Source organism: Candidatus Tumulicola sp. (assembly GCA_036490475.1).
Classification (GTDB): domain Bacteria; phylum Vulcanimicrobiota; class Vulcanimicrobiia; order Vulcanimicrobiales; family Vulcanimicrobiaceae; genus Tumulicola.
The window spans coordinates 1,211,104-1,326,446 of record DASXDT010000006.1; the positions used below are offsets into that span (position 1 = coordinate 1,211,104).

Annotated in this window: 108 protein-coding genes and 1 riboswitch (2 of these 109 only partly in view); of the genes, 51 read left to right on the plus strand and 57 right to left on the minus strand. The window is 62.0% G+C overall.

All coding sequences use genetic code 11. The features are described 5' to 3' along the window. On the plus strand, positions 1 to 1,365 hold the 3' portion of the coding sequence (gene ppk1 / locus VGF98_13330; protein ID HEY1682620.1) for a polyphosphate kinase 1. It extends 759 nt beyond the left edge of the window; only the last 1,365 of its 2,124 coding nucleotides appear in the window; the start codon falls outside the window, past its left edge; its stop codon occupies positions 1,363 to 1,365. Here ppk1 and VGF98_13335 read toward each other — a convergent pair. Continuing rightward, the gene (locus VGF98_13335; GenBank protein ID HEY1682621.1) at positions 1,362 to 1,829 is read right to left on the minus strand and encodes an EVE domain-containing protein; all 468 of its coding nucleotides are present in this window, start codon (positions 1,827 to 1,829) and stop codon (positions 1,362 to 1,364) included. The two genes, ppk1 and VGF98_13335, sit on opposite strands and share 4 nt — an antisense overlap. 55 nt (positions 1,830 to 1,884) lie before the next feature. Between VGF98_13335 and VGF98_13340 the strand changes: the two genes are divergently transcribed. Next, positions 1,885 to 2,391: a cupin domain-containing protein gene (locus VGF98_13340; protein ID HEY1682622.1), complete on the plus strand. Its 507-nt coding sequence runs from the start codon at positions 1,885 to 1,887 to the stop codon at positions 2,389 to 2,391. A 6-nt stretch (positions 2,392 to 2,397) separates the two neighbouring features. On the opposite strand, the gene VGF98_13345 is transcribed toward VGF98_13340, so the two are convergent. The 4 genes from VGF98_13345 to VGF98_13360 are packed head-to-tail and all read right to left on the minus strand — an operon-like array spanning position 2,398 to position 4,105. After that, on the minus strand, positions 2,398 to 3,249 hold the full coding sequence (locus VGF98_13345; protein ID HEY1682623.1) for a sulfurtransferase: 852 nt from the start codon (positions 3,247 to 3,249) through the stop codon (positions 2,398 to 2,400). 11 nt (positions 3,250 to 3,260) lie between these two features. After that, a complete protein-coding gene (locus VGF98_13350; protein ID HEY1682624.1) occupies positions 3,261 to 3,620 on the minus strand; it encodes a glutaredoxin domain-containing protein in 360 nt (119 codons plus the stop codon). Further along, positions 3,621 to 3,857, minus strand: coding sequence for a BolA/IbaG family iron-sulfur metabolism protein (locus VGF98_13355; GenBank protein HEY1682625.1), 237 nt, complete (start codon positions 3,855 to 3,857; stop codon positions 3,621 to 3,623). Beyond that, on the minus strand, positions 3,854 to 4,105 hold the full coding sequence (locus VGF98_13360; GenBank protein HEY1682626.1) for a hypothetical protein: 252 nt from the start codon (positions 4,103 to 4,105) through the stop codon (positions 3,854 to 3,856). The genes VGF98_13355 and VGF98_13360 overlap by 4 nt, the downstream gene beginning before the upstream one ends. Positions 4,106 to 4,172: 67 nt before the next feature. On the opposite strand from VGF98_13360, the gene VGF98_13365 reads away from it, so the two are divergent. Next, positions 4,173 to 5,204 carry a zinc-binding dehydrogenase gene (locus tag VGF98_13365; GenBank protein HEY1682627.1) on the plus strand — a complete coding sequence of 344 codons (1,032 nt, stop codon included), beginning with the start codon at positions 4,173 to 4,175 and terminating at the stop codon, positions 5,202 to 5,204. Positions 5,205 to 5,207: 3 nt separating this feature from the next. Here the strand turns inward: VGF98_13365 and VGF98_13370 are convergent, their stop codons facing one another. The 3 genes from VGF98_13370 to VGF98_13380 form a co-directional block, all read right to left on the minus strand. After that, on the minus strand, positions 5,208 to 6,131 hold the full coding sequence (locus VGF98_13370; GenBank protein ID HEY1682628.1) for an MBL fold metallo-hydrolase: 924 nt from the start codon (positions 6,129 to 6,131) through the stop codon (positions 5,208 to 5,210). Then, positions 6,125 to 6,925 (minus strand): hypothetical protein, encoded by an 801-nt coding sequence (locus VGF98_13375; GenBank protein HEY1682629.1) that lies wholly within the window; start codon positions 6,923 to 6,925, stop codon positions 6,125 to 6,127. The genes VGF98_13370 and VGF98_13375 overlap by 7 nt, the downstream gene beginning before the upstream one ends. Before the next feature lie 151 nt (positions 6,926 to 7,076). Continuing rightward, entirely contained in the window at positions 7,077 to 7,484 is a 408-nt protein-coding gene (locus VGF98_13380) for a vitamin K epoxide reductase family protein (protein ID HEY1682630.1), read from the minus strand. 24 nt (positions 7,485 to 7,508) lie between these two features. On the opposite strand from VGF98_13380, the gene VGF98_13385 reads away from it, so the two are divergent. The 6 genes from VGF98_13385 to VGF98_13410 all read left to right on the plus strand — a co-directional run bounded on the left by VGF98_13385 (position 7,509) and on the right by VGF98_13410 (position 14,861). Then, complete coding sequence (locus VGF98_13385; protein HEY1682631.1) at positions 7,509 to 8,144, plus strand: VTT domain-containing protein; 636 nt, start codon at positions 7,509 to 7,511, stop codon at positions 8,142 to 8,144. After that, the gene (locus VGF98_13390) at positions 8,141 to 9,331 is read left to right on the plus strand and encodes a ribonuclease D (GenBank protein ID HEY1682632.1); all 1,191 of its coding nucleotides are present in this window, start codon (positions 8,141 to 8,143) and stop codon (positions 9,329 to 9,331) included. The genes VGF98_13385 and VGF98_13390 overlap by 4 nt, the downstream gene beginning before the upstream one ends. Continuing rightward, positions 9,312 to 12,059: an aconitate hydratase AcnA gene (gene acnA / locus VGF98_13395; GenBank protein ID HEY1682633.1), complete on the plus strand. Its 2,748-nt coding sequence runs from the start codon at positions 9,312 to 9,314 to the stop codon at positions 12,057 to 12,059. Before VGF98_13390 ends, acnA begins: the two co-directional genes overlap by 20 nt. After that, positions 12,056 to 12,706, plus strand: a complete 651-nt coding sequence (locus tag VGF98_13400) for a TMEM175 family protein (protein HEY1682634.1) — start codon at positions 12,056 to 12,058, stop codon at positions 12,704 to 12,706. The genes acnA and VGF98_13400 overlap by 4 nt, the downstream gene beginning before the upstream one ends. A gap of 76 nt (positions 12,707 to 12,782) precedes the next feature. After that, positions 12,783 to 13,820 carry a hypothetical protein gene (locus tag VGF98_13405; GenBank protein HEY1682635.1) on the plus strand — a complete coding sequence of 346 codons (1,038 nt, stop codon included), beginning with the start codon at positions 12,783 to 12,785 and terminating at the stop codon, positions 13,818 to 13,820. Between the two features lie 12 nt (positions 13,821 to 13,832). Then, entirely contained in the window at positions 13,833 to 14,861 is a 1,029-nt protein-coding gene (locus VGF98_13410; protein HEY1682636.1) for a hypothetical protein, read from the plus strand. A 12-nt stretch (positions 14,862 to 14,873) separates the two neighbouring features. Here the strand turns inward: VGF98_13410 and aceF are convergent, their stop codons facing one another. Together aceF and aceE are read right to left on the minus strand one after the other, a co-directional pair. Further along, entirely contained in the window at positions 14,874 to 16,169 is a 1,296-nt protein-coding gene (aceF, locus tag VGF98_13415; GenBank protein ID HEY1682637.1) for a dihydrolipoyllysine-residue acetyltransferase, read from the minus strand. Between the two features lie 13 nt (positions 16,170 to 16,182). Then, positions 16,183 to 18,843, minus strand: a complete 2,661-nt coding sequence (aceE, locus tag VGF98_13420; GenBank protein HEY1682638.1) for a pyruvate dehydrogenase (acetyl-transferring), homodimeric type — start codon at positions 18,841 to 18,843, stop codon at positions 16,183 to 16,185. 51 nt (positions 18,844 to 18,894) lie between these two features. After that, positions 18,895 to 19,000, plus strand: a riboswitch (TPP riboswitch). Between aceE and thiC the strand changes: the two genes are divergently transcribed. Next, positions 18,990 to 20,651, plus strand: coding sequence for a phosphomethylpyrimidine synthase ThiC (gene thiC / locus VGF98_13425; protein HEY1682639.1), 1,662 nt, complete (start codon positions 18,990 to 18,992; stop codon positions 20,649 to 20,651). It overlaps the preceding riboswitch by 11 nt. Further along, complete coding sequence (locus VGF98_13430) at positions 20,605 to 21,129, plus strand: HAD family hydrolase (protein ID HEY1682640.1); 525 nt, start codon at positions 20,605 to 20,607, stop codon at positions 21,127 to 21,129. The genes thiC and VGF98_13430 overlap by 47 nt, the downstream gene beginning before the upstream one ends. On the opposite strand, the gene VGF98_13435 is transcribed toward VGF98_13430, so the two are convergent. Next, complete coding sequence (locus VGF98_13435) at positions 21,126 to 21,770, minus strand: lytic transglycosylase domain-containing protein (protein HEY1682641.1); 645 nt, start codon at positions 21,768 to 21,770, stop codon at positions 21,126 to 21,128. The genes VGF98_13430 and VGF98_13435 overlap by 4 nt on opposite strands. A 71-nt stretch (positions 21,771 to 21,841) precedes the next feature. On the opposite strand from VGF98_13435, the gene VGF98_13440 reads away from it, so the two are divergent. Next, positions 21,842 to 22,018 carry a hypothetical protein gene (locus VGF98_13440; GenBank protein HEY1682642.1) on the plus strand — a complete coding sequence of 59 codons (177 nt, stop codon included), beginning with the start codon at positions 21,842 to 21,844 and terminating at the stop codon, positions 22,016 to 22,018. Then, positions 22,015 to 23,235, plus strand: coding sequence for a S8 family serine peptidase (locus tag VGF98_13445; GenBank protein HEY1682643.1), 1,221 nt, complete (start codon positions 22,015 to 22,017; stop codon positions 23,233 to 23,235). The genes VGF98_13440 and VGF98_13445 overlap by 4 nt, the downstream gene beginning before the upstream one ends. Here VGF98_13445 and VGF98_13450 read toward each other — a convergent pair. Beyond that, entirely contained in the window at positions 23,232 to 24,056 is an 825-nt protein-coding gene (locus VGF98_13450; GenBank protein ID HEY1682644.1) for a serine hydrolase, read from the minus strand. The two genes, VGF98_13445 and VGF98_13450, sit on opposite strands and share 4 nt — an antisense overlap. A gap of 54 nt (positions 24,057 to 24,110) precedes the next feature. On the opposite strand from VGF98_13450, the gene VGF98_13455 reads away from it, so the two are divergent. From VGF98_13455 to VGF98_13475, 5 genes are all read left to right on the plus strand, one after another. Continuing rightward, positions 24,111 to 25,436, plus strand: a complete 1,326-nt coding sequence (locus VGF98_13455) for a sugar porter family MFS transporter (GenBank protein HEY1682645.1) — start codon at positions 24,111 to 24,113, stop codon at positions 25,434 to 25,436. Then, positions 25,331 to 26,443, plus strand: coding sequence for a zinc-dependent alcohol dehydrogenase family protein (locus tag VGF98_13460; protein ID HEY1682646.1), 1,113 nt, complete (start codon positions 25,331 to 25,333; stop codon positions 26,441 to 26,443). The genes VGF98_13455 and VGF98_13460 overlap by 106 nt, the downstream gene beginning before the upstream one ends. Positions 26,444 to 26,469: 26 nt before the next feature. Further along, a complete protein-coding gene (locus tag VGF98_13465) occupies positions 26,470 to 27,732 on the plus strand; it encodes a PQQ-binding-like beta-propeller repeat protein (GenBank protein ID HEY1682647.1) in 1,263 nt (420 codons plus the stop codon). A gap of 89 nt (positions 27,733 to 27,821) precedes the next feature. Further along, positions 27,822 to 28,838: a glycosyltransferase gene (locus VGF98_13470; protein ID HEY1682648.1), complete on the plus strand. Its 1,017-nt coding sequence runs from the start codon at positions 27,822 to 27,824 to the stop codon at positions 28,836 to 28,838. Next, positions 28,835 to 30,550: a glycosyltransferase family 39 protein gene (locus VGF98_13475; GenBank protein ID HEY1682649.1), complete on the plus strand. Its 1,716-nt coding sequence runs from the start codon at positions 28,835 to 28,837 to the stop codon at positions 30,548 to 30,550. The genes VGF98_13470 and VGF98_13475 overlap by 4 nt, the downstream gene beginning before the upstream one ends. Here VGF98_13475 and VGF98_13480 read toward each other — a convergent pair. The 3 genes from VGF98_13480 to VGF98_13490 are packed head-to-tail and all read right to left on the minus strand — an operon-like array spanning position 30,529 to position 33,621. After that, positions 30,529 to 31,962 carry a hypothetical protein gene (locus VGF98_13480; protein ID HEY1682650.1) on the minus strand — a complete coding sequence of 478 codons (1,434 nt, stop codon included), beginning with the start codon at positions 31,960 to 31,962 and terminating at the stop codon, positions 30,529 to 30,531. The genes VGF98_13475 and VGF98_13480 overlap by 22 nt on opposite strands. A gap of 22 nt (positions 31,963 to 31,984) precedes the next feature. Continuing rightward, the gene (locus tag VGF98_13485) at positions 31,985 to 33,250 is read right to left on the minus strand and encodes a PQQ-binding-like beta-propeller repeat protein (protein ID HEY1682651.1); all 1,266 of its coding nucleotides are present in this window, start codon (positions 33,248 to 33,250) and stop codon (positions 31,985 to 31,987) included. 5 nt (positions 33,251 to 33,255) lie between these two features. Continuing rightward, the gene (locus VGF98_13490) at positions 33,256 to 33,621 is read right to left on the minus strand and encodes a hypothetical protein (protein HEY1682652.1); all 366 of its coding nucleotides are present in this window, start codon (positions 33,619 to 33,621) and stop codon (positions 33,256 to 33,258) included. A gap of 34 nt (positions 33,622 to 33,655) precedes the next feature. Here VGF98_13490 and VGF98_13495 point away from each other — a divergent pair, with 34 nt between their 5' ends. Then, positions 33,656 to 34,801, plus strand: a complete 1,146-nt coding sequence (locus VGF98_13495; GenBank protein ID HEY1682653.1) for a hypothetical protein — start codon at positions 33,656 to 33,658, stop codon at positions 34,799 to 34,801. Here the strand turns inward: VGF98_13495 and VGF98_13500 are convergent. Beyond that, complete coding sequence (locus VGF98_13500) at positions 34,798 to 34,989, minus strand: Thivi_2564 family membrane protein (GenBank protein ID HEY1682654.1); 192 nt, start codon at positions 34,987 to 34,989, stop codon at positions 34,798 to 34,800. The two genes, VGF98_13495 and VGF98_13500, sit on opposite strands and share 4 nt — an antisense overlap. 30 nt (positions 34,990 to 35,019) lie before the next feature. Further along, positions 35,020 to 35,784 carry an endonuclease/exonuclease/phosphatase family protein gene (locus VGF98_13505; GenBank protein HEY1682655.1) on the minus strand — a complete coding sequence of 255 codons (765 nt, stop codon included), beginning with the start codon at positions 35,782 to 35,784 and terminating at the stop codon, positions 35,020 to 35,022. A 274-nt stretch (positions 35,785 to 36,058) separates the two neighbouring features. Here VGF98_13505 and VGF98_13510 point away from each other — a divergent pair, with 274 nt between their 5' ends. From VGF98_13510 to VGF98_13520, 3 genes are read left to right on the plus strand one after another with little or no spacing between them, the layout of a single operon-like run. Next, complete coding sequence (locus tag VGF98_13510) at positions 36,059 to 37,612, plus strand: SpoIIE family protein phosphatase (protein HEY1682656.1); 1,554 nt, start codon at positions 36,059 to 36,061, stop codon at positions 37,610 to 37,612. Continuing rightward, positions 37,609 to 37,935, plus strand: a complete 327-nt coding sequence (locus VGF98_13515) for an STAS domain-containing protein (protein HEY1682657.1) — start codon at positions 37,609 to 37,611, stop codon at positions 37,933 to 37,935. Before VGF98_13510 ends, VGF98_13515 begins: the two co-directional genes overlap by 4 nt. Positions 37,936 to 37,937: 2 nt before the next feature. Further along, positions 37,938 to 38,330 carry an ATP-binding protein gene (locus VGF98_13520; GenBank protein ID HEY1682658.1) on the plus strand — a complete coding sequence of 131 codons (393 nt, stop codon included), beginning with the start codon at positions 37,938 to 37,940 and terminating at the stop codon, positions 38,328 to 38,330. A gap of 33 nt (positions 38,331 to 38,363) precedes the next feature. Here VGF98_13520 and VGF98_13525 read toward each other — a convergent pair whose 3' ends face one another. Both VGF98_13525 and VGF98_13530 read right to left on the minus strand, forming a co-directional pair. Then, entirely contained in the window at positions 38,364 to 40,184 is a 1,821-nt protein-coding gene (locus VGF98_13525) for a peptide-N4-asparagine amidase (protein ID HEY1682659.1), read from the minus strand. A gap of 115 nt (positions 40,185 to 40,299) precedes the next feature. After that, the gene (locus tag VGF98_13530) at positions 40,300 to 40,866 is read right to left on the minus strand and encodes a DUF4142 domain-containing protein (GenBank protein ID HEY1682660.1); all 567 of its coding nucleotides are present in this window, start codon (positions 40,864 to 40,866) and stop codon (positions 40,300 to 40,302) included. Between the two features lie 317 nt (positions 40,867 to 41,183). Between VGF98_13530 and VGF98_13535 the strand changes: the two genes are divergently transcribed. Further along, on the plus strand, positions 41,184 to 41,834 hold the full coding sequence (locus VGF98_13535) for a hypothetical protein (GenBank protein ID HEY1682661.1): 651 nt from the start codon (positions 41,184 to 41,186) through the stop codon (positions 41,832 to 41,834). Positions 41,835 to 41,862: 28 nt separating this feature from the next. After that, a complete protein-coding gene (locus VGF98_13540; GenBank protein ID HEY1682662.1) occupies positions 41,863 to 44,676 on the plus strand; it encodes a carboxypeptidase regulatory-like domain-containing protein in 2,814 nt (937 codons plus the stop codon). A gap of 20 nt (positions 44,677 to 44,696) precedes the next feature. On the opposite strand, the gene VGF98_13545 is transcribed toward VGF98_13540, so the two are convergent. Beyond that, a complete protein-coding gene (locus VGF98_13545) occupies positions 44,697 to 46,244 on the minus strand; it encodes a hypothetical protein (GenBank protein ID HEY1682663.1) in 1,548 nt (515 codons plus the stop codon). Between the two features lie 136 nt (positions 46,245 to 46,380). Between VGF98_13545 and VGF98_13550 the strand changes: the two genes are divergently transcribed. The 5 genes from VGF98_13550 to VGF98_13570 are packed head-to-tail and all read left to right on the plus strand — an operon-like array spanning position 46,381 to position 53,374. Continuing rightward, positions 46,381 to 47,439: a hypothetical protein gene (locus VGF98_13550; GenBank protein HEY1682664.1), complete on the plus strand. Its 1,059-nt coding sequence runs from the start codon at positions 46,381 to 46,383 to the stop codon at positions 47,437 to 47,439. A gap of 49 nt (positions 47,440 to 47,488) precedes the next feature. Beyond that, positions 47,489 to 49,027, plus strand: coding sequence for a hypothetical protein (locus tag VGF98_13555; protein ID HEY1682665.1), 1,539 nt, complete (start codon positions 47,489 to 47,491; stop codon positions 49,025 to 49,027). Then, positions 49,024 to 50,568 (plus strand): hypothetical protein, encoded by a 1,545-nt coding sequence (locus VGF98_13560; protein ID HEY1682666.1) that lies wholly within the window; start codon positions 49,024 to 49,026, stop codon positions 50,566 to 50,568. Before VGF98_13555 ends, VGF98_13560 begins: the two co-directional genes overlap by 4 nt. Further along, positions 50,568 to 52,388 carry a M20/M25/M40 family metallo-hydrolase gene (locus VGF98_13565; GenBank protein ID HEY1682667.1) on the plus strand — a complete coding sequence of 607 codons (1,821 nt, stop codon included), beginning with the start codon at positions 50,568 to 50,570 and terminating at the stop codon, positions 52,386 to 52,388. Before VGF98_13560 ends, VGF98_13565 begins: the two co-directional genes overlap by 1 nt. Positions 52,389 to 52,393: 5 nt before the next feature. Then, positions 52,394 to 53,374 (plus strand): hypothetical protein, encoded by a 981-nt coding sequence (locus VGF98_13570; GenBank protein HEY1682668.1) that lies wholly within the window; start codon positions 52,394 to 52,396, stop codon positions 53,372 to 53,374. Here the strand turns inward: VGF98_13570 and VGF98_13575 are convergent. The 5 genes from VGF98_13575 to VGF98_13595 all read right to left on the minus strand — a co-directional run bounded on the left by VGF98_13575 (position 53,333) and on the right by VGF98_13595 (position 59,182). After that, the gene (locus VGF98_13575; protein HEY1682669.1) at positions 53,333 to 53,722 is read right to left on the minus strand and encodes a carboxypeptidase-like regulatory domain-containing protein; all 390 of its coding nucleotides are present in this window, start codon (positions 53,720 to 53,722) and stop codon (positions 53,333 to 53,335) included. The two genes, VGF98_13570 and VGF98_13575, sit on opposite strands and share 42 nt — an antisense overlap. After that, complete coding sequence (locus VGF98_13580) at positions 53,719 to 56,970, minus strand: efflux RND transporter permease subunit (GenBank protein ID HEY1682670.1); 3,252 nt, start codon at positions 56,968 to 56,970, stop codon at positions 53,719 to 53,721. Before VGF98_13580 ends, VGF98_13575 begins: the two co-directional genes overlap by 4 nt. A 17-nt stretch (positions 56,971 to 56,987) precedes the next feature. Beyond that, positions 56,988 to 58,232, minus strand: coding sequence for an efflux RND transporter periplasmic adaptor subunit (locus VGF98_13585; protein HEY1682671.1), 1,245 nt, complete (start codon positions 58,230 to 58,232; stop codon positions 56,988 to 56,990). A gap of 98 nt (positions 58,233 to 58,330) precedes the next feature. Continuing rightward, a complete protein-coding gene (locus VGF98_13590) occupies positions 58,331 to 58,624 on the minus strand; it encodes a hypothetical protein (protein HEY1682672.1) in 294 nt (97 codons plus the stop codon). A 108-nt stretch (positions 58,625 to 58,732) separates the two neighbouring features. Next, entirely contained in the window at positions 58,733 to 59,182 is a 450-nt protein-coding gene (locus tag VGF98_13595; GenBank protein HEY1682673.1) for a DUF5069 domain-containing protein, read from the minus strand. 78 nt (positions 59,183 to 59,260) lie between these two features. On the opposite strand from VGF98_13595, the gene VGF98_13600 reads away from it, so the two are divergent. Continuing rightward, positions 59,261 to 59,455: a YdeI/OmpD-associated family protein gene (locus VGF98_13600; GenBank protein HEY1682674.1), complete on the plus strand. Its 195-nt coding sequence runs from the start codon at positions 59,261 to 59,263 to the stop codon at positions 59,453 to 59,455. Between the two features lie 2 nt (positions 59,456 to 59,457). Continuing rightward, the gene (locus tag VGF98_13605) at positions 59,458 to 61,044 is read left to right on the plus strand and encodes a S53 family peptidase (GenBank protein HEY1682675.1); all 1,587 of its coding nucleotides are present in this window, start codon (positions 59,458 to 59,460) and stop codon (positions 61,042 to 61,044) included. 71 nt (positions 61,045 to 61,115) lie between these two features. On the opposite strand, the gene VGF98_13610 is transcribed toward VGF98_13605, so the two are convergent. Then, positions 61,116 to 62,120, minus strand: a complete 1,005-nt coding sequence (locus VGF98_13610) for an SMP-30/gluconolactonase/LRE family protein (GenBank protein ID HEY1682676.1) — start codon at positions 62,118 to 62,120, stop codon at positions 61,116 to 61,118. A 100-nt stretch (positions 62,121 to 62,220) separates the two neighbouring features. On the opposite strand from VGF98_13610, the gene hemE reads away from it, so the two are divergent. From hemE to hemG, 4 genes are read left to right on the plus strand one after another with little or no spacing between them, the layout of a single operon-like run. Beyond that, entirely contained in the window at positions 62,221 to 63,225 is a 1,005-nt protein-coding gene (gene hemE / locus VGF98_13615; GenBank protein HEY1682677.1) for a uroporphyrinogen decarboxylase, read from the plus strand. Continuing rightward, positions 63,222 to 64,217: an oxygen-dependent coproporphyrinogen oxidase gene (gene hemF, locus VGF98_13620; protein ID HEY1682678.1), complete on the plus strand. Its 996-nt coding sequence runs from the start codon at positions 63,222 to 63,224 to the stop codon at positions 64,215 to 64,217. The genes hemE and hemF overlap by 4 nt, the downstream gene beginning before the upstream one ends. Continuing rightward, positions 64,214 to 65,233 carry a ferrochelatase gene (locus VGF98_13625; protein HEY1682679.1) on the plus strand — a complete coding sequence of 340 codons (1,020 nt, stop codon included), beginning with the start codon at positions 64,214 to 64,216 and terminating at the stop codon, positions 65,231 to 65,233. The genes hemF and VGF98_13625 overlap by 4 nt, the downstream gene beginning before the upstream one ends. Then, positions 65,179 to 66,543, plus strand: coding sequence for a protoporphyrinogen oxidase (gene hemG, locus VGF98_13630; GenBank protein ID HEY1682680.1), 1,365 nt, complete (start codon positions 65,179 to 65,181; stop codon positions 66,541 to 66,543). Before VGF98_13625 ends, hemG begins: the two co-directional genes overlap by 55 nt. A 10-nt stretch (positions 66,544 to 66,553) precedes the next feature. Here hemG and VGF98_13635 read toward each other — a convergent pair whose 3' ends face one another. The 18 genes from VGF98_13635 to VGF98_13720 form a co-directional block, all read right to left on the minus strand. Beyond that, entirely contained in the window at positions 66,554 to 67,954 is a 1,401-nt protein-coding gene (locus VGF98_13635; protein ID HEY1682681.1) for a LuxR C-terminal-related transcriptional regulator, read from the minus strand. Positions 67,955 to 68,182: 228 nt separating this feature from the next. Then, entirely contained in the window at positions 68,183 to 68,377 is a 195-nt protein-coding gene (locus tag VGF98_13640; GenBank protein ID HEY1682682.1) for a hypothetical protein, read from the minus strand. A 162-nt stretch (positions 68,378 to 68,539) separates the two neighbouring features. Beyond that, positions 68,540 to 70,678: a polysaccharide biosynthesis tyrosine autokinase gene (locus VGF98_13645; protein ID HEY1682683.1), complete on the minus strand. Its 2,139-nt coding sequence runs from the start codon at positions 70,676 to 70,678 to the stop codon at positions 68,540 to 68,542. A gap of 2 nt (positions 70,679 to 70,680) precedes the next feature. Next, positions 70,681 to 71,568, minus strand: coding sequence for a polysaccharide biosynthesis/export family protein (locus VGF98_13650; GenBank protein ID HEY1682684.1), 888 nt, complete (start codon positions 71,566 to 71,568; stop codon positions 70,681 to 70,683). Between the two features lie 32 nt (positions 71,569 to 71,600). Beyond that, the gene (locus VGF98_13655) at positions 71,601 to 72,443 is read right to left on the minus strand and encodes an ABC transporter permease (protein ID HEY1682685.1); all 843 of its coding nucleotides are present in this window, start codon (positions 72,441 to 72,443) and stop codon (positions 71,601 to 71,603) included. Further along, entirely contained in the window at positions 72,433 to 73,431 is a 999-nt protein-coding gene (locus tag VGF98_13660; protein ID HEY1682686.1) for an ABC transporter ATP-binding protein, read from the minus strand. Before VGF98_13660 ends, VGF98_13655 begins: the two co-directional genes overlap by 11 nt. Then, on the minus strand, positions 73,415 to 74,500 hold the full coding sequence (locus VGF98_13665) for a glycosyltransferase (GenBank protein ID HEY1682687.1): 1,086 nt from the start codon (positions 74,498 to 74,500) through the stop codon (positions 73,415 to 73,417). The genes VGF98_13660 and VGF98_13665 overlap by 17 nt, the downstream gene beginning before the upstream one ends. A gap of 16 nt (positions 74,501 to 74,516) precedes the next feature. Beyond that, positions 74,517 to 75,557: a glycosyltransferase family 4 protein gene (locus VGF98_13670; GenBank protein HEY1682688.1), complete on the minus strand. Its 1,041-nt coding sequence runs from the start codon at positions 75,555 to 75,557 to the stop codon at positions 74,517 to 74,519. Beyond that, on the minus strand, positions 75,554 to 76,771 hold the full coding sequence (locus tag VGF98_13675) for a glycosyltransferase family 4 protein (GenBank protein ID HEY1682689.1): 1,218 nt from the start codon (positions 76,769 to 76,771) through the stop codon (positions 75,554 to 75,556). The genes VGF98_13670 and VGF98_13675 overlap by 4 nt, the downstream gene beginning before the upstream one ends. After that, positions 76,768 to 77,847 (minus strand): GNAT family N-acetyltransferase, encoded by a 1,080-nt coding sequence (locus VGF98_13680; GenBank protein ID HEY1682690.1) that lies wholly within the window; start codon positions 77,845 to 77,847, stop codon positions 76,768 to 76,770. The genes VGF98_13675 and VGF98_13680 overlap by 4 nt, the downstream gene beginning before the upstream one ends. Positions 77,848 to 77,896: 49 nt before the next feature. Further along, the gene (locus tag VGF98_13685) at positions 77,897 to 79,207 is read right to left on the minus strand and encodes a hypothetical protein (GenBank protein HEY1682691.1); all 1,311 of its coding nucleotides are present in this window, start codon (positions 79,205 to 79,207) and stop codon (positions 77,897 to 77,899) included. After that, positions 79,198 to 80,589 carry an O-antigen ligase family protein gene (locus VGF98_13690; GenBank protein HEY1682692.1) on the minus strand — a complete coding sequence of 464 codons (1,392 nt, stop codon included), beginning with the start codon at positions 80,587 to 80,589 and terminating at the stop codon, positions 79,198 to 79,200. Before VGF98_13690 ends, VGF98_13685 begins: the two co-directional genes overlap by 10 nt. Continuing rightward, entirely contained in the window at positions 80,579 to 82,111 is a 1,533-nt protein-coding gene (locus VGF98_13695) for a hypothetical protein (protein HEY1682693.1), read from the minus strand. The genes VGF98_13690 and VGF98_13695 overlap by 11 nt, the downstream gene beginning before the upstream one ends. Continuing rightward, the gene (locus tag VGF98_13700) at positions 82,108 to 83,403 is read right to left on the minus strand and encodes a nucleotide sugar dehydrogenase (protein ID HEY1682694.1); all 1,296 of its coding nucleotides are present in this window, start codon (positions 83,401 to 83,403) and stop codon (positions 82,108 to 82,110) included. The genes VGF98_13695 and VGF98_13700 overlap by 4 nt, the downstream gene beginning before the upstream one ends. After that, complete coding sequence (locus tag VGF98_13705; GenBank protein ID HEY1682695.1) at positions 83,400 to 84,536, minus strand: glycosyltransferase family 4 protein; 1,137 nt, start codon at positions 84,534 to 84,536, stop codon at positions 83,400 to 83,402. The genes VGF98_13700 and VGF98_13705 overlap by 4 nt, the downstream gene beginning before the upstream one ends. After that, positions 84,533 to 85,960, minus strand: a complete 1,428-nt coding sequence (locus tag VGF98_13710) for a sugar transferase (GenBank protein ID HEY1682696.1) — start codon at positions 85,958 to 85,960, stop codon at positions 84,533 to 84,535. The genes VGF98_13705 and VGF98_13710 overlap by 4 nt, the downstream gene beginning before the upstream one ends. 103 nt (positions 85,961 to 86,063) lie before the next feature. Then, on the minus strand, positions 86,064 to 86,756 hold the full coding sequence (locus VGF98_13715) for a response regulator transcription factor (GenBank protein ID HEY1682697.1): 693 nt from the start codon (positions 86,754 to 86,756) through the stop codon (positions 86,064 to 86,066). Between the two features lie 410 nt (positions 86,757 to 87,166). Then, a complete protein-coding gene (locus VGF98_13720) occupies positions 87,167 to 87,868 on the minus strand; it encodes a hypothetical protein (GenBank protein HEY1682698.1) in 702 nt (233 codons plus the stop codon). A 40-nt stretch (positions 87,869 to 87,908) separates the two neighbouring features. Here VGF98_13720 and VGF98_13725 point away from each other — a divergent pair, with 40 nt between their 5' ends. The 12 genes from VGF98_13725 to VGF98_13780 all read left to right on the plus strand — a co-directional run bounded on the left by VGF98_13725 (position 87,909) and on the right by VGF98_13780 (position 95,977). Continuing rightward, positions 87,909 to 88,274 (plus strand): hypothetical protein, encoded by a 366-nt coding sequence (locus tag VGF98_13725; protein ID HEY1682699.1) that lies wholly within the window; start codon positions 87,909 to 87,911, stop codon positions 88,272 to 88,274. Positions 88,275 to 88,292: 18 nt separating this feature from the next. Further along, positions 88,293 to 89,045, plus strand: a complete 753-nt coding sequence (locus VGF98_13730) for a sulfite exporter TauE/SafE family protein (GenBank protein HEY1682700.1) — start codon at positions 88,293 to 88,295, stop codon at positions 89,043 to 89,045. A 38-nt stretch (positions 89,046 to 89,083) separates the two neighbouring features. Next, a complete protein-coding gene (locus VGF98_13735) occupies positions 89,084 to 89,728 on the plus strand; it encodes a hypothetical protein (GenBank protein HEY1682701.1) in 645 nt (214 codons plus the stop codon). Further along, complete coding sequence (locus VGF98_13740) at positions 89,728 to 91,062, plus strand: FAD/NAD(P)-binding protein (GenBank protein HEY1682702.1); 1,335 nt, start codon at positions 89,728 to 89,730, stop codon at positions 91,060 to 91,062. Before VGF98_13735 ends, VGF98_13740 begins: the two co-directional genes overlap by 1 nt. 28 nt (positions 91,063 to 91,090) lie before the next feature. Continuing rightward, positions 91,091 to 92,176, plus strand: coding sequence for a hypothetical protein (locus VGF98_13745; protein ID HEY1682703.1), 1,086 nt, complete (start codon positions 91,091 to 91,093; stop codon positions 92,174 to 92,176). A gap of 42 nt (positions 92,177 to 92,218) precedes the next feature. After that, positions 92,219 to 92,584, plus strand: a complete 366-nt coding sequence (locus tag VGF98_13750; GenBank protein HEY1682704.1) for a VOC family protein — start codon at positions 92,219 to 92,221, stop codon at positions 92,582 to 92,584. A 23-nt stretch (positions 92,585 to 92,607) separates the two neighbouring features. Further along, positions 92,608 to 92,790 (plus strand): hypothetical protein, encoded by a 183-nt coding sequence (locus VGF98_13755; protein HEY1682705.1) that lies wholly within the window; start codon positions 92,608 to 92,610, stop codon positions 92,788 to 92,790. A gap of 6 nt (positions 92,791 to 92,796) precedes the next feature. Continuing rightward, positions 92,797 to 92,934, plus strand: coding sequence for a hypothetical protein (locus VGF98_13760; GenBank protein ID HEY1682706.1), 138 nt, complete (start codon positions 92,797 to 92,799; stop codon positions 92,932 to 92,934). Positions 92,935 to 93,027: 93 nt separating this feature from the next. Then, a complete protein-coding gene (locus tag VGF98_13765; protein HEY1682707.1) occupies positions 93,028 to 93,798 on the plus strand; it encodes a hypothetical protein in 771 nt (256 codons plus the stop codon). Then, positions 93,792 to 94,571: a DpnI domain-containing protein gene (locus tag VGF98_13770; GenBank protein HEY1682708.1), complete on the plus strand. Its 780-nt coding sequence runs from the start codon at positions 93,792 to 93,794 to the stop codon at positions 94,569 to 94,571. Before VGF98_13765 ends, VGF98_13770 begins: the two co-directional genes overlap by 7 nt. Beyond that, positions 94,552 to 95,430, plus strand: coding sequence for a hypothetical protein (locus VGF98_13775; GenBank protein ID HEY1682709.1), 879 nt, complete (start codon positions 94,552 to 94,554; stop codon positions 95,428 to 95,430). Before VGF98_13770 ends, VGF98_13775 begins: the two co-directional genes overlap by 20 nt. Positions 95,431 to 95,461: 31 nt before the next feature. Next, entirely contained in the window at positions 95,462 to 95,977 is a 516-nt protein-coding gene (locus tag VGF98_13780) for a hypothetical protein (protein ID HEY1682710.1), read from the plus strand. A 4-nt stretch (positions 95,978 to 95,981) separates the two neighbouring features. On the opposite strand, the gene VGF98_13785 is transcribed toward VGF98_13780, so the two are convergent. The 3 genes from VGF98_13785 to VGF98_13795 are packed head-to-tail and all read right to left on the minus strand — an operon-like array spanning position 95,982 to position 99,017. Then, on the minus strand, positions 95,982 to 96,266 hold the full coding sequence (locus tag VGF98_13785) for a putative quinol monooxygenase (GenBank protein ID HEY1682711.1): 285 nt from the start codon (positions 96,264 to 96,266) through the stop codon (positions 95,982 to 95,984). Position 96,267: 1 nt separating this feature from the next. Next, positions 96,268 to 97,224 carry a WYL domain-containing protein gene (locus VGF98_13790; GenBank protein HEY1682712.1) on the minus strand — a complete coding sequence of 319 codons (957 nt, stop codon included), beginning with the start codon at positions 97,222 to 97,224 and terminating at the stop codon, positions 96,268 to 96,270. Between the two features lie 44 nt (positions 97,225 to 97,268). After that, positions 97,269 to 99,017 (minus strand): S53 family serine peptidase, encoded by a 1,749-nt coding sequence (locus VGF98_13795; protein ID HEY1682713.1) that lies wholly within the window; start codon positions 99,015 to 99,017, stop codon positions 97,269 to 97,271. A 156-nt stretch (positions 99,018 to 99,173) separates the two neighbouring features. On the opposite strand from VGF98_13795, the gene VGF98_13800 reads away from it, so the two are divergent. Next, a complete protein-coding gene (locus tag VGF98_13800; GenBank protein HEY1682714.1) occupies positions 99,174 to 102,095 on the plus strand; it encodes an ATP-dependent DNA helicase in 2,922 nt (973 codons plus the stop codon). Beyond that, the gene (locus tag VGF98_13805; protein HEY1682715.1) at positions 102,092 to 105,226 is read left to right on the plus strand and encodes a UvrD-helicase domain-containing protein; all 3,135 of its coding nucleotides are present in this window, start codon (positions 102,092 to 102,094) and stop codon (positions 105,224 to 105,226) included. Before VGF98_13800 ends, VGF98_13805 begins: the two co-directional genes overlap by 4 nt. Here the strand turns inward: VGF98_13805 and VGF98_13810 are convergent. From VGF98_13810 to VGF98_13830, 5 genes are read right to left on the minus strand one after another with little or no spacing between them, the layout of a single operon-like run. Continuing rightward, complete coding sequence (locus VGF98_13810; GenBank protein ID HEY1682716.1) at positions 105,213 to 106,232, minus strand: hypothetical protein; 1,020 nt, start codon at positions 106,230 to 106,232, stop codon at positions 105,213 to 105,215. The genes VGF98_13805 and VGF98_13810 overlap by 14 nt on opposite strands. Next, complete coding sequence (locus tag VGF98_13815; protein HEY1682717.1) at positions 106,232 to 107,323, minus strand: ankyrin repeat domain-containing protein; 1,092 nt, start codon at positions 107,321 to 107,323, stop codon at positions 106,232 to 106,234. The genes VGF98_13810 and VGF98_13815 overlap by 1 nt, the downstream gene beginning before the upstream one ends. 39 nt (positions 107,324 to 107,362) lie before the next feature. Beyond that, positions 107,363 to 109,501 (minus strand): aspartyl protease family protein, encoded by a 2,139-nt coding sequence (locus VGF98_13820; protein HEY1682718.1) that lies wholly within the window; start codon positions 109,499 to 109,501, stop codon positions 107,363 to 107,365. Further along, on the minus strand, positions 109,489 to 109,827 hold the full coding sequence (locus VGF98_13825) for a hypothetical protein (protein HEY1682719.1): 339 nt from the start codon (positions 109,825 to 109,827) through the stop codon (positions 109,489 to 109,491). The genes VGF98_13820 and VGF98_13825 overlap by 13 nt, the downstream gene beginning before the upstream one ends. Beyond that, a complete protein-coding gene (locus tag VGF98_13830) occupies positions 109,824 to 110,129 on the minus strand; it encodes a PadR family transcriptional regulator (protein HEY1682720.1) in 306 nt (101 codons plus the stop codon). The genes VGF98_13825 and VGF98_13830 overlap by 4 nt, the downstream gene beginning before the upstream one ends. A gap of 117 nt (positions 110,130 to 110,246) precedes the next feature. Between VGF98_13830 and VGF98_13835 the strand changes: the two genes are divergently transcribed. After that, positions 110,247 to 111,236, plus strand: a complete 990-nt coding sequence (locus VGF98_13835) for an alpha/beta hydrolase (protein HEY1682721.1) — start codon at positions 110,247 to 110,249, stop codon at positions 111,234 to 111,236. Between the two features lie 15 nt (positions 111,237 to 111,251). Here VGF98_13835 and VGF98_13840 read toward each other — a convergent pair whose 3' ends face one another. The 4 genes from VGF98_13840 to VGF98_13855 form a co-directional block, all read right to left on the minus strand. Next, positions 111,252 to 111,422 carry a hypothetical protein gene (locus VGF98_13840; protein HEY1682722.1) on the minus strand — a complete coding sequence of 57 codons (171 nt, stop codon included), beginning with the start codon at positions 111,420 to 111,422 and terminating at the stop codon, positions 111,252 to 111,254. Continuing rightward, entirely contained in the window at positions 111,400 to 112,440 is a 1,041-nt protein-coding gene (locus tag VGF98_13845; GenBank protein HEY1682723.1) for a hypothetical protein, read from the minus strand. The genes VGF98_13840 and VGF98_13845 overlap by 23 nt, the downstream gene beginning before the upstream one ends. 142 nt (positions 112,441 to 112,582) lie before the next feature. Next, entirely contained in the window at positions 112,583 to 112,993 is a 411-nt protein-coding gene (locus tag VGF98_13850) for a hypothetical protein (protein ID HEY1682724.1), read from the minus strand. Positions 112,994 to 113,050: 57 nt separating this feature from the next. Beyond that, positions 113,051 to 114,103 (minus strand): acyltransferase, encoded by a 1,053-nt coding sequence (locus tag VGF98_13855; GenBank protein ID HEY1682725.1) that lies wholly within the window; start codon positions 114,101 to 114,103, stop codon positions 113,051 to 113,053. A 150-nt stretch (positions 114,104 to 114,253) separates the two neighbouring features. On the opposite strand from VGF98_13855, the gene VGF98_13860 reads away from it, so the two are divergent. After that, entirely contained in the window at positions 114,254 to 114,790 is a 537-nt protein-coding gene (locus tag VGF98_13860) for a fasciclin domain-containing protein (protein HEY1682726.1), read from the plus strand. Between the two features lie 24 nt (positions 114,791 to 114,814). Here VGF98_13860 and VGF98_13865 read toward each other — a convergent pair whose 3' ends face one another. Further along, positions 114,815 to 115,343 carry the 3' portion of a hypothetical protein gene (locus VGF98_13865; protein HEY1682727.1) on the minus strand. It continues 77 nt past the right edge of the window, so only the last 529 of its 606 coding nucleotides appear in the window; its start codon lies off the right edge, out of view; the stop codon is at positions 114,815 to 114,817.

Sequence of the window (115,343 nt, forward strand, 5' to 3'; positions counted from 1 at the left end):
TTAGATTTACAGGAAGACGAAGCCGACGATTTGCTGCGCGAGATCGAGTCGGAATTACAGCGCCGGCGCTTCGGCGAGCCGGTGCGGCTGCAGCTCGAGCGCGGCATGCCCGAGTATCTTCGAGACTTCCTGTGTAAGGAATTACATCTCACGGCGGTCGACACGTACGAAGTCGACGGCATGATGGCGCTGAGCGACCTCTGGTCGATCGTCAACCTTCCGGGCTACGACCGGTTGCGCGAGCAGCCGTTCATGCCGGCGATTCCCAAGCGTTTGATCGGCGTCACGGACATGTTCGCGGCGATTCGCGAAGGCGACATTCTACTGCACCATCCGTACGAATCGTTCGACCCGGTCGTGCAGTTCGTTACACAGGCGGCAGAAGACGAAAAAGTGCTCGCGATCAAGGCGACGCTGTACCGGACCTCCGGAAAAAATTCGCCGATTACGCAAGCGTTGCTGGATGCCGCTGAAAACGAAAAGCAAGTCGCCGTCGTGATCGAGCTCAAAGCGCGTTTCGACGAAGAGAATAATATCGAGTGGGCGCGGCGCCTGGAACGCGCGGGCGCGCACGTCGTATACGGCTTTGCCAATCAAAAGGTGCATGCCAAATCGTTGCTCGTCGTTCGCGAAGATGAAGATGGTTTACGCCGGTACATGCACTTCGGAACCGGCAATTATAACGAGAAGTCGGCACGACTGTATACCGATTTGAGCCTGTTCACGTGCCGCCCCGAGCTGGGAGGCGATATCGCGCAGCTCTTCAACGCGCTGACCGGGTTCTCAAAAATCACCGATTACGAAGATCTTTGGGTCGCGCCGGTCACGCTGCGCGGCGAAATTCTTTCTGCCATCGAACGCGAGACCGAACATGCGCGCGCCGGTCGTCCGTGCGGCATTCGCGTGAAGCTCAATCACATCAGCGACGTCGAAGTTATTCGCGCGCTGTATCGCGCGTCGCAAGCCGGCGTGAAGATCGATATGCTGGTGCGCGGCATGTGCGAACTGCGTCCAGGCGTGCCGGGCGTGAGCGAAAATATCACCGTGTGCAGCATCGTCGGCCGCTTTTTAGAACATTCACGCATCTACTCGTTCACCAATGGCGGCGACCGTCGCGTTTACATCGCTAGCGCCGATTGGATGGGCCGCAATCTCGACGGCCGCGTCGAAATCGCAACGCCGGTTCTCGACCCGGTGATCGCCGAAATGATCGACGGCCAAATTCTATCGGTCTTGTTGGCCGATAACGTCAAGAGCCGCGAACTCGTCGAGAACGGTTCCTATCGCCGGCGCTCGCCCAAACCCGGGCAGATTCCGATCGACGCGCAACGCGTATTCCTACATCAAGCGCAAGCATTAGGTTAGGCCTTCGCGTTACGACGCGCAAGTTCTAAGACGATGTCCCATTCGTGGGGCATCACCGGCTGTACCGATAATCGCTGACCGCGTTTGAGCAGCGCCATGCCGGTGAGGCGCGGTTCGGCCCGCATTTCGGCCAGCGTCACCGGCCGCGCAAATTGCTCGACGAACCCGACGTCGACCATCATCCAGATCGGTTTGTCGGCTTTGGCGCGCCCGTCGAAATACTCGCCGTCGCGATCGAACTGCGAGAAGTCGGGATACGCCTCTTTGACGACCCGGCAGATGCCCACCGCAGCCGGCTCGGCGATACTCGAATGATAGAATAGCCCGAGATCGCCGAGCCGCATTTCTTGCATGGTGTTTCGGGCCTGATAGTTACGCACGCCGGTCCACGGCGTCGTGCCCTCGCGTTGCAGCCGTTCGATCGAGTACGCCTCGGGTTCGGTCTTGAGCAACCAATGCCGCATCGCCGCGCGCTTATCGTCGTGGCAGCCCGGCTCCTGGTGTGGTAGGCTTCGGGACATGGACGAGCAGCGGCGAATTATCCGTGCATCGAGCGACGGGTGGCACGGGGTCGAGCCCGAGGGCTACCGCCCCGGCGATTCGGTCGATACCGGCGTTTCGCGCCACACGCTGATCGGAAGCCGCAAGGAACGTGCCGCCGACGACGGCCCCGGCAGCGAGCTGCGCTACTTCAAGGTTGGTCCCGGCAAAGCGTCGCGATTAGAGAAGCACGAACACGAACATTACGTGGTCGTGCACGAAGGCGAAGGCTATGCGATCGTCGGCGACGACGTGAGCGAAATCGCTCCGGGCGACGTCGTGTACGTCGGGCCGATGGAGATTCACCAGTTCGTCGCTCGCGGCGATCGGCCGTTCGGCTTTTTCTGTATGGTCGACGCGTGCCGCGACATTCCGCAAATGCCATCGGAAGAAGAACTCGCACGACTGAACGCATCGCCCGCCGGCGAGTTCGCGAAGCCGGATGCCGTGCCGGCTCCACGCGTTCGCGAAAAAGAGCTACGCTAAGGCCTTCTACTCTTTTCCGGTCGCGATCGGGCGCGACGGATCGGCGATCCATTCGCTCCACGAACCGGTATAGATGCGCGTGTGTGGGTAGCCGGCGTGCGTCATCGCCAACTCGTTGACGGCGGCCGATACACCCGAACCGCATTGGTGCACGACGGACGCCGGATCGAGATCCAACTCGACGAACTCGGCGCGTAAGGTGTCGGGCGATTTCCACGAGCCGTCGTCGTTGTAGTTGTGTTTGAACCAGCGATTACGTGCGCCCGGAATATGTCCGGGTATCGGATCGACCGTTTCGTTTTGCCCGGCGAAGCGATCGGCGCCGCGCGCGTCGAGCAGTTGCATTTCGCCGCTATCCAAGCGCGCCGAGACAAAGCTAGTATCGACGACCATTTCCTCGCGCACCCGCGCTACCAACTTGCCTTCGCGAACCGGCGTGTGCGCTTGCGTCGAGACCGGATAGCCACCGTTCGCCCACCCGGAATATCCGCCGTCGAGCACGGCTACCGCTTCGTGTCCGATCCAGCGGCACAAGAACCAGAAACGCGCCGCGAACATGTCGGCACCGGCATCGTAGGCGACGATCTGCGTGTCTTCGTTCACGCCGAGACCGCGTAAAAACGCGGCGAACTCGTCGGGATCGGGCAACGGATGACGGCCGTTCGCGCCCGTTTTCTTCCCTGCCAGATCGTATTCGACGTCGGCAAAAAAAGCGCCGGGAAGATGGCCTTCGTCGTATAGGCGTTTACCTAACGAAAAATCGGCCAGCGAATGACGGCAGTCGACGATCGTGAGATCGGACGAGCCGATCGCTTCGGCGACCGATGCGGCGTCGATGACGGTTTTCCAAAGCGGCATGATGCGTTGCCTCAGCGCAGGTTGATGGTTTGTTTTTGCTCGCCAAGCGGCTGGCCGAAGGCATTTTCAAGTACGGTTTTGAGTTCGCCGCTCTGCGCCATCGGTCCGAGGATGTCGGTATCGCCGTAAAACTTGCCGTCGATAAACACTTTCGGTAACGTTGGCCAATCGGTCATGTCGGCGAGCACTTGACGCTTCGGCATGTTCTCCAGTACGTCGATCACTTCGAACGGCACGCCGAAACTATCGAAAAACTGAATCGTTTCGAGCGTAAAACCGCAGCGCGGTGCGGTCTTGGTGCCCTTGCCGTACACGAGCACTTTGTTGGCTGCGACTTCGCGCCCGATCTCTTCTTGCAGATCTTGTGACATTTACGTCTCCGATACGATGGTAGTCAGTTCGACCGCGTGGACGCGGCCGTCTTTGAGCGCATCCGACAGCGCTGCATATACGATTTTGTGCTGCTCCAGCAGGGGATGCCCGGCGAACCCACGCGAGCGTACCGTCACGTTGAAATGATCCATCGTGCCGGTGCGATCGAAAATACGAACGTCTGCATCCGGCAGTCGCGCGCGGATCAGACCGGTTAACGATTCGTCGTCGATCATGAGCGTAAGCGGCCCGAGGTGGTCATCGCCTCTGCCAACCCGCGGGCCTCGCCCAAGGTTTCGGGTAAGCGCGGAGCGTTTTGCATGAGCGCAGACGTTACGCCGCGGGCTAAAATGATGCCGGCTATGCCGATCATGATCGCCGGAACGCCCGAAGCGCGCACGGGCCCGACTTCGATCTGAAACGTCCGTTGTACGCGGGCGATGCCGCGCAAGAACGTTTTCAGGCCTTCCACTCGATTACTCATATCGACCGCTCTACGGCGCGGGCGCGGGGGAGGCCTGGCATTGGTAGCAGCGCGAACCGCGGCCTCGATGGAAGCAAGCGGTGCGAATAAAATGATGCGCGCGGCGCGTCTACACGAGATCGGCGGACCTTGGTCGCTGCGCATCGAGGATATGCCCATTCCGCAGCCCGGACCCGGCGAGGTCTTGGTTCGCCTGCGCGCTGCGGCGTTGAACCGGCGGGACGTCTTTATTACGCAGGGGCTCTATCCGGGCATCACGTTGCCGCGGACGCTCGGCGCCGACGGAGCCGGTGAAGTTGCAGCCCTGGGGGCCGGTGCGACCGCTCCGCCGGCCGGCACCGAGGTCGTGATCGATCCGATGCTAGGATGGGGTCTGAGCGGAGACGCGTGGGATCCCGAAACGAGCAACATTCTCGGTATGCCGCTCGACGGAACGTTCGCGCAATACGTCTGCGTACCGGCGTCGGCGATCTACCCGAAACCCGCGCGTCTATCGATGCAGCAAGCGGCAGCGCTTCCATTGGCGGCGGTAACTGCCTATCGTTCGACGATGGTGCGCGGCAACGTTCGCGCCGGACAGACCGTCCTGGTAACCGGAATTGGCGGTGGTGTCGCGTCGTTCGCGCTGCTATTCGCTAAACGAGCGGGGGCGCGCGTGATCGCTACGTCGCGCAGCGATGCCAAGCTCGAGCGCGCTCGCCAACTCGGCGCCGACGTCACGTACAACTATGAGACGCAACCCGAGTGGCACAAAGAATGTAAGCGCCGGGAAACGCTCGAGGTCGTTATCGATTCGTCGGGCGGCGATACCCTTGCGAAGGCCCTCGACGCGTTGCGGCCGGGCGGCCGGATCGTCGTCTACGGCGGTACGCGCGGAGAGGCGACGATCAAACTGTTTCCGTTGTTCTGGAAGCATCTCTCGCTGCTCGGTACGTCGATGGGCAGTCCGCAAGATTTCGCGGAAATGTTGGCGCTGTTTGAAGGCTTCGATCTCCAACCGGCGATCGACAGCGTCTATCCGCTCGACAACATCGTCGACGCCGCCGAACGTATGGCGGCATCGGATCAGTTCGGGAAAGTCGTTCTCTCGATCGACTAGAGTTTACAGATCGGCTAGTCGATAGGAAAGCACGGTGTCGATCCGTTTGGTCGCACCGAGTTCGGCCTCGGCGACCGACGCGGCGCGGGCGTCGTCGAAGGCGCGTGCAACCTGTGGATTGAGGACGGTCGATTCGCGTTGCGTCATGGCGCGCGCGACCTCGTCCGCGGCCACCCGGCCTTCCTCTTCTAATTCGATGAGATGCGCCAACACCTGACGCGCCATCGCGGGCCACAGTTCGGGCCGGTCGTCGCCGTAGATTCGCAGCACCAGCTCCGGAATCGTTTGCGTTCCGCCGTCCGCTAGCGCGTCGACGATCTCGCGTTCGCGCATCTGCCGGTGCGCGATATATTCTTCGATCTTAGCGCGGACGTCGCGCACCGGTGGTCCGTGGCCGCCGTACAGCGTGCGCGCGTGCGGAAATTCGTGAAGCAGCCGCTGCAACGTGTGCCGGTACGCGTGCATCGAACCGTGCGGCGGAGCGATCAATACCGTGCCCTCGCCCAAGATCACGTCGCCGGTAAAGAGCGCGGCATCGTCGGGCGCGTACAGCACCACGTGTTCGAACGTGTGGCCGGGCGCATCGATAACCGCTATTTCGCGATCGCCGACGCGAAACGCGCCTTCAAGTGGCAAGTCCGCGTCGTGCGGCACCCGGCTGGCCGGATGCGCGAGAACCGGCGCTCCGGTGCGGCGAGCCAATAGCGCCGCCGCCGGCGCGTGATCCGGGTGGCCGTGCGTCACCGCGATGGCTTCGATTCGCAGGTTCTGTGCGGCAGCGGTTGCGACGATTCGCTCGACGTGCGCCTCGATGTCCGGGCCCGGATCGATCGCCAACGCCGCGCCGCGTCCGCAGTCGACCAGGTACGAGTTGGTTCCGTCGAGCGTCATCGGCGACGGGTTAGGGGCGCGAACGGTCGTTACCATGCGTTCTCCAAGGTTGGCGGTAGTTCGAACCGGCCGGGTTCGCCGGTCGGAAGGATCGTTACCACCGCTTTGCTACGGGCGAAGCGCTGCAACTCGTCGACCGAATCGATTCCGCCCAAACGTTCGAGATGTTTGATCGTGGGATACACCAGATGCATCGCCCCGTCGCGATACCGTTGCAACGCGACGGCCGGCGACAGCCACACGCCGTCGTGCGTTTCGGACGCATCGGCGAATCCGCTGCGATCGCCGGCAACTGCCGCGACGAAGAAATGCGTGTTGAAGCGCCGTCCTTCACTCGGGGGCGTGATCCAGTGCGAAAACAACGTCAGGCGTGTGGCATCGGCGAAGGCATCGCGCCGCTCGAGCACGGTCGCGAATGCGCGCGCGTCGTCGCGTACGGTCGCTCGTTCGGGATCTTCTGCGTCGACCGATTCCTCGCGTTCGTCACCGGCCGCGGTGCGTGTTAACAGTATACCGGTCTCTTCGAAGAGCTCGCGCAAGGCCGTTACGAACAGCGCGCGCGCGGATGCTGCGTCGATGTCGGGCTCGGTGGTCGGAAGTTCGGGCGATCGTTCGGCACGGAACGCTCGTCGCACGCGTTGCTCGTCGATGCCGTTCACGCGCGATTGCACGTGCGAATCGTAGTCGGCTGGGTCGACGGCGCCGCCCGGAAAAACGAACGCGTCGGGTGCGAAGGCGCTGCGTGCGCTGCGTCGCGTGAGATACACTTGCATGCCGTCAGGGGCGGGGCGCGCGACGATCGCGGTGGCGGCTAAGCGCGGTTGCAGCATATCCCCCTGAAAAGAGCAGGAGGGTGGGGCAATCGCGCCACCCTCGATCTGCCGTCCGAGCCGGTTGCAGACTGGTGCTGCGCGCGGCTACTCCACCTCCGTTCGGCTCAACTTGCGCCGGGCCTGATTCGGAGAGGGTGATTCTACCGAATTACGTCGACGAAAACAATAGGCCATGCGCCGCTCCCCAGAGGCACAGGGCGGCCAAGAGCCAGTTCACTACATGCCCCGTCCAGCAGTACGGACAGGCGCGTCGCGTGACGTAGAGGAGCGAATAACCCAGAAAAATCGAGGTTGCGGCCGCTAGTATCGTCGCCAGGCAGATGGTCAACGCCGCCCAGGCGCCGTGGGCCGTCCACACCGCCGGCGCCAGCGCCGTGTAATAGATGCCGCCGATTGCCGCATTGGGCACCCCGCCGAAGACACGAGCGCGAGCGGTTTGTACGACGCTTGGTTCGCTCAACTGCCCCCGAGCGGCCCGAACGGTCTTCACTAGCATGAAAACCGACACATAGAGACCAACACCGCACAGCAGCGTGACGAACGTCTTTAGTAGCATCCGCTTTTGCCTTTGAGCAACCTCTTGCGACGTCTAGGGGGCTTCGGCTTGCTGATCGCGTCGTTCGTGCTCGCGTTCTTGGTGATTCGCTATCAGCCGATGGTCGAGCACGAGATTCGCGTGCTGGGACCGCTGGCCTATCCGCTCGGGATCGCGATCTTTGCGGTCGTCGCGTCGGCGCCGTTCTCGGTTACCGATGCGCTGGCGATCATGAACGGCGCGATCTTCGGACCGCTGGGCGGCTCGCTGGTCGACGTCGTCGGGCTGGTTCTGGCAGCCATGCTCGGCTACTGGGTCAATAAGCGGGCCTCGCATCTCCTCGACTTGCACGCCTATCTCGACCGCTTACCGGAATGGGTGAAGCGTTTTCCGGTCGGGTCGCCGGCGTTCTTGATCGCCGTCCGCGTTATTCCGGGTTTCGGTGGAACGGTCGCCACCGCGAGCGCAGCTGCTTTTCGCGTGCCGCTGTGGGTGCACGTTTGGACGATGTGCGCGATCGCGGTACCGATCTGCGTGTTGCTATCGATCTTCGGCGACGGCGTCACGATTTGGGTGCACGGTGTGACGCACCGAGTCGATTTGTTTACACAACATTATTGTCACACGCACCATTGTCCCCACATGCATTTTCATCGAGAAAGGGTGAGACCGACGCCGTGAGCGCACCAGTCATCGTCGACGATGCGGCCGGTTTAGCCGCCCTGTGTAGCCGCATCGAATCGGCCGGTCGCGTCGCGCTCGACACAGAGTTTCACGCCGAACGCAGCTATGCGCCGCGCCTCATGGTGGTACAGTGCGCCTTCGACGATGGCGTAGCGATCGTCGATCCGTTGGCGCTGGGGGATTTGCGTCCACTAGCAGAGGCGTTCGCGCGAACCGCGGTGATCGGCCACGCGCTGTCGTCGGACATCAAAATCTTTGCCGATCGCTTCGGCGAGGTTCCCTCGGATGTGTTCGATACGCAAATCGCGGCCGCGTTTCTCGGATACGGAATGCAGATATCGTTGGCCGATCTGGTTCGCGACTTGCGCGGCATCCGGTTGGCGAAGTCGCAGACCGTCAGCGATTGGTCGTCTCGTCCGTTTTCGCCGCGCCAGGTTGAGTATTTGGTCGACGACGTCGTGCATCTGCTGCCGATGCGCGACGAGTTGGCCGAACGATTGCAAACGGCCGGTCGCTACGAATGGGCGATGGACGAGTGCGCGGAGCTGGGCGACATGAACCGCTATCGGGTCGACGAACGCCGCGCGTATCTGCGCATTCCCGGCGCGACCCGAATGAATCGCCGCGAGCTGGCGATTCTTAACGAGATAGTGAAGCTACGCGACGGCATCGCCCGCGATCGAGACGTCCCGCCAAAATACATCATTCCCGACGACGTGGTCGGTGGGCTGGCGACGTTGCGGCCGAAACGCGTCGAGGAATTGAGTCAGTTGCGGCGCCTGGATGCCGGCGTGCGCCGCCAGCTTGGCGAGGCGATCATCAAGGGCGTCGCCCGTGCGGAGTCGCTCGACGAATCCGAGCTGCCGGAGCGGCCCAAGCGGCCGTTGGGCCCGGCGCGCGATACGTTAGCCGCACTGATGGCAGTCGCCGTTGGCGAGATCGCCCGGCGCCAAGACGTTCCGGCCAATTTACTCGTGCCGCGCAGCGTTCTCGAACGGATCGCGCGCGAAGTTCCGCCCGACCGCGAATCGCTCGAGAGCTCGCTGGAACTGCGCCCGTGGCGTCTGGCACTCTTGGTCGATCCTCTCTGGCGGCTGCTTTCCGGCGAAGCATCGCTAACGGTCGAAGGCTACGCCGAAGGAAATCCCAAAATACGCTTCACCCATGAACCGTCATCTGGATAGCTTTAACGCGCTCGATACGCTCGCCGTCGGCGACCGCACGTATCGCTACTTTCGTCTGAATGCGCTGGAGCGCGCCGGCGTGGCTCGACTCGACCGCCTGCCGTACTCGATCAGGATCTTGCTCGAAAACTTGCTGCGCTTCGAGGACGGCCGGTCGGTAACGAAAGCGGATATCGAGGCCCTGGCGTCGTGGCAACCGGTTCGTAAAGGCGAAAAAGAAATCGCGTTCCGGCCCGCGCGCGTGCTGCTGCAAGATTTCACCGGCGTTCCGTGCGTGGTCGATCTCGCAGCCATGCGCGACGCTATGGCCGACATGGGTGGCCGTCCGGCCGTCATCAATCCGCTTCAGCCGGTCGAACTCGTGGTCGATCACTCGGTGCAGGTCGACTATTTCGGATCGAACGAAGCGCTAGCCAAAAACGCCGAGTTAGAGTTCGAACGCAATCACGAACGCTACGCATTTTTAAAGTGGGGGCAGTCGGCGCTCGACGGGTTCCGCGCGGTACCGCCCGATACCGGGATCGTGCATCAAGTCAACATCGAATTCTTAGCGCGCGTTGTCTTCGGATTCGACGATACCTCGAACGAGCCGCTGGCATATCCCGACACGGCCGTCGGAACCGACTCGCACACCACCATGGTCGACGGATTGGGCGTGTTGGCGTGGGGCGTCGGCGGAATCGAAGCCGAAGCCGCAATGCTCGGACAGCCAATCACGATGTTAATTCCCGACGTCGTCGGCGTGCGGCTCGACGGCCGTCTGCGCGAAGGCGTCACCGCAACCGACTTAGTGCTGACGGTCACCGAAATGCTTCGCAAGCGCGGCGTCGTCGGTGCGTTTGTGGAATTTTTCGGACGCGGGCTTTCCGGATTGCCGGTAGCCGATCGTACGACGCTGGGCAACATGTCGCCGGAATTTGGTTCGACCGTCGCAATGTTTGCGATCGACGATCGCACGCTCGAGTATCTACGTTTGACGGGCCGCAAACCCGAACACATCGCGCTGGTCGAAGCATACGCAAAGGCACAAGGGTTGTTCCGCACCGACGAAACGCCCGATCCGGAGTTTAGCGAAGTGCTCGAACTCGATCTCTCGTCGGTCGAGCCGAGTTTGGCCGGTCCGCGCCGTCCGCAAGATCGCGTCGCGCTGGCCGCCGTTCCGCAGTCGTTTCAAACCGCGATGGAAGGCTGGCAGGCCGCGCGCGAACCCGCCGGCGGGGCGGTGGGACGCTTCGAAAGCGAAGGCGGCGGCGGTACGGCGACGATCGCCGAAACTGCAAAGGACGTTTCCGACGGCTCGGTCGTGATCGCGGCGATTACCAGTTGCACGAATACGTCGAACCCGTCGGTGCTGATCGCTGCCGGATTGTTGGCACGCAACGCCGTCGCACGCGGATTGAAAACTGCACCGTGGGTGAAGACCTCGCTCGCACCCGGATCGAAAGTCGTCACCGATTACTTAGCAAAGTCCGATCTACAGAATTCGCTCGACGCGCTGGGGTTTAACGTCGTCGGCTACGGTTGCACCACGTGCATCGGTAACTCCGGTCCGTTGCCGCCCGACGTCGCCGAAACGGTTGCCGAACAACAATTGATTGTGGCAGCCGTTCTGTCGGGCAATCGCAACTTCGAGGGCCGCATTCATCCGCAAGTGCACGCCAACTATTTGGCGTCGCCTCCGCTGGTCGTCGCATACGCGCTGGCTGGGCGGATCGATGTGGATCTCACCTCCGAACCGCTCGGTCTCGACAGCGCCGGCATACCGGTGTATTTAAAAGACGTGTGGCCGAGCGACGACGAGGTCGCCAAGACAATCGCGGGCTGCATCGACCCCGAAATGTTCGAATCGCAATACGCCGACGCGTTTCGCGGCGACGACAACTGGGCCAAGTTGATCGTGCCGAAAACCGAGCGCTACGCCTGGGATCCGAAATCGGAATACGTGAAGAAACCGCCGTATTTCGACGGCATGCCGGAGCGTCCGCAACCGACGACCGATATTTCGGGCGCGCGAGCGTTGGCGATGCTGGGCGATTCGGTAACGACCGACCACATATCACCGGCCGGTAATATTGCGCGTACCAGTCCGGCCGCCAAGTATCTCATGGAGCACGGCATCGAGCCGAAAGACTTCAACTCGTACGGCGCGCGCCGCGGCAATCACGAGGTAATGGTGCGCGGAACCTTTGCCAACGTACGTCTACGTAATCTGTTGGCCCCGGGTACCGAGGGCGGAATCACGCGTCATCTGCCTACCGGTGAAAAGATGTCGATCTTCGACGCGGCCGAATTGTATCGCAGCGCAGGCACGCCGCTGATCGTGTTGGCCGGGCGCGAATACGGTTCGGGCTCGTCGCGCGACTGGGCGGCGAAAGGTCCGTATCTACTCGGCATTCGGGCGGTGATCGCCGAATCGTTCGAGCGCATCCACCGCAGCAATTTAATCGGCATGGGAATTCTGCCCCTCGAATACACCGGCGGTGCCGACCGCACCACCTACGGACTTACCGGTGAAGAAGTGTACGATATCACTGGAATCGCCGGCGACTTGCAGCACCGTTCGACGGTCACCGTGACTGCGACCGACCCGCAGAGCGGTAAATCGGTGTCGTTTCAAGCGCGCGTGCGCATCGACACACCCGACGAAGCCGAATACTACCGCAACGGCGGTATCTTGCAGTACGTGTTGCGCCAGTTGCGCGCCCGGGAGCAATCGACTCCGGCATGATTCCGAAGGACTCGACGGTCGGAGCGGACGCCGAACGGACGCTCCACCGGCTCGAGGCCTTTTCCGACATCGTTATCGGATTTTGCATCGCGGAGATGGGCATCAACCTGCTCGTGCCGCAGCACGCGTCCGACGTGCGCACGATCGAGACCGGCACGATTGGGTTCGCGGTTTCGTTCGTGCTCATCTCGTTAGTATGGTGGTTGCATCAACGCATCTTCCGTACGTTTTTCGTTCTGACGCGGTTTACGTTGGTGCTAAACTTCACGTTGCTCGGCAGCCTCGTGTTGATGGTCTACTTCCAGCAAGTCGCTTTGCACTTTATCGGCATCAGCAGCGATCCGGCGAACGCGGTGCGGTTGTGGATGGCGAGTTACGGAGTGGTATACGGTCTGCTTGGTGCGATGCTTTGGATCGGCGTGCGTGCGCGTTGGACGACGTTAGCGGACGCGAACCTACGATGGGGAGTACAGCGCGCATCGGTTCTCACGTTCGGTGCGGCAATGTTCTTTGTGGCCGCCGCATGGTACTCCGATCTGCGAGGCAACGTCGTCTTTATCGTGGCGGTGCTCACGGTGATGTCCTTGCGCCTGCTAGTCCCAAAAATAGCGAATCGCGTCATAGCAACGCGCGCAAAGCAAGGGTAGCGCACAAGGCCTGAAGTGGTAGCCCGATAAAGAAGTTTTTCTCAACGATCGTTTCAACGTTCAAGGGAGTTACGTCATGAACACGACTGGTTTTGTTAGATACTCGAGTGCCCTCGTTGCACTGGCGGTATGCTCGGCGTGCAGCGGTGCGGGCTCCGGTTCGGCGGTCGCGCCATCGAACGCCGCACCCAGCGTCCAATACAAAGGCGGGACGGCATTTGTCAATGGACGTCCGGTGACGGCCGCACGCCCGAATCTCAACGCGCCGGCGCACTATCCGGAGATTATCCTGGATCCGACCGCGAAAGCGAAGACGAAGAATTTCGACTATATCATCAACAATTACGGCAGCTATGCCAGCGTCTTCAACTATCCGAAGAGCATCAAGCAAATCGCAACGGTTACCAATGTCGGCGGCCAGGGGTGCACGAACGTGCTGAACGGTTACGGCAAGAAGATTGTGTGGATCATCGCCGCGTACGATCAAATCAGCGAGTATAACGCTCCGGACAAACTGGTCAGATCGCTCTCGGTAGACCCAAATAGCTTCCCATCGAGCTGCGCCATGAATACCGATGGCGATCTTGCCGTCGGAATATTGGCCGGCACGAACTCCGGCTCTATGGTGATCTTCAAAGAAGCCACCGGCACCGGCACGGTGATCAAAACGCCGCTCAGCGAAGAATTTTTCGATGGGTACGACAACAAGGGGAACCTGTTCTTTGATGGTTATGGATCGCCGCCCAGCTATAACTTCGCGATCGCAGAGCTTCCGAAAGGTAGCAAGGCGGCCAAATTGATTACGCTTAGCAATACGATCCAGTTTCCGGGGTCGGTTCAATGGGATGGAACGTACCTTACGGTCTTCGATCAGCTCGCGAACAATCTGTACCGCTATACGATCAAGGGATCGAAGGGTATCTTGCACGACACGATATCGTTCACGGGCGTCAGCGATTGTGCGCAGACCTGGATCGCCGGCGACGTCGTCTATTGCGGCGACGCGGGCCTCGACGATGGTGAAGTGTTGAACTACCCGGCCGGCGGTTCGCCGATCGCGGTATTCACCGGCAACTTCGACTTGCCGCTCGGCACGGTAGCGACCGCGAAATAAAGGGGTATTGCGGTGAATACGCTCGGCTTCGTTAAAACTCTCGGCGCCTGCGTCGTTGTCGCCGTGTGCTCGGCGTGCAGCGGCGGAGGTAACGCGTCGTTCGTTGCGCCGTCGAGTGTTTTGCCGGGCGTTCAATATACGGGCGGAATGGCATTGGTAAACGGGCGGCCGGTAACGGCCGCCCGTCCGAGAGCTGGCGCGCCGGCCAATTATTTGGAAACGCCTCTCGGCCCGCTTACGAGTGCGGGCGCAAAGAATCTTGAATACATCATCAACAATTACGGGAGCTACGCGAGCGTCTTCGACTATCCGGCGAGCGTCGAACAGGTCGGCACGGTTACGAACGTCGGCGGCCAAGGATGTACGAATGCTCTGAACGGCTACGGCAAGAAGATCGTTTGGATCGTTGCCGGCTACAACCAGATCGACGAATACAAGGTCAAGGATACACTGGTCAGATCGCTCTCCGTCGACTCGGACAGTTTTCCATCGAGCTGTGCCATGAATTCCGCCGGCGATCTGGCTGTCGGAATCTTGCAAGGGACGAATAGCGGCGATATGGTGATATTCAAGCACGCCCGGGGTTCCGGTACCGTTATTCCCACACCGTTACACAAAGAATATTTCGACGGCTACGATGATAAGGGCAATCTGTTCTTCGACGGTTACGACGATAACTATGCCATCACGCTCGCGGAGATTCCCAAAGGCAGCAACACAGCGATTAGGATCGCGTTTACCGACACGATATACTTTCCCGGTTCCGTGCAGTGGGATGGAAAGTATCTAGCCGTCACCGATCAAGGGGATAGCACGATCCACCGGTATTCCATTCAGGGAACGAAGGCGACGCTCGAAAGCTTGACCACGCTCGTAGGCGCCGGTGACTGCGCGCAGACCTGGATTGCGACGGGTGTCGTCTACTGCGCGGATGCGTATGCCGACGCCGGTGAGGTATTCAAATATCCGGGTGGTTCGGAATTGGCAGCCCTGTCGGGCAACTTCGACACGCCGCTCGGAACGGTAGCGGCGCAAAAGTGACTTCGCGGCAGACTACAGCGCGACGCGCTTAAAGTCGCCGAGTAACGACGACATATAGGCTAAGAAGCGAGCCGCGCCGGCACCGTCGATCACGCGGTGATCGTAACTTACGCTGATCGGTAGCATCGTGCGCGGTTCGAACTCCTCGCCGTTCCAAATCGGTTCGACCGAAGTGCGCACCGCGCCGAGAATCGCCACTTCCGGCGCGTTTACAATTTGCGTGAACGCCGTGCCGCCGATTCCGCCGATCGACGAAATCGTAAACGTTCCGCCCTGCATGTCGCTGAGTCCGAGCTTGCCGTCGCGCGCCTTGGCCGCGAGTTCTGCCGTCTCACGCGCGATGTCGACCAGGCCCTTCGAATCCGCGCCTTTGAGGACGGGCACGACCAATCCGTTGGGCGTGTCGGCCGCGAAGCCGATGTTGTAGTACCGTTTGCGCACCAGGTCGTCGCCGTCGAGCGACGCGTTGAAATCGGGAAAGCGTTTGAGCGCTGCTACCGAGGCGACGATCAGAAACGCGAGCATCGTGAGTTTCGAGCCGCCCGATTTGGCCTGTTCGGCATTGATTTGCGCGCGGAACTCTTCGATATCGGTGACGTCGGCGCGATCGTAGTTGGTAATATGCGGAACCGAGACCCAATTGCGATGCAAGTTCGGACCCGACAGTTTCTTGATGCGCGAGAGCGGGGCGCGTTCGATCGGGCCGAACTGCGCGAAGTCGATGCGCGGCCAGGGCGGCAACGAAAGGCCGGCGCCAGTGCCACCTCCGCCACTGCCGCGATTTTGCAGTTGCGTTTTGACGAACGACTGCACGTCTTCGCGCGTGATCCGCCCGCGCGGTCCGCTGCCGCTCAAGTCATCGAGTAACATACCCAACTCGCGCGCGAACCGGCGAATCGCCGGGCTCGCATGCAACGCTGCACCCGAACGCTGCGCACTGGATACGGGTGCTGCCACAGGCGCCGCCGCTTGCGGAGCAGCCGCCGGTACCGGGGCCGGCGCCGGAACCGGAGCGGATGCCGACTGCGGAGCCGCCGCGGCCGGCGAAGCACCGTTTGCCGACGCGCCGTCGCTCGACAGCGTGATGATCACCGAGCCTTCCGATACCATGTCGCCGACCCGCACTTTAATTTCGCTGACGACGCCCGCCTCGCTGGACGGAACCTCCATCGACGCCTTTTCGCTTTCGAGTACGACCAGCGGGGCATCCTTGGCGATCGTCTGTCCCGGTTTGACCAATACGTCGATGACCGGAACGTCTTTGAATCCGCCGATGTCGGGAACGCGTACGTCGATGGTTGAGCTCAACGCTGATCCTTTCTCAAACGGTGATCGGATTGGGCTTTTCGGGATCGATCTTGTATTTGCGAATCGCCTTGGCGACGGTTCCCGGGTCGATCGAACCTTCATCGGCCAACGAACGTAGCGCGGCCAGCGCGATGAAGTGGCGATTGACCTCGAAGAACTCACGCAGCTTGCGTCGGAAATCGCTGCGCCCGTAGCCATCGGTGCCGAGCGTCACGAACGGGCGTCCCGCGAACGAAGCGATCTGCTGCGAGAACGCATGAATATAATCGGTCGCCGCGATACCTGGGCCGCGCCGGCCATCGAGCGACGTTTCGATAAACGAGCGGCGTTGCGTTTTGTCGGGATGCAGTAGATTCCAGCGACGAGCGTCGATGGCGTCGCGCTGGATTTGGTTGAAGCTCGTGACGCTCCACACGTCGCTGTCGACGTTCCAATCGTCGCGCAATAGATCGGCTGCCGCCAGCGACTCGCGCAAAATCGCGCCCGAGCCGAACAACTGCACGCACGGCCCGCTGCCGTCGCCGGCGGCGTCGCGTATCCGATGCATTCCGCGTAGAATGCCTTCGCGGGCGCCCTGGCGCATCGCCGGCTGCGGATAGTTTTCGTTCAGCAACGTGATGTAGTAGAACACGTCTTCTTGATCGACCAGCATACGTTGCAGTCCGTCGGCAATGATGACTGCTAATTCGTACCCGTAACTCGGATCGTAGCTCACGCAGTTCGGAATAAATGACGCGGCGACTTGGCTGCTGCCGTCTTCGTGCTGCAAGCCTTCGCCGTTCAGCGTGGTGCGGCCGGACGTCGCGCCGAGCAAGAAGCCGCGGCTGCGACTGTCGCCTCCGGCCCACGCCAGATCGCCGATGCGTTGGAAGCCGAACATCGAGTAGAAGATATAGAATGGGATCATCGGCAGGTTGTGCGTGGAGTAGGACGTTCCGGCCGCGATCCACGACGAATAAGCTCCGGCCTCGTTGATGCCTTCTTGCAGAATTTGGCCCAGCTTATCTTCGCGATACCACATCAACTGTTCGGCGTCTTGCGGATGATACAACTGGCCGACCGACGAGTAGATGCCGAGTTGGCGGAACATGCCTTCCATGCCGAACGTGCGCGACTCGTCGGCGACGATCGGCACTACGCGCGGCCCGATCGTTTGGTCGCGAACGATCGTGTTGAGGATGCGCACGAAGGCCATCGTCGTGGATATCGCGCGTTCGCCCGTGCCTTGTAACACAGAATCGAACGCCGATAGCTCGGGAACCGGAAGTGATGCCGATGAGCGGCGGCGCTGCGGTACTTGTCCGAGCGCGGCGACACGCTCGCGCAAGTATTGCATTTCGGGTGAGTCGTCGGCCGGTTTGAAGAACGGCACCGACTCGATATCCTTGTCGGGAATCGGAATCGAGAAGCGATCGCGGAACGCCCGCATCGCTTCGAGTTCCATCTTTTTGGCTTGATGGGCGATGTTCTGCGCTTCGCCGGCCGCGCCCATGCCGTAGCCTTTGACCGTCATCGCGAGCACGACGGTCGGTTGCCCGCGATGTTCGGTCGCCTTGCGATAGGCGGCGTACACTTTGAGCGAGTCGTGACCTCCGCGTTGCAACGCCCAAATCTCGTCGTCGGTCCAATCCGCAACCAGCGCTTTGGTCTCGGGATAGCGCCCGAAAAATGCATCGCGTACGAAGCGGCCGTTACGGCTCTTGAACGTCTGATAATCGCCGTCGACGCACTCCGTCATCAGCTTAACCAACCGTCCGGTCGTGTCTTGATGCAGCAGCGGATCCCACTTGCTGCCCCACACCACCTTGATGACGTTCCAGCCCGCGCCCTTAAAAACGCGTTCGAGTTCTTGAATGATCTTGCCGTTGCCGCGCACCGGGCCGTCGAGTCGCTGCAGATTGCAGTTGATCACCCAAATCAGATTGTCGAGCTTCTCGCGTCCGGCCAGCGAAATGGCGCCGAGCGATTCGGGTTCGTCCATTTCGCCGTCGCCGTGGAACGCCCACACCTTACGGTCGGAGGTTTCGATCAGTCCCCGATCTTGGAGGTAACGCATGAAGCGCGCTTGGTAGATCGACATAATCGGCCCGAGGCCCATCGAGACCGTCGGGAACTGCCAGAAGTCCGGCATGAGCCACGGGTGCGGATACGACGACAGCCCGTTGCCGTCGACTTCTTGACGGAAACGATCGAGCTGCGCTTGGTCGATGCGGCCTTCCAAAAATGCGCGAGCGTAGAAGCCCGGCGCGGAATGGCCCTGCAGAAAGACTAAGTCGCCACCGAAGTTCTCGGACGGCGCGCGAAAGAAATGGTTGAAGCCGACATCGTACAGGGTTGCGGCCGATGCGAAGCTGGCGACGTGGCCGCCCAGCTCCGAGCTAACTTTGTTCGCGCGGATCACCATCGCCAAGGCATTCCAACGAACGTAATGGCGCAGGCGCGCCTCGAGTTCGCGGTCGCCGGGCATCGGCGGTTGGTCGCCGACGTCGATCGTGTTGATGTACGGAGTTTCGAGGCCGAGCGATACCATCGCGCCGCCGCGATTTGCTTCTTCGACCAGGCGGCCGATGAGTTCACGCGCGCGGTCGGGGCCCTCGGCCGCTAAGACGCCGCGCATCGCGTCGAGCCATTCTTGCGTTTCAATCGGATCGGGATCGGTGGCGAAGCTCGTCATCGTTGGCAACCCTTTGCGCGCCTAGGGGCAATCCCTTGCGACGCGTCTAAGCGTCGGGGCAGCGGGAGCTCGCAGACGACGGGCTGAGAGGGCACGATGCCGACCGCAAGCACCTGATCCGGGTAATGCCGGCGAAGGGAGGAACCATGAAAGTCTACGTCCAGGGCAGCGACCCCTCGATTCGGGTACCCATGCGCGAAATTGCGCTGACCGACGGAACGTCGCACACGGTATACGACACCAGCGGACCGTATTCGGACGCCACGCCGTTCGACGATATTCGCGGCGGCCTGCGCCCGTTACGCGAGCGTTGGATCGAGGGGCGCGGCGACACCGAAGTGCTAGCACGACCGACGTCGACCTACCGGCGCGGCCGCGAGGCCATGCCGCAACTCGACGAGGTGCGTTTTCCACACCGCGCGATCGTTCGACGAGCCAAATCCGGGCAGAACGTGTCGCAGATGCACTACGCGCGTCGCGGCGAGGTGACGCCCGAGATGGAGTTCATCGCGATTCGCGAGGGCATGGATCCGCAGATCGTGCGCGAGGAAGTCGCCCGCGGCCGCGCGATCATTCCGTCGAACGTCAATCATCCCGAAAGCGAACCGATGATCATCGGCCGGAACTTTCTGGTGAAGATCAACGCCAATATCGGCAACTCGGCCGTGAGTTCGTCGATCGACGAAGAGGTCGAGAAAATGACGTGGGCGACGCGTTGGGGCGCCGACACGGTGATGGATCTATCGACCGGCAAGAACATTCACGAGACGCGCGAGTGGATTCTGCGCAACTCACCGGTACCGATCGGAACCGTGCCGATTTATCAAGCGCTCGAGAAAGTCGGCGGAAAAGCCGAAGACCTGACGTGGGAACTGTTCGCCGACACGTTGATCGAGCAGGCCGAACAGGGCGTCGACTATTTCACGATTCACGCCGGCGTGCTGTTGCGCTACGTGCCGCTGACGGCGGAGCGCGTTACCGGCATCGTGTCGCGCGGTGGATCCATCATGGCCAAGTGGTGCCTCTCGCATCACCGCGAGAACTTCTTGTACGAACATTTCGAAGATATCTGCGAGATCATGAAAGCCTACGACGTCGCGTTCTCGCTGGGCGACGGCTTGCGGCCCGGCTGCACCGCCGATGCCAACGATGCCGCGCAATTCGGCGAGCTCGAAACGCTCGGCGAACTGACGAAAATCGCGTGGAAGCACGACGTGCAGACGATGATCGAAGGCCCCGGGCACGTACCGATGCACCTGATCAAAGAAAACATGGAGAAGCAGCTCGAGGTGTGCGGCGAGGCGCCGTTCTACACGCTCGGCCCGCTCGTTACCGACATCGCGCCGGGTTACGATCACATTACCAGCGCCATCGGTGCGGCCATGATCGGCTGGTTTGGCACGGCGATGCTGTGCTACGTCACACCCAAAGAACACCTAGGCTTGCCGAACAAAAAAGACGTCAAGGACGGTGTGATCGCATATAAAATCGCGGCGCATGCAGCCGACCTTGCAAAGAACCATCCGCGCGCCCGTCATTGGGACGATGTATTGTCGAAGGCACGCTTCGAGTTTCGCTGGGAAGATCAGTTCGATCTGTCGCTCGATCCCGAAACGGCGCGCGAGTTTCATGACGAAACGCTGCCGTCGGCCGGCGCCAAAGTCGCGCACTTCTGCTCGATGTGCGGCCCGCATTTCTGTTCGATGAAGATCACGCAAGAGGTGCGCGAGTTCGCTCAACGCGGCATGGAAGAAAAATCGCGTGAGTTCGCCGAGCTCGGCTCGGACGTTTACGTCCCGGTTTCGTGACGTCGCCGCGGTCGTGTTCGACCGCGACGAAACGTTGATCGTCGACGTTCCGTTCAACGGCGATCCCGATCGCGTTACCGCCGAACCGGACGTGCGTGCGGCGCTCGACCGGTTACGGGCGGCAGGCTTGCCGCTGGCGGTCGTGAGCAATCAAAGCGGCGTCGGCCGCGGATATATCACGCTCGAGCAGGTCGACGCGGTCAATCGCCGCGTCGACCAACTGCTCGGACCGTTCGCCGGTTTCTTTCTCTGTCCGCACGCTCCGGAGGACGGCTGCGACTGTCGCAAACCGCAGCCGAGGTTGATTCTCGACGCCGCCCGCGCGATGAACGTTGCACCGCAACGCTGCGTGGTGATCGGCGATCGCGATAGCGATGTCGAAGCCGCCGTGCGTGCCGGCGCGATCCCGCTAAAAATACAAGGGCCGCGAGAACTTCCCGCGGCCGTCGATCGAATTCTACAAGAACGACTGGGCTAGCGAACCGAAGCGGTCGCCGATCCGTCGAGCCAATAATCGACGTCGGGTGCGTGTGCGATCGCGAGCGTTTGCAGCGGAAGGCGCACGGTCTTAGCGATTTCTTTCCACGCGTTCATCACGCGGACGACGTAATTTTGCGTCTCATCGAAGGGTGGGATGCCGCCGTAATCGGTCACGGCTTTCGGACCGGCATTATACGCCGCGAACACGAGATCGAAATGGCTGGGTCCGAATCGCTCCATCAGCCCGGCGAGATAGCGCGCGGCGCCGGAGAGATTTTGCCCTGGGTTGGATGGGTTGACGCCGAGCACGGCGGCCGTGCCGGGCATCAGTTGGCCTAAGCCGATCGCTCCGGCTCGCGATACGGCGTGGGTATGCCAGCGTGACTCGACGGTTACGACGGCTACCAGCATGTTTGCGTCGAGGCGCCAACGTTCGGCACTGGTGAGGACCCGGCGGGCGAGATCGCGGCTTTGCCAGCGCGGCAGCTGCGGATTAATCCGGTGCAGCATCCGCGCATAGACGGCCACGGTCGCGGGGGTGGGTTTGACCGGCGGTTGTGCCGCCATTCCCGGCCGGCAAAAACATCCGAACACGGCAGCAGACAACGCCGCTATCCGCAGGGCACGAGACCTGAGCATCGCCTCTGGGTTCGGGCCACCGCCTATCCGGCCTCCCCGGGAAGGCACCGCCCTGTGGAAAAAGGGTAGGGGTGAGCAGTTCGACCCCCAACCGCCGCCGGCGCTTCTTGACCATCTTTTCCATAGTGGCCTTCGTTGCAATGTGCCTCGCCATCGGCGTCTCGGAGTTGTGGGCGTATTACGTCAACGTGCCGCACTACAAGGCAGCCGGGCACACCCAGACCGGCGGTCGAAGCTCCCAACCATGAAGGCATCGACCATCCCAGCCGCGCTGGCCGTTCTCGCGCTAGCCGCCTGCGCATCGCAAACCGCGCCGGTGATGCCGGTGCAGCAGATCGTTCAATCGCAAACCACGCACCAGCCCCTCGGCCTCGTCCAATATAACGGCGCGACGAACGTCGCTGCAGCCTGTCCGGTTCCGGACACCAGCATTCCGGGCGATCCGCAATGCTACGCGTTGCTGCGCACCGACGTCGCCGGCGCGGCCGGACAAATGCTGCCGGCCGGCCAGAAGCCCGCGGGATACGGTCCGAAAGATTTTCGTTCGGCATATAACCTGCCGTCGAAAGGCGGAAGCGGACAGACGGTCGCGCTGGTCGACTTCTACGACGATCCGAATGCCGAATCGGATCTCGCGGTGTATCGCGCAGAATACGGTTTGCCGCCGTGCACCACGGAAAACGGTTGTTTTCGCAAAGTGAATCAGGACGGCAAACAATCGCATTACCCCAAGCCCAGTGGTGGTTGGGCCGGGGAGATTGCGATCGACATCGAGATGGCCTCGGCCGTGTGTCCGCAATGCCATATCCTCCTGGTCGAAGCCCGCACGTCCGGCAACAAGGGCGAAGATACGGCGATCGCGCTCGGCGCCGACGTCGTCAGCAACAGTTGGGGTTATTACGGAAAATCTCCGTACGACAAAGCGTTCGATCACCCCGGACACATCATCACGGTCGCGAGCGGCGACACCGGTTATTCCAAACGCGCTACCGTTCCCGATTCGTTGTCGACCGTCGTCTCGGTCGGCGGCACGGCGTTGCGTAGCGCGACCAATGCTCGTGGATGGAGCGAAACCGCGTGGCGCGGATCGACCAGCGAATGTAACGTGTTGGTGAAGAAGCCGTCGTGGCAGCTCGATACCGGTTGTACCGGACGCACCGAAACCGACGTGTCGGCGGTGGCCGACCCCGGTACCGGCGTGGCCGTGTACGATTCGTACAAAGCGCCGGGTTGGGTGATCTACGGCGGCACGAGTGTGGCCAGCCCGATCGTCGCCGGCATTTACGCGCTCGCCGCCAACGAAAAGTCGTTAACCTACGCGCAATCGTTGTATACCAATGCCGCCGATCTCAACGACGTCGTGACCGGCGACAACGGCGACTGCGGCACGTATATCTGCGATGCGGGTCCGGGCTACGATGGGCCGACCGGCAACGGAACGCCGAACGGATTGAAGGCGTTCTAGCGTAACCGGCGCAGCATTGCGTCGTGTTTGTACGACCCGCCGGCGCCGAAGTGCACCACCGCGGCATCGGACGGCGCGAGCAAATATAGGCCTTGACCGCCCGATCCGCTTGCATAGGGAATAACCGCCGCGCCGCCGGCGGGTGCGTCGAGCCACCAGCCGAGGCCATAGCGCGGGTTGGCGGCCGTGCCGTTAAAACAATCGGCAAACGCATCGTAGCGCTCGAGCACGTAGCGCCCGTAATTCGACCATGCCGCGGCGCTCATCGAGGCGCCGGTCGGCAGCGGTTGCGTCCCATCGGATAGGCTGCGCCAAGTGGCGACTTCGGCGTTTGCCGGTTGTAAGACGCGTTGCCGCAAGTACTCGTGCGGCGTCACGTCGAGCGCGCGCAGCGCATGCGTAAAGACGGCTCCGAAGACTTGCAGCGATATGCCGGTGTAGGTGAACGTGCTGCCGGGTTCGTTCGCTAGCGGCATCTCCAACGCACGGTCATAGGTTGGAACGGCCGAGCCCAAACCGCCGAAGGCGTGACCGGCCGTCAACGTCAGCAGCATTCGCGGCGTCACCCGCCGCTTCCACGGATCGTCGCGCCACGCTTCGATCGTTTCGCACACCGGTTCGTCGAGGTTCAGAATGCCTTCACGCTGCGCGACCGTTGCCGCCACGCCCCAAAAACTCTTGGTGCCGCTGAACAGCTTGTGTGGTGTGTCGAGTGAGAATCCGTCGCCGTATGCTTGCGCGACGACGTCTGCACCGCGTCGTACCACCAAGGCTTCGAGCCGGTGCCGTTGCGCGTATTCGAGGGCCGCATCGGTATCCATTAAGGGTTCACCACCGGGAGGAGCGTTCGCGACACAACCGCAACTGCCGCTTAGATGAGGCCGTACGTTCTGCTGGTCGCATCCGTCGCGGCACTCGGCGGATTATTATTCGGCTACGACACGGGCGTAATCTCCGGCGCGATTCTCTTTATCACGCGAGATTTCACGCTCGATACGCGCGCCCAAGAGTTCACCATCAGCGTGGTGCTGCTCGGCTGCATCGCCGGATCGGCGGTTACCGGAGCGCTGGCCGACGCGATCGGTCGACGCCGGACGCTGTTACTCGCCGGAGTGGTCTTTTTGGTTGGCGCATTGGTCTCGGCGTTGGCGCCAACCGAAAACATGCTGTTGTTCGGACGTCTGATCGTCGGCATCGGGATCGGCTTCAGCTCGGTCGTCGCGCCGTTGTACATCTCCGAGGTCGCGCCGGCATCGGTGCGCGGTGCGCTCGTCTCCTTGTATCAGTTCGCGATCACGGTCGGCATTCTGGCGGCATACATCGTCGACTATGCGTTCGCGCATTCGGGCGCATGGCGTTGGATGCTCGGATGCGCGGTCGTCCCGTCGTTGATCCTGATCGTCGGAATGATCGTGCTGCCCGAATCGCCACGCTATCTATTCAAGATCGGCCGCGATCGCGCCGCGCGTGAGGAACTCGCGCGCATTGCCGACACGCCGGCTCAAGCGACCGAAGAAGAACGGTTGATCGCCGACAGTCTCAAAACGACCGGCGGCGGCATCGCTGCGTTGTTCGGTCCGTCGGTCCGCTTCGCGCTGTTCGTCGGGGTCGGGCTGGCGGTTTTGCAACAAATTACCGGCATCAACGCCGTCATCTACTACGGCCCGCAGATTTTTCAGATGGCGGGAGTCGGATCGGCATCGGCGTCGATTTTGGCGCAGGCGCTGGTCGGCACCGTCAACGTCGTGCTGACGCTAGTGGCGATTTTCTTCGTCGATCGATTGGGGCGTAAACCGCTGCTCTACATCGGCCTGGCAGGCATGACGTTAGCCTTGACAGCGCTCGGATTGGCGTTCGCCGGAACGCATCCGGCGGGCGCGACCGCCGACGTCGCATTGACCGCGATGATGGTGTATGTCGGATGCTTCGCGTTTAGCCTCGGCCCGATCGTGTGGCTGCTGATCTCGGAGATCTTTCCGTTGCGGGTTCGTGGGATCGGCATGTCGATCTCGACGCTGGCTAACTGGGTCGGGAACTTTCTCGTATCGCAGTTTTTCTTGACGATGGTCGAGCATTTGGGACGCTCGGCAACGTTTTGGACGTATGCTGCCGTCTGCGTGATCACGATCGTTTTCGTCTGGCGCACCGTTCCGGAAACCAAACGCGAGCTGCTGGAACAGATTCGCGTCCGCCGCGCGTAACCAAGTATTGTGATCGCCTCGTCCGCTACGCCGAAGATGCACCCGGCCGCCTCCGCGTTGAAGAACGCCCCGATCCTCGCCCGGCGCCGGGCGAGTTGCTTCTGCGCGTGCGCGCGTGCGGCGTCTGTCGTACCGATTTGAACATCGCCAATGCCGAACTCGCGCCGCATCGTCCGTCGGTGGTGCCGGGCCATCAGATCGTCGGAACGATCGAAGCCGTGGGCGACGGCGTCGATGCATCTCGTATCGGACGGCGTGCCGGCGTCTCGTGGGTCGGTGGCGTCGACGGTACGTGCGAACAGTGTTTGGCGGGACGGGAGAATCTGTGCGATGCACCGGTGTTTACCGGCTACGATCGCGATGGTGGATACGCAGAGCTGGCGTGCGTTCGAGCGGATTTCGCGTTGGAGCTGCCCGAGGGTTTGGACGATTTGCGCGCCGCGCCGCTTCTGTGCGCCGGAATCATCGGGTATCGCGCGCTGCGCGTCGCCGGCGTGGAACGTGGCGAGCGCGTCGGATTGTTCGGATTCGGCTCCTCGGCACATCTCACGTTACCCGTGCTGCAATCGTGGGGCTGCGAAACGTACGTCGCAACGCGCGGAGAGAATCATCGCGCATTCGCACGCAAGCTCGGCGCCGATTGGGTAGGCGATGCCCTCGACCGTCCGCCGGTCCGGCTCGACCGCGCGATCACATTTGCGCCGTCGGGCGATGTCGTCATCGCCGCCTTATCGTCGTTGCGCAAGGGCGGCGTCGTCGCAATCAACGCGATCCATCTCGACCGCATACCGTCGTTCGATTACGACTCGCTACTTTGGGGCGAGCGGCAAATTCGCAGCGTCGCCAACATGACGCGCGACGACGCCCGCGACTTTCTAAAACTGGCGGCGGAAATCGCCATCGTCCCGCAGGTCGCGCAGTTCGAATTGCGCGACGCTTCGCGCGCGCTCGAGGCGATCGCAGACGACGGGCTCGATGGTTCGGCGGTAATGTATTGGGGAACGTGATGTGGAACGTGTCGAGGAACATGTCTATGAAAAGACGCGTGACGCTGGCGTGTTGTATGGCGGCGCTCACGCTGGACGGATGTGGCTCGCAGCCGGCACCGCTCGCTTCTGAGCGTATGTGGACGACCTATCAAATGGATTCGACCCATAACGCGGTCGTACCGGACTCTTTGGGGCCCGTGCGATGGACGCTGCAAGTGCACAGCAAGATCAACGGCGGCTTGGCATACGACGGCGAGCGGCTCTTCGCGGTCGACTTCGGCAAAGAACTGCTGGCGATCGCGCCGCGCGACGGCCGGCTTCTCTGGAAAGCTCGCGGCGATGATGTGTTGATGTCGACCCCGATCGTCGCCGAAGGTCTGGTGTTCGTCGGCTCGGGCACGAACGCGATAGTGACCGGTTCGAACGGGACTCCCATCTGGGGGCGCCGGCGCGGAAACCACTGGTATGCATTTCGGGCCGATAATGGGCGGTTGGTTTGGTCGTATGCAACCGTTGGTGAGGCCATGCCCTCGGCGGCGTATCGTGACGGAGTTCTCGTGTTCGCCACGGGCGACGGCTTCGCAACGGCAGTGCGGGCCGCGACCGGACGGCCGATATGGAAAGTGCCGCTTCCCGGCCACGTTTCGATGGCGTCGGCAGTGATATCCCAGAACCTCGCGTACTTCGTGACGACGAAAGACGAAGCACACCATTTTGGAACGTGGGGAAGCCAGACCGTCGCACTCGACTGGCGCTCGGGAAGGCGCATCTGGTCCGCACCGTTCGGAAATTCCGATTGCACGCCGACCGTTTTTGGTGCCGATTTGTTCGTTGAGGGCGTGAAAGACGGACCGATCGGGCCGCGCGAAGCGATCGGCTACAACGACGTCGTCGCCCTCAGCTCCATCACGGGAGCGTTGCGGTGGCGGTATCTCGGTGGCGATGGGTTTTATTCCGCAGTCGGCACGAACGAACGCGCGATCGCCGGCACCTATGCGAACCAAACGCTCTACCAGTCGCTGCCGTCGACGAATCGGCTGGTCGCATTGCGTGCCGCCGATGGCAGAGTCGTTTGGTCGGCGCGGACGAGCGGGCCGGTAAAAATGAGCCCGTTGGTACGGAACGGCCACGTCTACGTGGGAGACACAACCGGTGTGTTGTATTCGTTCGATTCGCGCACCGGCAAAACGCTGCGCGCCTGGGCCTTCGACGAGCCTTTTACTTCGGCGCCCCCGATCATCGTCGGTCGTACAATGTTCGTGCCGCAGAGCGACGCCGTTCGAGCCATACCGCTCGGTGAATTGTGACGGCGTCGACGTTAAACTCGCCCCAACGCGTTCTGTTCGTCGCTCATCCAAACGCTTTCCGGCAACCCGGCGGTGCGAAGACGCAAGTATTGTTCACGAAGCGAGCGGTAGAGGCGGCCGGCGTAGCGGTCGATATCGACGCGACGCTCGCCCCCGACGCGCGCGGTTACGATTTGGCACACGTCTTCGGCGTGTACGACCCGGAGGATGCGCAACAGCAGGTCGAAGCGTGTAAGGCCGCCGGCGTCCCCACCGCTCTTTCGCCGATGTGGTGGCCTCTGTACGACTTCTTCGGCCGGTCGCGCGGAATGAATGCAGTCTTGGCGGGCCCGGAAAAGCGTATCGCAGCGGGCTTGCAGCGCTTTCGAAACACGAAAACGGATCGTTTTCTACGGCCCAACGAGCGCCGGAAGTACGCGGTTCGATTGGAACTGCAACGCAGGATCATGCGCGCCGCCGATGTGTTGCTGCCGAATAGCGTCGTCGAGTCGTTTCTCTTGCGCAAAACGATGCGGCTTGCGGACCGGCCGATGGTCGTCGTGCATCACGCCGTCGACGTGCCGGTCGGAAACCACGGCTCCCAGGCACGCAGCGGCGTCCTCTGCGTGGGGCGTGTCGAGCCGATGAAGAATCAGGCGGCCTTGCTGTACGCTTTGCGCGACCTCGACGTCGACGTGAGTCTGGTCGGAGCGTGTTATGAGCCCGAGTATTTCAAAATCGTCGAACGTTATCTGGGCAGCAGGCGCAAATGGATCGGCGAGCTGACCCGTCAGGAGGCACTCGACGCCATGTCTCGCGCGGCCGTGCACGTTCTGCCGTCGTGGTTCGAATTTCCAGGGCTCGTATCGCTGGAGGCCGGGGCGATGGGCGCCCGCATCGTAGCGGCAGCCAACGGCACCGAGGGAGAGTATCTCGGCGACTCCGCGCTGTACGTGGATCCGGAGGATCCGGCCGGCATTCGCGCTGCCGTCGAACGCGCGCTCGCGTTGCCGCCGAGACGTTCGGGAGACGATTTGGATACACGCCTAGCTGGGTTCACGGAACGTGCGGTCGCGCAAAACACGCTTCGCGGCTACGACATCGCCCTGAAAAGTCGCTCGCATTGAATTCGGACTCGACGTCGCCGAAGCGTTCGGGATCCGGGATTCCCGGAATTTCGTCGCCGGCGGTGGCGGCGATTGTCGGCGGTCTCATCGCGGCCCTCATCGTGTTGCCGGGGCTCGGTCTCGGTACGCTTTGGGACAACAGCGAAACGACGTACGGCGAAGTAGCGCGCGAAATACTGCTCAGACACGACTGGCTGATCATGCACTTCAACGGCTCGAAGTACTTCGTGCAGCCGCCACTGTATTTTTGGCTAGCGGCCTTGTGCGCGAAGGCGTTTGGCGTGAGCGCGTTCTCGCTGCGTTTACCCTCGGCACTGGCAACCATCGCATTGTCGGCCATGACCGGCTATGCGGTCTCGCGTCAAGTCGGCGTACGAGCCGGCGTTTACGCCGCGCTCTTATTGTCGACGTGCGTGATGCAAGCGGTGATCGGCAGGTTGGCGATCATGGACGCATTGCTCGATTTAACGGTCTCGATGGCGATCTTTTGGTGGTTTCGCGGCTTGCAAAGCGGCAGAGCGCGGTATCATGCGTACGGCGCCGCGGCCGCGGGTTTCGGTTTCCTAGCGAAGGGATTCGTCGCTCCCGTCGTAGCGCTGCTCGTCATCATTCCGTACTTTTTTTGGAATCGCCGCCACGAACGGACCATCGCGCCATCCGTGCGCTCGTGTGTCTTGGCTGCTGCGGTATTCCTCGCCGTTTCGTTGCCGTGGCCGGTGCTGCTCTCGTCCACCGAGGGGTTCTCGATGGCACCGCTCGCGATTCTCTTCGGGCAATATACGATCGGGCGCTACACCGGAATCATCGAAAATCAAGGCGGCCCGCTTTGGTATTACCTCCCCGTCATCATCCTCGGCTTTTTTCCGTGGTTCGCATTTTTTCCGATGGCGATCGTTCGAGGAACGCAACTCCTCCGCGGCAGCGTCGACCCCGCGCGAGCCCGGTTGTTGCGCCTCGCATTCGTATGGATGGTGCTTCCGCTGGCGTTCTTCAGTCTGGCGCAGACGAAGCTACCGAACTATGTTGCTCTCGAATTTCCGGCGCTCGCGCTCCTGACGGCGCTGTACTTCGACGACATCGTCACCACCGGGCCGAATCGAGCGGCGGTTATCTCGGCGGCGTTCGTGCCGGTAACGATCGGCGGATTGGCGATCGCAATCGCGGCGTTCGTAAGCGACAACAAGCTGCACGCCGCCGCCGCGGCGATCCTTCCGGTACTCAGCGCGCTCGGCGCGGCGATATTCCTATTCGCACTGGTGGTGACGGTTCTGATCGCGTCGCGCTCGACCGCCTGGGCCGCACCGGTCGTGTTGGCTGCCGCCGCCATCGTCGCAATGGATACCGCGGCGATCGTGCTATTGCCGGCGGCCGAGGCGTTTAAACCCGTGCCGCGTCTTGCCGCGATCGTGCAACGCGAACGTCTGCCCGGCGACATCGTCGCCATCCAGAATACCAGGGGCGGAAATGCGTTGTTGTTTTATACCGCGCCGAAAGTCGAGGTTCTGGCGCCTTTCGGATCGCGTGCAAGAAGCGCGGATGGCGTCGATCCGCACGCTGCGATTTGCAATGCGCCGCGGGTCTGGGTCGTTGCGCCATTGCCAAAAACCGGCGAGCCGCAAACGTTCGGCCCGACATTCGGGCGTCAGCGCCGCCTGGTCGCGAGCGATCAGCGCGCCGTGCTGCTGTTATACTACGGCAGCGGTTGCGATTGAAATGTCCGGCCGTACGCAATTCGTACGCCGATCGCAAACACCGCCATTAGCGCGCACCACACCGGCAGTTTCGAGATCAGCCATAACGGCTGGTGCGTTTCGAGCCCCGCGATCACGGCATGCCATTCAATTTGCAGCAGCGAATTGGGTGCAAACGCACCAACCGCGAGCGGCGCCGGATGCGGAAGTTGCGGCGGATTCAGCTCCAACCAATAGATGCCGCCGGCAAATGCGAAGACCATCGCTACCGTGGTCCACACTCCGGCGCGTAAACAATACGCACATGCCGTCACGACGAAGACGCTCGCGAGCCATAACTTTTTGATGCCCGCGACGAGAACCCACGGCACCGCCAACACGGCCGTCGCTACGATCGCCAGCCTGCGCCACCACCCGGGCGCGTAGAGCGCGAACGTCAACGCTGCTGGTATGGCGAAACACATCTCGACGACGTGCACGAACACGCCGCCCATCACCGCGGTTGCGGCTGGAAAAAACACCAACAACTCGCGGCGACGAAGGCGCTCGGAAAGGCGCGGGGCCATCACCAATCCCGCGAGCGTGAGAACGGCGAATGAAGCGAATCCGGCACCTAACGCGACGCCGTTCGATGCACCGAAGAAATGCAGCGCGTAACTCAGGCTAAACTGCAGCGGAAACACGAGTTCGGCGCCGGCCTGAGCCGGCACCACCTGCGTGAGATACACCGCCGACGCGCTCGGACCGACCGCCAACCACGCCGTAATTGCGAAGAATGCGAGCACCGCAAGCGCGCTTGCGCGGGCCCGCGGAACGAACAGGAGCGTCGCCAGGATGACCGGCGTCCCGAGATGCGGTTCGATTGCCGTTGCCGCGGCAAAGACGCCTGCCCATGCGTCGCGGCGGCCGGCCAACATCCATCCGCAAACGGCTAACGCAACGAACGCGAACGGCACCACTTGCCCGGCGTCGATTTCTTCGAAACCAGCCGATAGGATCAACGCGGCAAGAACTGCGCCGAGCGGCAAGCCCAAACGCCATAACGCAAACGACGCCAACGTTAGCGCCGCAACGATTGCCAGCGACCATAACGCTCGCGCGACCGGATAAGAAACTATTGCGAGCGCCATGAGCGCGGGAAAATCGTACGGCGGCTGCGGAGCCGGCATCGCCATCGCCGGATTCGCGCGGAACGACGGCGACGTAACGACGCGATGTTCGCACGTACGCATCGGTTCGTAGCGATACGGATCGTGTCCGGAGTCGAGCACTTGGCCGGCGCAGTAGAACTCCGGCAGATCGTAGGCGACGTTCCACGGCAGATCGGCCTTGAGTCGCGCGAGGTCGCGCAACGCCGCGATGCCGAGCAACAACAAAAAAACCGCAATCGCTTTCGACCACCAGGTCGAAGGCGCGCGGCTCGTCGTTTTCATCTGACGTTCGTTCGGCTAGCTGCTAGAAGTTCGACAGGGGCAGAGCGCGTAAGTACTCCGTGTCGGTGACGAACAGCGTCTTGCCGAGAATGACCGGCGGCGACGTGGTGTACGGCCGGTCGTACGGAACCGCGGCGAGTACGGCGCCGGTGCGGGCATCGAGCCGGTAGAACACCCCTCCCGTGTCGCCGACGTAAACGCTGCCGCGGTCGATCACCGGGCTCATCTTGACGGAAGCGTTGGTGTGCATGTGCCACTTCACGCGTCCGGTCGCGGCGTCGAACGCGAGCAACTCGGACGTCGCCGGAATCGATTGATAGAGAACGCCGCCGTCGTACGTGCCGGCGATCGCGCGTTCGTTGGAACCGACTGCGGTGTAGTATCCGGTTGCGCTGGTATAGCGCCAGCGCATTTTGCCGGTCGTTTCATCGAGCGCGACCACGCTGTTGTTGCCGGTGGCTTCGAGCGGACCTTTCGGGCCGTCTTTGGCCGACTCGACGAACACCATGTTTTGCGCGACCGTCGGCGTGCAGTCGCCGTTACCGTATGGAGCGCTCCAGCGAATCGCGCCGGTGTGCAAATCCAGCGCGAGCGTATGGCTGCGGCCGATCTCGTAGACCTCCGGTTTGCCCTGCGTCGCGGCGAGAAACACGACCCCGCGATCGATCATCGCCGACGCCATCGTCGGGACGCCCGGTACCTGCGTCTTCCAAAGCAATCGACCGGTTAGCGCGTCGACCGCCTGCGCGAAATTATCACCGGTCGCGAATACCAACACGCCATTGTCGTAGGCGGCCGAGGGCATCGCTTCACCGACGGTCGGATACTGCCATACCGCCGCACCGCTATCGGCTTTGAAGGCGTACCAGTGATTGCCCGACGGCCGTCCCCATGCCGCCGATCCCTTACGTTCCCACAGTTGGCGGTTCGTCCCGGAGCCGACGAAGACCATGCCTCCGGCGACGATCGGACTCGACATCAGCACGTCGTCCGCGCGGGTGCGCCATTGCACCGCGCCGTTGGCCGGGTCGATCGCCAGCAGATCGCCCGCAAACGTTGCCGCATAGAGCCAGCGTCCGTCGTAGGCGAGTCCACCGTTCATCTTGGCTCCCGTGTCGATCGCGTAGGTCGTTTCGGGAAGTTGCGAAGGAAGCACCGCGTTATGCGTCAAGCCGTTCTGATACATCGTCCAGGTGACCGGCGAAGCGCTCGAGGCCGCATGATTGCAAGCCGAAAGCGCGAGCGCGACAAAAAGTGCGCCCGCGACGACGGATGATGACCGAAACAAGGGAACTAGTCAGGCATGACGCAGGCGAGTTGGTTGTGCCACTTCGCCTGCACGTTCTTTGCGGAAACGGTGTGATCGTGACCGTTGGCCGTGACGACGGCCGACGCACCTGAGGAGGAACGCGTGAACGTAATCGTATCGATGCCGGACGACGACGTGTCGACCTGCTCGGTGACGCCCGCCAAGCTGGACGAGCGTGCGTGTCCGAGCGTGAACGTAACGCTTCCCAGCGCGCCGCTGCACGCCGCCGCAGCTTGTTTGAACGTGAGCGTTGAGGGCGAAAGCGTCACCGCTGATGCGGCCGGCGCTGCGGTTTGCATTGCCGCTGCCAGCAACGCGAACAGCGCTAAACGGATGACCGGAGATTTCATGCGGTCGATAACTCCTCGATGCTAGGTTGAACGATTGAAAAACTTACGCGACGGCCGCCTAGTCCCTTTAATCGTGCTGCTGGCGAGCGTGCTCTCTGCGTGCGGTGGACGCGCCTCCGTGCCGGCCTCGACGTCCGCATCGATCGAAACGCCCGGAAGCTCGCGCTGCCACGTCCGCTTTTACGCGCCGAAGGGCGTGCCGCATCCGCATCTGACCGTCGCGCACGGTCCGGGATTGGTGATCGGGGGCGGCGGAACCGACGTCGACGCGGAGTTCGTCTGGATGCACGACACCGTGGTTGGATCGCATACGCGGCGGGGCGGCGACGTCGTTGTCTTGCGGGCCGACGGCAGCCAGGACTACGACGACTACATCTATCGACAGGCGCCATTCTGGTCGGTACGAACGATCAAGTTGCCGCCGTGCGCGACCGCGGGTGACATCGCGCACGCTGCCGCGATTGTTTCGCGATCGACGATCGTGTTTTTTGCCGGCGGTAATCAAGCCGAGTACGTCATCTGGAAGAACACGCCGCTGCAGGCGGCCGTACAAAATGTGTACGATCGCGGCGGCGCAGTCGGAGGCACGAGCGCCGGCGCGTCAATTCTTGGCCGCGACGTCTTCGATGCGGTCGCCGAAGGTGACGAACAAACCACGACCGACAACGCGGTGCACGATCCGTACGAGCACACGATTAGCTTCACATACGACTTTCTGCGGTTCGCGCCGCTGCGCGACACGGTTACAGACCCGCATTTCGTCGCTCGTAATCGATTTGGGCGCGAGGCGGTATTCGTCGCGCGACAGATCGCCGACGGGCGCGTGGCAAAGCAGCCGCCGGTCGCCTATGGCCTGGGCGTCGACGAAGCGGGCTCGGTTGTGATCGACAGACGCGGCGTCGGCACGTTGCTCGTCCAGTTTCACTCCGGATCCGCCTTCGCCATCGAAGAGCACGCCGCCAGAAGGATCGTAGCGGGAAAGCCGTTCGTCTCGTCGGTGCTCCACGTCACGCGCCTGGGCCCGGGCGATCGCTACGATTTCATACGGCACTGCGGCGACGAGCCGTCGTACGATGTGACCGTCGACGGCGATCGCCCGCATCCGATGATGTACGCGCCGGCCAATCCGTACCGCATTCCGGCGGGCAGCCGGCCGAGGCCGTGCCCGCATCGCGGCTAGCTACCGACTTTAAAGTGCGCGACCGAATTCCACAGACCAAAGACTTGCAGCAACCAGACGACGACCGCAATCACAACAACGGCGTTGAGGATCGATTTTATTGGTCCGGCCATCGGAATGTAGGTATTGATCAACCACAATAGGACGCCGACCACGATCAGGACGATAACGACTTCTAATAACGGCATGCTGCGTTGTACCCCGCATAGCGCCTGGATTCACATGGCCGGCGGCTCGTTCAGGTCGACGATCAGCGCGGAGTGATCGGTGAGTCGAAGCTCGCGAAACGAGTGGTCGTATTCCGCCGCGCGAACGGCCGGCAGCAGTGCGGCCGAAACGAAGGCCTTATCGATCCGCCAGCCGCTGCGGCCCACGTACTTGGCATCGCGACGGAAGGGCTGCCAGCTATAGTCGATTTGACCGGGATGGGCTGAGAGCCACGCCTCGGTCCAATATCGCTCGAGTTGTTCGTAGAGATCGGCGGTGCTAAACTCGTCGGCCAGGCGTCCGGTCCGGACATTGATCTCGATGTCGGTCTCGTTGCGGCCGGAGTTGAAATCGCCGATGCACAACGCGCGCGCACCGCGTTCGTTGTAGCGTTGCGCTGTTGCGATCAGCGACCGCAGATGCGGCCGCTTGCGGTCTTGTCCGGGCAGATAGACGCCGAAGATATCGATCGTTTCGAAGCGCGCTCGCACAACGGCGTCCGGATATTCGTCCGGTTCCAGCCCGAACGGATTGACGAGTGAGGCGAACGGGGTGCGCGCGGCGATCAACACGCCGTTATCCGCGGCGGAACCGGACCAGGCAGCATGCTCCAAGCCTCCCGCACGCAAGCCCGATCGCAAAAACTCGCCAGCAGCGGTATCGCGAAACTCGGAATACACCACGACGTCTGGTCGATGCTCGAGCGTTCCCGCAAGCAGTCCGCCGAGCTTCTTGCGGCTTCCGCCGGCGCGCAGGTTGAGGGCTAGGACGCGCATCGCGGTTCGATTCGCGCCGGGCCGGGTATCCCTGCTGTCGAGATGGATGAAACAATAAAACCCGATGTGCCACGGGGCGACAAGCCCCTAACGCCGGCCGAAGCCATTCGCGAGCAGCGCGATACGTACGGAGATTCGAGTGAGTCTCCGAACCGCCAGGATCAGGAAGACGAGCACGCAGGCGCCGAGAATTCGTAGTCATTATCGCGCTCGCCCAGGGAACCGCGCGAGATCGTCGCGGGAACGGCGCAACCCGCGCAGTAACTGACTTGCGATGACGATGCGGCGACCGTTAATACTGCTCTTATTCGTATTAGTGGCGATCGTTGTCGGACTCGTGCTCGGCGGCGTTGCGATTCGAAATTCGGTGGCGCAATCGTTCGCGACCGGTCAGCAGATTCGCAGTGCGCGAACGCTGGTGTTCGGCGCAATCGAATCGCAGCTGAATGAAGAGACCGGTATCCGCGGTTATGCCGCCACCGGCGACGCGGAGTTCTTGCAGCCTTACAACGTGGGCCGCGCGAACTTGCCGTCGATCTTCCCAAAGTTGGCGAGCCGTCTCCAGGCGTTGCATATGAGCGATGGGCTGGCAGACGTCGAAGCAGCGCGCGACACGAACGACCTATGGTTGCGTATCGTTGCCGCCCCGACGATTCGCGATCGCCATTACAAGGTGCTGGAGTCTGCGCGTCTCGGCAAGGTGTTGGTGGATCGTTTCCGATCGCAGATGGCGCGCCTCCAAATCGCGATGGACGCGCAAAACTCGTTGCTGCAGGAAGCCTATCAGCGAGATCTCGTGGAGCTCGGTTTGATCGTTGGGCTCTCGGCCCTCTTATTGCTCGCAACCGGATTGATCTTCGCTGACGCGCAAACGCGTGCATGGAATCGGATCGATGTGCAGCGTCGGGAACGACTGGAGCAGTCGATGCGCGAACGCGAGTTGCTGGCGACGCAGCGCGGTTTACGGGCTGCCTACGAGGCCGAGAAACGCATCGCCGACACGTTACAAGAAGCGTTCTCGCACAAACAGTTGCCGGCATCGCCCGCGGTCAGCTTTAGCGCGACATACGTGCCGGCGACCGACGAGGCGCGCGTCGGCGGAGATTGGTACGATGCGTTCGACATAGGCAACAATCGCATATTATTCAGCATCGGCGACATCGCGGGTCACGGTTTGTCGGCGGCGGTCGCAATGAGCCGCGTCCGCAATGAGATGTTGTCGGGCGCGCTGACGGATCTCAATGCCGAGGCGATTTTGGCTCGCGTGAACCATCGCATCCTAGCACAAGGCCCGCAAGCGCCGATTGCGACGGCGATTGTCGGAATCGCCGACGCCGAACGGTACGAATTCTTGTATGCGACGGCTGGCCATCCGCCGCCGGTACTGATCGAACCGGGCCGGCCGGCACGACTGCTCGCCTTCGGCGGATTGCCGTTGGGCGTGTCCGAAAAGAGTTCGTATCAAACGCGTCGCGTTCAGACCGTCCCCGGCGCGCGGTTCATCTTGTATACCGACGGCGTCATCGAACACACGAGAAATATTTTGGAAGGGGAGCGCTTGTTGCTGCAAGCGGCGAATGCAACGTCCACGGTCGACGACGCGGCCGAAGCAATTTATCGCTCGATCTTCAGCGATCACGGCGCATCCGACGACGTCGCCATCCTCACGATCGGCTTTTCGCTGATCCGGCGGCTGGGTATGACTGTTTCCGCCGAGGACGGAAACGCTTCGTTCCGGGGCGAGGTGCGTGGCGAGCAAACATCTCTCGCCCCGGACGGACCGGGCGTCGCAAATGGCGTTGCCGCATTGTGGGGATTGGCGTCATGAGCGATCGTTCAACGTTCGAAGTGATCAAGTTGGCCGGCGAGCTGGACGTCGCGCGCAAAGACGAGTTGCACGCCGCGCTCGTGATCGGCGCATCGGCGCGCGCGATCCTGTTAGATATGAGCGAGGTCACGTACGCCGACTCTACCGCTCTCACCGAGATGCTACGCTTTAGCACGCAGGCCGAACGAGAGCGCGTTCCGGTGGCGATCGTCGCGACGAGCCCGCAACTCGATCGCATTATCCATTACGCGGGCCTCAACGAAGTGTTCAAGATCTTTACCGATCGCGGCGAAGCCCTCAGCTACTTAGAATCGGCATCCTAGGCGTGGTTAGCGGCGAACTGAAGCTTCAGCGTCCGGCGCACGTGCACGCGGCCAAGCCGATGCGCCATGCGTTGGTGGCCTTTCTATCGGCGCTGGAGGTTCCCGAAGTCGAACAGGTCGACGTGATCACGGCCGTCGGTGAAGCGCTGGCCAATGCCGTCGAGCATGGGTATCGCGGTTCGCAAATCCCCGACGTGTCGCTACGGGCGCGGCTCGACGCGAATGGAACGCTGGCCGTCGACGTAATCGATGGTGGCCGTCACAAGCCGGTCGTGCAGCACATCGATCGAGGTTTCGGTTTGCGGATCGTCCGTTCCATCGCGCAGTCGATCGAGCTGGACGCGGACGAGGCCGATGGAACCGCGCTCCGGATGTTCTTCAAACTAAGCGCGTAGGCGGCGCCGGAAACCCGGCGCCGCACGGGGTCACTAGCAGCCCTTAATGATATTCTTGAGAACGTAGTTAACCGACGTGATCGTCTTGGCATAACACGAGCCGTCGACATTCGACGACTTGTATTGCTGGCGGCTCTTGCCGTCGCTCGGCGTGGCGCCCTGGCCGATGATGGTCAGCGTATCGGTGGCATTGACGGTATTCTGCTGGAGCCACGTTTGTGCGTTCTTACGCTGTTGGTCGTACCCGCTGCCGGTCCGAGTTTGCAGAATCGACACGACCTGCTTGGCGCTGTTCTGTCCGACTGTGTAGTTGTAGCCGACGTTGAGCGGCCAACTGAGCTGCGCGTGCGACTGGTACGAGCGCCCATTCGTTTGGGTCGAAACGTTCGACGTAAGCGTCATCGTCTGCTTGATGTTTTGCTTGTATTGCGAATCCGTGTCGACGATCGATTGATGGTTGTCGAACGCGACGCTTTGCGTCACTCGCGTCTGGATGCGCCCCTTCGACGTGACGACGTACCCGTTCAAACTAACCGGATGCGTGGCCGACACCTCGATCGTTCCTTGCGCGCCACCCGACGGCGTCGACTTCACGTGCTCGGTGACGACTTGGTTTGGGGTTACCGCGGTGCCGTTGGAAATCAACCCGCCGGTCACTTGCGACGAACCGTGATCTTCGTAAATCAGCAGCGCGCCGCTGGTTGCGAAGTAATTGTCGTCGTTGAAGACCGACACCGAAACGGTGTGCGGGTTACCGTCGTCGAGCGTCCCGGCGAACGGCGTCAGGTCGACGCGATACGGCTTGAAGTTGAGCGTGTTGACGCCCGGAATCGGAACCCACAGATTTGGGTCGAAGCCGCCCGTAAAGATGAACGGATAGATCGGCGCGACGCCTGCCGGCTGTCCGTCGACCGACACTTCACCTTCGCGGAAACCGGTGTTGCCGCAGTTACCCAGCTTCTCGGCCAAATCGTTGGGGAAACACGAGTACCAAAACTCGTCGTTGCTTTGCGGTTCGAGGAAGACGTCGAGATACGCTGCCTGCACGTTTTGCGGAAACGAGAACGTGCCGGTGAGCTGATCGGTCGGCGAATCTAAGTACACGTAGCCGCCGGCCGCGCCGGCCGCCATCGGATACACCGCATCGGCGACGTCGGAAGGCGCCGGATATTGCTTGGTGGCCGGATAGAAATCCAGCTCGGCGGTACCGTAGATGATGCCGGTGTATTGCGAGTTGACGATGTTATATACCGACGCTTGTGCGGGGGCGGCATTCGCGAACGCCGGCGCATATTCGGTAACGTCGCGCTCGATGGTCCACGCGGGGCTCATGCCCGGGCCCGGCTCGGAGGTCGTTCCGAAGAAGACGTTGGTGCCGCCGATCCACACGGCGCCGGTGCGATCGTATTGAATACCGGCCGTAACGCTGAACTTGATCTTCATAACGATCTTCGCATACGGACCGGGACAGTTCGCGGGCGGCGCGTAGTTAAACGGGTGATCGCCGTAGTCTGCAAACGTGCCGACGTCCGAACCGCCGGTCGAGAGCGGAGGCGTGTGCGGGTTGAACAGTTTATCGACGCACGGCGTTACCGGTGGGTGCGAGATGGGCGGATCGGCCGTCACCGGATAATTGCTCGAGCCTGTAGCGTGCATGCCGCCGCGTCCGACGATGCCGCGCATTTTTTGTGCGCTGCGAGACAGCGAGAGCGGGCCGGAGAGCGCGGCGCTTTGCGCGCTCGTGCCTTGTGGAAAGAGGGAAGCGCTGTTGTCGTGGCCGGCACAGGCGGTGCCGGCTGCGGTCAGCGCTATTACGGCCGACCACTGCGCCATACGACGGAAATAATTACGCATCCGAACCTCCTAGAGGAAGTGCCAGGGGTTGATGCGTTTCCGCAGGAGCCAAGCGACTCCTCGACGCGCAACGGCGGAGATGCAGTCCGCCGCCACGCGTCGCGTGCGTCCGAAGCTACATTGCCGGGGTGGGCGTCGGTTTCGGTGTGATCGTGCCGCTCGCGAGGTATTGGTTGGCCATCGCGAGATGGGCTTTGAGGGTCGGGAGCGTGTCGGCTGCAAACGTGCGTAACTGTCCCGATCCGCCGTTTCGGGCTTCGTTTTGGAACAGTGCGATCGCGTCGTTATGCTCTTTGACTTGCAATTGCATGTACGAACGCGCCGACGTCGTGGACATCACCGCTCCCGAACCTGAAGCCGGCGGTGGCGTTCCCGCTCCGGTGGAACTGCCGGTCTGAACGTGCGAGTTTGGATAGCTGAGATTCAAACTGTGCGCGATGGCACCGAGCGTGCTGCTTGCGGTGGTGTGGTCTTTGATCATCGTGTTCGCGAATAGCCGGACGCTGGCGTTTGGGTGTTTTGCCAAAATGGCGTGCGCCTGATCGATCTCAGTATTGTTCGACTGCATAGCCATCGTGACGAATTTTTGGTCGAAAGCGTTCGAGCCTTCACCGGTCTGCGCCAACACCGGTATCGATATGGCCGCCACAGCGACGGCAATGAGTGCGCTGAAAAATTTCATGAGCGTTCCTTATCGGTAAATTGTTGTAAGCATCGTACCCATCGCTTCTCTTTCCGCACATTCCGAGCACCCGCTCGCTTCGTACCGAAAAAAGATCGGGGCCGCGAGTGCGGCCCCGATTCGGGATCACGGTAAGTTAGTGCATTGGACCGATCCTTTTGCTTTCTTACACAAGCATCGTACCCTACAGGGGGTTCGTCAAACTTTCGACCGCCGGTTTATGACGTTCGTTATCTTCCACGTGCGTTCGGCGCCAAAGCGAGGCCGCGGCGCTTGCATTTGAAGGATGCACGGACGGCGACCCGTACTGCAGGCCCGTGCTGCTTTCGGAGCGGGTCATCCGCATTTGGTCGGCAATCGCGACGGCTATGGCAAGCGCTGCCCTGGTGGGTGGCAGCGTCGCCATGCTCTCGAACCTCGGATGGCTCGGCGGATCTTCCCGTGATTACCACGAGGAAGGCGTCGCTTGGTTTGCCGGCGCGTCCGCCTTCATTCTCATTGCGTTGGCGGTTGCGATCGTCGCGTCGCCTCGCCGTCGCGCATCGAATTCTCGGATTGCTCGATGGGAACGTGCGGCGATGGTCGCCGGAACGCTGGCGCTCACGTGCGCGATCATCGTCGTGAAAGAAGCGCTCGAGACGCAGTGCGGCGGAACCGCACCGTTTGACGCCGGCTCGATTCTGATCGAGCACGCCCCGGCGATCCTCGCCGCCTATTGTATCGTCGCGCCGCTCGTGGCTGCGGTCGTTCGCTTCAGTCTCGGCCTGGCCGTCGCGGCGGGCGAGATTGCAATCGAAACGCTGGTTCGTTTTCTGTCGTTGGTGCGGCATTCGTTACCGCCGCGCGACTTCGTTTGGGCCTGGCAGTCTCGTGTTGCACGCCGTTCGTTGCTGTTCTCGTTAGGTGTGCTGACGTTTCGTGCGCCGCCGTTACGATCGTTCCATTGGACCGATAGCACTGTGACTTAGGCGGCTGCGGCCGCCGGAAAGGCGGCTCATGCCACCACTCCTGACACGCGCGCGGCGCATTCTCGCCGTTGTTGCTTTTCTGTTTTTCATACTGCCGATCGCATCGCCGGCTGCCGAATCCACCACCGGCGCGATCCTCGGTAACGTGCTCACCGCTACCGGCAAACCGGTCGCCGGAGCGCACGTTTTGGCGCAATCACCATCCGGCCGGTATGCGGCGACGACCGATTCGAGCGGGCGATTTTCGCTGCTCAACATCACTCCCGATACGTACAGCGTCTCGAGCGATGCTGCCGGGTATTCGTCGGCTACGCGCGATGGCGTAACGGTGCTCGCCGGCCAAACGCAGGCCGTCGCGTTCACGATGCAGGTAACGCTCAAAACGATCGCTTCCGTTCGCTCGAGTGCCAAAGCGTTTGCAGTCGGTTCCACCGCCGATACGTTTACGGTAACCGGCGATACGGCGAAGGCGACCTATCCGGTAGCCGGCGCGGCCGGCGTCGCGCAATATACGCAAGGCACCGTTCAGGGTGCCATTGCGACGGTTCCCGGCGTCGATCAGGACGCGTTTGCAAATGCCATCTTGCGCGGCACGAAAATCCAGGACGCCGTCTTCGATTACGACTCGGTGCCGATTCCGCAAGGCCTCGTCGCCGAACCCGGCGGCGCGATCGATAGCGCGCAACTCTTTACCACCGGAGTCGGGTCGACGACCACCACGCTGGCCGGATTCGAAGCCGAAGGTCAAAACGCGCTCGGCGGCGTGATCGATCAAATCCCCGCCGTCGGTACGTATCCCGGGTCGTCGACGCTCGACGTGTGGGACGGAGTCGGTGCGCTCAACCAGGGATATGAGTTCGATTACCTCGGCGCGACGCCGGATCTTCGGTGGCGGTATGCGTTTTCTGCCGGCGGTCAAAACCAGTACCTATCGTACGGCGACGGCACCACGTTCTATCCGGCCGAAGGTGGATACGGGTTGGCGTTGCAATCGCGTGGCGATTCTACCGCTTCGGGAAACATCCACTTTCAGTTGACGCCGAAAGACGATCTCTCGGTTCTCGGGGTATGGGGAAACGCCGCCTACGATTATTACATGACTCCATTTGCCGGTGAAACCAACGGGTTTTTAAACGGTAAAGTGACGCAGTTCCCGTGCGGAGGCTGCGACCAGAACGCGCTGGCGAATACGCCGGGTCGCGTGCTCGGCAACTACAGCGTGCTCAAGGCTCAATGGGTGCATACGGGCGCGCATACCACCGCGCGTCTCCAGACCTATCTGTCGCAATTCGGTTCGAATAGCGGCGGCGCGTGGTGGGACGACGACAGCTTTCCCGACGGCAGCATTTCGCTGCAAGCCGCTCAAGGCGGAAAGCTGTTTGGCGCCAGTTACGACGTCGACGACTACGCCAATTCGCGCAACCACATCAAGTACGGCGCGCAGTACACCACCAATAGCAGCTACCTGTATCAACTGGTCCCGACCGCCGACGAGTTCATCCACTCGAACCCGACCATCTTTACCGAACTGCTGTACCTCGGCGATACCTATTCGATCGGCAGCCGGCTCGATGTAACGGGCACCCTGCGAACCGAGTTCAATCACATCGTACCGAGCGGCGGCTATATCTACGATGCGAACTTCATCGACCCGCATCTTGCGTTTTCATACCGCGTTGGCAGCCAGTACTCGTTTCGAGCCACCTACGACCGCACCAGTGTGGCCCCGCTACCGCTGGAAGCCGACCGCTACGACACCACCAATCCGGCGCCGTTCACCGCGCTGGCGCCGGAAACGGGAAATAGCTTTACCTATTCCTTGGAAGGCGGCGGCAAGACGCAGTTCCGCGCTACGTACTACGCCTATAACGAGGCAAACGTCATCGACGTTTTGCCGGTCAACTTTCGCTCAGCGGTGAACGCCGGGCAGAATCCGCTGGGCGTCGGCGTTCCCACCAACGCGGGCGAGTTCAGGGCGCATGGTTTCGAACTCTGGGTCAAGCGAGCCGGCTTCACACTCGATACCAACGTGGTGAAAGCGTACTCGGGAAGCGCGGCGCAGTTTGCGCTGAACAGTCTCAACGCTGCGGCGCAGGCGGCCGGGCATCTCTTTCCGGTCGGGTACGTTCCGGATTTTACAGCGAGCTTATCCTACGAGGCCGATTTTATTCACAGGCATTTGCGGATTACTCCGCAGCTTTCGTATGAATCGGGCTATCCGTACGGTAATGGGGCCGACGTTTGGATCTTCAACTCCAAAGGCGTACCGATCCAAGTCCCCAACGACAACAATCTGAACCCGGGTTACAACTACTACTTCCTAAAAAATCCGAACTGCCCGTTGAATCAAGTGCCGGGGAGGGTGGGCGGAAAACCCGGATGCGTTGCGGGCGTCAATCCGTATATTGCGAACCTCGGCGGCGGCGAGGGGGCGGATCCGAACTCGCTACGCACGACACCGCAGCTGATCACGAATCTGCACATCGAAGGCGACCTTTCGCCGCGGCTCATGGCATCGGTCGACATCGTCAACTTGTTCGGCGTCGCCACGCCGCAGCAGCTGATCGGAAACCAGTACTTGATCGGGCCGCCCGGCTATACGGGCGGCAATCCGATCTGGTCGCAGTATTATGCCGAACAAGTCTGCGGTGGGAAGTGCCCGAAAGGCACCTCGTATCCGTACGGAAACGGCATTCCAACCAACTACTTCTACAACACTCCGAAAGGCGAGAATGCGATCCGCCAATCGATTCCTTGGAGCTACGGAACGCAGGGCTACATGCCGCTCGGGTATCCGATGGCGCGTACCGTTGAGTTCCGGTTACGCTACCGCCTGAAGTAAGCTGCGCGACGGCGCGTTCGTTACGCGGACGCGCCATGCAGTGCTGCTTGCAGCATTCGCAGCGAATGCAACGAGCGCGGATTTCCGGTCAGACGCACGTTGAGATCCAATGCGTGCAACTCGAGTAGCGGACCGGCGTCCCGCGATAACTCAATCGCACGTTCGCTGCAACGCCGGGCTTCGGCGCCCCGCCGCAACCCGCTCAACGCGATCGCCTCGGCAACTTTGGCTCGGCCGATCACGCGCGGCCAACGTTGCGAGCGCGCTTGCACCTCGCGCGCCAGATCGACTGCCGACTGCGGGCGTCCGGTAAGCGCCAGCGCTTCGGCGCGCGATACGGACAACGCTTGACGTACGGTAAACGCGTTACAACTCGAACGATCGGCTAACGCGATCCACTCCAGCGCGGCATAGCCGTCGCGGCGATGCACGTCGATGCGCGCCAAGCTCGAGAGCACGACCAGCCGGTCGAGTTCGCTTCCGAACAGATCGATCAAGGCCCACGCTTCCAACGCTTGGCGTTTCGCTTCGTCGACGTTTCCGAGCGTCAACAGATGCGACGAGATCGCTTGTAGTCCCAGTCGCAGCGCGCGCACGTCGCCTTGCCGAGCCGCATCGGCGACGATGCCGCGCGCGTCGTCCAACGCGGCGCCGACGCGGCCGGCGTCGAGTGCTTTCAAACCCGACGCACGAATACGCACGTCGACTGCGAGCCGGCGGTCGACGAGCGGAAACTTGCGCGCTAGCGTTCCGGCTTCGTCGACCGCCGATCGTGCCGCTGCGACGTCGCCTTGGCCGAACTGCAGCGACGTCTCTTGAATCAACGCTTTTACCAAGACCGGAGCGAGCGAAGCGTTGCCCCGCTCCACGCACCGGCGTAAGCGCGCGATCGCCGCGCGCCGCAGGTCCGGCGATTCGGGCGATCCCAAACAATACGCCGCTTCGTAGTCGGCCAACTCGCATTCGGCCTCGACCGTTTCGCGCAAGGTGTTATCGGCTCCGTCGACCAGGCGTTTTGCTCGTCCCGCGGTTTGGCGTGCCGCCAGAAAGTCGCCGCTTTCGATTTCGAGATCGGCGCGTAAACACAACGCGCGCGCCGCGTCTTCGCGGTCGCCGGCGCGTGCCAGCACGTCGGCCATGGAGGCCGCTCGCGCGTATTGTCCACCGTCACGTAACGCTTCGATGGCGAGAAAGCGTGGATCGATCACCGGGGCCGCGCCGCCGTTCAGCCGTTCGGCGATCGCGTCGGCGAAGCGTTCGCGTGCTTCGCGCAAATCGCGATAGAACTGGCTTCGCGAAACTCCGACGTCGTCGGCGATCGCGTCGTGTGGCTCGCGGTCGACGTCGCACCGGCGCAAGACGTCGAAGCGACGCCGGCCGTTCGGTTCGGACGACAGTTGCGTCAACACGTCTTCGATCGCGGCTGCCAGTTGGTTGGGTGCGTAGCCGTCGTCGCTGCCGGCCAAAGCGAGCAGTGCCGGCTTCGCCCGTCCAAGCGCCGAGCGGCTTTTCAAGCCGCGAAGCAGGGTGACGGCGGCGCGGCGCTTCACCCGCGAGCTGTCTATCATGCTGTGCGATTCGGTTCGCATGCGTGCGTTACCCGGCCGGACGTGGGACTAACGAGAGACTACAGCGGCTAGTTACTGCGATGCGATCCGGAAGAAGTGCCGTCAACGAAAACGCCGATCCATAGGGAGACCCAGCATGAAACGTTTTTCCGGTTTGACGCGCGCGGCAAGCGCCGCCAGCGCCGTTACGCTGCTCGCCGCAGGCTGCTCCGGCGGCGCGTCGCAAAGCTCCAGCGGATTCGCTCCGGCCGCCGCGTCGCGGCCGAGCGCCGCCACCTATCGCCCGATGATCGACGCGCGCGGTGTGATGTCGCAGTGGCCGCAAGGATTTGTCCCGAACGGGCTCCGCCGCGCGTCGTTGCGTACGGCGCCGGATGCGGTGAAGACTGGCGTCGCGGTCGCTCAGTTCGGCGGTTCGAGCGTGCTCTGGTTCGATAACAGTAACAATAAAAAGAACGTGCCGCCTAGCAACTGCGTGCCGGCGCAATCGACCAACGGCATCCGCGTGGATCGCCACAAGAATTTGTGGGTGCCCAACGGCATCAACGACACCGTCACCGAGTACGCCCCCAACTGCGGCGCGGCGTTGCTGACGATTACCGACACCACCGGCGAACCGGCCGACGTCGGCTTCGATCGCAGTAACACCGTCTACGTGATGAACATCAACAATCACAGCGGTCCGCCGACGGTCGCGGCATATTCGGCTACCGGCAAATTCAAGCGCACCTTGAGCGATCCGACCTTCAACTCGTTGTTCGGCGTTAACAGCGATCGCCTCGGCAACGTATACGTGTCGAACCTTACGACGCAGAACGTCGGTACCGTCATCGAGTTTCCTAAGGGCAAGATGCCGGGAACCGTGCTGTCGGGCATTAACCTCGGCTTACCGGGGGTTCCCGCGTTCGATTCGAAGGGTAACCTGATCATCACCGATTGGGAAGCGCTGACGCTCGACGTCTACGCGCCGCCGTACACCGGTTCGCCCACGACGTCGCCGATCGAAGGCTCGTCGATTTGGTGTCCGCTCGGCCCGCAAGAGAATCGCGTTTATTGCGGCGACGCCGACAATGGCTCGATCGACGTCTTCAAGTATCCGGGCGGAAAGTATCTCTACAGCTATACCGCCGATCTTTCACCGAGCGAACTGGTGACCGGAGTGGCGCCGTCTCCGGCGTGGGGATATTGGAAGTAACGAACGCGTAGGACGGCCGGTACCGGCGGCCGAAGCGGAATCGGTACCGATGTCCGAACATAAATCGTACGCCGTCCTCGCTTTGACGTTGCTGCTATGTGCCGGCGCCGCGCCGGCACATCCATCTGCGGCGGCCTCTCCCGAGCCTGCGGCGCCCAGCGTGCCCGACGCGGTCACGCATCATAGCCTCTCGATCGCCTCTAAAACGTACGACTATACCGCGCGTGTCGGAACGATGGCCTTGTATAACAAACAAGAGCAGCCGATCGGAACGATGAGCTACGTCGCGTATACGCTCGACGGCGCGGCGCCGGCCAGTCGTCCGGTCACGTTCTTTTATAATGGCGGTCCGGGAAGTTCGACCATGTGGTTGCACATGGGATCGTTCGGCCCGATGCGCGTGGTGACGCCCAACGGCCAGATGCCGGGGCCTCCGCCGTATCGCATCGTTCCGAACGAGAGCACGCTGCTCGACCGCACCGACGAAGTGTTTATCGACATGCCGGCTACCGGTTTCGGAAGAATCTCGGGGCAGGGCAAACCGTCGGATTTTTTTGGGGTCGATAAAGACGCCGATGCGTTCGCGCAATTCGTGGAACGCTACGTTTCGACGTTCGGCCGTTGGAACTCACCGAAGTTTTTGTACGGAGAGAGTTACGGAACCACGCGTTCGGCCGCGCTCTCCGACGAGTTAGAACAAGGCGGCATCGCACTGAACGGCGTCGTGCTGCAGTCGTCGATTTTGAATTTCGGCCTCGATAATCTCACGAGCGCGGCTGCGATCGGCGGGCCGGACAGCCATTTCATCTTCTATCTGCCGACGATGGCGGCGACCGCGTGGTACCATCACGCGTTGCCAAATGCGCCGGCCTCGCTCGATGCATTGCTGCCGGCCGTCCAACAGTTCGCCTTGGGTGAATACTCCGACGCGCTGGCGCGCGGTTCGACGCTCGACGCCGGAACGTACAACGATGTGGTCGCCAAGCTGCACCAGTACACCGGCCTGCCGGAAGCGTTTATTCGCAACTCGAATCTACGCGTACCGTACCCACGCTTTCAGGCCGAACTGCTGCGCGGTCAAGGTGTCCTGGTCGGACGGCTCGACTCGCGCTTCTCGATGGATACGCTCGACGGTCTCGCCGATCGCGCCGACGACGATCCGACCGAGGCCGCGATCAACGGGCCGTTTACCGCAGCCGTCAACGATTATCTGCGGGGGCCGTTGGCGTATCGCACGCCGCTGCTGTACCGTTCGAACGCCTACGACATTATTCAAGATGGCGGCGGGTGGGACCACAAACATAACGGCAATCAGGTGACCGATGTCTCGCCGGATCTGGCCCACGCGATGACGTTCGATCCGCATTTGCAGATTTTCTCAGCCAACGGCTACTACGATTTCGCGACGCCGTATTTCGCAACGGAGTTCACCTTGAACCATCTCGGAATCGGCCCGACCTTACAACGCAACATTACCTATGGCTACTATCCCAGCGGACATATGATGTATTTGGTGCCGTCGGTGCTGACGCAGATGCACGACGATCTCGAACGTTGGTACGCAGCCGCGCTGAGGCCGGCGTCATGATGGTACGCAAATATGCGGCCGCGCTGCTGGCGCTGGTCGCGACGCTCGGAGCGGTGCGGCACACCCGCCCGCCTGCCCAATCGTCCGCGCCGGTTTCGGTGCCGTCGGGTTACGTGATCCCCGACGCGGTCACCCATCATTCGATCGTCTTAAGTGGTAAAACGATTCCGTACACCGCGCGGGCCGGAACGATCGTGTTACGCGATAGCGACAACCACCCGACGGCGACGATGTTCTATACCGCATACACGCGCGACGGCGTCGATACGCCCAAGCGTCCGGTGACGTTTTTCTACAACGGCGGCCCGGGAAGCTCGACGATTTGGCTACGCATGGGATCGTTCGGTCCGGTGCGGGCCGTGACCGGAGCCAACGGCACAATCACGCAGCCGCCGCCGTATCATCTCGTCGCGAACAGTTATTCGTTGCTCGATGCCAGCGACTTGGTGTTCGTCGACATGCCGGCCAGCGGCTACGGCCGCATCCTGCCGGGCGCCGACGCCAAGAAAATTTTCGGCACCGATAACGATGTCCGCGCGTTCGCCGATTTCGTGGAAGACTACATCACGAAATTCAACCGTTGGAACTCGCCGAAAGTTCTGTACGGCGAATCCTACGGCACGCCTCGCACGGCGATGCTTGTCGATACGTTGGAGACCGACGGCGTCGGTATGAACGGCGTGGTGCTGCAGTCGTCGATTCTCAACTACGCACTTGCATCGCGCGAAACGTACGGCGCCACCAGTACCGACGATTGGCAGTACGTGTTCAGCATGCCGACCGAAGCGGCGACCGCGTGGTACTATCACGCGGTTTCGGGCGCTCCTTCGAGCCTGAGCGCCTACATGCGGGAAGTGAGCGCGTTCGCGATGGGCGACTATCGCCGCGCGCTGGACGACGGCGACTCGATCGTGCCGGCCACGTTCGATGCGATCGTCGCAAAGCTGCACCACTACACCGGACTTCCCCAGCAATACATTCGCGACGCGAAACTGCGCGTCTCCGGCGAGCACTTTTTGATGGAGTTCCGGCGGTCGCAAGGCAAGATCGAAGGCGCTTACGACTCGCGCTACCAGCTGTTCTCGCTGGATCGCGCCGGAGAATTTCCGGACAACGAGGCGACCGGCGCGACGATGGATGCGCCGTTCATTTCGCTGGCTAACCAATACATGCGCGAAACGCTCAACTATCGCACGACGCTTCCATACCTCACCGACGCATACAGCGCGATCCGAAAAGCCGGCCCGTGGGACTTCAAGCATAATGGTTCGCCGGTGCTCAACACCGCGCCTGATCTGGCCGACGCGATGGTCATCAACCCCTACTTAAAAGTGTACTCGGCCAACGGCTATTACGATTCGGTGACGCCGTTTCTCGCCACGGTCTACGCGCTGGACCACCTCAATCTTCCGCCGTCGCTGCAGCGTCACATTTCGTACGGATTCTATCCGGCGGGGCACATGATGTACCTCAATATCAACGCGCTGGCGCGACTACACTCCGATCTCGAGCGCTGGTACGCGCAGTTGCCCCAACGATAATGCGCCGTTATGCCGCGCTCGCGGCGGTGCTCGCGACGGCGTTGGCGGCATTGCCGGCCAACGAGGCTCGACTCGAATCGGCGTATCTGCAGATCCCGTCGTCGGCCGGTGCGAGCGCCAGTTCGCGCGTGTTAAACGAGGTGTATCACTACGCGGGCACGCCGGGCGACTACCGGTTGGCCGTATACATGCGCGACACGATGCGCAAGTACGGATTGAAAGCCTGGATCGAATCCTTTCCGGCCTTGATCTATACGCCGCGCGTGCTGCAGCTGCAGCTGCTGACGTCTCCGGCCGTCACATTCGATCTGCACGACCAAAAGATTCCGGTCGATCCCGACGGCTCGCGTTCCGACGCGGGCTTGCCGTTTAACGCGGGTAGCGGCAATGGCGACGTGCGCGCTCGCGCGGTGTACGTTAGCCGCGGTTTGGATGCCGATTACGCGACGCTCGCTCGCGCCGGCGTTTCGCTGCGCGGAAAAATCGCGATCGTCCGGTACGGTGCCGAGTTTCGCGGCGGTCTCGCTAAACGCGCGCAAGCGCATGGCGCGGCCGGCGTTATCTTCTATACCGATCCGAAAGACGACGGTTACGGCAAGGGAGCCGTTTATCCGAACGGGCCGTACCGTCCGCTGGGCGTCGTGCAGCGCGGCGTCGTGGCCGGTAGTCACGCGCTATCGATTCCGGTGTTGCCGGTTACGGGCATCACCGCGACGCGACTAATCGCCGATACGACAGGCGTGGCCGGTCCACCGGGGTGGGCCGGCGATCTGCACGTACGCTATCCGATTGGAACGACGCGCTCGCTGGTGCATTTGCATGTCGTGCTGAACCTGCGAAGCACGACGCTATGGAATACGATCGGCGAGATCACCGGAGCGAATCCCGCGCAATCGGTCATTTTGGGCGGCCATCGCGACGCATGGGTATATGGCGTGACCGACGACGGTTCGGGAATCTCGGCGCTACTGGAGGTCGCGCGAGGACTCGGACGCTTGAAGCAGAGCGGTTGGGTGCCCAAACGCAGCATTCGCATCGCTGGTTGGGACGCAGAAGAAGTCGGTGAGTTGGGCTCGGAAGATTACGTCGCCAAGCATCGTGCCGAATTGCTGGCCGGCTGCATCGCTTACGTCAACACCGACGAGGCGGCATCCGGGCCGACGTTGGGCGTTGCCTCGGCGGGCGCGCTTGAAACGGTCGTCGTTCCCGCGGTAACCCAAGTGTTGAACGTGCAGCGTCCTGAGATCGACGCGCCGTCCGGCGGCTCCGATTTCACCACGTTCATCTACAAACTCGGCACGCCGATCGTCGATTTGGGATATGGTGGCCCGCTTGGCACGTATCACTCGCCGTATGACGACTACAGATTCGCTTCGATGTACGCCGATCCGGGATTCGTCCATCACCGTACGATCGCGCAGACCATCGGAATCATCGCGTTACGCCTGGCGAACTCCGATGGGATTAGCTATCGGTTCAACCCGTACGTGGCGGCCTTGCAAGCCGGTCAAAAAACGTTGGCGAAAGCGGCCGCGAGCGCAAAGGTAACGCTCGCTCCCGAACTCACCGGCGCCATCGCGCGATTTGCGACGGCGGCGCAAGCCTACGACGCGTCCGGTATCGATGGCGGGACGCAAGCCCTACAGGCAGCGCAACGCCTCGATTTGGTCGCGTATTCGGCCAACGGTTATGCCAGCGTGGCCTTCCCGGCGATCGCGACGGCGATCGCGACCGGTTCGCAAACCAACGTCGATGCCGCGGTGCAGTCGACCGCGACCGAGCTCGATGGCGTAACGGGACTGTTGACCGCCGAGAAGTAGTGCGCGTGCGTCGGGCGGTGCTTTGGCTGCTCGTTATGCTGTTCGTGCCGGCCGCCGCACATCCGCAAGCCGCGCCCGGCGTCGCTGCGGCTGCGAAGCCGGCCGAAATTGGAATACAACTGACGGCCGTGGGTGGCTCAAACTGGTTCGAGGGCGTTCGAAAGCGCTATTTCACACCTGCGGTGATGCACGACATCCGCGACAATCTGCACGCGTCGTTCGTCCGTATCGGCTGGTTCCCCAACGACCTGCACATCGAGCGCATTCCGTGGCGGCGCGAGGACGAAGCGCTGGATACGATCTGCGGCGCGGGCTTGCGAGTGTTGTTTTTGATCCCGAGCCCGAAGGACGATCCTAAGGGCACGTCCGACGATCTGCATTCGACCGGTGCGTTTCTCGATCGCTACACGCATCGCGAGTTCGGCTGCATCGAATACGCCGAAGTCGGTAACGAATCGGATCTCCCCGTTAACGGTTTCTCGAGCGTCGACCAATATGCAACGTTTTACGAAGCAATGGCTCCGATCGTTGCATCGTACGGCGTGAAAGTTATTACCACCGGAACGTCGGGGGAAGACGTACCGTGGACGCAGCGGCTAGCGGTCCTGTTACGCTCGGGTAACCCTGCTCCGCCGCTCGACGGATTCGGCTTTCATCCATACGGCGTCGATCCGTCGCAGATGGCGGCCGCGACGCTGTCGGTGCGGCAAGCCGGTGGTGCGTTCGGAGCGACGCCGTTGCCGGAAGTCTACGTTACCGAGATCGGCGAGCACCGTCCGGACGATTTATATCGGGCGATCGTCGCGCTCGCGCCGGTGACGCCGATGATAACGATCTACGAGTATTTGCCGCGTCCGAACGAAGACGCGGGCTATGCGATCAAGAGTAATCCGCAACTGTACGACGCGGTCGTACGTGCGTGGACGACGTTGCACGCCCACGCGTCACGGAGCGAAGTGAATGGCTCCGTAGCAGTGCGACGATGAACCCATGTGCATCACCACGTCGTAGGTCTTCGCGGGCTTTACCGTTATCGCGTGCGAGACCGCGCACTCGCGTTTGATCTGCGCGATTAGTCCGTACGGTCCCGGCTGCATGCCGTGAAACGCGAACGACCCGTCCGTCGCGGTCGCGGCACCGGCGAACACCGTCTTCGAGAGGATCGAGACGAGCAATACTTGCGCCACGACGATCGGTTTGCCATGCGCGTCGACCACGCGTCCGCGAACCGTCGATTTCACCGGCTGTCCGGCTTGCGCCGCGTACGCGCCGTTTGCCAGCGCTAGAACGACCAGTGTAGCGGTCGCGAGGGCGCGCCACACGCGTGCGGTCACGTTTCTTGAACGAGTGCGGTCGCGTGCTCCGGCAAGCGTCGCGGACCCGGGGGCGGCGCCGTTTCGCCACGCGGACGTTTGGCTGCGGGCGCATCTTTGGGCGCCAGCCACATATACACGTTGGGAATCAGCAGCAGCGTCAACACGAGCGAACTGACTACGCCGCCGATGACGACGATGCCTAGGCTGGAGCGCGAGCTCGAACCGGGTTCGAGCGCGATGGCCAGCGGAATGTTCCCGGCGACCACCGAGAAGCTGGTCATCACGATCGGACGGAACCGCGTGTGCGCGCTTTCTACGATTGCGTCGAGTTTCTCCACACCGCGAGATCGCAGCGTATTGGCATAGTCGACCAGTAGAATTCCGTTCTTGGATGCGATGCCGATCAACAAGATCGTGCCGATCAGCGAGAACAAGTTCAACGATTTGTGCGTCAGCAGCAACGCGCTGACGGCGCCGATCGCCGCTACCGGCACGGAGAAGATGATGATCAACGGCGAGATGTAACTGTTGTACAAGGCGACCATCAGCAGGTATACCAGAATGATCGAAACGATCATCGAGACGCCCATGCCGACCAGCGTTTGATGCATAAAATCTTGCTGGCCTAACGGTGCCGGTTTCACCGAAACGTTGGGCGGCAAGTGTAGCGACGGCAGGCGCTTCATCAGGCCGGCCTCGACCGCCGAGAGCGACGACGACGAAGAATAGTTGGCGTCGACGTGCACCACGGTGTTGCGGTTGCTGCGCGTCATGAGCGGCGGCGTCGGCGTCGAGACGAAACGAGCGATATCGCCTAAGTAGACGATCGAGCCGTTGGACGAACGAATCGGGATCGACTTGAGCGCCAGGATGCTGGTTTGATACGAGTCGGGATAGATGACCTGAACTTGCTCCAGGCCCTGCGACGTTTCGAACTGCGTCGCGACGTTGCCACCGAAGGCCGCGCCGGCGGCTTGCGCGGCTTGGCCTAAATCGACGCCTAGCGCTTGGGCTTTCTCTCGATCGAACTGTACGGAAATCTCGGGGGCGCGTTGCGTGCCGCTGCTGTTGACGCTGGTCGCGCCGGGTACCGTCTTGAGCAAGTCCATAACGCGTTGCGCGTAGTCGGTCGGATCTCCGCCCGTCAGGTCGGAAACGAGGAGGTCGATCGGTTGAGAGTTGCCGGCTTGGGTTCCGGTTGCCGGAACGACGTACGCCTGCACGTTGCTGGGAAGGTAGTCATTCGCGACTTTCTCGAGTTGCGTCACCCAGTATGAGGTGGAACGCTGGTGCTCGTCTTTGAGCCAGACGTGCACTTGCCCGACGTTGCTTTGCGATACGAATCCGCCGAATGCTGCGGAGTACGCGCCGGCCACGGCCGTGTTTGCGAATACGTCTTTTGCGTCGAGGATCTTTTTCTCCAGGCCGAACACGCCTTTTTCAACCGTCGTGATGGGCGTTCCGATCGGGTAGACGACTTGGACGTAGATTTCGCCGCGGTCGACCGGCGGGATGTATTCTTCGCCGACGAACCCGAGCGCAACCAATCCGATCGCGCCGACGAAACTCAACGCGCAGAGCGCGGCGACTAATTTTCCGTGCTTCAAGGCCCATGGCAAGGTCTTCCCGGTGTACCAGTTGCGTAGGTCGTCGAAGCGGTCGCCGAATGCGTCGACGATCTTCGGCGGGTTCCAATGCGATTTCAGAGACCACAAACCGGCCAGGGTCGGGGTGACGGTAAACGAGACGAAGAGCGACGTGAGGGTCGAAATGACGACCACGATCGCAAACTCGGCGATTTGTCGTCCGACTTGGCCTTGGATGAACGCGATCGGAAGAAAGACGACGACGTCGACCAACGTAATGACCACGGCCGCCGCGCCGATCTCTTCGCGCCCGTGAATTGCGGCTTCTTCGGGCGGTTCTTTGAGCTCGGTGAAGTGGCGTTCGATGTTCTCTAAGACGACCGTCGAGTCGTCGACCAAGATGCCGATCACCAGCGACATGCCCAGCAGCGACACCGTGTCGATGGTTAGATGGAGTAGTTTCATCGCCGTTACGGCAATCGCGAGCGACGTCGGAATCGATACGCAAACCACGATGGCGCTGCGCCACGAGCGCAGGAAGAACATCATCGCGAGGCCGGTCAGTAGAATCGCCTCGCTCAGCGTGCGGACGACGGCGTCGATTTGCTGGCCGGTGAACTTCGACTGAACGTGGATCACACGGAACGCGATTTCCGGGAACTGACGCTGAATTTCGGGCAGCACCTTAATGACGTTATTCGAAGCGTCGACTTCGCTGCCGGTCGACGCTTTCTGCACCTGCATGAACAACGCCGGTTTGCCGCTGACGTGCGCGAACTGCAAGCGCGGCTCGTAGGCGTCGGTGACGGTTGCGACGTCCTCGATGCGCACCACCGAGTTGCTGGCGGTCCAGGGGTTGACGGCGCCGGCGAGCGACGACAGTCCACCGGTGAGGTTTTCGACTTGCGATGCCAGCGTACCGGGCGATCCGCTGGGTTTGATGATTGCGAGGTTGCGAACCGAGTCGAGGTTTTGAATGTCGCCGCGGATGTCGATGGTCGTTTGGCGGTTGGTTTCGTAGGCGTATCCACCCGGAACGCGCTGGTTATCGGCCTGCAGCGTGGCGATCACGTCGTTGATCGTCAAGCCGTTCGCGGTCAACTTAGCCGGATCGACGACCACTTCGTAGGCCGGCGTCACCACGCCACCGACGTTGACGAACGAGATGCCCGGCACTTGTTCGAGGCGCGGCGCGATCACGTTGGTGGCGTATAACGCCAGCTTAGAAAGCGACAATTTTTGCGAGTAGAGCGCGATCGTGACGACGACCGATTGCGTCGGGTCTTGCAAATTGACCGTCGGCGGCGTCAAGTTCGTCGGCAAGTACTTAGCGGCGGCTTGCACCGCTTTGTTGGTCAGCGCCAGATCGGTCGCGGTGTCGGATTGCAGGTCGAAGATGCCGGTGATCGACGCCCGGCCCTGTTGCACGACGGCGTTGATCGTCTGCAGGTCCGGCGTGCCGGCCAGATTCTGTTCGATCGGCTGCACGATGCTGTCGCGCATCTCGGTAACCGACGCGCCGTTGTACTCCACCGAGATCGTGACCGTCGGCTGGCTGACGTCCGGAAAGAGTTCTTTGACGATCGTTGCGGTCGAGACAACGCCGGCAAACAGCATCAACGAGACTAGCACGAAGACCAGCGTCGGGCGCTTGATGAACAGCCGCGTTAAGCTAAACATTGAAGAAGTACCGCGGCTTAATGGAACTGCACCGTTTGGCCGTCACCGACGCTCTGTTGGCCGTCTTGCAGAATGCGCGTTCCCGAAACGATGCCGGTCACGATCGAATCCTTCGTGTCTCCGCCGATTTCGGTGACCGGAGTGGTCTTGAGCGTTCCGTCCGAACGCACCACCATTACCGCGGTGTGATTGTCGTCGGTAAACGCCGTTTCGGGCACGACGATGCCGCGAACCGCGGGAAGCGGAACGGTGCCGACGATGGCCATACCGGGGCGCAGCCGGCGGAATGGATTCTGAACGACGACCTTCACTTGAAAGTCGGTCGAGCCGGGATTGATTTGATTCAGTACGCCGACGACCGTACCGGTAAACGTCGCGTGGTTGCCCAGGTCGGCTACCAGCACGTTCGCGCGCACGCCAGGTTGGATGTTGGCCACCTCTGCGCCCGAGCCGTGCAACACCGCATACACCGGATCGACTTGCTGGAGCGTAAAGAGTTGGCGCGTGCCGGGATACTCGCCCGGATTGAAATTGCGGTTGACGACCACGCCGTCGATCGGCGAAACGATCGTCGCCTTGCCGATCTGCACCTGTACTTGTTCGGCTTGGGCTTGTGCGACGGCGACTTGGGCCTGCGCTTGCTGTACCGTCGATTGCTGTAAACCACCCGAACCAAGCGTGCCGTTGGCCTGTACGTTCGAGCGGGCCGAGGATAATTGCGAGTTTGCATTGTCGAGCGCGGCGGAATCGTCGCGGCCGGTGGCTCGATCTTGCTCCACCTGTGCCAGCGATACGTAGCCCTTGTCGTACAAATTTTGATCGCGGGTGAGCTGGGATGCGTCGCGTTCCTGATTGGCCTTAGCTTGATTGACGGCCGCGTTGGCGGCACGCATGGCGTCGGCGCCCTGTGCGATCGAGAGCGACCCCTGATAGACCGCGTGGCTGGTCGTGGCGACGTTACTGTTGGCGGTCGCTTGGTCGGCGCGTAACTGCGCCTCCAGATCGGAGGTGTCGAGCACCGAAAGCACCTCGCCCTTGTGCACGATGTCGCCTTCTTGCACGTTGACCGAGTCGGCCGGCTCGGATAACGTCGATTGCACCGCGACGTTTTGATATGGAGCGATAATTCCGGCAAGCCGGCGGCTTGGCTGGACGGCCCCAATCCGCACAATCGCTGTCGTAACGAATGGAGTTGGCGGTGGTGGTGTCTTGTGCGCGCACGCGGCCAGCAGCACAACGGGAAGTACTTTACGAATTTTCAAGCATCTCAAACCGTATCCGCCGGTGCTGAGAAATTGACCAACGAGCTCGGTTTGTGGAGAGGGGGAGGGCGGCGACCGGCGCCGCCCCCGGGTTTACCCTAGCACCAGTGGCCTTCGATCCAATAGTATCCGTGCGCCGTATGTGCCCAGTGGCCGCCACACCACGCGCCGGCGTGATGGACGTAGCGTCCGCCGTACCAGGCGTAGTTCGAGCCGGTCCAGCGGTAGTGGCCGCCAACCCACACGTATCCGGCACCCGGCCGGGCGGGAACGCGTTCTACGACGGCAACGGGCGGGGCGGTTGTAACGTAGACCACGGCGGCTTGTGCAGGAGTAGAACTAACAAAAATTCCGGTCGCGACTGCGACGGCAACGAGAAGATGCTTCAGCATACGAGTCCTTTCAGTCGGAAGGTAAGCATACGTCGACCTTCATCGGCCATACGCAACGGGCCTTGCAATCACGCGCGGCACCGATTGCGCTAGAGCGGTCGTCGTGCGTTACGCAACCGCAGTCGGATTCGGCACCGGGCGGCCTTCGTCGAGATCGAGCAAATCGAACCACGTAACGATTCCGGGACGATCGGGTGCGACGCGTTGACGTTCGCTCTCGAAGAACGCGGCGGAATCGGTTCCGGGCTCCGGATGCCATTGCTCTCGTTCGTGGTTGAAGCGATCGATGTCGGCTTGCGTCTTGCGCGGCAGCGACGAATCGGAACGTAACCATCCGGCGATTGCGTCGTCGGTGTCGAGTTCTTTCACCTTGCGTGCGAACTCGGGCGCCTCGACGTCCAAGAATGCGAACAGCGGCTTGTCGTGCGGACAATCGTAGTGATAATCGCCCAAGTGCCCTTCGTTATAGGCTTTGGCCTTATCGATCGTGCGCTTCAGGGAGTCGAGCCCGGCCAGTTTGTCTTTCGCGCTGCGCGGCGCGGCATTCGTTAAATCCATGGTATGGCGTTCTGCACGTGTTTGCCGGTTCCGCCGTATGGTGGAAGGCGCTCGGCTGCCGGTAGCGTACCGAACCGCATGAGTTCGGCCGACGATATCCCCGCAGAACTGGCATCGGCGCTGCAAGGTAATCTCGCCGCACGCGACGCGTTTTTTGCATTGCCGCCATCGCATCGTCTCGAATACGTGCGCTGGATCGACGATGCCAAGCAGCCGCAAACTCGCGTGTCGCGTGCAAACAAAGCGCTTGAAAAGTTGGTACCCAAGAAATGAATTTGGACCGTCATGCAATTCCCGGTAGCGAACGCGAACCGGTACCCGGCGCGAAAGCCGTCGCACCCGCCGATCCGAATGCGTCGATCGAGGCGACGGTCGTGCTCAAGCGCCGTTCGCCCGACGAGTTCGGCGCGTGCGTTCGTCGCGCGGTCGATGCGTGGCCCGGCGCCCGCTTAAGCCGGGACGAATTCGCGAACCGCTTCTCGGCCGATCCCGCCGATTGTTCGGCCGTGCGTGCGTTTGCGAAAGCCAACGGTTTGCAAGTGGCCGGCGAAGATACGGCGGCGCATACGATTCGACTAAGCGGTACCGTCGCTGCGTTCTCGGCCGCATTCGGCGTCGAACTGCACACCTACGATTACCATGGCGGTTCGTACCGAGGCCGCGTCGGCTCCGTGCACGTGCCCGAGTCGTTAGCGTCGGTCGTGGTGGCCGTGCTGGGGCTCGACGACCGGCCGCAGGCGTCGCCGCATTTCCGCATACGCAAAGCGCTGGGGAAGGTCGCGCCGCGCGCGCAAGGTGCATCATTCGACCCCGTGCAGATCGCTAAACTGTACGGCTTCCCCGCGGGAGCGAAGGCGACCGGCCAATGCATCGCGGTTATCGAGCTGGGCGGCGGATACAAAGACGCTGATCTACAGGCGTATTTCAGCGGTCTCGGCGTGCCCGTTCCCGAGGTCGTTGCGGTCTCGGTCGATTCCGCGCAGAACGCGCCGACCGGCAGCGTCGACGGTCCGGACGGCGAGGTGATGCTCGATATCGAAGTCGCCGGCGCGGTCGCAACCGGCGCCAAGATCGCCGTCTATTTTGCGCCCAATACCGACGCCGGATTTCTCGACGCGATCACGGCCGCGATTCACGACACCACCAACAAGCCGTCGGTCATATCGATCAGTTGGGGTTCGGCCGAATCGACCTGGACCAAACAGGCGACGGCGGCGTTCGACGCAGCTTTTCAAGCCGCGGCAACGCTGGGTATCACGGTGACGGCGGCGTCGGGCGACAGCGGTTCGAGCGACGGCCAGAACAGCGGTAATCACGCCGATTTTCCGTGTTCGAGTTCGTACGCGCTGGCGTGCGGCGGCACCAAAGTTGCCGTGTCCGGCCAAACGCTTTCGGGCGAGACGGTGTGGAACGAAACGGCCTCCGATGAGGGCGCGACCGGTGGCGGCGTCAGTGCCGTCTTCGCGTTGCCGGCCTGGCAAAAAGGCCTGTCCGCGACGTCGACATCGGGAGTGGCGACGCCCTTGGCGCATCGCGGCGTTCCCGACGTTGCGGGCAACGCCGATCCCGAGACCGGCTACGCGGTTCGTATCGACGGAACCGATACGGTCCTGGGTGGCACCAGCGCGGTCGCGCCGCTGTGGGCAGCGCTGATCGCGCTGGCCAACGCGGCCGCCGGGACGAACGCCGGCTTCATCAACGCCAAACTGTATGCCGATGCGTCGGTCTGCCGCGACATCACGCAAGGCAACAACGGCGCGTTCGAAGCGGTCAAAGGATGGGATGCGTGTACCGGCTTGGGAAGTCCGAACGGTGCCGCCGTTGTAGGAGCGCTCGCAACGAATAAAAGTACCGTTTTATAGCATTCGTCGTCCACATTACAAAGAAGAGGCCTCGGCAAACGCCGCGGCCTCGTGTATTCGACTGGTTTCGACTACAGGTTTTTGGGAGCGGGGTACACTGCGACGCCGGCCGGATTTCCAGAAGAAATCGTCGCGTACGGTGAGGTCTTGTTTTTCTTGAACGCGGTGACATCGCCCGGATAGTGGCCGCTGTTTCCAACGTACAGGCTTGCGTTCTTGCCGAATGCGATGCTGTACGGGCCGGCGAGGTCGTCGTCGATGCTCGATAACGGCTTGGTGTCACCGATCTTGAACTCGACGGCTAGGCCGGACGAGTAGTTCGCCACCCATAGGTGTCCTTTCGGATCGATTGCCACGCCGACCGGATCGCTGAGTTCGGTTAAGTTCAGATTCTTCGGAGTCGTCGTGCCTTTCGGAACTTCCCATACTGCATTGGCAACCGCGTCTCCAACGAACAGATCACCTTTTTTATCGGTCGCAAGACCGACCGGCAATTCGAAACCATTGATCTGTGCGCTCGGGCTGGTGGCGCCCTTCGGGAATACGAGCACATAGCATTGGCCGACGTACGCCCCGCTGGTAACGTAGACGGTTCCGGCATTATCTACTGCAACGCCGTTCGGATATACCAGTTCGTCCGAGAGCGTCACGCTCGGGCTAGTGGACCCGAGCGGATATTCGGTGACGGTGCTGTTGCCGTTGTTGGCAACGTACAACGTACCGGACGCGTCGACTGCATCGTTGACCGGCTCGTCGATGCCGTCGGTGATCGAACCGCTTTGTTTGGGCTTCTTCGCGTTCGCCGGATAGAGCTCGATCGTTTGCGTGTCGAGATCTGAGATAAATAGCGTCGCTTGCGTCTTCGCCGACGATGCATCGCCGTGCCCGCGATGGAGTAGCGCGGCATCGAGCTTCGAGCCAGACAATCCGAAGCGGACGTCGGCGCGCACCGATGCGATCATGCGGCCTTGCGGAGCCACGGATTGCACGGCTGGGGTCGGAGAGGATGCCGACGAACACGCGGCGAGCAGGGGAAGGACCATCGCTGCGACGGCCGGGTATGCTCTCTTTTTCACGATACCTCCTGAGTAAATGACGTTGAAAAATAAAACATTCGATGGCAGAATCGGGGAGCGAAAGGTTCTCGTAACGAGAAGGGGCACCTCCGGTACAACTATGTCGGCATTTCTCGATGCTGCCCGCGGAATCGACGCGGCGCGTGCTCCGATCTGGATCATGCGTCAAGCGGGGCGCTATCTTCCAGAATATCGCGAGATCAAACGGGGCTCGTCGTTTCTCGAGATGACTCGCGATCCGGCGATCGCGGCAGAAATTACGCTGCAGCCGCTAAAGCGTTTCGAACTCGACGCGGCCATCGTGTTCAGCGACATCATGACGCCGCTCGAAGCGCTCGGAATCGACGTCCGCTTCGATCCGGGTCCGAAATTAGCGGAGCCCGTGCGCACCGCAGCGGCGGTGGACGCGCTACGCCGTACCGGGCCGCCGGCGCCGTTCGTCGGTGAAGCGCTGCGCCTAGTGCGCCGCGCACTGTCGCCCGAGAAGGCACTCATCGGCTTCGCCGGCGCACCGTTGACGTTGGCGGCCTACGTCGTTCAGGGCGGCGGCAGCAAAGATTTCGAGGCGTTCCGCGCGCTGCTGCATGCCGACCCGCAGACGCTGCACCGGTTGCTGGATATGCTTACCGAATTGACGATCGAGTATCTGCAGATGCAAGTTGCATCCGGAGCGGATGCGATTCAACTATTCGATAGTTGGGCTGGTTTGCACGACGACGCGACGTTTCGTACCTTCGGCCTGCCGTATGCGGCGCGCATCATGCGCGCGCTCGAATCGACCGGCGTCGCGCGCATCTATTTCGCGCTGGGCGCATCGCATTTGCTCGACGCCGTCGCCGAAATACCGTCGGAGATCGCGGGCGTGGATTGGCGAACCGGATTACGCGACGCTCGCAGCCGGCTACAGCGTACCGTGCAAGGCAATCTCGATCCGGCGGTGTTGTTCGCCGATCGCGAAACGATCGTCGCGCGTACGCGTGCCGTGCTCGACGACGGGCGCGGCGGCCCGCACGTGTTCAATCTCGGCCACGGTATCTGGCCCGAGACGCCGATCGACGCGGTACAGCTGATGATCGATACCGTGCGCGGATACGACCGGTCGTGAGCGTCGCGCCGCACGATGCACGCGAACGCGTCGCGGAGTTCCTTGCGGACGCGCAAACGCTCGCCTGCGAAAGGTTCGCGGCGCTCGAACCTAGCGCGACATTTGCGATCGACGAATGGGAAAACCCAGTCGGGGGAAAGCTCGCCGGCTCCGGATCGACGCGGACGATCGCAGGTGGTGCGACGTTTGAGAAGGGCGGCGCGAACACGTCGATCGTGACCGGCGGCGAGTTGCCGCCGAGCGTGGTCGCTCAACGCCCCGAACTGCAGGGACACGAATTTTTTGCAGCCGGCATCAGCATCGTGATGCACCCGTGCAATCCGTTCGTGCCGGCCGCACATTGCAACGTCCGCTATTTCGAAACGCGCGCGAAGGACGGCTCGAGCGGCGCGTGGTGGTTCGGCGGCGGTGCCGATTTAACGCCCTACTATCCCGACCTCGGGGACGTGCGCCTATTTCATTCTAAGCTAAAATTGGCGTGCGACCACAACGACGAGCGGTATTATCCGATGTTTAAGGCATGGTGCGATCGATACTTCCGGTTGTCGCACCGCAACGAGGCGCGCGGCGTCGGTGGCATTTTTTATGACTATCTCGACGAACGCGGCTTTGGTGCGGCCGGCTCGCGAACGACGTTCGAGCAGCCGCTCGCGTTCGACGATGGTTTTGCATTGATGCGGGACGTCGCCGAAGCGTTCGTCTCTGCGTATACGGCGATCGTCGCAAAACGCAAGGAAGAGCCGTACGGCGACCGCGAGCGAGCGTTTCAAACCCTACGACGCGGGCGATACGTCGAGTTCAACTTGTTGTACGATCGCGGGACGCTGTTCGGCTTGCAGAGCGGCGGGCGCACCGAATCGATCTTGATGTCGTTGCCGCCCGAGGTTCGCTGGGCCTACGACGAACGTCCGGAGCCGGGGAGCCGCGAAGCCGAACTGGCACCCTTCCTGCAGCCACGCGATTGGCTTTCGGCGAATCCGTTCGAGACATGAGTTCGAACCCGATTCTGTTGGTCAATCTCGGCTCGCCGGCGTCGACCGAGACCGGCGACGTGCGCCGCTATCTCGACGAGTTCTTAATGGATCCGTACGTGATCGACGTGCCGTTTCCGATCCGCGCGTTGATCGTGCGCGGGTTTATTCTTCCTCGCCGTCCGGCCGCATCGGCCGAAGCGTATCGAAAAATTTGGACCGAAGACGGGTCGCCGCTGGTCGTCATTTCGGAGCGCACGCGCGCCGCATTGGAAGAGCGTACGAAGATTCCGGTCGGATTGGCGATGCGCTATGCCGAGCCGTCGATCGACTCCGGCATCGATGCGTTGCTGGCGCGCTGCGGCAGCGTCGACTCGCTGACCGTCGTTCCGTTGTATCCGCAGTACGCGATGGCGTCGACCAAGACCGTCGAAGAAGCGGTCGATATCGCGCTGCGCCGGCGCGGGATTCCGTATCGGTTCGTGCCGCCGTTTTTCGACGATCCCGGCTATCTCGACGCGATGCAAGCGCGCATCGCTCCCGCCATCGGCGACGCGCAGTACGTGTTGTTCAGTTATCACGGCATTCCAAAACGGCATCTGCGAAAGATCGATCCCACCGGAAAGCACTGTTTGGGGTCGCCGGACTGTTGCGATGTCGCATCGGCAGCGCACGCGACGTGTTATCGGCATCAATGTATGACGACGACTCGCTTGCTGGCCGAGCGATTGAACCTCGAGCCCGGCGGTTACGGGTTGTCGTATCAATCGCGCTTGGGCGGCGGATGGCTGCGTCCCTACACGGATTTCGAACTGGCCGAACTTCCGGCGCGCGGTGTCCAGCGCATCGCGGTTGTTTGCCCGGCGTTCGTCGCCGATTGTCTGGAAACGCTCGAAGAGATCGATATGCGTGGACGCGACTCGTTTATCGGCGCCGGCGGCACGTCGTTTACGTACGTGCCGTGTCTCAACGACGATCCGCAATGGATCGACGCCTTGGCGCGATTGTGCGCCGAATCCCACACGTCAACGCAATGAAGATCGCCGTCATCGGCGGCGGTCCGGCGGGCTTGAGTGCGGCCTGGCGCTTGCGCGAACGGCACGACGTGACGGTGTTCGAAGCCGCCGAACGTGCCGGCGGTGCCGTGCGTTCGCAGCGCATCGGCGACTACGTTTTCGATTGGGGACCGAACGGTTTCTTGAGCGGCGCTGCCGGCCTATCGCGGTTAGTGCGCGACGCCGGATTAGACGGCGATGCCGTTCCGGCGGTCGCCGCATCCAAACGCTACGTGTACTGGAACCGGCGATTGCACGACGTACCGCTCAAACCACCGCACGTTCTATCGACGCGCTTGGTGACGCCGCTCGGCAAATTGTCGGCGTTGCGCGATGTGTTCGCCCGTCCGGCAGCGGATGGCGAAGACGAAACCGTCGACCGGTTTTTCGCACGGCACTTTGGGCCGCAAGCGGCCGAACGGATCGTCGCGCCGGCGCTGCTCGGCATCACCGGCGGGGACTCCAAGCGCATCAGCGTCGCCGCGTTGTTTCCACGCGTTGTGGAGATGGAGCGCGCGCATGGCTCGTTGCTGCGGGCCGCGATGCGCGCCGGTCGCGCAACGCCGGGCGTGTTGACGAGCTTTCCCGGTGGGATGCAAACGCTGAGTGACGCTCTGGCCACCGGACTCGGAACGCAACTGCGCACCTGTGCGGCGGTGGCGCAGATCATCCGCGACGGCACGGGCTGGCGCGTTCGCTTGAATGACGGAGAAGAGGGCGGGTTCGACGAGGTGATGTTGGCGACGCCGGCATATGCGGCGGCGGCGACCGTCGAGCAGTTCGATCCGGAATTGGCCGGCTTGCTGCGTGAAATCGAATACGTGCCGATGCGCGTGGCCGGCATCGCGTTTCGCCGTGCCGACGTGCCGAACGCGCTCGACGGATTCGGATTCTTAGCGGCGCGAGGCCAGGGCGTGCGAATCCTCGGCGCGCTGTACACGTCGTCGTTATTTCCGGCGCAGGCCCCGCCGGACGTTGCGTATCTGCGCGTCTTTCTCGGTGGAGGGGTAGACCCGCAGGCCGCACTGTGCGATCGCGACCAAGCAGAAACGATTGTGCGCGACGATCTACGTCGCGTGCTCGGCATCCAAGCCGCGCCGGTCGCGTGGCACGACGTCGTGTGGCCGCGCGCGATCCCGCAATACGCGGTGGGTCACGTCGCTCGCGTTCGTGCTGTCGAAGCGCGCGCCGCGGCTGCGGGCGGATTGTCGTTGATCGGAAATGCGTATCGCGGCGTCGGTATAACCGACGTCGTACGGGATGCGTTCGTCACGGCCGAACGCCTAGGTTGAGGCCGTCGAGCTAGGCGGTTTTTTGATGCATCGTTGCGATCAACGCGGAACGCGAACGTACCCCGAAGATCGAACGCACCCTGGCCGCGTGATTCTTCACCGTTTCCGGCGAGATCCCGAGCGACTCGGCAATGACCTTATCCGACAGTCCTTCACACAGTAGATCGAAGACTCTGCGCTGGGCGCGGGTCATCGAACTCAAGCGCGTGTCGTCGAGTGCGGCGGCGCGTTGTTTGATATCGCGCGCGACCGAACTCTCGGAGAACCCGGATACCACTTCGCCGGCACGCTGCAGCCACGTGCGATCGTCGGTGATCGAGTGCAGCAGCATCGCGGCGGCGGCGGCCCGCCATCCGTACTGGATGGATTCGAATGTGAAGTAGGCTTCGCGTAGCAACTCGATCGCATCGAAGCGGCGCCCGGCCGCGGCGTACACGCCGCCGCGCACGTAGTTTTCCATCGCCTTCAGGCGGCGGTCGTGCGCCAGGGCCAGCCGCTTGGCCAGCGGTGCGGTGATCTCGTCGTACAGCGTCAGCAATCGCTGCGCGCCTTCGAGATCGTCATCGACCGTCAGCTCGATCAGGTTGAGGAGCGCGATGCGCTCTTCAGACGTACATTGCCAGTCCATCGCGAGCGCATTCTTGACCGCATGGCGCAACATCGCTTCCGCGCTGCACTGCTGTCCGGCCATGCGTGCGAGGTAGGCTTGGTCGGCATAACACGCCGTGATCCAACGCTGCGACGGGGCGAGGTCGCGCGATGCATACGCATACTCGAGCGCCCGTTCGTGCGATCCGCGCAGGGCATTGGCCCATGCCAGACCGCGAAGCGTCAGGAAGCGTTCGGTGTTGAGGTCGTCCGTCCACGGCAACGTCTCGGCCATCCGCTCGGCAAACGCATAGGCCTCGGGCGCCGCGATTTCACGGATCAGATGCGTCAGAGCCTGAGTGGCGTGCGCCAAAAGTACGACGTCGCGGGCTTCGGGGTGCTCCAACACGTGCTTGCAGGCGCGCTCGAGCAGGACCACCTGGTCGGAATAGCGCTCTTCGGCGCCGGCCAACCACGACGATGCGTAGAGCCAGGAACCGTAGAGTGTGGGTTCGCTTTCGACCTCGACGGAAGATAACGCCGTTTCCATAGACTCGATGGAACCTTGCGACCAGCCGATCAGAAAGCGCGCGTACGCGATCTCAAATTGGACCGTAAGGGGCAATTCTCGCGGCCGCACCTGGGCAAGTACTCTGCGGGCCATCTCGGTCGAGCCGGCGAGAGAATGGCATACCGACTCGAGGGCGCGCAGAAGCGCGTCCTCGTCACTCGTGGTCGGTTGAAGCTCGACGACTTCGTCGAGGGCCTGCTCGTACTTGCCAAGCCGCATCAGCGCGCGCACACGCAAAATGCGATCTGTCATAACAGACGAACGTTCCGTCGCCTCTAGACAGTCGGTGAGGCGACCTTCGCTATACAGTTCGCGCGGTTCCAAACGAAATTACTCCCTGCTTGATAATGGCGAAACGCCATGATCGATGCGACGAGGTTCGTTCAGTGGGCCTTGCACTTCATACTAAACGATACCTCTCGACGAAACCTCAGGAAAATCAAAGTTCCGTTAAGAGAAACGTCGAGAGGCCGGGAATCGTTAGCGTTTAGCGATCGGGATCGGTCCCCCCGGCGTATCGTTCGGCGTTACGCGCGACTGCGACGCAGCGGTGAGCGGAATAGGCCCTCCGGGCGTGTCGGCCGGCTGCATAATTGCTGCCTTAATGGGGATGGGTCCACCTGGCGTATCGGTGGGGTGAACGATGGCGAAGAGGAATGCAAGCAGAAAATCCATGATGGTTCTTGTGGGTCCTTTTGTCGGAAGTACGAGCGAGTGTAGTAAAAAGGTACTATAAATGGACTCGGGGACCTGCTTGGCGGGTCCCCGGAGTTTGCGGAAATGTAGGCGGTCGCTTCCTTATATTGCAACCGCCGGACCTCAACGGGGGGCTCGGCTCTATCGTAAAGCGAGCGGGCGAGCGGCGGCGGTGAGGTAATAGCCGTTCTCGCCGGGCGATTCGCGCCTCACTCGGTTAACGATCAAACCGAGCAAGTTGTCGATGCCGATGCTCTTCACGTAGGAGATGACCTCGCGTGTCGAGCGGCTGCCGGTGGTATCGGCCGAGACGACCAGTACCGTGCCGTCGACTTTGTCGGCCAGCAGGGCCGCATCCACCACCGGCAGCACGGCCGGCAGATCGACGATCACCACGCGGTATCCGCGCTCCTCGGCTTCCTTGAGCACGGCCTTGAAGTCCGATGTTTGTAGCAGATGGGCCGGCGAACTCACCGGGATTCCGCTCGTGATCACGTCGAGATTGGGGGTCGAAGTGGCCTTGACGCTCTCGGCAAACTTGGCTTTGCCGCCGAGCAGGTCGGCAAGACCTAGCTCGTTCTCGACGTGCAGCAGCTTGTGGAGCGACGGACGGCGCAGGTCGCCGTCGATCAACAGAACCGGTCCCTCGAACTCGGCCAGGGTACGGCCCATGTTGACCGCCACGGTGCTCTTGCCGTCGCCGGCACCCGGGCTGGTGAACGCGATCGAACGGGCGCCGCGGCCGTTGGAGCACTGCAGCGTCCGGACGATTTGCAGCAGCGATTCGAAGGCCATCGCCTCCAGCGTCGGCCGCGACTGCTGATCGGACCACGAGAGGTCGGGGATGTAACCGAGGATGTGGCGGCCGAAGCTGGCGCGCAGCTCCTCCTCGCCACGCGGGCGGCGGTCGAGCCACTCGAGCAGTGCGACCAGCGAACCGCCCAGGATGAGGCTAACGATAAAGCCGATCGCCAGGGTCATCACGCGGCTGGGCTTCGCGACGGCATCGTCGGGAGAGGCTTGTTGCGTGATCGTGACGTCGCCGATCGCAGTGCTCTTGGCGACCAGCGCGTCGCTCATGCGCTGTTGCAGCGCGTCGTACACGGCTTCGGCTTGTTTGGCATCGCGCTGTAACGCCGAGAAGCGCAACGTGTCGTCGGGCAGCGACTTGGTTTGTGCCAGCAGTTGTTTGCGCTGGATGCCGAGCTCCGTCAGACCGGCATCGTCAGCAGCGAGCTGCGTGCGGTAGTTGGCCTCAGCCTGCGAAAGTTGCTGGTAGATCGGATTGGGGACGGTGCTGGTTCCGGCTACGATTGTCGCCGGCTGCTGCGCAATCTCTTGCAGCAAGCGCGCGTGCTGGGCTTCGAGGCTCACGACCAGCGGATAGCGTTCGGTGTAGGTTCGGCGTGCCGCGCCGAGTTGCGTCTCGACGTCGGCCAACTGCGTGCGCAGCTGCTGCACGACGGGATTGGGCGCCTGCGATTCCGAGCCGGCCGTCGTGGCCTGCATGCTCGCCATTTGCGTGTCGTCGGCCTTGAGCTGCGCGCTTTGTTGGCGGCGATCCAGCATCAGCTGGCCGATACGTGCTTCGACGGAGTTCAGCGAGGCAAGCGTCGCCGTCGCCTGCGCGCCGATATCGGCGGCATGGTGACTCTTTTCGAACTGAACCATCGCCGCTTCGGCGGTTTTCTGACGGCGGGCGGCGTCGGGCATTTCCTTCGTAAGGAACTGCAGGGCGGAGTCGGCTTGCGAGGTGATCAGGCTGCGTTCGCGATCGACGAACGCGTTGGCGAAACCGTTGGCGATCTGCGCCGACATTTGCGGCGACGACCACGTGGCCGAGATGCGGATCATCGACGTGTTGTTGATCGGTTCGGCCTTGATGTGGTTCAACAGCTCTCGCGGGGTCATGTTCAGGTTGAGCGAATCGATGACCGAACGTGCGACCGGCGATTCCGTGAGCAGCTCGGCGTACGTTTCGCCCGATTGCACGCCCGAGACCACCATCAATGCGTTGAGAATCGGAAGATTCGTTGCCGAGTCCGCGGTCTGCGTGGGCTGCTTGGCCATGCCGACGATGATGCCGGCATCCGTGGTGTACGTTTTCTTCGTTGTGATCGTGAAGAGCAGCAACAACGCCAGCATGGAGCCCATCGCGATTGCGAAGACCTTCCAGCGACGCCGCGCCACCGCGGCAACCTCGTTCATCAACGCCGATGCGTTGTTGGAGTGCGACGCCTTGAGCGACGTCGTCAGGGCGGTACGGTAAATGTCAGCCATGGTTAGAATCCTACGATCATGCGAAGAATGTTGAAGACGTTGCCGGGATTGGTTCCGGGCTTTCTCGCTTGCGGAACGTACACGACGTCGCCGTTTTGCAAGCGCGGATCCGACGCCAGCTGCCCGTGCTGCAAGGCGTCGTACAGGTTGATTTCCTGCGACGTCGTGCCGGTCGGTGTGGTCCGCGTGACATAGATGTGATTGAGGTCGGCCTGCGCGTTCACGCTGTTACCGGCTTTGGCGATCGCGACGCTGAGCCGGTCGCCTTCGTGCATCTGGACGTCCCCGGGATGGTCGACGGCGCCGACGACTTCGATTGCGAAGGTCGAGCGCGATTGTACGTACACCACCGCGTTATCCGACAACGCGAGATCCTCGCTGTCGTCGCCTTGGCGCAGGAGCTTTTCGAGCGAGATCGTTTGCACGGCGTCGTTGGGGTTCTGCACGCGTGCGATCGGAAGCGGTCCGACCAGCGACGTGTCCAGTCCGCCGGCAGCCGCCAGAGCGTCGGACAGCTTACCACTGGAACGCAGCAGGTATTTGCCGGGCGTCTTGACGTCGCCGAGCATCAGCACGCTGATCTGTCCTTGGGTCGTTACTTCGACGGTGACCATCGGCTTACGGATGTACGAGGCGAGTTTATGCGACAGCATCTGCTCCGACGCCGAGGTGGTGAGCCCACCGAAATGGACGCGTCCAACCAGCGGCAGATCGGCCGAACCGTCGGGAAGAACGGTGACGGTTTGCGTTAACGTAGATTCTCCGTAGACCGCTACGGCGAGTTGATCGCCGGGATGGATCACGTACGTGCTCGGACTCGCGGCGAACGCGGCCGCTTGTGCGGCGGCGAAGGCGATGACGAACGCGGCAGTTCCTATCAGACGACGCATGAAGGACTCCTTATGCATTTGCAAAGTTCTCCTCAGTACTGACCGAGGGTACCGTCGTGACGTCCGCGCTGCACCGTGCGCGCGAAGACCCACAACGAAAGGGGAAGCAAAACGGCCGTCAAGCCGACCATCCACAACACTTCGAGGCGCAGGCTCCACAGCGAAGCGCCGTAGATCGCTCCGCGAAAACCGTTGAGCGCGTGCGTGATCGGCAGCATCCAGCCAATGCCCTGGACCACGAGCGGCAGTTTGGTCAACGGCAAGTATACTCCGCCGAACAAACTGGTTGCGCTGTTCACCGCGAACGCCAGCGGCTGCGTCTTTTTGAATACCATGGTCGCAGCCGCTGCTAAGACGCCGAGCGGCGAGACCGCGGCGATCGTCAGCAGAACGAACACGATCCCGGTGAGCCAGTTCATGTGATGCAGGTTGAGACCGAAGCACATCGCCAGCAAGAAATACGCAACGACGCGAGCCAGCGTCAGCGAGAACGACCACAGGCCGGTGCCCAGCGCGATCAGCGCCAGCGGCGTCGGCGTTGCGAGCATCGCCTCCAGCGTGCCGGTGGTCTGTCCCTCGCGAATCGATTCGGCGAAACTCAGGATCGCGTTGTTTTGAAACGTCACGAACGCGAAGCTCACGACCAGATACGTAAAGTAGCTGCCGGTCTGCCCGTTCGCGCCGAACGACGACGACGGTGCGACGATCATCGACAGGTAATACGCGATGGTTACTTCGACCGCGATCGCCACCCATTGCGAATGGAAGTAGGCCGGATACGAGATGGCCATTTTCAAATCGCGGGTAAAGATCGCGCCGAGCCTCGTGAACGCGATGCCGCCGAACGGCGACCTGGAGCGAACGTTAGTTGCCATGAGTAATCGCCTTGAAGAGTTCGATCGGCGACTGATCGACGACCGAGAAGGAACGCATGCGCTCGCGGGCGCCGCCCGTGAGGCGCATCAAATCGTTGAGCGAGCCGTCCTCGACGGCATCCAGCTCGAGCACCGTCGTTCCGTTCACGTGCGTGGTGGTAACGAAGTGCCCGTTGGCTTGTAAGTCGGCAGTAATGCCGTGCGCGGCTCCTTCGAACTCGATACGGTAGCGCGTCGCGCGCCTGACGGGATCGAGCTCCGAGGGCGGTCCGATGGCCACGATCGTTCCGTGGTTGACGATCGCGACGCGGGTGCAAATCGCCCACGCTTCTTCCAAAATGTTGGTCGCCAGGATCACGGTTTTGCCATCGCGCTTAACTAAATCGTCGCGAATCATTCGGCGAAGTTCGTCGGAGTGAATCGGATCGATGGCGCGCGTCGGTTCGTCGAAAAACAAAATCGGCGGCTCGGCCAGCAGCGCGCGCGCGACGATCAAGCGTTGCCGCATGCCGGTCGAGAACGTACCGAAACGCCGGTCGATCGCTTCGGATAATCCGACTTGCTCGAGCGTTTCGGCGATGCGGCGTTGCAAGAGTTTTCCTTGCAGGCCGGCCAGCGCGCCGAAGAACTTGAGATTTTCGCGCGCCGACAGGCGGAAGTAGAAGCTGCGATCGTCGCTCGTACAAAAACCGATCAGCTTGCGGGCGTCGGCCGCGCGGCGCGCGATGTCGAGGCCTTCGACCTCGATGGAACCGCCGTCGGGCAACGTCAGCGTAGCCATCATCTTGAGCAGCGTGGTCTTGCCGACGCCGTTCGGCCCGAGCAATCCCAACAGTTCGCCGCGCCGCACGTTCAAGTTGACGTCGTGCAGCACTTGGCGAAACTTCTTGGGGGCGCCGGGCAGCAAATCGCGCACGCTGTTGGCGAGCGGGAAGCTTTTTCCGACGTTGCGGACGGCGATCGAAACGCCGTCAGTTCGTTGCGACATGAAACCTCGAATATAGAGCGGCATGTTGGCGCGCGGTCCAACGAATGTCGAAGCGGCTGCGCGCCGCGGCGTAGGCCGCGTCCACCGCACGCATCGACGACACGCGATCTTCCAGCCAGTCGCCCAATGCGATGGCGACGTCGGCTGGTTCGTAACTTGGAGCGATGCAGCCGAAGGCGCCGTCCTCGAGCAGTTCGGATGCGCCGTTCCAGGGGGTCGACACGATCGCCAGCCCCGAGTACATCGCTTCCAGAATCGTGAGCGGCATCGCTTCGTTGAGCGACGTCACGAGCAACGCATCGCAGCGGCGCATCAGATCGTCGACATCGTCGCGATATCCCAAGAACCGGATCGAGTCCGCAACCCCCAGCGAAATCGCCAGATGACGGAGCTGCTCTTCGTCTTCGCCGGCACCCACGAAGGCCAACACGTAGCGATGGTTGGGACGGCGATGCCGCAGTTCGGCCAGCGCGCGAACCGCGAGCTGTTGATTCTTAACCTTCGCTAACCGGCCGACTTGCACGATCAGCTTGGAGCCTTCGGGCACCGGCGGATCGATTTTGGCCAGTGCGCGGCGCGAGCGCCGCACCGGGCGCGGAACGCCGTTCGGAATCACGACCACACGATCGGCCGGAACCGCATCTTCAGCGACGAGCCGGCGTGCCAGGGTGTTGGAAAACGTTACCACCGCGTCGGTAGAGTGGTGCAGCGCGGTGTTCACCGCGCGTTGGATCGGACGGCCTTCGAAGCTGCTATCGTGCTCGGTGTGCACGATGCTCCGAACGCCGGCCAAACGGGCGGCCAGACGGCCCCAAATCTTTCCGTGATAGCCGTGCGTGTGCACGACCGCCGGCTTGCACTCGCGGATCACGCGAACCATTCGCCACAAGAAACCGATGTCGTAGCGCGACTTCCGCGCCACCGTAAGCACTGGAATACGTCCAAAATCCGTCGAGTCGCTCTTGATGGTCATTACCGCAACCGGAACGCCGAGCTGATCGAGTTCTTTGGCCAGCGAAAGAACGAAATGTTCGGTGCCGTAATTCTGCGATCCACAGATCACGTGCATGACCGACCCCGATCTACTAAGCGGCATACAAGCCGGTAACCTCATCGACCCAGCGGCGCAGTCCGAAGCGCGCGCGGGCCGGCGCGGTTTCATCGTAGCGTTGAAAAGCGGCGCTTCCTAACGCGTTGCGAATCTGCAACGGTTCGTTGGGCACCAAGGTGGCTCGGACGCCTGCGCGTACGACCTCTGCGAGCGCGGGGATGTCGCTGGCGACGATCGGCAATCCGGTCGAAAACGCCTCGAGCATCGTGAACGGCGTCCCTTCGCGGCGGCTCGGCATTGCGAGCACGTCGGACGCCCAATACAGCGGCGCGCTATCGCTTGCGAACGGCACGTTAACGGTGCGCACGCGTTTGGAAAATTCGGCCGTCGCTTCGTCGGACATTCCGACACCGAGCAGCGTGATCGACGGTTTCTGATCGAACGCGCGCCACAGCAGATCGGCGCCTTTGACGTCGACGTCGCGGCCAAAGAAGAGCACGACGCGTTCGCGTTCCGAAATGCCGAACTGGGCGCGCGCCGCCAGGCGTTCTTCGTTCGTAGGCGGCGCAAAGTGTTGCGTATCGACGGCGTTGCGAATCAACGCGATACGATCGCGCTCGATTCCGAGATCTGCCATCGCCTCGCCCAGGCTGTCGGAAACGACGACGAACTTATGCACGCCCGAACCGAACCAGCGATACTTGGCGACCTGGCGCAAGCGTCGGACCGTGCCGCCACCTTCGCGCATAGCGCTGTGCAGGTGCCAAATCACTCGCGTTCCCCGTAGATACCCGGCTAACGTCGCGGGCAGCGACCAACCGACGAAGTGAACGTGAATCACGTCGGGTTGGGCCTTCCACAAGAAATCGAGCATTTCGCGCGGCGACCCCGCGGCCGCGAAACCATCCAGGGTTTTGCGGGCACGATCGTACCACACGGCGTTCGACACATTTTTGGAAACCAGCGAACAGCGGTCGGACGTGCGATGCAAATCGTCGGCGACGGCCAAAATCGACGGGACGAAACTTCCCGGCGCCGGATTTCCGTAATCGGCAACGTGCACGACGTGTTTCATGCGATCGCTCCGATCGTCTGCGCCAAGCCGCCCATGATCGTGTCGCGATCGAAATAGTCGCGCACGAACGTGCGTCCGGCGGCCGAGCGCGCCTCCATCGTTTCGCGCTCGTCGCAACACTTGACGACGCCGCGCGCCAACGCAACCGCGTCGTTCGGCTCGACGTGCAGGCCGGTCTGGCTCCGTGCCAGCAGCTCTACGGACTCGCCGCGTGCGCTGAGAATCATTGGACAGCCGATCGCCAGGGCGTCGAACATCTTCGACGGGATCGCGTCGGTCAAACCTTTGTGGAGCGGAACGATCGTGGCGTCCGCGAGCGCGAGTAGCTCCAGGCTCTCGCGCCGCGATATGACGCCCCGGAACTCGACGTTGTGCAAACCTTCGGTTTTGATGCGGGCTTGTAGCGTAGCGGCGTCCAACCCGCCGCCGGCCAGCACGAACCGAATGTCGTCGCGTTCGCGCAACAGCGCGGCCGCGTCGAGCAGCATGCCGAGTCCGGTCGCCAACCCCATGTTACCGGCGTAGGCGATAGTGAAGGGACGGCGTTGCGAACGTTCCGGGCGCGGCACGATGCCTTGCGAAAACGCGAAGCCATTGGGCGCGAGCAACACGCGTTCTTCCGGAACGCCGTGTTCGAGAATCGAGCGGCAAGCCGAAGGCGTCACCGCCACCACCAAAGCGGCGTGACGATACAGCATACCGACCCCGGCGCCGAGTGCGCGTACGATCGGGCCGCCGGCTTTCCAAACGCCTAAGCGCACGCCCATATCCGGAAACACGTCGCGAACGTCGATCACCAAACGGGCGCGATGGCGCCACGCGCCGAGCAGGGCCGGCAGCGCCATGGTGATCGGGGGCGACGAAACCACGACCGTGTCGAAGCGTTGACGAGAAAAGAGAATCGCGCGCGTCACGGCCAGCGACAGCGAGAGCCAACCGCGCGCGCGTCCGCCGCGCTCGCCGTTCTCGGCTACAAACGCGCGACGTCGCTCGATGCGCACTCCATCGGCGTACTCGGTGCAGCGTTCCCGTCCGCGATAGTCGGCGTGCACTTTGCCCCACGGGAAGCTCGGCATACCGGTGAACACCGTTACGCGATGCCCGCGGTCGGCGAGATTCTGCGCCAACGACGAAAGGCGATTGCTGGCCGCGCACGGCTCGGGTTCGTAGAACTGCGCGACGATCGCGATCGATTTGCGCGCGTCGAGCTTCATGCCGACCGCCGCAAGATGCCGCGCGCGATGTTCTTGGCGGTGAAGTATCCGTTGCGGCCGGCGTTGACCGCGGCTACGCGCAACGTACGCCGCGTAAGCGTTACGTGGTTGCTGAACCGCGTATCGGTCGCAAACGACTTCTTGTAGGTTTCCTCGCCGCGCGAAAGATCGTAAAACGCGAAGCCGGTTTCGATCGCGGTGCGGATGCTCAGCGCGACCAGGCTGCTGCCGGGCGAAACATGCGAATAGGCCGGATCGAAGCCCATCATGTAGGCCAGCAACGTCTTCGAATGACGATCGATGAACGAGCCTTGGCTCGCGACCGTGAGGTCGCCGATCTTGATCGAACCGATCAAGAAATTGCCGCTGGCGTAGCAGCGGCGGAACAGCTCGCCGAACATTTTCTCACGCTTGCTGTGGCTCTTCTTCCAGCGAGACGCGTTGAGAAAGAGGAGCCGGTCGATCGCAGCGTCCGCATCGTTGGCGCTCGCGATTTCCCAACGAAACCCCTCGAGTGTTTCCAGCTTGCGCATTTTGGCTTTCAGGGTGTGGCGCATGTGCCGCCCGCGGCTCTTCATGTACTCGTCCCACGTCGCGGGCAACGTGACGAAGGGGCAAGGCGACGGCTCGGTGGTTGTCGTGCGATACTTCATTTCGGGAAACTCGGCGATCATCGCCGCGATGCGATCGTCGGGCCAATCGTTGAGCGTGAAGTTATCCCACTTCAGGCTTTCGATGTAGCGAGCCAGTGCCGGCAGAACGCGGCTTTCGTATCCTTTGGCGAGCAGCATGCCGGTATAATCGGCGCGCGGTATTCCAGCCAGATACAGTTCTCGGTTGAGCGGCGGTCCAACGGCGGGGAAGCGCCCGTCGCCCAGCGGCAAGAACGCGACATAGGGTCCATCGCCATCGCGTACGCCGAGGACCATCCACTGGTTGCGCTCGGTCATGAGACACGCGTGCAGCCATTCCCACGACGTAAAGAAGTGTGCGTATTCGTCCTGCTGATGCAACTCAATCCAGCGAGATTTCAGCGATTCGAGTTGCGGGACGCTTGTTAATCGGTCGACCACCATCACGTGCAAATGATCCCATAGCACGCGAGCGGGCGTAAGAAGCGAAGGTCTAGCGGACCGATGACTTTCGGACGGAACCCTCGCTCAAAATGAGGGCGCTGACTGGGCCTAATGTCCCGGTCGCTCCCGTGCGCCAGTACGCACGTCCCCCGGTCGCCGAGCCGTTGGAATCGAGCACCAGGACGCGTGCGTACCGGCGTTTCAGTTTCGGCAGCGGCTGGGCGGACTGCGTGGGATTCACGATTGTGGCGCAGGCGCCGATCGACGCGCCCCACTGATAGCAGTTGGCGAACTCGCGGACGTAGGTCGCACCGCGTGCTAGATCGCGAACGTGTGCGCCGGCGGACGACGACGGTTGCAACGGAACGATGTCGAATTCGGGAAAAATCGTATTACCGGCGGCGTCGGGCGCGATCGGCGCGGCCACCGAATAGCGTGGATCGTAGGTCAGCCACCACGAGGCGAGCGCGTAGATGCGCGAGTCGGGCGTCGGCGCACCGTTCATCATGCACAGCGAAAATTTTCCGAAGGGCCGGTCGGCGAGCAACCCGTCGGCTTGCTGTTGCCATAAGCCGCGCGAGTCGTTGACTCGCCCGCCATAGTAAGCGGCGTTGAAGCAACCTTCGTGGTTCGAACCGGCGACGTTGGGGTTCTTCAAGAACGCTCCGTTGTATGCCGGGCGGAACAAGTCGCCGCCGTTGATGATCAGTTTGCGCGGCGCGGCCGACAGCATCGCGTTTTCGGCCGCGATCCACGCCTTGTCGTCGCGGATCTCGACGCCGGCCGCGTTGAAACCGTAGAACGCGCCGGACATCGTCGTTCCTTTCGGCCCGACGAATATCGAGCCCGAGTCGTCCGAGAAGAAAAAGTCGAGGCGCGGTGACTTTTGCAGGTAGCCGTTCATCCAGGCTACGATCGCCTTGCGGGCGGCCGGCGAGCCGGGGTTCAGAAACTCCTGATACTGCTTGGTGTAGGAGTCGGCGCGGTTGATGCGCGCGTTATTTGCGTCGTGAAACCAGGCCGATTCGGCCGGATTCAGGTTGCCGATTTGCCCGGCACACGCACCGGCCGGCGCCGTGAACGGCGGCACGCAATACGGAACGAAGGTCGGATCGATGTAGGTGACGCCGTAGCGTCCGCCGGCGGCCTTGAACGCGTTCACACCGGCATTATCGAAGCCGCTGGTCTCGATGAAATCGGCGTGCTGCGCCATATACTGCGGGCTCAGCTTGTCGTTGACGCGCGTCGCGCCGAACGATTGATGGTAATACAGAAACGTCAGAACGTGTTTGGGCGCAGCTGCAGCCGCAACCGGCAGCGCCGCGATCAACGCGGCCGCCGCCGCCGACTTCAGGTCCATACGGGAGCGGTTTCGCGGCGGACCGGCAACAGCGTCGCGCGGGCGCGAACCAGCGCGACCAGCGAAAGCGTCAACCAGAAGATCTTTCCGCTGGTGAGATCGACGAAGAAACCGGCCACGCACAAGCCGAGCAACGCGCCGGCGATGGCGACTCGGGTGCCGTACAGCGGGTTGCGCTTGTCGATGATCCGCAGGCTGCAGAACGTCGCGATGACCGCGGTGACCATCAAAAGCGCTCCGATAATGCCGTACTGGACCGAGTTCTGCAGCAGCATGTTGTGCGCGGCGCGCGACCAGCCCATGTCGTACTGCTGGAAGACTTTTAGATACACGTCGTTATAGGCGGTCGCAAACGAGCCGCTGCCCGATCCGATCAACCAATGTTCGCGGAACGCCGCGCCGCCCGCGCGCCAAATGTCCAACCTTCCCGAGCCGTCGCTTTCCGACGAGGTCGTGAAGCGGTGCAATAGATTACCGTTGAGGCTTGCCAACACGCCGAGAACACCCGCCATCCCCACCAGCTGCCAACGCTCGCGCAGCATGACGATGAAGTACACGAACATGATGGCGACCGCGACGAAGGCTTCGCGCGATGCCGCTATGCTCATCGCGTACAGTAACACGCCCATGCCGCCCAAACAGGCTGCCTTGAAGAGCAGATTTTTAGCTTGCGCCATCATGACGACCAAGATGGCCATCGCGGGCAACAAGCTGTCGGCGAATTCGTTGATGTCCAGTTTCTGGTTGCCGACCAGCAGTGGGATACGGTCGGAGACTTTATTGATCAGCTGTTGCGCGGCGCTCATGTGCGAGAGTTCGTGAATGCCGAACAGACCTGCGGCGAGTCCGCCGATCACGACGCCCGTAAACACGACGCGCAGATCGCGCGCCGAAGGCGGCATGACCGAAGCAATGGCATACAGTAAGCCGACCTGCAGTATCGAGAGGAACTCGCGCGTACCGTTGACCGGGTCGAGCGACCAGAGCAGCGATAAGCCCGCCCAGCCAAGGTAGGCGAACCATGCGGCGAGCGCCCAGCCGGGTTTGACGAAGTTGCGCGTGCGCAGCAGCCAAAACAGCAACGCGACACCCGAAAGGGCGCCGCACAAGCGTGCCGCCGTGCCCAGCGCCGGTATCGACAGCAAGAGATCGAAGGGCACTAACACGACGTACGCCGCGTACGGAAACTGCAACGGGGCGCGGAACATGGCGATCGCCAGCAACGGCAGCGCCGCGATGATGACGGCCTCTGCCGCACCGATCGGACTGGGCGACATGGCCTGCGTCATCGCAAATGCGAACAGCCCGCACACCACGCACAGAATGACGATGAGCAGCTGAGTCGCGTTCGACGGCGAGGCTTGGCTGCGGCTAACGAGCATAACTGAGCTTCGCAAAGCGGAACGCGCGCGAGGCGGCCCGCAGCAAGCGCTGCCCGATCAATCGCGGCGATGCCCACACGGTGTGTTTGGCGTCGATTGCGACCATATCGTTGACATACGAAATGGTGTGCGTTCCGTCCGTCTTCGCGCCGGTCGCCGTGCTATCGAACGTGCTCACCAGCTCCTCACGATATTCGTGCGGTGTCAACGTGGCGACGCGGTTGAACGCGATCGCGCTGCCGTATCCGTCGGCACAGTCTTGCCCGGGGCGGTACAGCTCGCCGTCGTGCTCGAACGGCATACCCGCAGGGCGCGCCGAGCAAATGTCGGTTTTCACCGGATTGGCCATGTGCGCGTGCCACGGGCCGGCGAGATCGTCGGCGTAATAGGCGAATAAATTCAGATTGACGTCGCGCGCTTTATCGGTGAAGAACAGCCACCAGCGCCCATCGCGGCGCAGGATCGTGCTGTCGCACGCGGCCACGTTCTCGATCATCGTGGTGACCGGCTCCCATCGATAGGGTGCATCGACCGCGCGATACAACACGATGTTGCGCTCCTCCGCGCTTTCGGGAACCATGTACCACGTGCCGTCGTGCTCGAACGTAAACGGGTACGACAGGTGCGTCGGCGCCTGCATCACGTTGCGCTCGTCGACGACGCCACCCTCACCGTCGAGTTCGACGCAGCGGATGAACCCGTTGCGCGTCGCCGGATCGAGCGCTTCGCCGAGAATGAAATCGCGGCCGTCGCGTTTGAACACGAACGGATCCGCGAGAAAATCGTCGGACTCGCGCGGCAGCCAGCGGATCGCCGGACGGTAATCTTCGATTAAGAAGCGCGCGGGCGATCCTTGGATCGTGCCGACTTTCCAGCGTGCGTCGGTAAACAAGTTCACGAAAACATGCCGCACGAATTGGCGCGCGACCGCCATCAAGAAATGCACGGGCCGCAGACGCCGCGGTTGCGCCGCCGGCAAGCTCGAACGTCGTTCGGGCGATCCGCCCAGCGCCTCGTGCACGCTGGCGAAAATGGTCGGCCAGCGCGCGCATTCGCGCAACGCGACGTCCATCGAACGATGATACAAATACAACGATTTGAAGCGTCCCGAACGGAGCAGCGAAAATTCGCCGGCTTCGTCGCAGCTTCGAAGCTCGAGCGTGAAGGTCGACGAATCGGCTGCGATTTCGCGCGCGCCCGGAAGTCCGCACAGCGGCTGCCCGTCGCCGTCGCAGAAGAACCAGCGTCCGAATCTCGCGGCAAGGGACGGCTCGGAGCGCGGGGTTGCGCGAAGATCGAGAATGGTGTCGACGCCGGCTTTCATTCCAGAATCGTTTGACTGCAGCGGCACGCGCTGCAAGCTGCGTCCACCGAGGGTGAAGGCGAACGCAGCTTCAGCGTGTCCGAAGGTCGTGGGGCCGATTCTGCAGACGGTCACGTCGTTGCCCTCTCGAAGGAGGTCGACGCAGTCACGCTTCCAGCGCGGTACTCCGCCGCCGTCTACGAGGACGAGAAACTTCACGACAGCGCTTGCGCTACCGCGGCCGGAGCCGGGATCGAGAATTTCTGGGTTCCACGGCCCAAGCCGTAGACTGCAAAGCCGGCATTGTTCCACGTCGCTTTGTCGTAGAAGTTGCGGGTGTCGATCAGCACGCGCGAGCGCATCAATCCGGCCACCGCGGTCGGATCGAGCGTGCGGAACGCATCGTGATCGACGGCCAGAACCACCGCGTCGCTATCGCGCAGCGCTTCGGCTAGATCGTGATGTGTGAGTGCGGGATGCGCGACCGGATCGTATACTGCGGTGCGGTATCCGAGGTCGTCGAGCAGCTCGCGAATGCGCAGCGCCGGGCTTTCGCGGGTATCGTCGACGTTGGCTTTATACGAAGCGCCCAAGATCGTGATCTTGCGTTCGCCGTCGGCCTCGCCGACTAAATTCGTGACGCGGCGGACGATCAACTGCGGCATGCGCTCGTTGACGCGGCGCGACGCTTGAATGAGTTCGGTCGCGAACGGATTCAGATCGGCCAAGAACTGCGGATCGATCGGAATGCAGTGGCCGCCGACGCCGGGGCCGGGCTGCATGATGTTCACGCGCGGGTGATTGTTGGCGAGGTTAATCGCGTTCCAAACGTCGATGTCGATCTCTTCGCAGAACAGCGCGAGTTCGTTGGCCAGCGCGATGTTGACGTCGCGATATGTGTTTTCGATCACCTTTACGAATTCGGCGGTGCGCAGATCGGTCGTGTGAATGCGCGCATCCACGAACGATGCGTACAGCTCGCGGCCGGCCTCGGCGTCTTCGGGGGTGCGTCCGCCGACGATGCGATCGTTCTCGCGCAGCTCGCGCAGGATCGCGCCGGGCAGAATACGCTCGGGGGCGTGCACCACACGGACGGGTACGAAACTCTTACCGGCGGCGCGCATCGCTTGACGCACGAGCCGTTCGGTGGTGCCGGGCGGCACGGTCGATTCGATTGCGATCAGTTGATCGTCTTGCACGACCTTGGCCACATCGGCCAGCGCGGAGTTGACGTAGCGCAAGTCGGGGCGGTCGTGCACGCTCGGCGTCGGAACGCACACGATGTATGCGTCGCCGCTTTCCACGCCGTCGCACACGTGCAGGCGTCCGTGCTGCATCATCTCGACAGCCAGTTCGCACACGTCGGCTTCGCGGCCGCGGACGTATCCGTCGCGTAGCTCTGCGCGCATCGCCGGATCGCTGTCGTAGCCAAACACCTCGTGTCCGGCTGCGGCCGCCAGCGCGGCCGTCGGAAGTCCTACGTATCCAAGTCCCAATACAACGATTTTCATGATGCCTTCACTAAGTTAGCGAGAGTTGGTATGGTGCGCCGCACGTTGAAATGTTCGGTGACGCGGGCGCGAGCGCGCAGTCCCATCGATGCGCGGAGTTCGGGTGAATGCGCCAGCCGCAGGATGCCGTCGGCGAATGCCTTCGGATCGTGGGCCGTCGCGACGACGCCGCAATCGGCTTCGATGAGTTCGGGGATGCCGCCCGAATCGGTGGCGACGCACGGAACGCCCGCAGCCATCGCCTCCATCAGCGCGACCGGGATGCCTTCCATGTATCCACCGCCTTCGTTGCGGCTGGCTAAGAGTTTGATGTCGTAGTCGCCGCGCCGCAACCGTTCGAGCAGCGTCGCGTGCGCGATGCGTCCCAGCATGAAGATTTTGCGGTCGAGGCCGAGTTCGGTGATGCGGCGCGCGAGTGCGTTCCACAGCACGCCATCGCCGGCCAGGTCGCAGCGAAAGTCGACGCCGGCGTCCGACACCATCTTCAGCGCTTCCAGCAGATCCATGTGGCCCTTTTTACCGACCATATTGGCCGCGCACACGAACCGCAGCGGTTGCGGCAAATGCGGTGCGGGCGTTTCGTCGATGTCGACGCCCACGAAAATGCGCGTAACTTTCTCTGCATCGTTCTTTTCCATGAACTCGCCGAGATCGTGGGCACCGCGATCCGAGATGGCGCGAATGAAGCGCGCCGTCTTGGCTTTATGCCGGATCAGATTGTTTTCGTAAATATCCCACGCGTGGGCGCTGGCGCTCCACGGCGTTCCGGTCATTTCGGACGCGACGAACGCGACCGTGGCCGGCGCCGACAGCCAATAGGCGTGAATGTGGTCGATCTTTTCGCGCTCGATCATGCGAGCGACGGCCAGGGCGCGAGGCATCACGACCAAGTTCTTTGCCAGCACCGACGGGCGTTTCGAACCGGCGACGACCGTGCGCAGTGTCTTAAAGAACCGTTGCGGGCGCTTGCGCAGCATGGCGGCGGCATCGCGCAGGGTCGAACGCGAGAAGAGTTCGCCGCGCGCCGGTATCACGCTTACGTCCTCGAAGTGTCCGCGCAGCTCTTTAAGTTCGGTTCCCAAAAACGTTTCGCCGCGGCCGGGAAAGCGCGAAGAAATGATCGCGACCTTCATGCGGCGATCCGGTGCATCAGCACTTCGCAGGCGGTCTTGAAGATGATCGTCAGATCCATGATCGGCGACCAATGCTCGATGTAAAATAGGTCGTACTCCGTGCGTTTGGGAATCGCCGACGCATCGACGTCGCGCGCCATGTACACGTGCGACAAGCCGGTGATGCCGGGGCGTACCAGGTGCCGCTCGTCGTAACGCTCGATGTCCCGGTTGAACTGGTCGGTAAAGACTTTGCGCTCGGGGCGCGGACCCACGATCGACATCTCGCGGCGCAGCACGTTGAAAATCTGCGGCAGCTCGTCGAGGCTGGTCTTGCGCATGAACTTGCCCACGCGCGTGGTCCGGTCGTCGTTCGATTTCGCCCAAACCGCGCCGCTGCTTTGCTCGGCATCGACGCGCATCGAGCGGAACTTCATAATCTTGAAGACCTTACCGTTGCGTCCCACGCGTTCTTGACGGTAGAAAATCGGACCGCGGGATTCGGCGTAGACGGCCACGGCCGTTATCAGCATCACCGGGCCGAGCACCAGCAGGCCGAGCGTTGCGAACGATAGATCGATAATCGTTTTCGGCAGATGCGCTTCGGCTCGAAGAGCTTGCGGAACCAGCGGAATCAGCACCGGTTCGCCGCCTAGATGATCCACCGTGAAGCCGGTCGGAAAGCCAATTTTCTCGGGCGATGCGAAGGCGACCGGAATGTTGAATCCGGCTGCCATCGCGCTCAGCGCCGCGATGGTCTGCATATCCGGCGGCGTCGTGAACACGATTCGGTCGGCGCGCCACGTTTTGGCCGATGCAAACCAGCGTTCGAATTGATGATTCGCACCACCGTTGAGTCCGAAGTCGGTGTCCGGCCAGTTCGGCGCCGGCAGGATCAGCGTTTCGGTGTTGCCCGGCAAGCCGAACCGGTTGTCGGCGCGCTGTACTTCGACCGGGGTTCCAACGAAGGCGATCCGCGGCTTGAGCCGCCCGCGGCGGTCCCACCTGCGGCGCACTACCGCACGCCAGGTACCGATCACGAGGACGTTGACGGGAATCGTTATTACCAAAAGTAGCCGCGACGACGAAATGTGCGGGATCATGGTGAACACGAGCATCAACGGTACGATCGCCAGTGTCGATACCGCAGCTACCCAGTAGAACTCGTCGCGCCACGAAGCGGCGAACGAGCGGCGGTAGAAACCGACGTAGTTGAAGATCGCGAACCATAGGGCTCCGGTTACGAGAGCCGACGCGGCCGCCGGCACTGGATCGAAGCTGCGGTGGCCGAACCGCTCGAGCAATACTGCCGAGACGATGGTTGCCAGAGCGAGCATTGCCAGATCACCGGCAATCAACCGGACCGATAAACGGGCCGGGTATCGAACCAGCTGCCTCGCCGCGCTATCGCGGTCGAGTAAATTGCGACGAATCGCTTGCTGCATACTATGACTCTAAAGGGAGAACGTTGGGGACTAAAGAGTCGGTGGGACCGAGTTTTTGTTCGGATGTACCCCGAGCATTAGAACCTTGGTCCTATTCCGTTGGTTATGCGAGCCCGCTACGCATGGCGTAAATGACTACTTGGGTGCGTGCGGTTACATTTAATTTTGCGAAGATGTGCGAGATGTGATTCTTAACGGTTTTGTCGGAGAGGCCCAGGCGATCGCTGATTTCGCGATTCGAAAGACCGGCCGCGATCAAGCGGACGATATCGGACTCGCGCGGCGACAACTCGTTGGGGTCGCGACGGCCGATGCCGGCGTGCTTGCGCAGAATCATTCCAACTAGACGCGGATCGACGTACAGGTTTCCACCCGCCATCGCTTTGACCGCGCCCAACAGTTCGTCGGGCGTGATGTCTTTGAGGATGTAACCGTCGGCGCCGGCCGACAACACGCGTTGCATCGCTTCAGAGCTAAGATGCTCGGACAGGACGCCAATGCGAGCGCGGGGTGAGGCTAAGCGGCACATGCCGATGGCATTGCTCAACGCGTCGAAGCTGATGCTGCCGTCGAGCAGGATGAGCGTCGGATTCGCTTTTGAAAGCTGCATGCCGTTGGCTTCGATCGCATCGCCGACCACGTTCACGAACGGATCGCGTTGCAGCACGTTGCCGAGGGCTTTCGCCATCAGGGCGTGCGGCTGAATGATGAACACGCGGGCGGGTGCCGTCAGGGTGGCGGGCGTCGCGGGAAGCGACGTCACCGGCGTACTTGTTACGCCATGTAGGGTCTGCACGATCGATCTCCTTACTTTCTTGATAACCGCTCACTCGTGACGCCCACCCAAGGCATTCGATCGGCGATTGTTTTCCGGTAAACGCAGGTTCGGAGGGCGTCGTTCTGCCGTAATTTTTTTCCGGCCTTGAAATCCCAAACGCGGCCCCAAATTTCTTTTTTGGCATGGTATAAATTGGGGAGATTTTGGGCCTTTCGTACTACGTGGTTCCGTATTACCGGCGCAGAACAGGCGACACTTCCGGGCTTATGGTACCCCCGGCGGCGTACAAAATCGTACGGCGGTTCCGCTGCATAACGACGCAGTTCATCAGCCTGCGAAAAGCTCGTTAAGAAAGTATGAAACGATTCGTTCGCGTCGCGGTTATTACCATTGCTTTGACTAGCTTACCAAGCGTCGCGAACGCGCTTTTACATCGAGCCTCGGTCCATACTATGGTGCGCGTCGACCGCCCAAATCGCGTCTTCGGTCGTTTCGTTGGGCCAGACGTGCACCATCCATCCAAAGACGAGCGGCACGAACGTGCCACCCGCCTGCGTGCAAGCCTCAGCTGTTTCGATCGAACCTTTTAATCCGAAGCGCGCATTCGGCGCGAGCAGTTCGGAGATCGGCGTGCCTTTCGGCGGCCGGCAGAAATCGACGTGGCGGTGCCACGTGCCAAAGCTTAGGGGAACGCGCCGGTCGAGTTCGCTGCGGTCTGCTGCGTTCGACGCGGTATATATCACGCCGACGAGTTTGAGCGTCGTTCCCGAGCGCTGGAAGATCAGCGACGTGGGATGCATCGGGTCGAAGAGCCCCGACCACCCCTCGAGCGCGTATTTTCGGCTGGTATAATGTTCGATCGGCAAGGGAACGTTGGGCAGAAACTTGCTGAAGCCGGCGGCTTCGGCCGCCTGGGCGGTCGGATATTCGGCCATCACCCGTTTGGCGGCGGCGACGATCGCATCGGCGCGGGCGCGATCTCCGGGCTGCTGCGCCTGGCGAATCGTCATCTGCATGTGGCCCTGTTGCATCGACGGAATCGCCGAGTCGGTCGCGCTCGCCACACAGCCCCACAGTAACGCCGGCGTCAGGAAGGCGGCGAGGCAGCGCGTAGCGGTGCGGGCGCTCATTAACGAAAGTATACCCGGCCGCACGCTGAATATCCGGCGTATGCCGGCTGCCACGCCCCCACCAATCGTAAGTGCCGCGACGCCTGCGCCGCACCGCACCTACGTCATCGCGCAGCCGGAGCACCCGCGCGATGCGATTCGCGTGGGCGACGTCTATCTGGTGCCGGTTTACGACGGTAAGGTTTCCTACGTCGCCGGTCCGTTGAAGGACGCCGGTCATGCGACCATCCCGTATCGCAGCTTTTCGCTCGGATCGGTGCACCTCGGATCGAACCGTGCCGAAGCCTTTCGCGTCACCGGCAGCGGCGATGCCACCGTCCTAGTCGTTTTAACGGCGGCGGCATACAAACAGGTGTGCGCGAGTTGCCGCACGGTCCATTTCTTCGCCGCTTCTACAAATAAGTAACGCGCGAGAGCCGCGTTGTTGACCGGCGTTTGGCTGTTCGTCGCGGGCTTCGTCACCAGCGTCGCGGGCTCGGTCGTCGGACTTGGCGGCGGCTTTTTGCTGGTGCCCGCGCTGCGGTTGTTCTTCGCGCTGCCGCCGGCGGTGGTCGCGGGCACCTCCCTCGCGTTGGTGGTGACCAACAATGCGACGGCGTCGATCTCGTATGCGATGCAGCGGCGTATTCGCGTTCGCACCGGTTTGCTCGTCGCGGCGGGCGGCGTTCCGGGAGCGGTCGCCGGCGCCCACGCGGTTCGCGGCATGTCGGCGGTGGCGTTCGATTATCTATTGGCCGCACTCACGCTGGCGGTCGCCGTTAACGTGTTGGTGCGCCGCAACGCGCGCGCGGTCGAGAGCGAGCGGCCCAAAGGCGAGCCGTCATGGTGGGCGATGGGCGGGACCGGCGCGATCGTCGGCGTGCTGTCGGGGCTCTTTGGTGCCGGCGGCGGCGTCATCTTAATTCCCGCGTTGATCTATCTGACCGATCTGACGCCCCACGAAATCACGGCAACCGCTCAGTTTTCGATCCTGTTCATCGCGATCGCCGGATTGACGATGCACATGTTACAGCACGATCTACGCGTGGAATTTGCACTGCCGGTATTGATCGCGGCGCTCGTCGGCGGACCGTTGGGGGCGCGGTTATCGGCCCGATTGCATCCCGCCCGCCTACTCTTATTTGTCGGCTTGGCGCTGGTCGTAGCGGCGGTAGCGCTGGTCCTGCGCGAGGTGTGATGAGCGGGCGTCGAACCGGCGGCGACGAAGACGCGAGGATGACCGATCTCGCCGTCATCGGCCGTCATTTCGTCGCGCGCAACGAAGACTTCGATTGGGAAGCCTTCGGCGCCGCGATCGACGTGTCGGCACCGATACGGCACGTGTGGCAGGCGTTCGCCTTTCGTCCACAAGTATTCAACAATTTGAAGAACGTCTTAAACGGCTTGCAGTTCGGTTACGGTTACCATCCTTCCGACGTACATTTGGTGTTCGCGCCGCACGGTCCGTCGAGCGCCTACAACTACACCGATTACGTGTGGAAAAAGTATCGCATCGGCGACGCACTCGATTTGCGCGATCCGGCCGGCAAACGCGTCGAATCGAACGCGTTCGTACTTCCGAAGCCGAACATTACGGCATCGACCGATCTCGACGACGAAAACGGCGTGTATCAAGACACCTCGATTCAGCGCCTGCAAGAACGCGGCATCACGTTCTTGTCGTGCGCGACGGCCTTACAAGAACAGGCGCGCATCGTTCGCAACGGCGGCTTTGCGCCCGACGGCATGAGCGTCGACGAGATCGCGACCGACATGCTCGAGCACCTGATTCCGAACGCCGTACTGGTGCCGTCGATGGTCGCGACCGTCATCGTGCTCGAGCGCCGGTACGGTTATACGTACCTGACGCTCGACACGTAATGCCCGCCGGTCCCTTCGACGTAGACGTCGCCGTTGTCGGCGGCGGATATTGCGGTGGGATGCTGACCGCCCACCTGAGCGCCGTTCCCGGCCTGCGGATCGCGGCGTTCGAACGCGACGCCTGGGCATTGGGCGTCGCGTATGCGACGCATAATCCGCGCCATCTTTTGAATTTGCGCGCCGGGCGCATGAGTGCGTTTCCCGACCGCGAGAACGATTTCGTGGAGTGGGCCGGCGATGTTGCGCCCGACGCGTTCGTGCCGCGACGGCGCTACGGCGCGTATTTACAATCGGTGTTCGAGCGATCGACGCAAGGCGTGGATCGCGTGCACCGCTTACACGCGCAGGTCACCGGCATCGTCGAAGAAGATGGTGGTTTTCGACTGACCGCGGCGCACGAGACGGTGCGAGTGGCGTGCGTGGTGTTGGCGTTGGGGACGTTCGCACCGAGCGACGATTTCGTTGGCGACGCGGCGCGTTCGTCGCCGCAATACGTCAGCGATCCGTGGAAGGTTCCGTTCGACGACTTGTCCGGCGACGTGATGTTGATTGGAAGCGGCTTGACGGCGATCGACGTCGTGGTCGAACTCGAACACCGGCAATATGCCGGCGACGTGCATATGCTGTCGCGTCACGGATTGCTGCCGCAGGTGCATCGTAACTACGGCGAACCGATCGAGAGCCGGCTCGATACCGGCTCGGCGCTATCGATGCTGCGGTCGGTGCGCGCGGCGATCGCACGCGCCCAGCGCGACGATCTCGATTGGCAGGCGGTCGTCGACGGAATTCGCCCGTTGACGCAAGGAATTTGGCAGTCGTGGCCGTTGCGCGAGCGCGAGCGCTTTTTGCGCCACCTGCGCGCGTATTGGGAAACGAGCCGGCGCCGCGTGCCGCCCGAAGTGGAGCAAGCGGTGCGCGACATGCGCGAACGCGGAACGCTGCACCCGATGGCCGCGCGTATCCAAACGATCGAGCGTCGCGGCGACGGTTTCCGCGTGACGGCCCGGCATGCCAACGAAATGCTGGTGCGGGACGTCGATTGGCTGATCAACTGCACCGGACCGCGCGGTGACGTCGCGAAGATCGACGACCCGCTGATCCGCTCGCTGCTCGACAGAGGATTGCTGCGCCCGCACGCAACTCGCATGGGCGTCGATGCCATGCCGGATGGGCGCATCATCGATGCGGACGGCAACGTGCGCGATCGTCTGCTCGTGGCCGGCTCGTTTTTGCGCGGCGTGCTCTACGAAAGCGTGTCGGTGCCCGAACTGCGCGTCCAAGTGCGCGCGTTGGCCGACCGCGTCGCCGAATCGCTCGCTCGAACACCAGGCTAAGCACGGAGCTCGTCGCGAATGTTGCCGGATGGGTGCGTTCCGACGATGGTTTCGAGCCGTTATGGCTTTTGCGCTGGCAGCGTCGGCCCAAGCGTGCAGCGGCGGTAGTGTTGCCGTGCCCGTTGCGGGAAGTGCAGTGCCGGTTGGCGCCCAAGCGCCGGCAGCGGTGCACTCGGCCAACGCCCTAGGGCACGCGATCGTCGGATTTCTGGTAGACACGCCGCAACGCGCGGTGTTGGCAGCGTCGCAAGGCATCGATGCGACGATCTTGTACGGTAATTCGCCGCCGCCGAATTCGGCGCTGGCAAAAGCGCTGCAAGCGCACGGGATCTCGGAAATCGACGGCGAGATTTCGTCCGAGCTGCAGTATTGGGAATGCCATCGCACGCACACGGTTGCACCACCGCCCGGCGGCCGCAACGATTACTGCCATAACGATTATAAGCCGCAAATCGACTCCGAGCGCGTCGTGTTGCACGACGTTTCGATCGAGCTCGATAAGGACGCGACCCGGCCGTACGTGCGTGGATTCTGGGTGCTCGACGATTGGCCGTATTGGGACTACGGCAGCGCACACGGCCTGCTGCAAAAGATTCACACGTTGATCGCAGCCAAGGCACCGCACGAACCGGCGATCTGCGGATTCGGAGCAGAATTGGCACGTCCGGGGCGGCTCAACTGGGAGCCCGGCTTGGCCAAAAACTATTCGAACGATGGCTGCGATATGGTCGGCTGGTACATCTACGCGCCGTTTGGGCGGCGCAAACCGTCGAACGGCCAGGATCTCGACTGGTCGATGCAATCACTGTTGCCGGCGATGCGCGACAGTCTTGCCAAGCACGGATGGTCGCTCGACCGCGCGCCCCTCTTGGGCATCGGGCCGGCATGGTCGGGCCGCTACGGCGAGCGCTATTATCAACCGGGATTGAGCCGCAAGCAAATGCAGACGCAGGCGTCGGCGTTCTGCACGTTCGGCGCGACCTCGATCTCGTGGTGGGCATGGGATGACGGCGCGTACAAACCCAAAACGAAAACGCCCGAAACATCAAAGACGATCGCCGCCGGAATCGCCGACGGTATTCAAGCCTGCAAAAACGTGTGGACCTCAGTATAGCTTTGGGTCGGGCGGTTCGTAAGCTGGGTATAACGTCGCGGTATGGTACGAGCGATATACGCGGGGGTCGTGGCCGGGGATCTGGAGCGAGAGCGCGCATGGTACGAAGCGGTGTTCGGCCGGCCGCCCGACGCCGCGCCGATGGATGGCGTATACGAATGGCATCTGGGTGACAATTTTTTGCAACTCGTCGCCCTTGCAAAGGTGCGCGAGATTCAGAAATTGCCATCCTGGGGCGCGACCGGCGTATCGTCGCTAACGCTTACGGTCGACGACGCCGATGCGATGCTCCGCGCTGCGCTCGACGCAGGTGGGTCGCGCGTTTCGGGCTTTGGCAACGACGCCTTTCGGACGATAACGGTCGCCGATCCTGAGGGTAACCTGGTTACGTTTTTGCAGCGATTGTAAACGCGCTCGCAGAAGTCGGCCGCGTGCTGGATCTACGTCTTTTACGGATTCCCGTCTTGACCGGCGCGCTTGCGTGCGCGGTCGTGTCCTGCCAATCGGGAGGCATGCGTCTCGACGGCACAAGCTGGGCGGCGCACCATCGCGGTTCGATCGAAACGATCGCTTTTCACAACGGCATCGCGGATATCGCTTGGGACATGACCTGAATGTCGGTGCCGTATCGTTCACACGGCCCAAACGCGATCGAAGTGAACGACGAAGGCGTCCATTGGGTTTTAACGATGAATCCGAACGGCCAGTTGGATGCGGTGGACCCATCGGGCGCGCCAATGCACTTCGTCAAACAATAGTTTCTCGGCGGATGGGCCGGGCTCGTCTGGAAGGCGCGATCGCGCCTCACGCGTAAGGCTCGCACTTACCCTTCGCGCGAGGTATCGGCCACCGTGAAGTTCGGCATTTACGTTTACGGCTTAGCGGCCATTGCGACCGGAATCGTCGACTTGGTGTGGGGCGCATTCGACCCCGCCGAGCAGCCGATTCAGGCATTCGGAGATCACGTTCCCGGAGCGCACATTTTCGCGTTGCTCGTGGGTTTGGCGTTGATCGCCGGCGGCATTTGCGTCCTTAGCCGGCGAGCCGCGCGAATCGGAGCCCCGATTCTGGCCGCCGCGTACGCGCTCTTTGCGATATTCTATCTGCCGAGATTTATTACGGCCCCGTATTATCTGGGCCAGCACGCAAGCGTCTATGTCAGCGTGCTGGTCGGCGTTTGCCAGCAGCTGATCGTAATCTGCGCGGCGGCGTTGATCTACGCAGCAAGCATTAGCGGCACATCGCGCAGCGGTGGGTTGCCCAAGGCGATTCGATGGGTATTCGGTTTGAGCGTCATCGTGTTCGGTTGCAACCATCTGTTGTCGATGCGCGCCAGCGCGCCGTTCGTACCGGCATGGATGCCGTTGGGTCCGTCGTTCTGGGTTGCGTTTACCGGCATCGCCTTCGTTGCGGCCGGCGTGGCGATCATCATCCGAATCGCCGACGTCCTCGCAGCGCGACTGCTCGCGTTGATGTTGCTGGTGTTTAGCAGCACGACACTCGCTTCGTTCCTGATCGCAGCGCCGAAGATGGAAGGCAATTGGGGCGCCAACACCTACAACATCATCGCCGCCGCTTCGGCGTGGATCTTGGCGGACTGGCTCGCGGACCGTCCTTGGTAAAAGCGCCGACCTGGAAAGATGCTATTCAGCACATCGTGCTCGGACTTCGTCGCGAGTTTTCTCTCGACGATGTCTTGAAGCATCGCGACGCTCTACAGAAGATGTTTCCCAACAACCGGTTTGTGGATGCGAAGATTCGGCAGAGCCTGCAAGTGTTGCGAGATCAAGGTTTGCTGCAGTTTGTCTCGCCGGGCCGCTATCGGCGGAACGACATCGCGCCGGTCTTCAGCCCGATCATCGACATGTCGGTGGCGGCGGAGTTCTTCAGCCAATCGCAAGTCGCGCGGGTGGCGCTCGAAACGTGGGCGTCGTTCAATTTGTACTGCGTCAATTGCGAAAGCGACGCGCTCGATCAACTGCGCGACAACACGCCGGTCGCAGACTTTCAATGCTTCGTCTGCGACAAGACGTACCAGCTCAAGGGCAAGAACGGGCGATTTGGCGAGATGCTCCCTGGTGCTGCGTATGGACCGACGATAGCGGCGGTGCGCGAAGGCCGAATGCCGGAGTATATCTTGGTGGAGTACGACACGCGCTTCAGGACCGTTGTGTTCGTGGATGCCGTTCCCGGCAAATCGATCACCGAAGACCGCGTGATCCCCCGCAAACCGCTTTCGGAAAACGCGCGCCGTGCAGGCTGGATCGGTTGCAACATTCGCATCGACGGGCTGCCGTCGGTGCGTCAAGTCGCGCCGGCGGGTGTCGATCGTGTGTTAGTGCGAACCGAATGGAAAATGCTTGAGGTAGTTAGTGATGAGCGCACGCTTCATTAGTGTCGCTTTCCTAGCGCTGGTGGTTGGTGCTGCAGCGTGCAGCGCATCGCATCCAACCGCAAGCGCGCAGCGGCCAAATCCGTGGGAGACGATCGAGGGATTAAACCCGAATCCGTCTCCATCGCTGTGGCCCAGCTATAAGGCGTTGGACTATCGAAGGGCTCAGCCGCGGTTGAGTGCGAACGAGGCGGGTCATATTCGCCGGATTCTTGCTCGCGTAAAGCCGTGCCAACGGAATATCGTGTATTACGCCTATCCGTCCAACGGCGATGCGAACGAACCGATCGTTGTATTTTTTAAGGGCGCCAGCAATGAGTGGCCGCACGTTTTGGCCGGTGGTAACGAATACTTCAAGCCCGAAGATGGCGACGTCTTCCCGGGAGCGAGCGGCGGCGATTATGATCTCAGTCTGGCGGCGGATATCCGTAACGAACCCTGCGAAGCGGAATTGAAGGCAACTCCCAAGCCGCCGCCGACTCGATCTCCGATTCCGTCGCTGTGGCGGAGTTATCGCGCTCTCGACTATGCGGTGGCGCGCCCACCGCTATCGGCAGCTGAGGCAAACCAGGTAGTGAGTATCCTCAAGCGCGTTCGGGAATGCCAACGTCCATACGTGCGATATGCCTTTGCGAACGATGCCAACGAGTCTCGTCGCTTCGTTATGTTCTTTCAGTCACCGCACGACGATTGGCCGCACGTTCTGGAACAGAAAAATCTGTACTACAAGAAAGATGTGGGCACCACGTTTGCGCTGCATCCCGCCGGCTGGACCGATTTCAGCCTCTCGGCCGACGCACGCAGTCATCCCTGTCCCGGCGAAGAGGGTCCGGTTGGGGCGACGGTGTTGGGTCCGAACTAAGACATATATGGTGATAGGAGAAACGATGGCTATGGTTACTACGATTGGACGCGTGATTGCGGCGTCGGCGGCGCTACTCTTTGCGACCGTTGCGGCGGGGCCGATCGATCAACTCGACCGGTTCGCCGGGACGTGGCAGACGCAAGGAACGTTCGTCGAAACGCCCTATAGCACGGCCGGCACCGCATCGGGAACGGCGACCTGCGCGTGGTCGACCGATCGTCAATACATGATCTGTCAACAGAACAACGTGCTCGCCGGCAAGCAAGACGACGACGTTGCGATCTATTCGTACGACGACGCCGCGCAGGCGTACAAATTCTACAGCGTGCGGCCGAGTCGATCGACGACGGCAACGATCACGATCGACAAGAACACGGTCACCTATCCGTTCTCGTTTACCAACAACGGCGAAACGGTATCGATTCGCACGCTCAACTCATTCACGAGCCCCGATTTCTACAACTGGCGCAGCGAGTTTTCGACCGATCTGGGAAAAACGTGGACGTTGATGGCGTCGGGGACGTCGCAGCGAACCAGTCACTAACCGGCTAAATCGGAACGGCGTTCTCCGCGATACGGTTCTTGGCGAGCGGCCGTACGCCGCCGAGTGCCAGTCGTTTGAAATGCTCGGTTTGGGTGTGCGCGGCCAGCGCGGCTTCATCGGTGTAGACTTCCCACAAAACGAATCGTTCGGGGTGCTCTTTACTGCGCGCAATATCGAACTGGATGACGCCCGGCTCCTTGCGCGATGCCTCGCGAAGCTCCCGAAAGATCTCTTCGATGCGGTCGCCGTCTTCGGGCGCGAATTCGTAATGGATCGATTGAATCAGCATGTCAGCGATAGCGTTGCTTCAGCCGCTCGACCAGCCCTTTCGCCTTCGCGACCGCCGAGGCGGGCGCGGCGATCCACGCATCTCCGCCATAACTCAACGCCCAGCGCACCACCTCATCGACGTCGTCAACTTCCAGCGAAATCGTCACGGTGCCGTCGGAGTTGTGACGCACTTTCTGCCCGATCTGCCATTGGCGCGATGCGGCGGCGTCGCCGACGGCCTTCGAAAACGTCACGTCGACCGTCTGCAGCGGTCCGTCGCCTTTGAAAAACCCGATCGCGTCGGTCGAGACATAGCGCGCCGGCGGTTTGGTGCGCGTGAACGTTCCCGCGCGTTTCACCGGGCCAACGATTAGGTCCATGGCGAAGTTGCGCCAGCCGTTGCGACCGAGTTTGACGTCGCGACCTACTAAATAGTAGCGGCCCGAGCGCACCAACGCGATGGCCGGTTCGACCGTTCGCCTTTCGCCCTTGTAGGTGAACTCGACGCGCGCGTTGTTACTCCACGCTTTCTCGAGTTCTTCGAAGACGGTCGTAACGGTGGCTTGCGCGACCAACTTTGGAAGCACGAACTGGATAAACGACTCGTGTGCGTCGCCGCCCTCGAGGCCTTTGGCGATATCGCCCACTGGGCCGCCGAACGCCTTGAACAGTTCCGACATCAACGCTCGCAAGCGTTTCTCGCCGGCGACTAAGTTGGCCGGACGCGCATCGAACTTCGACAGCGAAAACGAATCGCCGTGCGCGCGGTCGCTAATGGTGAAGCCGGTGCTCGTGCCGATCTTGCGCAGCTCTTGCAGGTCGCGCAGCACCGTACGTTCCGATGCGCCGTACAACGTTTCGCACGCGCGCAACGAAATCGTCCGATTGCGAACCAGATCGAGCAAAATGCCGATCTTGCGCACCGTCGCGGGCGCGGGAAGACCGGATTTCCGGGGCTTTCCTATGCGGCCCGCCATGCTGCGATTGTGCGACGCATTGGCGCGACCGCCTGCCGTCTCTCTTAGGGATTCGAGCGCGACGTGGGCTCGCCGGCGACCGATTTTGCCCCGGCGATGCGCGCGCCGTACGGCGTGCCGAGTCCTAGCACCGGGTCCCACAACGTGGTCGTCGTGTGGTAACCGTTGAAGCCTTTGAGTCCCTTGCGGAAAAAGTAGTTCGGTCGTTTGGCTGCCGCCTTATACAGCTCTGCGTTCACCGCACCGAGTTTGCCCTTTACGAGCTCGGCGGTGAGGGCCAGCAGGCCCACGAAATCGGGTGATGCCGCGGACGTGCCGATCGATTGCGTCCATTGGCCTTCCACATATTCCATATCGCTGCTATCGTCGATGTTGCACTTCTGGGCTTGGCAGCTCTGTCCGCCGGAACTAAAGCCTTCGCCGCCCATGTGCACCGACACGTCGGGAGTTCCGCGTCCCTTTTCGGGAACAGCTCCGTTTTGATACGAGGGACGCGCGTAGATCTCGCTGTAACCGCCGCCCGATCCCCAGTAGTCGCCGCCGCCATCCGGCTTAACGTCGGCGTACGCATCCTCGTGGGCGTACTTCGAATTCGGATCGTTCTTGGCGTACGACGTCGTGAGATTGGTGCCGCCGACGCCGAGGACGTACGGGCTCACCGACGGCCATACCACGCCTTTTTGATTGTTGGAACCGCATTGATATTCGGCGTGGTCGCCACTGGCCGCCACCCAGGTAATGCCTTCGGATACGCCTTGTTTGAAGACCGCATCGAACTTCTTGAGCTCCTGGAGACCGTTACCACTCTTGAACGCCAGCTCGCAGCCGCCAAACGACGAGTTGACCACCACGATATTCTTGTCTTTCACGATCGCCGAATAGGCATCGTAGATGTCCGAATCGTTGAGGCTGGGGGTATTGAAAACGTCAATGTTCGCGCGCGGGGCCATGCCTCCGGATTGCTCGGCGTCGAGCGTGGCTTCGCCCGTTCCGTCGCCGCCATATTTGCCGCCGCCATCGATCTTCACGTTGTCGATCGTAGGCGCCACGTTCGAACCTTCGGCGCTAAAGTAGTCGTCGATATCCGACTGGCTGACCGGCGAATCGATCACGATGCCAATGGTGACCCCGTCTCCGGTCGCATCCAAGTAACTCGGATACGCATACGCCTGCTTCAGATCGACCGCATAATACGGACCGTACTTGCCGTAAATGTTTTGCGGTCGAGCGCCGTCGGGCAGCGGAGCAATTTTCGAGAAAACGTGCATCGGTGGAATGCCGTTGAGGCCAATGACCGACGCGCCGCTGCTGACGAGCAATGGCGAAAGCGCCAGCGGCGTCTGGGGAGTCAGCACCGTCGTTGCGCCATAGCCTACGGCTTGCAACGACGTGTGGAAATACCGCTCGGCTTGGATTTGCGTGCCCGATGCCGCGACGGCCTGATCGGTGATCGACACCTGAAACCCCGCCCGTGTCAACTCCCGCGATACTGCCTCAAGTGCGCGCGCCTTTGGCGCGAATTGGCGCAAGAACTCCTCGTGCGAAATGAACTTGCGATAGGTCGCCGAGGACGGATCCTGCAGCCCTTCCAGCAACTGCGTCAGCTTGGCCTCATGGCGCAACGGTAGCGCGACGGAAAAGCGAATGCTGCCGGCGCGCTCGGCGGCCTGTGACGGAAACTGGAAGTTTGTGCCTGCCACGCCGCCGGCGCTCGGCGGTAAGGCCGAATTGCGCGAGCATGCGCTGAAAAGCACGGCGGCAATTGCCGCGGCGCACCTGGTTCGAGAAGTCATAATTGCTCCTTGTGGCAGAACGCTGTACGGCGATGCTACCATTGCCGGGCTACCGTGGGGATGGGGAGCCAGCCCTACCTTTGCATCACCCCGCTACAACGCAGCCTCCCGTGGTGCCATGCGTCTGGCACTAGCTCGTCGTACGATCGTCGTAGGATGAACGGCAAACAGGACGCATCACTCCACATGACGCGCGTGGACTTGTCCGGCGCGCAAGATATCCTGGCGAAGTACGACGCCGGGAATCTTGCCGTAGAAGCGGTTCCGGGCGCCGGCAAAACGAGCGTAATCGTTCGCCGGCTCGAGCATCTGGTAGAATCCGGCGTGCCGCCGGAACGCATCCTCGCGCTCACGTTCTCGCGGCGAGCGGTTCGCGAACTGCGCGATCGGATCGGCCGTAGCTTGCCCGGCGTTTCGGGCCGGCTGGAGGTGCGCACGTTCCACGGGTTCGCGTCGCGCCTGCTCGGCATCGATCGCCCCGGCTTCACATCGGGCCGGCTGGTCGAACGTCCGGTCGCCGAGCTGGTCTTGCGCGAAGCATTTTCGTCGACCCCCGCGCGCGGCTTCGCGCCCAGAGTGCTGCGTTCGCCATCGTTCGTGCGCGATGCCGAGCGTTACGTCGCCGATTTGCAGCGAGCCGGCGATTCGGTGCGCGCCGAATTGGCGCGCGACGGCAGCGAACGTTTGCGCGATTGCATACTTGTATCCGAACGACTCTCGCAACTGCGCCGCGACCTGGGGATCGCCGACTACGACGATCTCGTCGCACGCGCCACCGCGTTGGCGACCGATCCAACGTCGCGCGTGCATGCCTGGCTACGCGATCGATACGACCACGTGTTGGTCGACGAATTTCAAGACACCGATCCACAACAGGTGCGGCTGGTCGAAGCGCTGGATGCGACGGTGTTTGCCGTCGGCGACCCGGCGCAGGCGATTTATGGTTTCCGCGGTGCCGCGCGCGATGCCATCGAGCGCGCCGTACGAACGCTGCACATGCATCGCGAGCGTCTCGACGCATCGCGGCGCTGCCCGCAGGCGATCTGCGACATCGTCAATGCGATTCCGGGACTACCGGATGCGCAACGCATGACGACCGCGGTCGAGCACGGCGGAACCGCGTCGGTACTCGTGGCTGCAACGCCGCTCGACGAAGCCTCGCTGGTCGCCGATCGAGTCGCAGCCGCGTGCGAAGCCGGCGTTGCGCCATCGGAAATCGCAGTGCTGCTGCGATCGCTCGAACCGCTCGGCAGTTTCGTTCGTGCGGAAATCGAACGGCGCGGCATTCGCGTGGCGCTGTCGGGCGGCGACGCGATCGTGCACGAGCCGGTGGTACGAACGCTGCTCGATGCGCTGCGTGTCGTCGCGGATCCGTCGCAACTCGATTGCTGGGCCGATCTCTTCGCGTCGCCGGTGCTCGGCTATCCGCGGTTGCGAGCGTTTCGTGCGCTGCACGCTGCGAAACCCGAAAGCATCGATGCAGCCTGTGACGTGCTACAGTCGTGCGGTTCCGGACGGGTCGACGCCGGCGCGGTGCGGCACGCGCTGCTCGAAGCGCGCACGGCATGGGAAGGCGGCGATGTCGATCGAGCCGCCAACGGCCTCGCGATCGGGCTCGATCTGCTGGGCGCCGTACTCGACACGAGCGATGCCGCCGCGCGTCGCGCCGGCCGCCGTCTGCGCCGCACGCTCGAAGCACTCGAAGATATCGCAACGGCGCAGCGCCGGCTCGGCCGCGGCGGAAACTCGGATGCGGTGCTATCCGCGTTGCTGGAACATTCGGCGCAGTGGCCCGACGAAGCCGACGAGTCGAGCGACGGCGATGCCGTGCGCGTGCTGACGATTCACGCGTCGAAGGGCCTCGAGTTCGATACCATCGTGCTGGCCGATGCGGCCGACGGACACTTGCCCGTCGAGCTACGGCGCGAAGGCATTCTCGACGAATCCGATCTAGTGCTGTCGCGCAGGCTCGGCTGCGATCTCGGCGCTACGCCGGCCGAACACGTGGAAGAAGAACGCTCGCTGTTTTACGTGGCCGTCACTCGTTCGAAGCGCGAGCTGATCGTTACGTTTTCGGCCCACGGGATCGACGGAACGCCGCAAGCGCCGTCTCGATTCTTACCGTTGCACGAGCGCGATCGCTTGGCGGACGCCGAGCCGTATCGCGCGCCACTGCTGTTCGACGGTGCGGCAAAACTGCTGCCGGCCTTCGAACCGCGTCCCGTAACGCTGCCGAAGCGCATCGGCGTAACGCGCATCGACGACTGGTTCTCGTGTCCGCGCAAGTTCTTTTATTCGGCCGTCGTCCGTTTGCCGAGCGAACGCGCGTTTACGATGACGTTCGGCACGTTGGTTCACAAAACGCTCGAACGGTTCCACCGCGAGTACGGACGCGTCGACGGCGACTCGGATGCGTCGGCGTGGAACGAGCGCATGCGTGCGATTCGGCGCGAGGTATGGCTCGACGCCGGCTTCGATTGGAAGCTCGAGAGCGATGCCGCCGGCGCCAGTGCCGACCGAATGCTCGAAACCTACGTCCTCGAAACGATCGCGCACGGACGCGAGCGTCCGTTTACCATCGAGTCGATCGAACGCTGGGTTGAGGCCGACGTCGACGGTAACGAGACGATCGGAAAACTCGACCGCATGGACCGTTTCGACGATGGCTCGTCGCGCATCGTCGATTACAAGACCGGCCGGTTATACAACGAGCTCCAGGCCGGATTGGAAAAGCTGGTCGACGCGGTCGCAAACGACAAGCTCTACGGCGAAACAACGCCGAAAATCGCCAGCGTCCAGCTGCCGTTATACCGGCGCGCGCTTGGGGGCGATCCCGAAGTCGAACTGATCTACTTGCGCGGCAAGGACGGCGGCAGCATCGCGTTCGACGGTCTGGACCGTACGGGAGAAGTCGAGTTGTTGGCTCGGGTCGACGACGCCGTGCGCGCCGGCTTTAGCGATGCGGTGGTTCGGCCGCAGGCGATGCAACGCACGACCGGCGATTTGCGGGTCTGCCAGCAATGCAATTTCTACGCTATATGCGATGGCGCGCTCGAAGCGGTGGACGCACAAGAATGAGCGCGTTCGACGTTCGGATCTTCGGCGAACGGCAACCCACCGCCGAACAACTGCGAGCCATCTCCGCACCGGCCGACGGCCGCCGCGCGATCGACGCCGGCGCCGGCACCGGAAAGACCACGACGCTCGAGCTACGCGCATTGTATTTGGTCGCGAGCGGCGCCATTCGACCCGAAGAGTTGCTGGTGGTCACGTTCACGCGCAAAGCCGCTGCCGAAATCGGCGAACGCATTTTACGGACGTTGGACCGCGAGCGAGAGCACTCCGAGGACGATCCGCACGGCGTGACGTGCTGCACGATCCACTCCCTCGCGTCGCGGATTCTCGACGAGTTCTCGTACGCGCACGGCGAAGCGGCGCCGCCGCGTCCGCTGGCCGATGCCGAGGCACGCGCGTTATTCGACGAAGTGATGGACGAAGCGTTCGACGGCGTTTTGAACGCGCCGGTCGACGCGCTTCCGGTGTTCGAAATCAAACCAGCCGAACTGCGCAGCGCGTTCGCGACGTTGGTGCTGAGGCTAAAACAAGCCGGTATCGATCCCGAAACGTTCGAACGCGAAGGACTCAAAGCGGCGGCGGTATTGGGTGCTCAACCGTGGGGGCAGCTCTGGCAAGTGGGAAAGAACGGCAAACCGATCGCTCACATTCCCAAGCCCGAACGCACCGAACGCCAACGCCGCATCGAATCCGAGCGCGAAGCCTCCAACGTGCGCTTTGCCACTGCCGTGTATCGGCGATTCAATCGCCGACTCGAGGAAGCGCAAGCCGCGACCTACGCCGATCTCTTAACGCAAGCGACCGCGTTGCTCGAAGCGCACCCGGAGATCGGTGCGACGTTACGCCGCCGTTGGAACTACGTGCTGATCGACGAGTTTCAGGACACGGCGCCGGCGCAGATGTCGTTTCTACGAGCGTTGTTTGGGGATCCCGAACACCCCGAGCGCGAATTGCTGCGCGTGATGGCGGTCGGCGATTTCCGCCAAGCGATCTACGGCTTCAACGGCGCCGATCCATCGATCATGCAGCGCTTCGCAAAGAGCGCCGACGACGTGTACGCACTCGGTGAGAACCGCCGTTCGACCGAGCAGATTCTCGCCGTTGCGCACGGCGCGCTGTCGGCGGCCGCCGGCGAATTCGAACCGGGCGACCCGATGACGGCCCGGCGCGGCGCGGCACCGGTGGCCTGCGTATTTGCCGGCGTATTTGGCGCGCCGGGCGCTCCGATCGCACAGCGCATCGAAGCCGAGGCGGATGCGATCGCCGACGAGATCGTACGCTTGCGTACCGAGAACGTCGCCGCCGGCGATATCGCGTTGCTATTGCGCAAACGCACGCACGCACATCGCTACGTACGCGCGCTGGCGCGCCGCGGTATTCCGGTCGCGCTCGACCGCCGTTCGGGCCTACTGGAGATGCCCGAGATTCGCGATGCGCGCGCGTGGCTGCGTTTGTTGACCGACTTCGGTAAACCGACCGCGCTGACGCTCGCATTGGTGCGGGTACTCCAATCGCCACAGGTGCGTCTCGACGACGAAGGGTTGGCGCAAATCGCGGCGTGCGCGGATCGCGATTGGGCCGGTGTGGTGCTCGATGGTACCGCGGACGAGCGGCTCGACGAGCGGGTTCGCGCCAAGCTGCGGAGCGTGCGCGAGTGGCTGACCGAACTGCTGCCGGGGCGCACGGAGACGGCGACGCTCGGCGTCCGGCGGCTCTTTGCGACGGTGCCGTTGGCGGCATCGTACGCCGGCGATACGCAAGCCGAGCAGCGACTGGCGAATTTGCGCGCGTTCGAACTCTTGGCGCAACGCTTTGCCGCCGACGCGGTCGACCCGAGGTTGCCGGAGTTCGTTCGCTATTGCGAGCGCTGCGTCGATTTCGAGGAATCGGTAGAAGAAGCCGATCTGGATGCCGGCGGCGTAGCCGTTATGACCGTGCATCAGGCCAAAGGCTTGGAGTGGAACGCGGTGTTCGTTCCGGGCGCCGACCCAATGCACTACTCGAATCGACTGACGGTCGGCCCCGTTCGTTGGGACGACCGGCATGGCGCACTGGTTATGAGCCGCGACATCGACGATTGTTTGACGTTACGCAACATTATGATGAGATGCGACTACGACCCGCAAACGGGAGAGTTCGCCAAAGAGGATGCGCGCAAGCGGCGCCGCGCCGACGAGGAGTGTCGGGTGCTGTACGTCGCGCTTACGCGTGCGCGCGACCGGCTGTACGTGTCGAGTCCGAGCGGCGAAAAAAGGACGCATCCGAGTTTCGACGCGATCGTCCGGTCGGCGTCGGCCTGGCCCAAGTACCCGGTCGAAATATCCGAGGAACCGGCACGCGTGCAGCAGCGAACGACGCGCGTGGAAGCCTACGAACCGTTGCGGTTGCCCTTCGACGACGTGCCGGCCCCCGTACCGTCGTTTACGGCGTTATCGACGTATCGGACGTGTCCGCGATCGGCGCGCTACAAGTACCGCTTGCGCTTGCCCGAACTCGAAGGCTTGCACGAACGCGAAACGCCGGGAGCGGCGAGCGAATGGGCGCTCGATCCGGCGTCATTTGGTTCGCTCATTCACCGCGCGCTCGAACTGTGGGGACAAGCACGAATCGACGGCGAGCCGATCGATACGGAACTGGCGCTGCAGAACGCGTTGGTCGACTTCGACAACGCGTCCGACGCGGATCGTGCGCGCGCGCGCGCGGTATTGGCGAAGGCCGTGCCGGTGCTCGATGGCTTAACGTTCGTTGCGGTCGAGACGGGATTCGATCACGAGGTGGATGGCGTCAGCTTAAGTGGCGTGATCGATTTGATCGCGCGCGATGCGGATGGCACGCTGCTGGTGGTCGATTACAAGACCGGCACGGCGATTGCCGACGAGTATTACGGGCTGCAGCTCGACTTGTACGCGCGTGCGGCACGCGAGCGCTACGCGGGCGAACGGCTGCACGCTCGGATTCTGCGGTTATCGGAATCGCAAGCGCAGTGGCGCGATGCGATTCCCACGGCGCCGCGGGAACTCGAGCGACTACTACGCGATTCCGACGGCTTTCGTTCGGACGAAGCCAAGGTGGGACCGCATTGCTCGACGTGTCCGTACAACGGCGCGCCTTGCCACGCGCCTAGCGAACGGTAATACGGCCGATCGCTTCTGGCGATAATGATGACGTGAACCACATTGCGCCATCGGGACCGGCCGCGATGCCCGACAGCGACGTGAATCCAGAGCCGACGTTGTAAAAGGCGAACTTGCCCGACATCGTGATGCGGCCAATATATCCGGTATTGGTGGCGCCGGTGAACCATAGCGCGCCATCCGGCCCCGTAGCGATCGCGTACGCGTCGGCGTGCGGACTCGGCAAGGTGTATTCGGTCAGCTTCCCCGCGGTCGTCAGCCGGCCGATGGCGCCCGCGAATTCTTCCGTGAACCACAGTGCGCCGTCCGGTCCGACGCAGATCGACTGAGGTCCCGCACCGACGGTGTACTTCGTTACTTTGCCCCTGGTTGTCAGCCGATACACGTGATTCGAATAGTGCGATCCAAGCCCAGATTCTGCGATCCACAGATTCTTGTCGGGGCCTTCGACGATGCCCTCAAGGGCAGCATTGCTCGCACCGACCGTAAAGCGCTGGATCTTTCCATTGTTAAAACGATGACCGACGGTTCCGTTGATTTCGGTAAACCATAACGTTCCGTCAGCAGCGGTGGTGATCGCTTGCGTATACGCTCCGCCGGGATCTTTGTACAGCGTTACCTTGCCGCGCGTCGTTATCCGGCCGATGCCGCCCTCTTGTATCCCTTGCGTAAACCACAGATCGTTGCCGGGTCCGGCGGTGATTCCGGGGTCGACCTCGGTTCCGGTTACTTGTTGCAGCGTGTACGTCCCATCGGTCGTAATTCGGCCGATCACGTCGTTACCGGGATCGGTAAACCACAACGCACCGTCAGGACCGGCGACGATTCCGGCCGGGGTCGCGTCGCCGAAGGTATCGGGATATATCGTTACCACGCCGCGTTTGTCGGGCTTTGCCGACGAACGGGCAGCGGCGATGGAATTTGTCGATGGAAGGGTGGAATGCCCGGCGCACGCGCTGAGGGGAACCAGCGCGGCCAAACTAACGACCGAAAGAAGCTTTTGCATTAACGCATTATCTCCGTAAGGTACTGTGCTACGTGATCGTGTCCGGCGTATCGCGCCCATTCGAGTGGGGTGGCGTCGTGCCGAACATCGATGATATCGGTGCGGGCCCCGTGTTGGACGAGATATTTCGTGAGCTCCAGATCTCCGTTCAGCGCGGCTTGGTGCAGCGGCGTTCCGTGTGAATGCATCCGCGGCGGCGAAAAGCGGTTCGGATCGGTGCCGGCTTCGATCAGCAGCCGAACGATATCGGCGTGTCCGAATTGCGTCGCGAGCGACAGCGCGCGTTGCCGTTCGAGCTCGGTCGCGGTGGCGAGCGCGTCGGTCGCCTCCCGCAGGCGCCCGGTGGCAGCGGCGACCGGTAGATCGAGTTTCGCCCCGTTGCGAAGCAGCTCTTCGACGGCTTCGAATTGGCCGTAGATCAGCGGCGCGAGCAACGCGTCGTTCGGATCGGCACCGGCGTTACACAGAACGCGGACGAGCTCGGGTTGCATGCCGCTTTCGTGTGCAACGGCGCTCGACGCGACGAGCGCGAGCGTATCGGTCAGCGTGCGGCGATCGTTCTTCGCACCAGCGTCGATCACGATTTGCGCCAGTTCCGGTGCGTTCGACGGCAGACGTCCGTTCCGCGTCGGATTTTCCGCGACGAACTCGAGCAACGTCGGATCGTGAAAATAGTTCATTCCTTCGAGGTGCAGGCGTTGCGTCGCCAGGCCGGGATTGCGTTGCAGCAACCCTCGCAGGCCGGCTGCGTCGCCGGCGTCGAGCAGATCGACGGCCTGTCGAAACAGCGGATCTTCGATGCGCAGATGCGCCGGTTGGAACACGTCGGGCCGTTCGGACAGTTCGGCGAACGCCTTAAGCCGGGGCCACGATTCGAACCCGTATTCGTGCGCGATCGTCAGTTCGGCATCTGCCTCGGTAAAGGGCGCTTCGGCGATGCGTTCGTCGGATGCATCGGAAAACCGCGGATGAAACTCGCGAATGCGCTGGCAGGCTTGCGGTGTGGCCAATTTCCGATCGCGCAGCAGATCGCGCATCCGTCGTTCGATATCCGGAAAGGTCGTGGATGCGTTCAAAACGCGCGTCGGCATGCCGCCGTTCTGCGGGATATGGTGGGCCTCGCCCTGCCTCTAGGGCGTTGCCAAACCCGCTCGTTCGCGTAGCCATCCAACGACGGCATCGCTGAGCCGCGAATCGTACTCCTCGACGCGCTTTCCATAATCCGCGTAGGCGACCGCCGTGGTCGCGGCCTTTCCGAGGAAATGCGACATGCCGTCGATCGTAACGAGCGTCGCGGATCCCGTCCGGCCCGTGTTGACGACGTCGACGATGCGTTGATGATCGGCGATTTCGGTTTCGAAATCCGACGTACCATAGATGGCGAGGACTGGAAGACCGAGCTTCATCCACGGCTCGATCACGTTGAGTTGCGCGACTTCGCTGATGTAGCCTTGCGAAACGGGATACACCGAATCGTGCGTCTTGCACGACGGCATCGTCGCCTCGACCGCGCGTTCGGGTTGGCCTTGGACCATATACATCTGCATGCAACTGGCCTTCTCGATGAGCGCGGCGTCGATCTCGGCCGGCGAACTGCCGTCGAGTTCTAGATCGCGACGTAAATTGCGAATCTCGTATTCCGGCCAATCGCGACCGACCGCTTCGGCGACGATCAAGCCGGCGACGCCACCGTCGCGCGCCAGCCGTGGCGGATGACGCTCCCGATGCTGTGCCCAAACAAGAAGATGCGCTTGGGGTCGATCGACGGGTTGCTGCGCATCCAGGCCAGCGCCGCCGCGTAGCCGCGCACTTCGGAGTCGAAGTCGACATTGGCTACACGGCGGACCTTGACTGTCACCGACGCCGCTCTTTTCGATGCGCACGGTTGCGACTCCGGCGCGAGCCAGATCGCGCGACAGATGCAAATACGCGTCTTGCGCGTTGGTTGCAACGTCGACCGAGAAGCAGCCGATGCCGCCGAGAATCAACACCGCTGGAACCGGCGTTCGTGCTCCGCTCGGAACGGTTAGGATCGCGCGTCGTAGCGAGTTGTCGACGACGATGCGATCGTAGGTGGTGGTGACGCCGTCGAACGCTTCGTTATTTGCGGTGCCGAGCACGACATTCGTGTGCTGCGGACTTCCGTCGCGCACGTAGACGACGTCGAGTGTCGTACCGGCTGCCGAATCGTGCACCACTCGATAGAAATCGACCGGCGCTGGGATCGAACGCCCACTCATGCTTCGAACGATATCGCCCGGACGTAACCCAGCTGCGTAGGCGGGACCGTTAGGCGTAACGACCGAGAGCGCGACACCGCCCGGTTTTTGAACCGCGGCCGCTCCGAATAACGCGTGTCGTGCTAACGGCCCGCGCGGCGATTGCGGCACCGGGGGTAACCGGAAGGTCGAGGTATCTGCCACCGCCGAGCGCATGGGCCACGTGACCATCCGTTGTTGTGGAAAATCGTACACGACGTTAAACCGCTCGAGATACCCGTTGCCGATGCTGCCGGCTTGCTTCGTCGATCCGAAGCCGCCGGTGTACGCCAACGGAATGCGCGTCGTTATATCGGCCGAGGTGGTGCCGAAGGCTTGCAATGTCGTGCGTAGCAGATCGGCATACACCGGCCCACCAACGCCGTATCCGGTTAGCGCGTTGCGAACGGTAGCAAAATGCGGAAAGTCGTTCGTTTCGCTAAATCCTCGAAAGAGCGTCAGCTGCGAACGGTCGCCGGTGTCGACGATAAACGTTCCGCGTACGCCGTCGACGCTTGCCGGCACGTCCAAGAAACCGTCCGCCGACGAAAACGGCGTTTGCGTGGCACCGTCCGGCATCGCAACGATCGCATCGGCAAACGAAATGCGCCGCTCGTCCATATCTACCACCACGCGATACCGTCGAAGTTGATCGACTCCGATCACGCCGTCGAAACGCGTGAGGCCGATCCCGCGGCGGATGCGAGAAAAATCGATGACGAACGCCGGCGCGCTTGCGAACGCTACATTGCCAACGCGTAAACCGCCGATCGTCGTTTTCATCGCGGTTTGGCTGCCTGCGCCCGCACCGGTCAACGATCCGGCCGGCTTCAAATGCAGACCTAACCGTCGCGCTACCTCGGGCGTAATGCAAAGGCCGCCCGAGCCGGTATCGACGATCATTGCAAACGGGCCGGCCTTGCCGATGTAGGCGCGCACGAAGATGCGATGATCTTGCAACGTGAACGGAACGCCGTTCGAGAGCGCGGCTGCGAGCGCTAGTCCAAGCATCGGTGCCACCCCGCAAAGGCGCTATGACTCACTTTCGGGTACGGCCGGCACACCGCTCTTGCCGGAGCCACCGCATACGTCGCCGGCACGCGAACGGCTGGTCGCGCATGGTACAAAGCTGCCACCGGAACGGCCGCGCAAACAGCGAGTACGGCCGTGAGGGCCGCCTGGCGCGCATGTCGAGCGAGGGCGGGCAGGCACGCATCCACAATCGACGCGGGCGACGGCGGCAATGCTTCGAGCAATGCGACGAATTCGTCGCCGTAGCGCTCGCGCCAATCGCGCGAATACAGCGTTGCGATCGATTTGGCGAGCCGTGTATTCATGACGTCGCCAACGCGCGCAACGCCTTGCCGTAACGCTGCAATCGTTCGAGCCGCTCCTCATAGGCGCGCTTCCCGGCCGGCGTGATGCGGTACGGACGGCGCCCACGCTCTTCGACGTCGAGCGGCCGGATGTAGCCGGCGGTTTCCAGACGCGCCACGATACCATACAGCGTTCCCGGCCCGAGCCGCTTACCGGTATGCGCTTCGACGTCGGTGATCATGGCGTATCCGTGCTTGGCGCCACCTACCAGCGACGCGAGCACCAGAACGGCCTCTTCAGAAAGTTCGATAGTACGCGACACGATATATATCGTAGCACGTAGTAAAGGGTCTGTCGACCGGCCCTCGCGTGGCCGGCAGCAATAGACGAAAGAAACGCGAATACGAAAGGGATCGCGTATGCCATCTGAGGTGATTCAATGTCGAACTACATCACGGTCCCGATGAACGAAAACGGCATGATTTTCGACCCGACGATGAACGTCGTCTTTGCCGATGCCATCGCCCCAGAACCGTTTGGATTCCAAGACGTGTACATCTATTCGCACGGCTGGTCGACGGATGCCGATCGCGCGCTCGATCTCTACAACCAGTTTTCGATCGAGCTGTCGCGCCAGGTGTTGTTCGCGAAGGCGTTGTCACCGTGTCCGATGGCCAATCCGCCGCAAAACTCGCTTGGCGTTGGAATCCATTGGCCGTCGGAGATCACCGAAGATCCGACCAGCCTTCTCAACGACTTGCAGCTCTTCTCGTTTTACACGATGGAACATCGCGCCGATGCGGTGGGGAAGAACGGCGTCTATTCGATATTGCGGTTGCTGTTGAGCCAGCGCGCCGGATCGGAGTTGCCGCTACGATTATTCTTGCTTGGCCACAGCTTCGGTTGCAAGGTCGTTTGTTCCGCGCTCAACGACATGCAGAGCGATATCGCGAACGGCACGATTGCCGTACCCAACAATATTTCGTTTCGCGTGGTGCTCTTGCAAGCCGCTACCGATCACGACAATCTCGAGCCGACCGATATTTACAAACAGGTATGCGGAATTTCGAATTTACGTTTGCTGATGACCACCTCGGCGGCGGATAAGGCGCTGGGCACGTGGTATCCGGCCGCAGCGCGCATCGCGAACATCTTTCACGGTGGCGATCCGACGCCGGCGCTCGGTTCGTCCGGGCCAACCGCGGCGACCGTGGCAGCGTTTGGCGGTTCGGACGCGCTGTCGGTGAATATCGGTTTTACGGCACAACAAGCGGCTTCGCAAACCGCGCGCTTGGTCGTTGCCGATCTGACGCCCGCGCACGAGGCGCGTATCGGCACCCAACAGTTCGAGGGTGGCGCCAGCGGTTCACATTCCGATATCAACTTTGCCGAGGTGTACCAGCTGGTGCTCGGCTTTATGTTCGCTTGAGGCTTCGCCCGGCGCCTAAAAGATGACGAACGCGATAACGCCGCCGAATGCAAAGGCGGCCACGACCATCGCGAGGATGAGGCCGAAACCGGCGCGACTCGTTCTCGGGACGCTCGACGGGCTTCGGCCTTCCATCAGTGCGACGTAGACCGGGAAATTCGGGTTACTCGGATCGAGCGGTCCCATGGTACAACTCCTGACTTGGATAACGAACCGGATTGTCATGCGTGACCCAGGCAAAACCAACGGCCTTGGAAAGCGTCGCCACGCAGGCGGACTCAGCGAACGTGCTCATTGTGACCAGCGCTTCGGCCATGCGGGCCACCTCGCGACGTGGCAACCGGGCCACGGCGGCCATGAACGGCGCGGCGTGCTGCTCCTCGACGAGTGCTTTTAGCTCGCCGCGTATCGCGCCGATCAGGTCGGGATGGATCCCATCGACGATCGTGTCGATCGTTTCACGGTGTGCGAACGGGACGACGCATGTATCGAGATCGACTCCGATCCGCACCGATTGACGGAGCATGTAGCGTAAGCGTCCGGCGACCACCGTGCCGACCGAATACACCAGCACCGACGGAAACGGTTCGTCATCGCCCAGGCCGGCGATCGCTATCCCGCTCTCATCGTGCGGGTGGCACCACTCTTTTTCATACATGAGCGCAAGAACCGAACGCAGCTGGGCGCGTAGCTGTCGCGTGAGCTGCATATCGCCGAACGCCTCGTCTTCGAGTTCGTCGATCTGTTCGCCGTACGTCGCGACGACTCGCGCCCCGAAACCCTCACCTAGTGCCGCTACGCCGGGCCGGCCTTCGCAGTCGTGCCGGTCTTCGCGCAGAATCGTGGCGAGTTCGGCGCGCCGTTCGACTGCGGACGTCGTCGCGCGTTGATCCGCAATCGCTTCGATTCGATCGCGGTAATCCGTCCATAGGCTAGCGACGCATCGCCGAACGCGCTCGGCCTGCAGTTGCGGACATAGCGCATCCGATCGTTCGATAAACGCAAAAAAACTCGCGGCGTATTCTTCGAGCGTGGCGTACGTTCGCGTTCCGAGTTGTCGCGCGTACATGCGCACGATCGTTTCCCACGGAACGCCCATCATGTCGTTCGCGCCGAACGCGACGATCGTCACCGGAACGTCCGGCGCGATGGAAAAAAACGTTTCAGGCATGTTCGCAGCCAGTGCGACCCCCCGGCGGTTCATGACCGCTACTACGCACATCATGCACGTAGCGTATACGGAGCGCACGCCACCCGTTTGGCGCGGTGGAGGCTTGGCGTGCGCTGCGTACGTGCATCGACGTTCGTTATCGACGTCGAAATGTATCGAACGTATGTACGATGGTTTAGCCGGGTTTTGCCATAAACTCATACAGCTGGCCGTGGTAATCTGCGGTTCCCGAAATCGTACCGTCGGCGAACATCTGACCGGTGAACGACAGCGCGCCGCCGATCTTGAACTGTACGTTGTCGCTGCTGCGATCGACCGTTCCGGTGATCGGAACGATCCGTCCGTTCAGCGGATCGGGTCGCACCGACGTGCCGGTGTAGGTGCCGGTTACGTATCCGTCGTCGATCGTTAGCTGCATCTTGCCCGAATAGGGGACGCCTTGGTTGCCGAACGAGGGTGTAAAGGCAGCCACGTACGGCATCGGAACCGCGGGCGATTCAGTAGTAGTGGCCGTGGCCGGAATGGCGGTTCCGAAGATCAGAAACAACGCTGCCGCCAGCGCCGCGCGACTGGATTTTGCCTTCATACATGTAGTACAACGGCCGGGCGCACGTAATAGTTCTCTTGCCGGGTAAACCCGCCATTAGAGTTCGCCGCTGGAAACCGAGTGTAGGGCTTTTAGCGAAAGAGCGGGACGCTCCACGAACGTCCAGCTAAGATACGCGGCGACCGTCGAAACCGCTAGCGACAGAGCGAAATACGGAACGAACCCCCAGGTGTTGCATCCAAAGGTGAACAGCAACACCTGCAGCGGGAAGGCATAGATGTAGATGCCGTACGACAGGTCAACCTTCCGGTCGAAGCCTTTGATCGGCAGATTCGCAGCGGCGAATAGCGCAAGGTACGCAATACACGGGGGCGCGACCACGCGCCAAGCCGGGGTCGGCCCCGTAGCGATTGTGGCAACTACTGCGGCCGCGACGATCCACCAACGCATGGGGACTCGATCGCGCGTGAGGTACGCCAGCGAACCACAGCCGAAGTACAAGAACAGAACCAGCGTGTTGATTTGACCGTAGGCGGCATCCGGCACTGTAACGATGAGAATCGCTATCGTCAGCATCACGCTCGCGGTACCGATAGCGACGATCCGAAGGCGCCACGGTGCAGTCGAGGAGCCGATTATGATAGACGCCATCAGGTAGCAGATAAACTCCCATTGCAGCGTCCACAGCGATTGGTTTATAAAATCGTTAGATCCGATATTCCCGATAGAAGTCTGCACCGTTACGAGTGAAGCGTTCTTGAGAACGTAAAGCCATGGGTCGAGTCGAAGGTAGCCGTGCAAAGTCCCGAACTCATGCGCGTACGCGATTGGAACGAGGACGAACGCCGTCACGATAAGGCACACCCAAAAGCCGGGGAATATCCGAAGGATGCGATGCCACAGGAACGTGGTGCTATCCAGGTGCTCGCGGCTTCGCGTAATGAGAAAACCGCTCAGTGTAAAAAATCCCCCGACCGCCAGCTCACCGGCCGTGAACTGCCAGTGGCTCCACGAAGAGATCGGGTCGAAATTTCGGTAACCGAACTGTCCGATCGAGAACGAATGCGACCAAACTACGATAACGGCTAATAGAAGCCGCAAGAAGCCGATCGCGTTCGACTTAAAGTCGAGCTGACCGAGAGCTTTCACAGGCCACTAATATACCACGGCACCCCAGGCGATTCTCGACGTGGCCTAGAGACTGTGTCGCCAGGCAATCCATCTGCCGAGCGGGCTCGTTGTGAAGCTGACATACACAACGATCCTCAAGGAGATGGATGGATGGGAAGACTCAAGAGCATGGCGCTCGCGCTCGTCATCGCTGGAAGCGTGACGACGGTCGCCTTCGCGCAAAGTGCGATGCAAGACCCGATGGTCGGCGGCGCGGCCATGTACCCCAGCAAGAACATCGTGCAGAACGCGATGAACTCGCCAGATCATACGACGCTGGTTGCCTTGGTGAAGAAGGCAGGCTTGGTCGCGACGCTCGAGGGTCCGGGGCCGTTCACGGTGTTCGCGCCGACCAACGCCGCGTTCGCAAAGCTGTCGCAGGCGACCGTCGATAAGGTCACCGGCGACAAAGCCCTCTTAGTGAAGGTCCTCACGTATCACGTGGTTCCGGGCCGCATCGATTCGAAGCAGCTCGCGCAGATGATCTCGGCCGGCGGCGGTAAGGCCATGCTCAAGACGGTCGACGGCGAGAGCCTCACCGCTTCCATGGACGGCAACTCGATCGTGCTGACCGACGCACACGGTGGCGTGGCCACGATCACGACCGCGGACGTCTATCAGTCCAACGGCGTAATCCACGTAATCAACTCGGTTTTGGTCCCCTAATACCGGCTGGAGGCGCGACGGGGATTACCGTCGCGCCGCCCAATCGACGGCGTCTACGAAGTCGGAATAAGCCTCGTGTGAATTAGCTAATTTGGTATAGACCCTTTTGGTTATTTCCGCGTCCAGATTTTCGTCGGCGTGAAGAGCGGTTTGCAAAGCGTCGGCCAAGCGTTTCTTTTCAAGACGGTCCCGGGTCGAGCGCAATTGAGCCTCGATCGATTCGATTTCTTCATCGATTTGTTTCGAGACGGTGGAGCGCTGTCTGTTCCATTCCATGACGGCAGCTTCGGCAAGCGATGCCAATAAATACCACGGAATGCGTTTCCCGTCGCTGCTCGTAGGCATACGGCGTATGGCTTTTGAGGCCGATACCGGCTTCGGTGCGTCGGCGTTGGGATAGAGTTTTAGAATATATTTGGGGCGACCCGTTGCGGGTTGCCGGCCGCGCGTCGGTGCTTGCAATACTTCTGCAAGTCCGCGCACGCGCAGGCGATTGGCTAAAGCGGTATCTTCTGTAACTCGCAGATTAGTGCCCGTTTGTCGTTTACTTCCG

What these genes read in the sequence shown, in the direction of transcription:
- VGF98_13670 (HEY1682688.1), bottom strand. Translation starts at nt 75,557, where the DNA reads ATGAAACACGTCGTGCACGTTGCCGATTACGGAAATCCGGCGCCGGGA.
- VGF98_13860 (HEY1682726.1), top strand. Translation starts at nt 114,254, where the DNA reads ATGGCGCTCGCGCTCGTCATCGCTGGAAGCGTGACGACGGTCGCCTTC.
- VGF98_13530 (HEY1682660.1), bottom strand. Translation starts at nt 40,866, where the DNA reads ATGAAATTTTTCAGCGCACTCATTGCCGTCGCTGTGGCGGCCATATCG.
- VGF98_13360 (HEY1682626.1), bottom strand. Translation starts at nt 4,105, where the DNA reads ATGAGTAATCGAGTGGAAGGCCTGAAAACGTTCTTGCGCGGCATCGCC.
- VGF98_13370 (HEY1682628.1), bottom strand. Translation starts at nt 6,131, where the DNA reads ATGGTAACGACCGTTCGCGCCCCTAACCCGTCGCCGATGACGCTCGAC.
- VGF98_13750 (HEY1682704.1), top strand. Translation starts at nt 92,219, where the DNA reads ATGGTACGAGCGATATACGCGGGGGTCGTGGCCGGGGATCTGGAGCGA.
- VGF98_13635 (HEY1682681.1), bottom strand. Translation starts at nt 67,954, where the DNA reads ATGACAGATCGCATTTTGCGTGTGCGCGCGCTGATGCGGCTTGGCAAG.
- VGF98_13525 (HEY1682659.1), bottom strand. Translation starts at nt 40,184, where the DNA reads ATGCGTAATTATTTCCGTCGTATGGCGCAGTGGTCGGCCGTAATAGCG.
- VGF98_13685 (HEY1682691.1), bottom strand. Translation starts at nt 79,207, where the DNA reads ATGGACCTGAAGTCGGCGGCGGCGGCCGCGTTGATCGCGGCGCTGCCG.
- VGF98_13490 (HEY1682652.1), bottom strand. Translation starts at nt 33,621, where the DNA reads ATGAAATCTCCGGTCATCCGTTTAGCGCTGTTCGCGTTGCTGGCAGCG.
- VGF98_13845 (HEY1682723.1), bottom strand. Translation starts at nt 112,440, where the DNA reads ATGAACCGCCGGGGGGTCGCACTGGCTGCGAACATGCCTGAAACGTTT.
- VGF98_13660 (HEY1682686.1), bottom strand. Translation starts at nt 73,431, where the DNA reads ATGTCGCAACGAACTGACGGCGTTTCGATCGCCGTCCGCAACGTCGGA.
- VGF98_13380 (HEY1682630.1), bottom strand. Translation starts at nt 7,484, where the DNA reads ATGCTACTAAAGACGTTCGTCACGCTGCTGTGCGGTGTTGGTCTCTAT.
- VGF98_13450 (HEY1682644.1), bottom strand. Translation starts at nt 24,056, where the DNA reads ATGGATACCGATGCGGCCCTCGAATACGCGCAACGGCACCGGCTCGAA.
- VGF98_13710 (HEY1682696.1), bottom strand. Translation starts at nt 85,960, where the DNA reads ATGCAGCAAGCGATTCGTCGCAATTTACTCGACCGCGATAGCGCGGCG.
- hemE (HEY1682677.1), top strand. Translation starts at nt 62,221, where the DNA reads ATGTCGGCATTTCTCGATGCTGCCCGCGGAATCGACGCGGCGCGTGCT.
- VGF98_13365 (HEY1682627.1), top strand. Translation starts at nt 4,173, where the DNA reads ATGGAAGCAAGCGGTGCGAATAAAATGATGCGCGCGGCGCGTCTACAC.
- VGF98_13565 (HEY1682667.1), top strand. Translation starts at nt 50,568, where the DNA reads ATGCGCCGTTATGCCGCGCTCGCGGCGGTGCTCGCGACGGCGTTGGCG.
- VGF98_13540 (HEY1682662.1), top strand. Translation starts at nt 41,863, where the DNA reads ATGCCACCACTCCTGACACGCGCGCGGCGCATTCTCGCCGTTGTTGCT.
- VGF98_13590 (HEY1682672.1), bottom strand. Translation starts at nt 58,624, where the DNA reads ATGCTGAAGCATCTTCTCGTTGCCGTCGCAGTCGCGACCGGAATTTTT.
- VGF98_13640 (HEY1682682.1), bottom strand. Translation starts at nt 68,377, where the DNA reads ATGGATTTTCTGCTTGCATTCCTCTTCGCCATCGTTCACCCCACCGAT.
- VGF98_13555 (HEY1682665.1), top strand. Translation starts at nt 47,489, where the DNA reads ATGTCCGAACATAAATCGTACGCCGTCCTCGCTTTGACGTTGCTGCTA.
- VGF98_13680 (HEY1682690.1), bottom strand. Translation starts at nt 77,847, where the DNA reads ATGGTGGTCGACCGATTAACAAGCGTCCCGCAACTCGAATCGCTGAAA.
- VGF98_13780 (HEY1682710.1), top strand. Translation starts at nt 95,462, where the DNA reads ATGGTTACTACGATTGGACGCGTGATTGCGGCGTCGGCGGCGCTACTC.
- VGF98_13790 (HEY1682712.1), bottom strand. Translation starts at nt 97,224, where the DNA reads ATGGCGGGCCGCATAGGAAAGCCCCGGAAATCCGGTCTTCCCGCGCCC.
- VGF98_13840 (HEY1682722.1), bottom strand. Translation starts at nt 111,422, where the DNA reads ATGGGACCGCTCGATCCGAGTAACCCGAATTTCCCGGTCTACGTCGCA.
- VGF98_13825 (HEY1682719.1), bottom strand. Translation starts at nt 109,827, where the DNA reads ATGAATACACGGCTCGCCAAATCGATCGCAACGCTGTATTCGCGCGAT.
- VGF98_13515 (HEY1682657.1), top strand. Translation starts at nt 37,609, where the DNA reads ATGAGCGATCGTTCAACGTTCGAAGTGATCAAGTTGGCCGGCGAGCTG.
- VGF98_13350 (HEY1682624.1), bottom strand. Translation starts at nt 3,620, where the DNA reads ATGTCACAAGATCTGCAAGAAGAGATCGGGCGCGAAGTCGCAGCCAAC.
- hemG (HEY1682680.1), top strand. Translation starts at nt 65,179, where the DNA reads ATGGATCGACGCCTTGGCGCGATTGTGCGCCGAATCCCACACGTCAAC.
- VGF98_13690 (HEY1682692.1), bottom strand. Translation starts at nt 80,589, where the DNA reads ATGCTCGTTAGCCGCAGCCAAGCCTCGCCGTCGAACGCGACTCAGCTG.
- VGF98_13480 (HEY1682650.1), bottom strand. Translation starts at nt 31,962, where the DNA reads ATGAAAACGACGAGCCGCGCGCCTTCGACCTGGTGGTCGAAAGCGATT.
- VGF98_13455 (HEY1682645.1), top strand. Translation starts at nt 24,111, where the DNA reads ATGAGGCCGTACGTTCTGCTGGTCGCATCCGTCGCGGCACTCGGCGGA.
- VGF98_13655 (HEY1682685.1), bottom strand. Translation starts at nt 72,443, where the DNA reads ATGGCAACTAACGTTCGCTCCAGGTCGCCGTTCGGCGGCATCGCGTTC.
- VGF98_13725 (HEY1682699.1), top strand. Translation starts at nt 87,909, where the DNA reads ATGCCGGCTGCCACGCCCCCACCAATCGTAAGTGCCGCGACGCCTGCG.
- VGF98_13345 (HEY1682623.1), bottom strand. Translation starts at nt 3,249, where the DNA reads ATGCCGCTTTGGAAAACCGTCATCGACGCCGCATCGGTCGCCGAAGCG.
- VGF98_13580 (HEY1682670.1), bottom strand. Translation starts at nt 56,970, where the DNA reads ATGTTTAGCTTAACGCGGCTGTTCATCAAGCGCCCGACGCTGGTCTTC.
- VGF98_13405 (HEY1682635.1), top strand. Translation starts at nt 12,783, where the DNA reads ATGAACACGACTGGTTTTGTTAGATACTCGAGTGCCCTCGTTGCACTG.
- aceE (HEY1682638.1), bottom strand. Translation starts at nt 18,843, where the DNA reads ATGACGAGCTTCGCCACCGATCCCGATCCGATTGAAACGCAAGAATGG.
- VGF98_13720 (HEY1682698.1), bottom strand. Translation starts at nt 87,868, where the DNA reads ATGAGCGCCCGCACCGCTACGCGCTGCCTCGCCGCCTTCCTGACGCCG.
- VGF98_13595 (HEY1682673.1), bottom strand. Translation starts at nt 59,182, where the DNA reads ATGGATTTAACGAATGCCGCGCCGCGCAGCGCGAAAGACAAACTGGCC.
- VGF98_13650 (HEY1682684.1), bottom strand. Translation starts at nt 71,568, where the DNA reads ATGCGTCGTCTGATAGGAACTGCCGCGTTCGTCATCGCCTTCGCCGCC.
- VGF98_13465 (HEY1682647.1), top strand. Translation starts at nt 26,470, where the DNA reads ATGAAAAGACGCGTGACGCTGGCGTGTTGTATGGCGGCGCTCACGCTG.
- VGF98_13500 (HEY1682654.1), bottom strand. Translation starts at nt 34,989, where the DNA reads ATGCCGTTATTAGAAGTCGTTATCGTCCTGATCGTGGTCGGCGTCCTA.
- VGF98_13445 (HEY1682643.1), top strand. Translation starts at nt 22,015, where the DNA reads ATGAAGGCATCGACCATCCCAGCCGCGCTGGCCGTTCTCGCGCTAGCC.
- VGF98_13400 (HEY1682634.1), top strand. Translation starts at nt 12,056, where the DNA reads ATGATTCCGAAGGACTCGACGGTCGGAGCGGACGCCGAACGGACGCTC.
- VGF98_13625 (HEY1682679.1), top strand. Translation starts at nt 64,214, where the DNA reads ATGAGTTCGAACCCGATTCTGTTGGTCAATCTCGGCTCGCCGGCGTCG.
- VGF98_13810 (HEY1682716.1), bottom strand. Translation starts at nt 106,232, where the DNA reads ATGCAAAAGCTTCTTTCGGTCGTTAGTTTGGCCGCGCTGGTTCCCCTC.
- VGF98_13550 (HEY1682664.1), top strand. Translation starts at nt 46,381, where the DNA reads ATGAAACGTTTTTCCGGTTTGACGCGCGCGGCAAGCGCCGCCAGCGCC.
- VGF98_13505 (HEY1682655.1), bottom strand. Translation starts at nt 35,784, where the DNA reads ATGCGCGTCCTAGCCCTCAACCTGCGCGCCGGCGGAAGCCGCAAGAAG.
- VGF98_13850 (HEY1682724.1), bottom strand. Translation starts at nt 112,993, where the DNA reads ATGAAGGCAAAATCCAGTCGCGCGGCGCTGGCGGCAGCGTTGTTTCTG.
- VGF98_13335 (HEY1682621.1), bottom strand. Translation starts at nt 1,829, where the DNA reads ATGCGGCATTGGTTGCTCAAGACCGAACCCGAGGCGTACTCGATCGAA.
- acnA (HEY1682633.1), top strand. Translation starts at nt 9,312, where the DNA reads ATGAACCGTCATCTGGATAGCTTTAACGCGCTCGATACGCTCGCCGTC.
- VGF98_13435 (HEY1682641.1), bottom strand. Translation starts at nt 21,770, where the DNA reads ATGCTCAGGTCTCGTGCCCTGCGGATAGCGGCGTTGTCTGCTGCCGTG.
- VGF98_13355 (HEY1682625.1), bottom strand. Translation starts at nt 3,857, where the DNA reads ATGATCGACGACGAATCGTTAACCGGTCTGATCCGCGCGCGACTGCCG.
- VGF98_13560 (HEY1682666.1), top strand. Translation starts at nt 49,024, where the DNA reads ATGATGGTACGCAAATATGCGGCCGCGCTGCTGGCGCTGGTCGCGACG.
- VGF98_13510 (HEY1682656.1), top strand. Translation starts at nt 36,059, where the DNA reads ATGACGATGCGGCGACCGTTAATACTGCTCTTATTCGTATTAGTGGCG.
- VGF98_13820 (HEY1682718.1), bottom strand. Translation starts at nt 109,501, where the DNA reads ATGCTTGGACTAGCGCTCGCAGCCGCGCTCTCGAACGGCGTTCCGTTC.
- VGF98_13645 (HEY1682683.1), bottom strand. Translation starts at nt 70,678, where the DNA reads ATGGCTGACATTTACCGTACCGCCCTGACGACGTCGCTCAAGGCGTCG.
- VGF98_13795 (HEY1682713.1), bottom strand. Translation starts at nt 99,017, where the DNA reads ATGACTTCTCGAACCAGGTGCGCCGCGGCAATTGCCGCCGTGCTTTTC.
- VGF98_13600 (HEY1682674.1), top strand. Translation starts at nt 59,261, where the DNA reads ATGAGTTCGGCCGACGATATCCCCGCAGAACTGGCATCGGCGCTGCAA.
- VGF98_13785 (HEY1682711.1), bottom strand. Translation starts at nt 96,266, where the DNA reads ATGCTGATTCAATCGATCCATTACGAATTCGCGCCCGAAGACGGCGAC.
- VGF98_13800 (HEY1682714.1), top strand. Translation starts at nt 99,174, where the DNA reads ATGAACGGCAAACAGGACGCATCACTCCACATGACGCGCGTGGACTTG.
- VGF98_13775 (HEY1682709.1), top strand. Translation starts at nt 94,552, where the DNA reads ATGAGCGCACGCTTCATTAGTGTCGCTTTCCTAGCGCTGGTGGTTGGT.
- VGF98_13835 (HEY1682721.1), top strand. Translation starts at nt 110,247, where the DNA reads ATGTCGAACTACATCACGGTCCCGATGAACGAAAACGGCATGATTTTC.
- VGF98_13545 (HEY1682663.1), bottom strand. Translation starts at nt 46,244, where the DNA reads ATGATAGACAGCTCGCGGGTGAAGCGCCGCGCCGCCGTCACCCTGCTT.
- VGF98_13805 (HEY1682715.1), top strand. Translation starts at nt 102,092, where the DNA reads ATGAGCGCGTTCGACGTTCGGATCTTCGGCGAACGGCAACCCACCGCC.
- VGF98_13340 (HEY1682622.1), top strand. Translation starts at nt 1,885, where the DNA reads ATGGACGAGCAGCGGCGAATTATCCGTGCATCGAGCGACGGGTGGCAC.
- VGF98_13375 (HEY1682629.1), bottom strand. Translation starts at nt 6,925, where the DNA reads ATGCTGCAACCGCGCTTAGCCGCCACCGCGATCGTCGCGCGCCCCGCC.
- VGF98_13740 (HEY1682702.1), top strand. Translation starts at nt 89,728, where the DNA reads ATGCCCGCCGGTCCCTTCGACGTAGACGTCGCCGTTGTCGGCGGCGGA.
- VGF98_13675 (HEY1682689.1), bottom strand. Translation starts at nt 76,771, where the DNA reads ATGAAGCTCGACGCGCGCAAATCGATCGCGATCGTCGCGCAGTTCTAC.
- VGF98_13665 (HEY1682687.1), bottom strand. Translation starts at nt 74,500, where the DNA reads ATGCACGTGATCTGTGGATCGCAGAATTACGGCACCGAACATTTCGTT.
- thiC (HEY1682639.1), top strand. Translation starts at nt 18,990, where the DNA reads ATGAAAGTCTACGTCCAGGGCAGCGACCCCTCGATTCGGGTACCCATG.
- VGF98_13815 (HEY1682717.1), bottom strand. Translation starts at nt 107,323, where the DNA reads ATGCCGACGCGCGTTTTGAACGCATCCACGACCTTTCCGGATATCGAA.
- VGF98_13735 (HEY1682701.1), top strand. Translation starts at nt 89,084, where the DNA reads ATGACCGATCTCGCCGTCATCGGCCGTCATTTCGTCGCGCGCAACGAA.
- VGF98_13705 (HEY1682695.1), bottom strand. Translation starts at nt 84,536, where the DNA reads ATGAAGGTCGCGATCATTTCTTCGCGCTTTCCCGGCCGCGGCGAAACG.
- VGF98_13700 (HEY1682694.1), bottom strand. Translation starts at nt 83,403, where the DNA reads ATGAAAATCGTTGTATTGGGACTTGGATACGTAGGACTTCCGACGGCC.
- VGF98_13745 (HEY1682703.1), top strand. Translation starts at nt 91,091, where the DNA reads ATGGGTGCGTTCCGACGATGGTTTCGAGCCGTTATGGCTTTTGCGCTG.